Raw genomic sequence first — 115,343 nt, 5'->3', positions numbered from 1 at the left:
TTCCGGATGCTGAAGTACATCGCCGGATCGTCGTTGTCCTTGCGGGAGAAGTCCATATGCCATACGGCGGCTCCCGGCAGGGTGACGGTACGTACGTCGTCGACTTGCGCTGCGCGGATGCCGTATTCGATATCGTCCCACTGAAAGAACATCGGCAACGGCAGGTCGAGTCCGGTGATGACCTCGGACGGCAGCAGGCACGTCCACCACCCGTTGTATCCGGCGTCGGCAGGCCGGTCCTGGCGCTCGGTCAGCATGTCCGCGTCGTGCAGGGCATTCTTCGCCCATCGGCCGGCCCTCAGCGTGCGCAGATCCGCGTACTCGGCGCCGACGTGCAGCCTGGTCGGATTCATCAGGTAGAGCATCTGGGCGCCGACGATCATCGGTTCGGGGGTCACCGCGGCAAAAGCAGTGAGCCGCAACACGGTTTCGGGCTCGCAGCGGATGTCGTCGTCCATCAGGATGAGATCGATATCCTCCTCGCGTGCGATGGCCTCGGAGATCCCGCGGGTGAAGCCGCCTGCGCCACCGAGATTCGGTTGCCGGATGTAGGCAAGGGTTTCGTCGAGTGTGCCGGACACCCGCTCGAAGCCGGGCTGGTCGCATACCGGATCGGTGCCCTGATCGACGACGTACACCGCGCTCAGCCGCTCGCGCGTCGGTTGATCTGACGCCAGCGCCGTCAGGGTTGCGACACAATCGGCGGGCCGGTTGAAGGTACAGATCGCCACCGCGGCTGCACGCATCCGTCGCGGGGCGGTCGTCGACCATACGACATCGCGGATCGTCAGCTCGCCGTCGTCGGCGACGAATCCCACCCACACCGAACCACCGGCGGAGTAGGCGTCGAGCTGGACCGTCGAGGTCGCCGCACCGGCGCCCTCCAACTCCAGACGAGCCACGTCGTGGACCTGCCCGTTGCTGTCGGAGCCCCTGATCACGGCATGCGCGCGGCCGGTGGTCTCGAACGTGAACCCGAGATCGATGCTCGTCAGGGTCGTCCAGCGGCCGAAGTAGGCGGCAGGTACGCGCCCGAAGTAGGTGTCGGTGTCGATGGTGGTCCCGGGGCCCGCATGTAGCGAGGTGCGGGTGCGATCGGCGTGGCCTCCGGCGATGGTGGCATAGAGGTCGGCGTCGGTGTCCGGCGTCGGTCCGGCGAACAGCACCCGCTGCAGGTTCAACGGTGTGTCACCTGAGGTGGGTTGCGCGGCGGTCTCGGCGCGTTCGTTCATACCGCCATCCTGCTACAGGTGGGTCGAGCACGGACGTCAGGTGGGTACGGCGGCGTCAGCGCTCGAGCCAGTGCGTCACGCTCAGTGGTTCGGCGGTGGCGACCGCTTCGTGATCGCACGCGAACCCGACCGTCCATCGACCGCCCTCTAGTTCCACCGCGCCGAGGGTCATCGGGGTCGGTAGGGCCGTGAGGAAATCCCCGAGAGCGGCGGGTGAGAGAGTCCACAGCTCGCCCCTGATCGAGGTCCCGGCGGCGGTGTCGCGGACCAACCCGGGTTTCTCCGGTTGGGTGTCGAGTGCGACGAGCCGATAGGACGCCGCGGTGGCGGCCTCCCCGTTCCACCGGGCGCCGCGGTCGGTCAGCTGGTGCATCAGTGGTTGCCCTCGTAGGTGGGCGCCGACGACGAAGACCTCAGCGGTGGCGGCGCCGGCGAGTTCGGGCCAGGAAGGGCCTTCGCCTGCCGGCAGCGTCCCGATGCGGCCTGCGATGTCGAGTGCGATGGCGTCGTCGTGGTCGCGGCAGATGACCGTCACCCCGAATTGGGCCGCAGTGCCGTCGGTGTCGTCGACGGTCCCGGCCGGGACCGCCACAGCGCACATGTCGAAGAGGTTGCAGAAGTTGGTGTACGTCCCCATCGCTGCGTTGACGCCGATCGGGTCGGCGGCGACCTGATCAAGGGTCGGATGCATGGGTGCAGTGGGGACGAGCAGGGCGTCGGCGTCGCCGAGGGTGGCCAGTGCTCGCACGCGTAACTGTTCCACCCGGCGCCGGTCGGCGAGCAATTCGACCGCGGTGAACCGGTCGGCCGCGCCGATGATCGCCGCGACAGTCGGATCGAGCGCGGCGGATTCGCTTGCGGTCGAGATGAACTCGCCGACCGCCTCGTAACGTTCGGCGACGAGGGCGCCCTCGTACAGCAGCTTCGCCGCGGCCAGGAAGTCCGAGATGTCGATGCGTTTGACGCGGACGCCGGCTGTCTCGGCCCGCTCGATGGCGGCCTCGAACGCGTCCTGCCACCTCTCGTCCAAGCCGGGCAACTGGGCGGGTACGGCGACAACCGGACTGTCCGGCGCGGCGAAGCGCACTGCGGTGCCCCAGTTGTCGGTCCCCGCCATCGATCCCATCGCGCGGTTGGCGAGGTCGAGGTCGCGAGCGAGGACGGTGACGCAGTCGTAGCTGGCGCACGCCGGGACGACGCCTGCCGTACTGACCACGCCCAGCGTGGGTTTGATGCCGACGATGCCCTGCAGCCCCGCGGGTACCCGCCCGGACCCGGCGGTGTCGGTGCCGATGGCGATGTCGGCGAATCCCAATGCGACGGCGACCGCGGAACCCGAACTCGAACCGCCGGAGATGCGTTCGGGACGTCGCGAATCACGGACTGCGCCGTAGGGACTGCGGGTGCCGACGAGCCCGGTCGCGAACTGATCGAGGTTCGTCTTGCCGATGACGACTGCGCCCGCCGACCGCAGTGCGGCCACTGCTGCGGCGTCTCTCTCCGGCACGTATTCGAAGCCGGGGCAGGCGGCCGTCGTCGGCAGCCCTGCGACGTCGACGTTGTCCTTGACCGCGAGCACCACCCCTGCCAGCGCGCCGCCTCCGGCAAGGGAGGACTCGTAGTCCCGCTCGACGTCGGCCCGCTCGCGCAAGCTGATGAACACCTCGGGTCGATCGGCCGCGTCGATGAGGTCGTAGATGTCAGCGATCCTGCTCATGCCACTTTTCCTGTCTTGGTGGCGAACTCGCCACCATCGGACCAACGTTGCCGTTCGATTGCCCTGGCGGCCTCCATCGCGGAGCGATCCGCGGTGATGGCGCCGGCGTTGTCGTCGAGGAACCGCTGGTGTTCGGCGAGCGAGAACGTGCCGTCGCTGATCTCCACTGTGCCACGCCCCGCGGCCATGTCGGCCCGCAGGTCGAGCAGTTCATCGGCGCTGACCGGGTACCAGCTGATCTTGTCGAAGAAGCGCAGCAGCCAGGGATGTTCGGGTTCGAAACCGGCGGCCCGCAGTGGATGCCGATGGTTCCAGACCTGGGTGGTGCGACCGACGAACTGGTATCCGCCCGGACCTTCCATTCCGTAGATGCACATGTAGGCGCCGCCGATACCGACTGCGTTCTCCGGCGTCCACGTGCGGGCGGGGTTGTATTTGGTGGTGATCAGCCGATGGCGAGGGTCGAGCGGGACCGCAACGGGCGCGCCGAGATACACGTCGCCGAGGCCGAGCACCAGATATTCGGCGTCGTAGACGATCCGGTGCACGTCATCGACCGAGTCGAGACCGTTCATCCGCCGGATGAATTCGATGTTCCAGGGACACCAGGGTGCATCCGAGCGGACACCGAGCATGTAGCGCTCGATCGCCTCGCGGGTGGCCGGATCGTCCCAGGACAACGGCAGATGCACCGTTCGGCTCGGTACGACCAGCTCTGATGCCGACGGCAGCTGGGCCTCGCACTCGGTCAGCCAGTCGAGCAGCGTCGACTGCCGCATCACGGTGGGGTCGACCTTGATCTGCAGCGATCGGATGCCGGGGGTGAGGGTGATCAGCCCGGGAGGCCGTTCGGCGTCGATCCGTTCGGCAAGCGCGTGTACCCGGGCACGAAGCGCGAGATCGAGGCTCATGTCGCCGTATTCGACGAGGATGTTGTCGTCGCCGCTGCGGCGGTAGGTCACCGTGGTGGTGCCGTCGGCCGTCATCGATCCACCGAGCACCCCGTTGTCGAGGTCGGTGCCCGCGGAGATGACAGTGCTGAACCCCGCACGCCGGTCTTCGCCGAAACTCGCGACGCTGGCCACCTCGGCCGCGCGGACCGGGACGAACTGCACGGTGTCACCGGGCTTGAGCTGTCCGAGCTTCCACCGCTCGGCGGTGGTCACGGTCACCGGGCAGACGAACCCGCCGAGACTCGGCCCGTCCGGACCGAGCAGGATCGGGGTGTCGCCGGTGAAGTCCAGTGCCCCCACTGAATACGCGGTGTCGTGGATGTTCGACGGATGCAGGCCCGCCTCGCCGCCGTCGGTGCGTGCCCATCGGGGTTGCGGGCCCACCAGGCGAACGCCGGTGCGGTCGGAGTTGAAGTGGACCTCATACGGTGTGTTGTAGAGATCGTCGATGTCCTCGGGCGTGAAGAACTCGGGGGCACTGTGCGGGCCCACGGTGACAGCGAGATGCCAGTTGTTGGTCAGCGCAGGCTTCTCGTCGCCCAGGATGCGTCGGGCCACCCCGGACGGAGCTGTCGCGGCGGTGGCAAGCGTGTCGCCGTCGGCCAGGGCGCGGCCGTCCTTGCCACCGAACTTGCCGAGGGTGAACGTCGATCGGCTCTCGAGGTAGAGCTCGGCGTCGATTCCGCCCGCGACAGCGACATAGACGCGCATCCCCACGAAGCCGACCGCACCGATGTCGAGGATCTCGCCGGCTTTGAGGGTGATCGGAACCCACTGTGGGACAGCTTGGCCGGATACGGTCAGCGTGACGGGGGCGCCGGTGACGGCGACGATGGTGTCGGTGTCGAATTGCAATTGCGGACCCATCAGGGTGCACTCCAGTCCGGGCGCACCCTCGGCGTTGCCGACCGCGATATTCGCCAGCCGGAACGACAGGTCGTCCATCGGCCCCGACGGCGGAACGCCGACGTGCCAGTAGCGGATCCGCCCGGGCCAATCCTGGATGGTGGTCTGCGGTCCTGCCCGCAGGATCGAGATGCTCGCCATGGTGGTCAGGCCTCGCTCACGCCGGGCCGGGTCACGATGACACGGACGGCGGTGGGGTCGAACCCGTTGCAGGGGTTGTTGATCTGCGGGCAGTTGGAGATCAGGACCAGCGTGTCCACCTCGGCGCGCAGCGCAAGACGCTTGCCGGGTGCGGACAGTCCGTCGACGATGCCGAGGGAACCATCGGGATCGACGGGCACGTTCATGAAGAAGTTGACGTTGCCCACCATGTCGGCCTTGCCCAGGCCGTGGGGCGCACCACCGATGAGAAAGTTCTCCACGCAGGCGTGCTGGTGTTTCGTGTGGTGGCCGTACCGCAGTGTGTTCGACTCCTGCGAGCAGGCACCGCCGAGCGTGTCGTGATTGCCGACCTCGTCGGCCACGATCGTCATCAGCGGTGCCGAATCCTGATCTCGGATCACCGATCCGGTGGTCAGGAAGATGTTGCCCTGGGCTGCGATGGTCGCCTGTGCCGAATAGCGGATGGAGTGGTCGTGACCGCCGAAGAACAGGGTGTCGACGGCCTGGTTGCCGTACAGATCGACGATCGTGAGCACGTCGCCGGCCGCGACGATCCCCGACCAGGGCGCGCGGGGCCCGATCTCGTGATCTCCGATCACCGTCCCGGGCACCAGGGCCAACTCTGCTGCCGATGATGTGGTGGCGGTGCTCATCACGCGTTCCTCTCGAAGTGTGCTGCGGCCCAGACGTCCTCGGAGTTCAGGGCGGCACGCTGGTATTCCGGGTCGGTGTCGGGCAACTCGGCGAGCAGGGTTTCCAGATCACCGGGAGCCCGCCACGCGAGCACCTCCACCGGACCCACGTCGAACCCGGGTGAGGGGTCGAGTGGGTGCGCGGTGTTGACGATCGCGACCGTGCACGGCAGATGGAGCAACACGTCGACGTGCTTGTCCAACCCCGCGGAACCCTTCGAAGTCAGGGATCCGTCGGACTCGACGACGATGCCGTGGAAGAACGACAGCGACGGCGCCACGTCAGCGGCGTGCAATCCGTGTTTCGCGGCGGCCAGCAAGAACAGCTCACGCCCGGCCGGAGTCTGCGAGTAGACCTCACCGGCACCGTATTTGGCGGTGTTCCCGGCCAGCGTACTGGTGCCGCACAGTGCGTCGTGATGACCGGAGTCATCGTCGACGATGGTGGCCAGGACCCGGCCCTGGTCACTGAGCAGGGGATGGCCGGTGCCCAGGTAAGCCTGCCAGGGCACCTTGACGGTGTCAGCGACGTTGAGCCGCTCCCAGGGTGCATCGGCGCGCCAGAGCAGCACGTTGGCACAGCCTGTCCCCGCCACGTCGCGCAGACGGAGCCTGGTGCCGCGCGCGAGCACCTTGACGGTGTACCGCCCACCAGGCACTGTCTCGGCCCACGTCATGTCCTGCCCCGCAACATTGTCGGGCAGATCAGGCCAGGACGATGCCGGCACGACGGGCATGGTGTCTGTGATCGCGGCGGCTTGGGCGCGAGCGTGCTCGCGAGCTCCGGCGGTGGTTCCGGTGGACGTCATCGTCATATCCGTTGTGTCCTTTCGGTATCGGGGACTGCTACTTGCCGTCTACTGCGGGGGTGAACACCTTCACGGGCATCGGGTGCTTCTTGCCATGGGGGAAGCAGGCGATGCCGATCAGGATCGACGCCACGATGCAGATCGGGCCCGCCCACTTGAGGATGGGCATCTCGCCGGCAGGGTCGAAGATCTCGGCACGTGGCCAGGCAAGATTGATCACCATCAGCAGTCCGTAGACAACTGCCAGCAGGTTCAACGGGATTCCCAAGCGGCCCAACGTAAATAGTTTCTTGCCCTCGGCGTCGACGGCGCTGGTGGTGTTGCCAGGCCAGCCCTTCAGTCTGCGCCAGAGCATCGGCCCGGTGACCGAGAGGTAGGCGAGGTAGATCAGGATGATGCAGACGCTGGCCAGGGTCGCGAAGATCGCGGAGTTGCCGATGTTGACGACGAGGACGCCGATGCACAGGACGCCGATGAGCACGGACGGAGCGATGGGGGTTCCGGTGCGTGCGTTCACGTGGCTCAGGAGTTTCGATGCGGGCAGCCGGTCGTCGCGAGCCATCGAGAACATCAGCCGTGAGCAGGCGGTCTGAATGGCCAAGGTACAGATGAAGATCGCGACGACGACGTCGCAGAGCAGCACCTTGCCCCAGAAGGAGCCGAGTACCGAATCGAGGACGTAGGGCAGGCCGCCGACCGCCAGTTCCTCACCGAGGCTGGGCGCGGCCATGAGGGCGCCCAGGAGCATGAGCCCGCCACCGATCGCCGACACCGTCAGTGCCAGTCGAATCGTCCGCGGTGCCACCCGACGAGGGTTCTTCGTCTCCTCGGCCAGTTCACCTGCGGAGCCGAAGCCGACCATCACGTAGGCCGCCATGAGTCCGGAGACGATGAAGGCCCAGATGTAACCGGGCTGCTGGCCGGGCAATCCGGTGTCGAACACGACGTCGGGGCCGCGCTCGGCGTGGGTGAACAGCGCCAGGATCACCGCGGTGACGCCGACGATCTCACAGGTGACGCCGATGTTGTTGATCCGGCTCATCCAGTTGACGCCGATGCAGTTGATGAACGTGGTGATCACCAGCAGGACCGACCCGAGCAGGACTGCGTTCGCGGCGCCGCTGGTGGTGGTCAGTGCTGCGTCGTCGCCGATGATCTGGAAGCCGTCCCAGATCGAGGGCATGACCACCTGTAGGGCGATCGCGGCAGCAGAGGCGGTGACGATCTGGGCAAGCATCATGAACCAGCCACCGAACCAGCCGATGACCTCTCCGCCCATGCGGCGCGACCACTGGTAGATCGCACCGGAAATCGGGTAACGAGCGGCGATCTCGGCAAAACAGAGCGCGACGAGGAACTGGCCGACGTAGACGATGGGCCAGGTCCAGAAGAACGCCGGACCGCCGAACGAGAAGCCGAGACCGAACAGCTGGAAGATCGTGGTCAGGATGGATACGAACGAGAATCCCGCCGCAAACGACGCGAAGGTTCCCAGCGAGCGATGGAGCTGCTGGGTGTAGCCGAACTCGGAAAGATCGTCGGCGTCGGGCGTTCGTCCGGCACCGCCGCTCACTGGGGCACTGGGAGGTTGCGCGGTTGCGGTCATGGGAGATCTTCCTGCTAAGGGGCCCATGAGCCCTGGTATCTGTCAGGTGACAGATAACCGCGCAGCTATTTCTGTCGAGTGACAGGTTTGTTTCCGGCTCGCAAACGCGTGAAACAAGTATGTTTCCGAGAACGCACTCGGTGCAGGTCAGGGGCTCGTTGACCGGCGCGGACGCCATCAAGGGTGCGCAGATCACAGTATGGTCAGCACTTGTGACTCATGTTGCGGCAGGCCCAGGGCGCCCTCGGTTGGTGGAACAACGACGTCGTGGTGCCACCGCTCGCGAGGAGATCAGGGACGCCGCGGCCGAACTGTTCACCACGCGTGGCTACGCCGGTACGTCCACCAGGATGATCGCCGAGGCGGTGGGGATCCGGCAGGCCTCGCTCTATCACCACTTCAAGACGAAAGACGACATCCTCGAGTCCCTGCTCAAGGACACCGTCGTGGCGCCGCTCGAGAAGGCGCGGGAGGTCGCGGCGGCCGACGGTCCGACGCTTGCCCGACTTCAGGAATTGGCAGGCTTCGATGCCGGCCAACTCGCCGCATCGCGCTGGAACCTCGGCGCGCTCTATCTACTGCCCGAACTGCGCACGCAGCGATTCGCAGAGTTCCGGCAGGCGCGCACCGATCTGGCACGCATCTACGCGCAGCTGGCCGGTGAGGTCCTCGGTGATCAGTCCGACCCCCGTCGGCACGTTCCGTTCCGGCTGGTGGAATCGGTCATCAGCATGCGCTCCGACGAGATGGTGGGTGCGCTGGGGAGCGATTCCCTCGACGACCTCGTCGGGGTACTCGTCGAGAGCATTGCGCTCGTCCTCACCTGACGACAAAAGCACACCGTTGCGTCAAAAACACACGTTCAAACGTGTGCTCATGACGCAACGATGTGCATCTGCGAACAGTCAGGCCTTCCACTCCGCGGTGCGCTCAGGAGTTGCCTCCGCAAGGGCGTCGGTGAGTTTCGCTGCGTTGTAATCTTTTCCGTACGAGGGGGTTCCGGGCTGCTGGCGCCACGAGTCGGCGATGGTGCCCGCATCCACCGGGTCGAATCCGAGTTCGTCGACGAGGGCCGAGACGATCTTCTTGCCATCCTCGTCGTCACCTGCGATGGGCAGCGCGATACGGCCGTCGGTCCCGGCTTCGGACCCCTTCTCGAGCAAGTGCTTCCAGTAGATGCCGTTGAACACCTTGTACACGGGGACATCGAGAAGCTCGGACACCCAAGCGCTTTCGGGCTGGCCATCTTCGATCGCGGCAATCTTGCCGTCGCGCTGCTGCGGGTAGTAATTGTTGGTCTCGATCACCGGCGCGCCGGGCTTGCGCGCGGACAGGATTCCCTTCGCCAGATCCGGGGTGTTCTTCTGCGGAATGCTGACGATGACCAGGTTGGCGTCTTCTGCGGCGTCTTTGGCCCACACAGCCTGGGCGCCGGTCTCGGTGGCCAGCTCGGCAAGCGTCTGGGGATCGCGGGAGTTGGACACCCGCACTTCATGCCCCAACTGGGTCAGTCGACGCGTCAGCGTTCCACCGATGAATCCTGCTCCGATGATTCCGATCTTCACTCTGGTGACCCCTTACGTCGTGGAAAACACACTTCTCCGCGCAACTCATCCGGCCGGGAGTTCATTCCCCGGTCCCGGATGATCGAGGTCAGAGCACCTCGCCGGGCCGGGCGTCGTGGACCAGGAGGGCGATCTGCACCCGGTTGTTGAACCCGAGCTTGTCGAGGATGTGGGAGATGTGGCTCTTGACCGTCGCCACCGACACGAACAATTCCTCGGCGATGGCCGCGTTGGAGCCGCCTCGGGCAACGGCGACAGCCACGCGCTGCTCGCCTGGGGTGAGCTGCGCGAACTGGTTGTCTGCCTTCGACTCCCGTTCGCCCGGTTCGGTGAAACGGACGATGAGTTTGCGGGTGATGGCCGGGGACAGGATCGGCTCGCCCGCCACCACCTTGCGTAACGCCGCGATCAGATCGGCGGGCGGAGTGTCCTTGAGCAGGAACCCGCTGGCCCCGGCCTGTAGCGAACGCAACACCAGATCGTCCGTGTCGAACGTGGTGAGCATGACCACATGCGGGGGGTCGGGCAGGGCTCGCAGCGCCTCGGTGGCGACAAGGCCGTTGACCTTCGGCATCCTGATGTCCATCAGGACCAGGTTGGCCCCCGTCTCGGCGACCTTCTCGCGCACCGCCGAGCCGTCGGACGCCTCACCCACGATGTCGATGTCGGGCTGGCCGGTCAGCATCGTGCGAAGACCCGCCCGCACGAGCCACTCGTCGTCGACCAGCAGCAGCCGAATATCTGAGGTCACCGCGGACACTCGGCCTCCCAGGGCAGTCGTGCCGTCAACACGAAGTTTCGTTCCTTCACACCGTGCTCCATCTCGCCGCCCGCGAGGGTGACGCGTTCTTCCAATCCGACCAGCCCCGATCCGGTGCCTGGTATGGAATTCTGCATGGCTGCAACAGGGTTGAGCGGCTGCCGGATACAGATGGTCAGTCCTTGTCCCGGGGCGCCGCTGATGATCACGGTGATGGTCACCTCGCCCGCGTGCTTGCGCGCGTTGGTCAGCCCTTCCTGGACGATGCGGTACGCGGCGCGGCTGATGACCCCGGGCACCTCCTCGAGGTCGTCGATCTCGATGGTGGCCCGGATCGGGCTGCCCGCGAGCTCGGTCTCGGCGAACAGTTCGTCGACGAACGCCAATGTTCGCATCGGGGAGGCGAGGTCGTCGGTCTCCTCCCGCAGCATGCCTATGACATCGCGCAGGTCGACGAGCATCTGGTGCACACCTGCCCGGATCACCCCGGCCGCCCGGCGGACCTCGTCGTCGGATGCGTCCTCGCGGAACTCGAGAGCGCCGGCGTGCACCGACAACAGACTCATGCGATGGGCGAGCACGTCGTGCATCTCACGGGCCAGCCGCTCCCGCTCGGTCGCCCTGGCGGCAGCGATCCGCTCACGCTGTTCCGATTCCACATTGCGTGCCAATTCGGCGAGTGAGATCAACAACTGGCGACGATTGCGGACCATCGTTCCCCAGCCGACGGCCACCGCCGTGACGAGGATCGAGTACAGCAACACCGCGTACCAGACATCGGTCTGGGCGTCGGGGTAGAGGTAGAAGTTCGACATCGCGGCGCAGATACCGAGCGCACCGATCGAGATCGAGTAACGCGGCGGCTTGTGCACGGCCAGCGAGAACAACGCCAGGAATGCGGCACCACCGATGAATGACGCGACACCGGAGAGCAGGGTCAGGATCAGGGCGATGGCGAGCGGCCAGCGGCGCCGCCAGATCAGGGCCCCGCAGCCCAGGACTCCCACCACGATGTCGGCTGCGAGCAGTGGGCCCCAGTTGCCGAAGCGCCCCCAGACGGCGACGATGCCGATCGTCAATGACAGGGCGACCATCAGTACATCGATCGTGACGTCGCGCTTGGTGCGCTTGCCGGTCAGCGGATGCGGGTCGGCCTCGAGGGTCTCGCGCACGGCACCGGGCATCCAGGCGCGGCGCGCGGACAGAGACTCCCAGCCCGAGGTCTGACCCGGCACACCTGCAGAACTCATACCGCGATGATCCGTGACGTGGAGGCTTCCGGCATCGGGCGAAAGTGTGAACTTCGATGTCCGATTACTTTCGGTGGCCACCCCGGTCTGAAAGGGTGACAATACGAACAGCACCACGAAATGGAGTTACTGCCATGTCCCGCATGATGTTCCTGAACACCACCGCCTCCGACATCCCCGCTACCCGGACGTTCTTCGCCGAGCTGGGCTTCGAGTTCAACGAGACGTTCAGCGACGAGAACACGCTGTGCCTCATCATCAACGACCAGACCTTCGCGATGTTGATGACGCCGGCACGCTTCCAGGACTTCATCACCGGCGGCATCACCGACACGAGCAAGGAGCGCGAGGTGCTGATCGCTGTCTCGGCGAACTCCCGCGAGGAGGTCGACAAGATCGCTGACAAGGCCCTCGAGATCGGTGGGTCGGCCTGGCAGGACCCTCAGGACCACGGATTCATGTACGGCCGGAGCTTCCGCGACCTCGACGGTCACGTTTGGGAGGTCACCTGGATGGATCAGTCGGCCATCGCCGGCTGAACCGGTTCGCCGGTTGCCGGCAGGGTCGCGGTCGCCGGCAACCCGAACCGGGCGAAATCTTCGACCATGGTGTCGGAGAAGAACGCCACCACATGGGCAACACCGTCTCCGGTGATATCGAGGACCTGCAGCTGGAACGGCCGGTGCACCCCGTCGGGCTCACGCATGTACAGCCCGAACGCCGGCTGGCCGTTCGCAGTGGCAGGCAACAGCAACATGTCGTCCGCCTTCTCCGCCGGGCAGTTGCCGCGGATGAGGCGCCCGATGGCGTCGCCTCCCTGGTACCAACCGGTGAACGGCGGCATCTCCCAGATGGCCTTGTCGGTGAACAGCTGCACGATCGCGTCGATGTCGTAGGACTGGAAGGCCTCAACCCACTTCTGCAGCAACTCTTTCTGCGCTGCGTCTTGTGGTTCGGACACCGAATCGCGTTCGGGAGCAACTTCTTTGAGCTGCGCCCGCGCCCGTTGCAGTAGGCTGTTGACGGTGGCGGTGGTCAGGCCGAGGGTGTCGGCGACCTCATTTGCACGCCACTGCAGCACATCTCGGAGAATGAGCACTGCGCGCTGACGTTCAGGTAGATGCTGCAGGGCGGCGATGAACGCAAGACGGATCGATTCACGGGACCCGACAATCGTAGCCGGGTCGGACGTCTCGGCCAGTGACTCCTCGGAGTCGGCGAACGGCTCGAGCCAGGGGACCTCGTGGTCTTGCAGAAGCGGCGCCTCGGGGTCATAGGAATCGCCGCCGAGGCCGGACGGTAGCGGGCGACGTTGCTTCGACCCCAGTGCGGTCAGACAGGTATTCGTCGCGATCTTGTACAGCCATGTGCGGACCGAGGCGCGGCCGTCGAATCGTGCGTACCCGCGCCACGCCCGGATGTAGGTCTCCTGCAAAAGGTCTTCGGCGTCGTGATGGGAGCCCATCATCCGGTAACAGTGGGCCAGCAGTTCTCGGCGGTACGGTTCGGTCACTTCCAGGAAGTCAGGATCGACCGATGCCTCTACAGTCATGGGGAAAGATTACTCCCGCGGTATGACAACAGCGAGAGAAAAGCGGCTCTGTGTCCGGGGACTGCCGGGCAGCGGCCGCCTCATGCGTTCCAAAATCCGTCGTGAACCGCCGCGGCCTCGGCGAGATGGACCGGGCCCCGCACTGTGGTGGGTCGCTGACCTGCGGCGAAGACGTCTCGGCAGGGCAGGGTCATCGTGGGGTTTTCGTCGTCTGACCCGGTCAGCGCGGCCAGGTCGGCCTCGGCGAAGGCGTAGACGACGGTGCCGATCCCGGACCAGTAGATCGCGCCCGAGCACATCGCGCACGGCTCGGTAGAGGTGTACAGGGTCATATCGGCGAGTTCGCCACGTCCGAACGTCGAGGAGGCCAGGCGCACGAGGTTGGTCTCGGCGTGGCCGGTGGCATCGGATTCGGTGACGACGGTGTTCTGGGCCTCGAGCGCTACGTCCCCGTCCGCTGTGACGAGCAGAGCACCGAACGGGTGGTTGCCGGCGTCTCTCGACGACCGGGCCAGTGCCACGGCTCGGCGCAGTAGCGAGAGGTCGTCGTGTTCGGTCATTGGGCCATTGTGTCGTGGTGTAGAGGTTGAGGTGTGATTCGAGTCGGTACGTCGGGATGGGTCTACCCGCCATGGCGTAAGACCTTCTATCCGGAGGGTCTCGCGCAGCGGCGCGAACTGGAGTACCTCTCGCGGCACCTCAATTCAGTGGAGCTCAACGGGTCGTTCTATGCGTTGCAGAAACCGGCGAGCTACCTCAAGTGGGCAGAGCAGACACCCGACGACTTCGTGTTCTCGGTGAAGGGGCCACGGTTCATCACCCACATGAAACGACTGGTCGGCGTCGCTGAGCCCCTCGCGACGTTCCTCGCCTCCGGCGTTCTGGCCCTCGGTCCGAAACTGGGCCCCATCCTCTGGCAGCTCCCGCCCAACCTGCCGTTCGACGCCGCCGCGTTGGCGGACTTCGCGAAGCTGCTTCCCCGGACGACTGCCGCAGCGGCGAGCATGTCCGAGGGGCACAGCGACCACATTGCGGGTCGGGCCTGGACGACCACCGACGCAGACCGCCCGCTCCGGCATGCCCTCGAGGTCCGCCACCCCAGCTTCATGGACCCGACATTGCCGGAGTTGTTGCGAGAGCTCGATATTGCGCTGGTGCTCGCTGATTCGGCCGGTAAGTTCCCGGTCATCGACGAGGTGACCACGGACTTCTTCTATGCGCGGCTGCACGGCGATCAGGAGCTCTACACCAGCGGCTACACAGATGAGGCGCTCGACGCCTGGGCGGTCCGATTTCGGGAACGCGCGCAGGGGCGCGACGTGTACGTCTACTTCGACAACGACGCGAAGGTACGAGCGCCCTACGATGCCCGAGGACTGCTCGATCGGCTGAATCCCGGCGGGCTCGGGTAGCGTTATCGCCCAGCGCTCAACCAGTGACGGCGCCCACCGGACGACTGGGGTGCCATCGATGATCGAACGTTTGGACAAGCTGCAGCGCAAGCACCCTGTCCTCGGGTTCGGTATCGCCGTGATCTACAAGTACGCCGACGATCAGGGCGGCTATCTCGCGGTCCTGATGACGTACTACGCATTTCTCGCGCTGTTCCCGTTGCTGCTGCTGCTGACCACCGGCGTCGGCATCGTGCTGGACGGTAATCCCGGACTGCAGGACCGCGTGCTGAACTCGACGTTGAGTCAGTTCCCGGTCATCGGCGATCAGCTCGGCCAGCCACAAGAGCTGAGCGGCGGGATCTGGGGCGTGGTCATCGGTGTCCTCGGCGCACTCTACGGTGCATCCGGTGCAGGTCAGGCCGCTCAGAACGCGATGAACACGGTGTGGGCCGTCCCACGCAACAAGCGCCCCAACCCGATCTTCTCCCGGTTGCGCAGTCTGCTCCTGCTGACGGTCCTCGCCCTGACGCTGGTGGGTACGACGGTGCTGTCGACCTACGGTGGATTCTGGGGGCTCCTGGGCAGCTGGGACACCTGGGCAATCGGGATCACGGCGGTAATCGTGAACTCCGCGATCTTCATGGTCGCCTACAAGCTCAGCACCACCAACGCGGTGACCTACCGCGACGTCCTGCCCGGGGCCATCGTGATGGCGATCCTGTGGCAGTTGCTCCAGACCTTCGGAACATTCTACGTGACGCAGGTAGTCAAGAACGCCAGCACCACCAACAGTGTCTTCGCGGTGGTTCTCGGTCTGCTCGCGTACTTCTACCTCGCGGCGGCCGCCGTGGTCCTCACTGCCGAGATCAATGCCGTCCGGGTGCACCGGCTCTATCCACGCGCGCTGCTGACGCCGTTCACCGACGAGGTCGAACTGACGCAGGGCGACCGCACGGCCTACACCCGGCAGGCCAAGGCTCAGCGGGCCAAGGGTTTCGAGCAGGTGACAGTGACCTTCGAGAAGGCGAAGAAACCCGACGAGCCGAGCTAGTGCCGGCCGGGTCGTACGATCAACCGTTCTCAGATGACGCCGTGCGTGGGCGGCGCCGACTTGTGAAGCAGAGCGCGACCGATGTGCTGGTACTTCCATCGCACCGGATCGTGCAGGGTGTGGGTGCGCGCGTTGCGCCAGAAATGATCGAGCCCGAGATCTGCTCCCGCGCTTCGGGTTCCCGACACCTCGAACAGTGCCGAGGCGACGTCGTTCGCTGCGCGGTCGGCGACGATCTTGGCGGTGGCCACGGCGATCGACGCTGCGGCGGCGGCCTGTGCGGCGCCGCGGGCCGAGGTGGTGAACGTGGCATCGACCGCAGTTCCCGCTGCGGTCAGGGTTGCCTCGGCGGTGGTCACCTCGACCGCGAGTTCGCCGAAACGCTGGATCAGCAGCGGGTCGTCTATGGCCTTGTCGACGCCTGCCTCGAACCACGCCCGGCTCTTGGTACGGGCGAACTCCACTGCGGCAGAAAGGGCCCCGCGGGCGATACCCGCATCGATCGCGACGTGGAGCAGCTGGGCGAAGGCGCCGTAACCGCTGGGCGCGCCAACGGCTTTGGCCCGGGCCACCAGTTGATCACCGCGGATCGATACGCCCTCGAACGTGATGGTGCCACTGCCGGTGGTGCGCTGGCCGATGCCATTCCAGTCGTCGACGATGCGGACACCGGCTGCATCCGCTGGGATGAACGCGACGTATTCACCGTCGGGCAGGCCGGTTTTGCCCTCCGGATCGTCCAGCCGGGTCAACACCGCGAGCGTGTGTGCGTACAGCGAACCCGTGCAGTAGAACTTCGAACCGTCCAGGCGCAGGCCGCCGCTGTAGGGACGGATCGTGGTCGCGATGTCGGCAACGGTTTTGCCGCCGCGTTCGGACTGGGCGTTGGCAATTCGGCTGCCGCCGAGCACATCTTCGAAGAGTTCGCGCTGTTGGGGCGGATCGGCGGCCAGCCGGAGCAGATTCAGGTACACGAAATGGCTGTGTGGGATCTGTGCGATGTTGGGGTCGGCGGTCGCCAGGATCCGTACGACCTCGGCGACCACACTCGGAGCCAGATCGGCACCGCCGAACTGGGCGGGCACCGTGATCGCCAGCAGGCCGCTGGCCGAGAGCTGATCGATCTCCTTGTACGGGAGCTTGCGATCCCGGTCACGGGCCGCGGCCCCGGTGGCGAAGTGCTGCGCGAGGTCACGGGCAACCGAAAGCGCCTGCTCCGCGGTGTCGATCCTGGCCGCGATCGCAGTGCTCATGGTGCCCCGACGCCGGCTGCGGTATCGGCCGCCTCCAGTTCGCGAACCAGCGGAAGAACCTTGGCGCCGAAGTACTCGATCTCTTCCTGGAAGTGCAGGAAGCCGCCGAGGATGAGGTCGACGCCGAGGCGTTTGTAGGCGACGATGCGTTCTGCGATCTGCTCAGGGGTGCCGATCAACTGGGTCTTGAAGCCGTCGTTGTACTGGACGAGATCTTCGAACTTCGAGTCCGCCCACATGCCCTTGCGGTCGGATGTGGAGGCGCCGGCCTGCTGGACAGAGTCCCGGAAGCCCTCCACTGCCGGCCGGTTCGCCTTCGCGATGATCTCCCGGAGGGTGTCGCGGGCCTCGGTCTCGGTGTCGCGCGCGATGATGAAACCATTCAGGCCGAACTTGACCTCGCGATTATGTGCTCGAGCGACCGCCCGCAGGTCGTCGACCTGCTCGGTGACCCCGTCGAAGTCCTTGCCGTTGGAGAAGTACCAGTCGGAGAACCGGCCGCCGTTGTTGCGGGCGGCCGTCGAGTTGCCGCCCTGGAAGATCTCCGGATTGGGGCGCTCAGCGGTGTTCAGCGGCTTGGGCTTGAGGGTGAAGTCGCGGATTCGATAGAAGTCGCCGGCGAACTCGACGTTGTCCTCGGTCCAGATCTTCCGGATGACATCGATGAACTCTGCACTCCGACGGTACCTTTCTTCGTGCTCGAGCCACGGCTCACCGAGTGCCTTGAACTCACCGGAGAACCAGCCCGACACCACGTTGATGGCGAATCGACCGTTCGACAGGTGGTCTGCGGTGGCGCCGAACTTGGCGAGTACCGCCGGATGCCACAGACCCGGATGGATCGCAGCGATGACCTTCAACTTCTCGGTCGCACCGAGCAGGGCCAGACTGAACGACGTCGACTCGTGCTGGAATTCGGCGCCGTAGGACGCCATGTAACGGACCTGGGAGAGGGCGTACTCGAAGCCGACCCTCTCTGCGGTCTGGGCGAGCTTCTTGTTGTACTCGAAGTCCCAGCTGGTGCGCTGCTCGATCTCGCTGGTCACCAGCCCGCCGCTGACGTTGGGTACCCAGTAGGCGAACTTGATCTCGTCGGAGATCTTTTCAGTGGTCATGGTTGTGCTCCAGAGTGTTCGGCGCTGATCAGGAAGCGCTGGCGGGTTTGAGTGAGGGCAGGAATGCGCCGCGGACGGGCTCGGTGGCCCGGTCGTCGGCGTCGAGGAGTCCACGCTGGATCAGTCGTGGCCGCACTCCCTCCCCGAAGTGATAGGCCTCCTCGACGTGTGGGTAACCGGACAGGATGAAGTGGTCGAGTCCGAGCGCGGCGTACTCCGCAATCCGATCGGCGACCTCGTCATGCGATCCGACGAGCGCGGTCCCGGCGCCACCGCGGACCAATCCGACACCCGTCCACAGGTTCGGATAGATCTCGAGTGACCGGGCATCGGTGTCGGCGCTGAAAGCGGCTCCGCCGCCGTGGAGTTCGCGCATCCGGCGCTGTCCCTCCGACTCCGACTTGGCCAGGTTCTGCTGAGCATTCGCCACCAACTGCGGGTCCAGGGCCCCGATGAGCCGGTCGGCTTCGGCCCAGGCCTGCTCGGAAGTGTCGCGCGAGATGACGTGCAGTCGGATGCCGTACGTCAGGTCACGGCCCTCGGCGGCTGCCAAACCGCGGATCCAGGTGAACTTCTCGGCAACGGCGTCGGGCCTTTCGCCCCATGTCAGATAGGTGTCGGCGTACTTCGAGGCAACGGTGCCGGCTGCGGGCGATGACCCGCCGAAGAACACCGGAGGCAGCGGATCCGGTTTGCGGGCCAACTGCGCACCCTCGACGCGGAGATGGCGACCGACGAAGTCGACGGCATCGTCCCGGGTCCAGAGCTGCCGGATGATGTCGAGGAACTCGCCACAGCGCTCGTATCGCGCCTCCTTGGACAAGAAGTCGCCGAACGCCCGTTGCTCGGACGATTCGCCGCCGGTGACCACGTTGAGGAGCAGACGACCTTTCGACTGCCACTGATAGGTCGAGGCCATCTGCGCCGCGAGAGTCGGGCTGGTCAGTCCCGGACGCAGCGCCACCAAGAACTTCAGGGTGTCGGTGGTCTCGAGAAGCATCGCGGTCGAGAGCCAGGCGTCTTCGCACCAGAGCCCGGTCGGGGTGAGGACGGCCTCGAAGCCGTTGACCTCGGCGGCACCGGCCAACTGGTTCAGATATCGAAGGTCAGCGGGGCGATCACCGGACATGTTCGATCCGTGACCACCAGCCATCAGGTTCCGTGAGTCGCCGTACGTCGGCAGGAACCAGTGGAAATGCAGTGACACAGGCGAGCCTTTCGGTTGACAGAAGTTCACGACAGTGTGAATCGCTCTTGCTGTCTGACCCCAGGGTTCAGATCTGTGTGATTTCAAGTCGGCAGGCGGTGCAGTTCGATCACTACAGTCACACTCACCGCGGGCGACGCGCTGGTGCGAATCGGCCAAGTGCTACGCAGCTTGTTCAGTGACAGCGCGCTCTTCATGAACCTGCGGTGTTCGATGACGCAGGGCCTGTCGCAAGCGATATCTCACCAATTGCAGGCCGACGTCTACGACGTAGAATCGCATGGTCACACCGAGTTGCCGTGACCGCGAGCGGGACACGACATCCTGAAGGGCCACCGCCAGGTCAGTGCGAGGTCCTTCCAAGGTGATGACCTGGCCAAGGAAGTCGATGTACGCAGCGAGGCCGCCTTCATCACCGGCGGCGTCGAGATAAATCCACCGAACGGCGTCTATCGAAATGGTCTTCGGCAGAGTCGTACATCGATTTGTGGCGCCGACAAGGTGGAGGCCGATCATCGTCCGCAAGCACTTCTCGCAGGTTCCGCAGTTATACATTCCCGCGAGATTCGACCAGCAGACCCGTAGGTGTGCCATGGCGACCGCTGAGTGCTGGATGTATGCAAGTTTCGTCACCCGATCGGCATCAACACCATCATGAACGATCTCGAGGTCACGGCTCGACCACAGCGGATCGAGGTCGGGATGTGTCCCAAGCGGTTCGATCACGTGAGCGTCATCGTCGGACGCTGGAACGTAGACACGGCGCAGGTGTGGTGAAAGCAGCAGCGCCACGTGTGCGAGGAACGCGCCGTGCGCCTGCCGTTGCCAATGGGGACCATGCTTGGCGTGTAGGTACCGGACGTTTGAGCGGACTTCGATAAGGTCTTTTCCCAGCAGTTCGGCGGCTGTTCGAGCCCTGTCTACCAGCTCGTCCCACATCGATCCGTTGCTCAGGCTGACATCGAGGCCGTGGATGATGATGAGGTGGGTGATCTCGTCGATGTGTTTCAGTGCCGTGTAGAAGGAGTCCACTCCGCCAGAGAAGAAGCAGCCGACGCCCCTGCCTGGTGGAGGCGCCGGTGGATCAGTCGACTCTGTCGAATTCTCCGAGAAGTGAAGCTCTTCCGGGTACCACCGTAAGAGTAGGTCGTGTGCAGCCGCGCTGCCGCCCAACGCAACCGCGTCGACAGCCGTATCGAACTCTAGATGGTGTCCTTTGGTCATGGCGGCTACACGGAGTGGCGGGAGCCACGGTGTGGCTGTCGTATCGACGTTGTGACTGCACTCCGTCCACGCAGTGAACGCACGGCCATCGAGACGCAGATCGACTGAGCTGCGGCCGGCAACACGCCTCGTCGACACCGATGCATCGAGCCGTTGTTCGGTCTTCCTGCGAACCCAACTCATGCGCTTCACCAAAAGAATCCGATAAAACTTGCCCTCTGTGGGGCTGTCACTCGGTTCTCTGCTGAACGGAGTATTTGCATGTCGCACGTCCTTGTTTCAAGGGCTGGGGAAATATTCGGTATCCCCAAATCTCACAGTCAGTATGGCGACACAGTCGTGCTGACATGGGGGAATTTGCATCCAAAGTGATTTAAATTCACACGTTTGGACGACTTTGGCTGGCAAGGTGAGATAAAATGCACGTCACGCTCACGGGGTTCACGTCGAGATCGCCCTCGCTGCGTTGCACGGAATCCGCAAGCGCTGCTAGGTTGACGTTCATGACGAGCACAGGCCACTACATCCCGGAGGTCACCTATATGACCACCGCTCTGGGGTGTCGTCTGCCGTTCGCTCGCGTTCTCTGTTGTCGAATGTCCTGATCCGAATCCGCCGCGCTCGCGGCATTCCGTTCTGACATCTCCCGCTCGGCCATTTTCGTGGTTCTGGGCGCGACAACACCACGAGGACCCTCGATGACTGCCACACTTGATCACCGCATAGCCACGACCACCACCCGCCCGTCTGCGACCCGACCAACCGGTTCCCGAGTCGCCGCGCCTGCTCGTCCTCCTCGTCCACTGGGAGTACCCAGCCCGAAAAAGGCAGCCAAGATTCACATCGCCACCCCGCAACTACATCTGTCGACCAAGCCGGCGGCAGTGGTGTTGCGGGCTGCACGCCTGCACGGCCCGGTGTTCCGCGATGCGGCGTCCGGCGCTTCCGGCTTGAGCATCTCCACCGTGAACCGTCAGGTCAGCGCTCTTCTGAAGGTCGGCTTGCTGCGCGAGCGCGCAGACCTAGCGCCTGCCGGAGCCATCGGTCGCCCGCGACTGCCTTTCGAGCTGAACACGGCCGAGTTTCTGACGGTCGGAATCCATATCGGCCTCAAGGTCACCTCCATCACCACCCACGACCTGTTTCACCGCGTTGTCGGTGCCATCCAGATCCCGACCCCGATCGCCGACAGCCCCGAGCAGACACTGACGGCCATCGGCCTGAGCGCGAAGCGTTTCCTGTCGCGGTGGCAGAACAAGAAGGTGCTGTGGGCCGGCGTCGCGCTGGCCGGACGGGTCGACAAGGCAGGACGCGTCACCCACCCTCGTCTCGGATGGCAGTCCGCACCTGTGGGTGAAGTCCTCGCCTCGGTCATCGGACTGCCGATCTCGGTTGCCTCCCATGTCGAGGCGATGGCCGCAGCCGAACTCCTGCTGAACCCACAGGCCGAATTGTTGGTCGATCCGGGTCAGGAGGGCGGCAGCTTCGTGTACTTCTACGCCCGCGAGACAGTCGGCATCGCCTTCACCGTCGGCGGCAGCGTCTACACCCCCACGGCCGGCCCGCCGGAGATCGGGCACTTCCCGGTCGGGCGTACCGAACTTCTCGACCCGCACGGCACCGGCCGGCTCGAACCGACCGTCAGCGATACCGGCATCGTGGACGCCGCGATCGCCGCCGGCCTGACGATCGAGTCGGTGGAAGACGTGCACCAGTTGGCTGCGGAGGGCAACGAGATCTCCCGAGCCATCCTGGACGAGCGCGCACAGCTGCTCGGCAAGGCAGTCGGCCTCATCGCCGATATCTTCAACCCGGACCACGTGGTCCTCGGTGGGCAGGCGTTCACCGATGCACCGTCGACCCTCCCGATCGTCGCCCAGGCCGTTCGCGACACCTCGGTCGCCGAGCGCCGCGACGTGCGGGTGTCACGCTCAGGCGCCACTGTCCAGCAACAAGCCGCCGGTGCGGTGTCCCTCGATGCGATCTACAGCGATCCGGTGGAAGCCCTCTCCCGAACTTGAGCCTTTGGCTCGCTGACGCTCGCGTGGCGGGCGGCCTGAGCGCGTCGTCTTCCCGCGTCTTCGCATCGCTGCGCTCGCTCATCCTTAGTCCAGACAACGCGGGCCGCCCGCCGGGCGGTGCCGGTTCGGATGAGGAAGCTAAGCGCATTTAATCAGTGGTGCGCTTGTGGTACGCGCGCAAGGCAAATGGCGCGAAGATCAAGGTCAGCGCTATCGACCAGAGAACCGTCGAGAGCTCAGGATTCTGCAGCGGCCACGGGGCTTCCGGGGGCGCTGCCGGTCCGTTGCCCCATAGTTCACGCATCGACTGGACGAGCGATGATATCGGGTTCCACTCCGCGATCGTGCGCAGCCAACTGGGCATCGGCTCCGTGGGCACGAAGGCGTTGGACAGGAACGTGATCGGGAACAGCAGGGTGAACATCACCCCGTTCACAGCCTCCGGCGACCGCATCACCGAACCGATGAGAATGCCGAACCAGATCATGGCGAAGCCGAAGAGCAGCACCAGGGCGAAGGCGAGGACCGCTTTCGCAAAACCCTCGTTGATCCGCCACCCGATGAGCAGTCCGGTGAGAGCCATGACGACGATACCGATGGACGAGTGGATCAGCGCTGCCACGGATCGTCCGACGAGTACCGATGAGCGCGCCATCGGCAGTGACCGGAATCGGTCGATGATGCCCTTCTCGAGATCGTTGGTCAGACCGAGCGCGACGATGAAGGCAGAGAACGCGATGGTCTGTCCCATGATCCCGGGGAGCAGCCATTCCTTGTAGTCGAAGCCGTCGCCGGGGCTGATGGACGCGCCGAAGACGTATGCGAACAGCAGCACGAACATGATCGGCTGCACCGTCACGTCCGAGAGCATCTCGGGCTGACGTTTGGTGTGAATCAGGTTGCGGCGCACCATCACCAGTGACTCGCGCACGATGTCTGGTTTGCCGATCGCCGATCGCGGCGTTGCCTTTGTCGCTCCGGCGTTGCTGGTTGTGGTGGTCATGACTTGTTCTCCTCGGCGTCTGCGTCGGCGTCTTCAGCGCGGTGTCCGGTGAGGGAGAGGAAGACGTCGTCAAGGCTTGGGCGGGTGAGTCCGATGTCGTCGACAGCGATCTCGCTGCGTTCGAAGATGCCGGCGATCTTGGTGAGATCGGCGATGCCGTCAGCGCTTGCGGTCAGCTGTCGCTGCGACTCGTCGACGAAGACCTCTCCGCTGTTCTCCCGCAGGAGCCGGGTCGCCTCGGGTAGGTCTTCGGCAGCGGAGACCGTCAGGACCAGACTGGCCTTGCCCGCCTGTTCCTTGAGCTGTAACGGGGTACCGGCTGCGATGATCTTGCCTTTGTCGATGACGACGATGTCGTCGGCCAGTTGGTCGGCCTCTTCGAGATATTGGGTGGTCAGCAGCAGGGTCGTGCCATGGCTGACGAGCGACTTGAGCACGTCCCAGAGTTCCTGACGGCTTCTCGGGTCGAGACCTGTCGTCGGTTCGTCGAGAAACAGCACCGGCGGTGAGGCCAGCAGGCTGACGGCGAGATCGAGTCGGCGCCGCATACCGCCCGAGTAGGTCTTGACCACCCGGTCGGCAGCATCGGTGAGAGAGAATTGCTCGAGCAGTCGATCACCAGCTGCGCGGACCTCCTTGCGGGGCAGGCCGTAGAGGCTGCCGATCATCCAAAGATTCTCGCGGCCGGTGAGTAATTCGTCGACGGTGGCGGCCTGCCCGGTCAGGCCCATGCTGCTGCGGACCAGATCCGGATTTTCCGTCACGTCGTAGCCCGCGATGCGGGCGGTACCCGAGGTGGGCAGGCTCAGCGTGGTCATCATCCGGACGATGGTGGTCTTGCCTGCGCCGTTGGGGCCGAGCAGACCCAGTACCGAGCCCGGCGGGACCTTGAAACTCACTCCGTCGACGGCTCGGACGCCGTCGAACTCTTTGACCAGGTCGATGGCCTCGATGGCGTATTCGGTGGTGACTGCTGTGGAAGTCATGGGGCTTACCGTAGCGACCGAGTCGGACATCGGGCCAGCAGTTTTCTTGCTGATCGTTGACACGTTGTTCTCCTAGTTGCTTGTCGAGTCAGATCGCATCGGATCCGTCGCGGAAATGTTGTCGGCTGTTCATCTCGAGATCGGTTCTGTCATCCTCCGAGTTGAAGCGAACTTGAAGTCAAGAGCTGTAGCGGGTCCACTCGGTGTTCATCGTCCCCGGCATCGGAAACCCGACGGGGCGGAGTCGGGATCAGGGCACCTGTTGCAGTTTGATCTGTGCGCCCCATGGATCACTGATGGTCGCGAGTCGTCCATACGGGGTGTCCATCGGGGCGGCGACGACGGTGCCGCCGAGTTCCCCGACTCGTGCGGCCGTGGCATCGGCGTCGGCGACACCGATGTAGATCGACCAGTGTGACGGCACTTCGGCGGGTAAGAAGCCGCGACCGTCCATGATCCCGGCGTACCCCTCGCCCGGCTTGGTGTCGGGCAGACTCAACTGGGCGTAACGGAACTCGTCGGTGTCGCTGAGGGTGATGGTCTGTCGCCCGGTGACCGCCGGGTAGAACTCGACCGCCTTCGCGAAGTCGGTGCTCAGCAGCTCGAAGTAGCAGGGTGCATTGGCCTCCATGTAGAGCTGAAAGCCTTTGTGCTCAAGAGGTTCCCAGAGTCCGAAGACTGCGCCGTGACCGTTCCGGCCGCCGTTGGATCCCGAATCGCTGCCCGGATCCATCACGATCGCCATCGTCCCCTGCCCGGGGATCTCCATCGGTTCGACGAAGACGCTGCCACCTGAGGTCGAGACCTGCTTGACGGTCGCCTCGATGTCCGGTGTCTGGAAGTACGTGCACCAGAAGTCGGGCATGTCCGGGCTCTGTTTCGGTCCCAGGCCCGCGACGAGTTTGCCCTGGTAGGTGAACTGCGAGTAACCGCCCATCTGCTGATCCGGTTCGGTCCGGTCCCACCCGAACAGGTCGCCGTAGAACGTGGCGGCGCGATCCGGCTCGGTGCTGGACAAATCGATCCAGACGGCGACGCCGTCCGGATGTGAGTCGATGGCTGGCATGGCGGGCTCCTTGTGAGGTTCGAAGGTCGTCACAGGCATAGACCGGGGCCGGTGCCGGAACTCATCGCAAGCAGCCTGTCGCGTCGTCAGCTCCGCATCTGCGGACGTTTCGGCTTGACATGGTCGCAATAGCGGTCGAACCTCAACAGGTGAGTGAAGTACGAATTCGGCAGGCGGCCGAACTCCTGGGGATCAGCGACGACACCGTTCGCCGGTTGATCGCGGGGGGTCAGCTGCGTTCATACACCGATGACAGCGGCAGACAGGTCGTCGACGGGGCAGATCTGGCGCGACTGGCCAGTGAACGCGCGCCTGCGCTCTCGAGCGCCGACGCACCGGTGGTGCGTTCGGCCCGCAACCGTTTCGTCGGACTTGTCACGGAGGTGAAGTCGGATCCGGTGATGAGCCAGGTGACCCTGCAATGCGGACCGTTCGAAGTGACATCGCTGATGAGTACCGATGCCGTCCGCGAACTCGATCTCAAACCCGGCTCGGTGGCGACGGCCGTCATCAAGGCCACGAACGTCATCGTAGAAACGAGAACCGGAGAATGAGAAGCAAGATACTTGCCGTGGTCGCGGCATCGGTGATGAGCGCGGGATTGTTGGCCGGATGCTCCTCTAGCAGTGACAACGACGGCTCTTCGGGCGCCACGACGGGTGCGGGCGCCGAGAAGGTCACGCTCACCGTATTCGCCGCGGCGTCGCTGAAGAAGAGCTTCACCGACCTCGCGACGGCGTTCTCCGAGGACCACCCCGACATCGAGGTGAAGTTCAACTTCGACGGCTCCCAGGCGTTGGTCACCCAGATCGAGCAGGGTGCCCCGGTCGATGTCCTGGCCACCGCCGACGAGAAGAGCATGGACAAGCTCGGCGGCAAGATCACCGATCCCCAGGTCTTCGCGACCAACGTCCTGACGATCGTCACCCAGCCGGGCAACCCCAAGAACATCCGGAGCCTGTCCGATCTGTCCAAGCCCGATGTCACGACGGTGATCTGTGCGGGCGACGTGCCGTGTGGCAACGCCACCGCCGAGATCGAGGAGAACACCGGGGTCGACATCAAGCCGGTCAGCGAGGAGACCGCGGTCACCGGCGTGCTCACCAAGGTGCAGACCAAACAGGCCGACGCCGGTCTCGTGTACGTCACCGATGCCACCGGTGCCGGCGACACCGTCACCTCCGTCTCCGATCCCGCCTTTGCTGCGGTGGTCAACAAGTATCCGATCGGCGTCGTCGCGGCGACCAAGAACAGAGAAGCCGCACAACTTTTCGTCGACATGGTGCTCGGAACGAAGGGCAGTGGGCTGCTCGAGTCGCAGGGATTCGGGCCTGCGAAGTGAAAAACTCCGGATCCGCACTGAAAGCGGTTCCGGCCTGGCTCTACCTGCCGGCCGCGATCGGTGTCGCGCTTGTGATGCTGCCGCCGATCGCGCTGGCGGTGAACACCCCGTGGGATGACTTCTGGGCCAACATCACCTCCGAATCATCCGTTGATGCACTGACGTTGAGCCTGCGGACGGCCGCAGTCAGTACGGTGCTCTGCATTGTGCTCGGTGTCCCGATGGCCATCGTGTTCGCCCGCCGCGGCGGTATGCCGATCCGGGTCTTGCGATCAGTCGTGCTGCTGCCGCTGGTGTTGCCCCCGGTCGTCGGTGGCATCGGATTGTTGTACGCCTTCGGCAAGTTCGGTCTGGTCGGTGAACCGCTGTCGTCCATCGGTATCGACATCGCCTTCTCGACGACTGCCGTCATTCTGGCCCAGACCTTCGTGGCGTTGCCGTTCCTGGTGATCAGCCTCGAAGGTGCGCTACGCAGCATCGGCAGTCGTTATGAACAGGTCGCCGCCACGCTGGGCGCGTCACCGACGCGCACTCTGTGGAAAGTCACCATGCCGCTGGTGTTTCCGGCGCTGCTGTCCGGCATGGTGCTGGCCTTCGCCCGGGCGCTCGGCGAGTTCGGTGCCACGATCACCTTCGCGGGCAACCTCCAAGGCGTGACCCAGACGGCGCCGCTGGCCATCTATGTGGAGTCGATCAGCGATCCGCAGCAGGCACTACCACTCTCGATCGTGCTCGTGGTGGTGGCGCTGCTGGTTGTTGTCGCGGTTCATCTGCGCGACTCCACGAGGACGATGTCGCTGTGACCGGCGATATGGTCGCGGAACTGCGCAGCGACTTACCGCTTCTCGACGTGAAGCTACACATCCCTGCCGGTCACACGGTCGCCGTGCTGGGGCCCAACGGTGCCGGTAAGAGCACTCTGATGAACATGCTGGCCGGCTTGTTGCAGCCTACGTCTGGTTCGATTCGCGTGGGCGACCGCGAATTGGTCAGTCCGAGAACCTACGTACCTCCGCACAAACGCGGGATCGCGATGCTGTCGCAGCAAGGCATGCTCTTCCCGCACCTGACGGTGAAGCAGAACGTGGCCTTCGCGCCGGCCGCAGCGCATCTTCCGCGCGCCGAAGTGCGATCCCGGACCACACGATGGCTGGATGCAGTCGACGCCGCCGAACTGGCCGACCGTAAACCCGGGCAACTGTCCGGCGGGCAATCGCAGCGGGTCGCCTTGGCCCGGGCACTGGCCGCGGACCCCGATCTGCTGCTTCTCGACGAACCCTTCAGTGCACTTGATGTCGATGTGGTGCACAGGGTCCGGTCGATGCTTCGGCGCATCCTGCAGGATCGCACCCGCACCACCCTGCTGGTCACCCACGATGTCGCCGACGCGGTCACCCTCGCCGATTCGGCGATCATTCTCGGCGAGGGAAAAGTCGTTGCCCAGGGGCCTGTGCGCGAGCTCCTGGCCAGTCCTGCCAACCAATTCGCCGCGCAACTGGCCGGACTCAATCTGATCAGTGGTCGCTGGTCGGGTGGGGTCGTGGAGGCCGGCGGGTTCGCCATCGCGGGGATGGTGGATGAGACGCCGGCCGCGGGCGCATCCGCGATGGCCGCATTCTCGCCACGCGCGGTGGCCGTGTACCGGACGCCTCCATCGGGGAGTCCGCGTAACGTCGTCAAAGGTGTTGTGGCGCAGGTAGTGCCGCAGGGAGATCTGGCGCGCGTCGACTGCCTGGTCGGCGACGGTGTGGTCACCGCGGCGATCACCTGGGCTGCAGCGAGCGAACTCGGACTGGTCGCCGACGACGAGGTGGCTCTGGTCATCAAGGCGACAGAGGTCACCGTGTACGCGGCGAGATAGCCGTGCCAACCCGTGATCCGCGATCGTCAAAACCCGACACCATAACCCGACTTCCCGTGTAAGCCGCTTCTATCAGGTGGTTCGGTGACCACACCGCTCCGATTCGAGGGGACAAGTCATGGCAGGTATACCGATGAGACGTGCACTGTCGCTGGGTGCGACGGATGCCCTCGCCTCTGCGGTCGTGGCCGTGGGCGCGGGCGGTGCGAACGCGGCCCCCTCGGGCTCCCATGTCTACACGTTCAAAGGCCACAGCGAGTAGCGGTCTGAGTTCAGACGATCCGCTGTCGGGACTGTTCGGCAGCAGCTAGGGCCGGGGGGTCGCCGGGGGTCGCCGGCGTCTGACGACGTGATTGACATCACGCGTCCGCCTACCTATCGTAACTGAAGTGACATCAGTTCAGTTCGTTGCGAGGGTCGAGGAAAGCCGATGACGTGCATCTGTTGAACAAGGCGGGAATCGCGCTCATCGCGACTGCGGCGCTGATCGTGAGTGGGTGCGGTGGTTCATCCCCGTCCGGACCTGTCGAAGGGAGCTGGGACGACGTCCTCGCCGCGGCGAACGAAGAGGGATCGGTGGTGCTCTATTCGACACAACATCCGGAGAACCTCGAGAAGCTGAAAGTCGCTTTCCAGCAGAAGTATCCGGAGATAGCCCTGGAGTTTGTCCGCGGTACCGATGTGGAGATGAACCCGAGGGTCGAAACCGAGAACCGGACAGGCAAGGGGACTGCGGATGTCCACATGGTGTCGGACCCGGCGTGGATCACGAACGCGGCCGACTCGGGAGCGTACTCAACGGAGATCGTGGGGCCGGCATTCGACAACCCGGCCTTCGAACGAGCCGACAGCGTCATCAACAATCGCTTCTTCCTGACCAGTGCGGCGGTCTTCGCCCTCGGGTGGAACACGAACGCACTTCCGGGCGGCCTCGCCACCCCGGACGATCTCTTCGACCCTGCACTGAAAGGCAAGGTCGGCGTGGTCAACCCGGCAGGCTTCGCCGCTGTCGTCGATGAATACCAGTTCTTCGAGAACAATTGGGGATCAGATGATTTCAACCAGAGGCTCGCGGCGATGGATCCAAGGGTCTACCCGAGCGCACTCGGTATCGCGCAGGCCCTGAGCTCAGGCGAGATCTCGGCGACGCCGATGGTCCAGCCACTGTTGCGTGAGGTGGCTGCCGGCGCGCCCGTCGATTGGGCGCTACCCGACCCCGCGTGGGGCACGCCCTGGTACTCGCATGTGCTCTCATCGGCGCCGCACCCGAACGCGGCCCAGGTGCTGGCGGACTTCATGGTGACCGTCGAGGGGCAGACCGCGTTGTCATTCGGATACGGCAGTGCCCTACCCGGCATCCCCGACTCAGTGGCTCGCGCTCAGGACATCCCATTACCCGACATCAAAACTCTGACGCCGGAGAAGATCTCACAATTTCAAGAACAGTGGGAGAAGTCATTTCTCGGCTAGTGGCCGGTGGTGAACGCTTCCGTGACACAGTTGCCGTGGTGGTCGGCGGGGCCTCGGGTATCGGGGCCGCAGTCGTAGTGCAGCTCGTGGCGGAGGGGTGCACCGCGGTCTACATCGCCGACATCGACGGTGTCTCGGCGTCGGCCGTTGCGGTATCGAACCCCCGTGCCCACTACGCCGAGGTGGACGTCCGTGATGCGGGCGCCGTCGACAGCTTCTTCGCGGATGTGCTTGCCGCGGAGGGCCGTATCGATATCGTTGTCCATGCGGCAGGCGTAGACGATCCGCGCGCCAAGGCTGCGATGCACGAAGCACGCGAAGCGGGTGCGCCCCTCGACATCTTCAGGACCCTGGACCACGATCAGTGGAGTCGGGTCATGCGCATCAATCTCGATGGCACCTTTCATGTCCTGCAGGCCGCGGTGCGGGCGATGCACCCGGCGCGGTCGGGTGCGATCGTGGTGATCGGCTCCTCCGCGGCATTCGACACCTTGGCAGGGTACGGCCACTACGCGGCGTCAAAAGCCGGGGTACATGCACTGGCACAGTCGGTCGCCAAAGAGGTGGCGGGGCTGGGGATCCGGGTCAACGTCATCGCGCCAGGACCGGTGGACACCCCCATGGCGGCGCGGACACCCGATTCGGTGCGCAAGCAGATGGCCGCCTCGGGGGCGATCGGCTACGCCTCCGCAGAGGAGTTGGCCGCCAACATCTTGTTTCTCGCCTCACCCGCCTCCTCGAATGTGGTGGGTGCGGTACTGCTCAGCAACGGTGGTCGGTTCACCGTCTGAGACCTCGTTTCGGTTAAGTGAGCTACTGCGGAAGGACGCTGATCGATGCCCGAACACTCTTACGACCTGCTGGTGATCGGAGCCGGGATGGCCGGTCTGACCGCAGCGGCGAGAGCTGCCACCGAGGGGAGGTCGGTGTGCGTCGTCGAGGTCGCTGCAGAGGTCGGCGGATCAGCAAGGTTTGCCGGTTACGCCTGGACCGCGCCGGATCGAACGGTCATGGCGCGACACAATCCGCTCGGCGATCCGATCCTGCGGGACGCACTCGTCGATGGGTTCGCAGTGGGCATCGACTGGATTCGATCCGTCGGTGTCACGGTCGATCCGGCACAACCGATCCTGAGCTTCGGGCGGGGACACAAGTTCGACACCAACCACTATGTCGACACGTGCAAGCGGATCGTGCTCGACAGCGGCGGACAGCTTCTGCTGAACACCGCAACCGAGTCGCTGCTGACCGAGGCCGGCGATGTGGTCGGGGCTCGGGTGACCGGGGAAGCCGGCGCGGCCGACATCTCGGCGGTGAACACACTTCTTGCGACCGGGGGATTTCAGGGCAACAGTGACCTTCTGGCCCGGTACGTTCATCCCGACGCGGCAGCAATGCAATTGCGGTCGAACCCGAACAGTGTCGGCGCCGGCCTTCGGCTCGCGCAGCGTGCCGGTGCCGCGGCCGGCGTAGACGACGCGGGGTTCTATGGGCACCTCATTCCCGCCGGTGTCGCATTCGCGGACTCCGGCGATTTCGTCGATCTGTCGCTGTATTACAGCGAACATGCATTGCTGTTCAACACCGCCGGCCACCGCTTCGTCGACGAGACGCTGGGCGACCACCTCACCACGATGGCGCTGCTCGACCAGCCGGAGAGTCGTGGACTGCTGATAGCGGATGCGCGCGTCCACCGCGACTGGATGCTCGCCTCGTACGTCGAAGGAGCGGTCGCCGTCGACAAGTTCACGGTGGCGGACAAAAGAGGTGGCCGGGTAGGTGTCGCCCAAGACTTGTCGGAGTTCGAGTACTTACCCGACGACTGGGGCTACGACGGACCGGCCATCGCCGAGCAGATCGCAGACTTCAACAGACGGGCCGGCGCGCATGCCGAAGTGATACCGGGCCGGGAGCTCGACCGGCAGCCACTGGACGAACCGCCCTATTACCTGATCGAGGCGGCTCCGGCGATCACCTTCCCCTTCTACGGCGTGCGAATCAATGCGCAGGCCCGGGTGCTCGACCCGGGTGGCGCGCCGATCACGGGCCTGCTGGCAGCGGGTTCGGACACGGGCGGGCTGTGGAACCGCGCCTACGCCGGTGGTCTCGCGACCGCGTTGGTGTTCGGGCTGGCGGCCGCTGAGACGGCTCTGGAGGCGTCGCGGTCCTGACCCGATAGGGCATCTGAGTTGATCAGCGCGCTAAGAAAAAATGAAGTGGATTCAGTTCAAATTAGTGGTCCCCGGTGATTGACATCACAACCGAACCCGGTTAAGTTTCAAACTGACATCAGTTCAGTTTGGCGAAAGGTGAGCAATGCCCCTGCCGGCGACACGTGCGGAGACGCTGGATCACATCGCCTGATCGCCGGTTTCGCCGGTACCACCGTTCGACCTCTAATCGACGAGAACCCTCACCCCGGGGTTCGGGAGAGAAAGTTCAAGCACAATGAGATCACTCACGAAAGCGATTGCGACAGTCGCCATCGCCGCGTCCGCGTTCGGTATCGCCGCATGCGGGGGCAGCTCTTCCTCCTCGGGTCCGGTAGATGGCAGCTGGGATGACGTCGTCGCTGCCGCGAACAAGGAGGGCAGCGTGATGCTGTACTCCAGCCAGAAACCGGCGAACCTGGACGCGCTGAAGGCGGCGTTCAACGCCAAATATCCCGACATATCAATGGATTTCGTCCGCGGCACCGACGCGGAGATCAATCCGCGGATCGAGACCGAGAACAAGACCGGTAAAGGCATCGCCGACGTTCACATGCTGACCGACGCGGGGTGGATCCAGAACGCGGCCGAATCCGGTGCGTACTCCGCCGACCTGCTCGGCCCCGCGCTGGAAGCGCCGGCATACGAACCGGACAAGAGCGTCATCAACGATCGGTTCTTCCTGTCCAGCGCGGCCGTGTTCGCGCTCGGCTGGAACACCACTGCCGTTCCCGGAGGCCTGACCACGCCGCAGGACATCCTGAATCCCGCATACAAGGGCAAGATCGGCATCGTCAATCCGACGGGGATCGCCTCCTACGTCGATCTGTACCGTTACTACGCCAAGACATACGGTGAGGATTACTGGGAGAAGTTGGCAGCGCTCGAACCCCGCGTCTATCCCAGCGCTCTCGGTGTGGCGCAGGCGTTGACGTCGGGCGAAGTGGTTGTCTCCCCGTCGGTGCAGCCACTCGTCACCGAGGTCGAGGCAGGCGCACCCGTGAACTGGAAGCTCCCGCCGACTCCGTGGGGCACGCCTTGGTACAGCCAGGTCGTCGGAGTTGCTCCGCATCCCAACGCCGCACAGGTTCTCGCCGACTTCATGGTCACCGCAGAGGGCCAGACGGCACTCAACTCGGGATATGCCGCTGCCCTGCCCGACATCCCGGGTGCGGTCGCACGAGCTCAGGACATCGCGTCGCCTGATGTCGCCGACCTGACTCCCGAGAAGGTCGAGCAGTACTCCGAGCAGTGGCAGAAGCTTTTCCAGGGCTGACCGAACACCGCATCAGCCCCCCGATCCCCGAGATGAGAGAAGACGCCATGGACCGCACGCCACAACAGTTCCTCGGAACCAACGTGTTGATCACGGGCGCTTCCAAGGGGATCGGGGGCGCGTGCGCACAGGCCTTCTCGCGGCACGGTGCGAACGTGTGGCTGACCGATGTCGACGACGCGGCCGGGCGCATGCACGCGGCCACGCTGGGCGAAGGCGTCCACTATCGTCATCTCGACGTCACGTCGGAATCCGACTGGGCAACCGTGACAGCGGAGATATCGGGCCATGGACCCCTGCACGTTCTCGTCAACAGTGCCGGGGCAGCGATCAAGGCGCCGCTCACAGGCACTTCGCTCGATCAGTTCCGAACGATGGTCGACCTGAACTTGACCGGCACATTTCTCGGGATCAAGGCAGCCGCCGGTGCGATGTCGGCGGGCGGTTCCATAATCAACCTCGCGTCGTTGCGGGGAGTTCTGGCCACCGCTGAACTCGGCGCCTACGGTGCGTCGAAGTTCGGCGTCCGCGCGCTCACCAAGGTCGCAGCGCTCGAGCTCGCGGATCGCGGGATCCGGGTCAACGCAGTCTGCCCGGGCAGTATCGACACCGCGATCACGGCCTCGGCCGGCTTCGCCGCCGACGACGTCGAGGCGTACGTGAGAAGCATCCCGATGCAGCGACGCGGTACGCCGGCCGAGGTGGCGAAGGTGATCCTCTTCCTGGCCGGCGACGACAGCAGTTACGTCACCGGCACCGACATGCTCGTGGACGGCGGTACCGCCGCCGGCGTGCGCACACCTAAGAAATCAACGCAGAAGGTATGAGATGACCTCAGAATTCAGAGTTTCCGGTCTGACGAAGACCTATGGATCGAACGTGGTCGTCGACCAACTCGACCTGACGATCGAGGAGGGCGAGTTCTTGGTCCTCCTCGGTCCCAGCGGCTGCGGCAAGACCACGACGCTACGGTGCCTTGCGGGTCTGGAGACACCGCAGGACGGCACGATCGCCTTCAAGGACCGGATCATGTTCGACGGTGGGGAGCACGTCAACGTCCCCGCGCACAAACGGAACATCGGCATGGTGTTCCAGTCCTACGCGCTCTGGCCGCACATGACGGTGCGCAAGAACATCCAGTACCCGCTCAAGGTCCGGAAGATGAAGCAGGCCATCGCCGACGGCGCAGTCGAGGCGGCGGCCGGGATGGTCGATTGCGGACAACTGCTCGACCGGTTCCCATCACAGCTCAGTGGAGGGCAACAGCAACGGGTCGCGGTGGCACGTGGGCTGGTCGCACAACCTGATCTGGTGCTGTTCGATGAGCCACTGAGCAACCTCGATGCACGGCTCCGGGACCAGGTGCGGTCGCAGATCCATCAGCTGCATCAGAACCTCGGTTTCACGGCGGTTTTCGTCACACATGATCAGGCCGAGGCCTTCGCGCTCGGCGATCGGTTGGCGATCATGAAGTCCGGCAAGATCGAACAGTACGACGCCCCCGAGCATGTCTTCGAGAATCCGGTCTCCGAGTACGTCGCGGCATTCATCGGAATGGGGAACCGGCTCGAGCTACGGCGCGGTCATGACGGCTGGATCACCTCGGCGGACGACCCGATCGATCTGCGGCACTCCGTGGTCCGCGGTCTGGCGGACGAAGGTACATCGGCCGTTGCGCGCTTCCGGCCGGACGACCTGCTTCTGCATCAATCGATGGCCGAGGTGCCCGCCGGCAATGTCGCCCTGCATGCCGAACTGGTGACCTACGAATACGGCGGCCGGCATTTCGATGTGACGGTCAAGAGCGGCAGTGAGGAGTTGACCCTCCGCGCTGCGGCATCCGAACACAGTGCGGCCCTGCGGAAGAGCAAACCAGGTGCGCCGATGGTGGTCAGCTTCTCCCCGTCAGCGCTTCGGGTGTTCGCCGGCGACGATGCCGATCGCTCGGCGGCAGCAGAGCTTGCGCCGAAGCGTGCCAAGGAGACGGTCTGATGGCAACGCTCACCGCAGAACCCGAATCACCACCCACGGCGCCTGGCGGGCGTTCTCCACGCGCAGTGATACCTGCGCACTGGCGGAGCCGCATCTGGTACGGCGCGCTGATGGCGATACTCGCCTATCTCGTTCTCCTGCCGATGATTCGACTGCAGCTCCTGGCGTTCGAGAACGGCGGGCAGGGTTATCGCACCACCTATGGTCGCTTCGACATCGCCGAGACGATCTGGACCACCATCGCCTTGGCGCTGGGGTCCCTCGTCATCGCACTGGTGCTCGGCACGCTCCTGGCCTTCGCCGCGAGCAGACTGCCGGCGAAACTGGGATTCCTGCGGATCATCCCCATTCTGCCCATCGTCATGCCTGCGGTCGCAAACATCGTGGGCTGGGCGTTCCTGCTCTCGCCCGGCCCGGGGTACCTGAACGTGCTTCTCCGAAAGTTGCCCTGGTGGAGTGGATCCGACAGCGGACCGATCGACGTGTACACCGTCCCGTGGATCATCATCCTCACCGGGTTCGGGCTCACCTCGTTCGTCTATCTCTTCGTCAGCTCAGGGATGCAGAACATCAGTTCTGAGCACTTGGAGGCCGCCCAGGTCAGCGGGTCGTCGACCGTCGGTGTCTTCTTCAAGGTCGTGCTTCCCCTGTTGCGGCCGTCCCTCATCTACGGCGGCGGCATCGCGTTCCTGCTCGGACTGGGACAGTTCACCGGACCGTTGTTGCTGGGTCAGAACAGTGGTGTGAAGGTCCTGACCACCGAGATGTACCGCCGGGTGTCGGAATCGCCATCCGACTTCGCGGCCGCCGCCGCCGCCGGCTCACCGCTGGTGATCTTCGGTATCGCACTGGTGCTGGTCCAGAAGCTGATGCTGGGCAACCAGACCCGTTTCGTCACACACGGCGGGAAGGCTTTCGCGCCGCCGACCGGCAAGGGCACCTGGGCGACGGTCACCATCTCGTTGTTCGCGCTCTTTGCACTGGTGATACCGCTCGTGGGCTTGGTCATCGTCTCGTTGACCCCGTACTGGTCAGGGTCGCTGTCGTGGGGTCTGTTCACCCTCGACAACTTTCGTGAGTTGTTCCGCACGGATGCGATCGTCGAATCCGTCGTCACGAGCGTCGTCACCTCGCTGGGTGCTGTCGTCATCGTCGTGCCCATCGGATATCTGATGGCCAATCTCCTGGTACGGGGTCGGCGGTTCAAGATCTTGGCGTTGATCGGCGATCTGATGACCGCGCTGCCCCTGGGCATTCCGGCAGTGATCTTCGGTGTCGGGTTCCTGCTGACCTACACCGAGCCGCCGTTCATCCTCTACGGCACCCGGACGGTGATCATCCTGGTCTACATCGTGCTGATGCTGCCGTTCGCGACCCGTATGCAGATGACCGCGATGCTGTCGCTCGGCAACACATACACCGAGGCCTCGGCTACGAGCGGCGCCTCACCATTCGTGACCAACATCCGAATCATGTTGCCGCTCATGCGTCCGACCATTCTCAGCGCGGTGGCTCTGATGTTCATCCTGCTCACCCACGAGTTCGCGGCGTCGCTGCTGGTGCGTGCGTCCACCACCCAGGTCATGGGCACACTGCTGTTCGACATGTGGCAGAACGGAACGTATCCGTTGGTGGCGGCGATGGCCCTGCTGATGACCGCGGTGACCACCGGTGGGGTGGCGATCGCCATGCTGGTCGGCGGCCGAAACGTGCTCAGCAAGCTGTGATATCCGGAAAGGGCTACGACGCAATGCATGGTGGTCGATCGCGGCTGCAGGACAAGGTGGTGCTGGTCACCGGTGCGACCGGGGGAATCGGTGTCGAGATAGTCAGGCGGCTGGCCTCGGAGGGCGCAGTCGTGGTGGCAACAGATCTCGACTCCGAACGTTGCGGGACGCTGATCGCGGGACTCGACGAACCGGATCGGCACCTGGCCCTCGGTCTGGACATCGCGTCGGAACCGCAATGGTCCGAGGTCGTCTCCTCGGTGTCGGACCGCTTTTCACGACTCGACGCGGTGATCAACAACGGTGCCATCGGCAGTCTGGGATCGGTGGTCGACGAAGACCTGGATCGCTACAACCGCGTCATCGAGGTCAGCCAGACAGGCACCTGGCTCGGGATGAAACACGCCGGAGCCTTCGTGGAGCGGTCCGGGGGCGGGTCGATCGTCAACATCTGCTCGATTCTCGGCACCGTCGGCGGGTTGGGGAACAGCTTTGCGTACGCGGCCGCGAAAGGCGCCGTGCGGACGATGACCAAGAACGCCGCCCTGTACTGGGCCACGAAGGGCGTGCGGGTCAACTCGATACATCCCGGATTCATCGAGACGCAGCAGCTGCTCGATCGCTACGAAGGCACCGAGCGCCATCAGGCGATGCTGGCGAACACCCCGATGGGTCGACTGGGCAAGGCCGCCGAAGTGGCAGCTGCCGTGGCATTTCTGGCCGGGGACGACGCCACGTTCATCACCGGCATCGAGCTGAACGTCGACGGGGGATGGACCGCCGCCTGAGCGGGTTCGACCGCAGGTTCGGGGTGGATGTCTTCATCGCACTGTGAAGACATCCACCCCGTCCTGGTTTTCGACGAGGAGCTTGCCGCGGTGAGCGAGTACATCGAGGTGTGCGAGCGTCTCGCAGGTGGCGACCATCTGATTGAAGTTGTCGAGAGTGTCGAACGGGCGCTCACGGCGGGTCCAGGTGAGTGCCTGCGCAACCGAGAGTCCGGTACCGGAGCTCAGCCCCTCCACGGCGGCAATGGTGGCCGCGAACCGCCGCTCGTGATGGGCGATCAGTTCGCGAACGCGGGCGTGGACCCCGGAGCCCGGGTCGCCGTGGGACGGCAGCATCATGCGGTCGCTGTCGTCGAGCATCAGGTTCAGTGATCGCAGGTACTTGTCCAGCGGAAGGTCCCAGTCCCCGAGTTCGAACCCGATGGACGGGGTGATCGTCGGCAGTACGTGGTCGCCGGTGAAGGTCACCGTGCGATCCAGGTCGTGGAAGACCATGTGTCCCTTGGTGTGTCCGGGGGTATGGACTGCGAACAGATCGTGACCGGGCAGGTCCAGGGGACCCTCCGACAGCCAACTGTCCGGTGGCTCCCAATCCGCCGCGACAAATGGCTCACCGACGGAGTCCTTGTACGCCTGCTCAGCTATCAGATGTGCACCTGCCCGGTTCAGTTCGCGAAGTGAGCTCTCGGGTACGTTGCTGCCCAGTCTGGCGATGGCGTCGATGCCGGCGGCCTCAGCGCTGCCGAGGTGGATCCGGCATCCGTGCCGGCGACGCAGTTCGACGGCGAACGTGTAGTGGTCACGATGCACGTGGGTGACGTAGATGTCGTGGATCGCGTCGGCCGTCCGTCCGATCTGGGCCAGGGCGGCAGTGATCTCCGCGTAGGTGGTCTCGCGATGCCATCCGCCATCGATGAGCGCTAGGCCGGAGTCGGTCTCGAGGACGTAGACATTGATCGCCCGTAGGCCGTCCCCGGGCATCTGCAGAGGAATCCGATGGACACCCTCGGCGACAGTGAAGCAACCGGGGTCGGACCAGGTGATCGTCACGGGGTGGTGAGCGGAACCATCGTCTGCTCGCTGCCGTACCAGATCATGCGCCTCCCACCCATGTCGCCGACATTGGCGACTGCCTCTTTCCATTCCGGGCTCGCCAGAGCGGCTTTGAGCGCCTCGGGAGACTCGAAGCTCAGTACCGACAGTCCATCCCAGCCGGCCGACTTCTCGTCGAAGGTCTCTTGGAGGTCGGTGTGCTGCCAGCGCAGGAGTCCGGGGAGCTTGTAGGTGGGTTCGGCGTGCTCCCCGCGCCACCAGTCGATGAACTGTTCGTGGGTCCAGGCGCTCGGCTTCGTGCCGAGAACGATCAAGTTGTACATGGGTTCTCCTAACTGAATTTGGGTCGATTCTGGGCCGCTGCGGAAGCCGAGTGAATTCGTCGAATACCGGACTAGGGCCGGACGATCCTCAAGGCCGCGTTGGTCACCGTGACGTTGATGTCGTCGATGGTCAGCTTCCCCTCCGGCCGATACCAGCGCCACACGCTGATGATGAGGGGTAGGACGAGTCGCCCCAGCATGCGTGGATCGTCGTCGATGAAGGCGCCGCTCTTGATCCCGGAGGCGATGAGGGCGGTCCACTTCACCTCGATCTCCTGGACGAGCTCGCGGCAGCGGATCCGCTCGGCTTCTTCTTTCTCGGACTGTCGGGGTGTCGCCAGCAAGTCCATGTGGTTCTGCAGGATCCGGCGCTGAAGGGCGTCGGTGGGGGAGGCCTCCAGCGCTGCCGTGACCGCGGCGCGCAGCGCTTCTTCGGGATCGGACTGCGAGGCCGTCGCCGCGTCGAATCGCTCGACGGAATCGGCCAATTCGAGACGCATGATGGTCAGAAGGCAATGCGCCTTCGATTCGAAGTAGTGATACAGCGCGGTCTGGCCGATGCCGACCTCGTCCGCGATCGATGCCCATTTGGTGTGTTCGTAACCGACCTTGCCGAACTGGTCGATGGCAGCAGAGAGGATGCGTGTTCGCTTGGAGCGCGGGCTCTCGCGCTTCACAGTGGCATCAACCGTCATTGTGGTCCCCCGGGATATCGTCATGTACGTCTTCACCCACGCTACCGCGTTTGAGCTGAACTCGGGTCGGTTAGTGCCACCAGCCGGGATGCCAGCCCCACCGCGTCCGGCCGGGAGAGCTTACCGACCCGATTCTGCGGCAGATCCTCCACCGTGAACAAGTATTCGGGCCACTTGAACTTGGGAAAGTCTGACTGCGCCAACTGCTCTGTGACGTCATGCAGGGTCAACTGTGGACCCCCGGTGACCACGAGCGCCGCTGCCCGTTCCCCGAGCAGATCGTCCGGCACCGGCACCACACAGACCTGGACCACCTGAGGGATCGAAGCTATCGCCGCTTCGAGCTCGTTGATGTCGATGTTGCGGCCACCGCGGATGATGATCTGCTTCTGCCGTCCCATCACCCTGATCGACCCGTCGGCGGCAACCTCGACGAGGTCTCCGGTCGGCAAGAATCCGTCTGCGGTCAGTTCCGGTGGTGTGGGGGTGCCGCCGCGGGCGTATCCCACGAACAGTGATGGACCCTTGACCTGAGCGTCACCGATCTCATCGGGAGGCACCGGGACGCCGACCCCGTCGACCGCGCGAACAATGGTTCCGGGGAAGGGCCGACCGTCTCGGCCGAGTCGGACCGCAGGTGGATCATCGAGTTGCGGGGTCGTGTGGCCCAGGCACTCGGACATTCCGAAGACGCGCAAAAAGGTGGTACCGAGATGGGTTTCGGCTTGGCGGAGTGTCCGTTCGTTCATCGGGCCACCGCCGATCGTCATCGCCCGCATCGATGAGAGCGTGCCCTCGGCGCCTTCGACCACCGACAGCTGCAGCGCCATGGTCGGAACGAGCATCGTCCACGCGACGCGTTCGCGAGCCATCACCTCCAGAGCGACGCTTGGTGACCATTTGCCGACCGAGACCATCGTCCCGCCGAGGTGGGCGGGCAGATACATGCCGAAGCAGAACGCGGCCACCGAGGACAGTGGGACGAACGCGCCGACCGGTTCTCCGGGCTGCAGGCCGACCGTGTCGATGGTGCTCTGACAGGCGTAGCGGATCGCTTGCTCGGACTGCACAACACATTTGGGCCGTCCGGTCGATCCGGACGTCATCGCGATCGCTGTGCCACCGTCCCACCGTTCGACGTCTCGGAAGGACCTGCGGGCGCGGAGACGATGCGTCTCGAAGGCATCGTGGAGTATCGGGAAGGCGGTGTCCGAGACAGCCCAGTGGGTCATCGATCTCGGTTCGGCGACAACGAGGTCCGGATCGATGTCCTCGATCGCCAGCTCGAACTCGGACTCGGCTGCATGTGGACTGAACACCGCGACCACGCCACCGCGGAGGCCCACGGCCAAGGCCGCCGCCACGGTGTGCCAGGTGTTGTCGGCCTGGATCAGAACCGTGGGAGCGCCCGCGTCGATACTCGCGATCCGGTCGGCCAACGTCTGCGCCGCAGCGACGACCTTGCTGGTGCTGTGGCGCCCGAGATCATCGACGACGGCGATCGAATCGGGCGCCGACGCGGCTCGTGCGAGCATCTCCTGGGCGAGAATCTTCACTGCGCTGTCTCTTTCCTGATGCGTTGGTGATGGGGAGTCGACGGAGTGATCACTGCGCGCCCGGCGATCGAGCCGGTACGCAGTAGCCGGTATACGTCGGCGGCCTCACTCAAAGGGTAGGTCGCCGTCTCGGCGTGGAGGCGGCCCCGGGCCGCCAGGTCGACGACGGCTTCGAGGTCGGCCCTGGTTCCCCAGAATGGGGCGTTGACCTGCCAGCCGTTGACCAGCCCGACGTCTTTGCCGATGGTGAGCCGGCCGCCGCCACTGCCGACCATCACCATTCGGCCACCGGGTGCGAGCAGGCGCGCGGCCGGTTCGACGGTGGTCGGTGCGCCGGCGAAGTCGAATACGAGATCGGCACCGCCGAGGGCGCGTATGGCGGATGTCGCGTCGTCGAGGGTGGGATGGGAGCTGAGCGCGCCCAGCGTCAGAGCAAGATCAAGAGACTCGGCCCGGGTGTCCACCGCGATGATCCGGGTGACACCCAGCTCACGAAGGATCTGAAGCGCCAAGTGGCCGAGCCCGCCGATACCGATCACCACCGCGACGGTCCGCGTGTCGACGAGGTCGGCATTGGTCCGGATCGCATGGTAGGCGGTCAATCCGGCGTCCGCGAGTGGTGCTGCCTCGGCGTGACCCAGGGAACCGATCGGTACCAGGACGTCGGCCGAGGGGACGAGCATGAACTCGGCGAGCCCGCCGGGGTGGCCCAGGCCGTTTCCGATGCGCGCGAGCCTGCCATCGGCATGCGGAGCCAGACGCAGGCAGTAGTTCTCGCGGCCCCGAAGACAGTTGCGGCACCGCCTGCACGACCAGATGCCGTGGACAACTGCCGATTCACCGACCCAGGCCTCGTCGGCCGAATCACCCACCGCCACCACCGTTCCCGCGACCTCGTGGCCGAGGGTGAGGGGAAGGGGGTAGTCGAATCGGCCGGCGTCGGCGTCCATGACGTGGAGATCCGAGCGGCACAGGCCGACCGCGCCGACCTCCAGCAGAAGTTCATCGCCCGTGGGTTGCGGCTTCGAAATCTCCCGCAATTGCGGAGATTCGCCCCACGCGATGAGCTGTACCGCCAACATCAGCGGGCGGTCCATCCGCCGTCGACGATGAGGGTCTGGCCGGTCATGTACGACGATGCATCGGACGCGAGAAACAAGACGGCGCCGTTGATCTCGCCGTCGACGCCGCCGCGGCCCAGCATGGTGTTACGACGCACCCAGCCGGCGGACTTCTCGTTCTCGAACAAACCATCGGTCATCTCGGTATCAAACCATCCGGGAACGACCGCATTGACCCGGATCCCACGGCGGCCCCATTGGCCGGCGAGTTCACGCGTCAGGCCCAGCGTCCCGGCCTTCGAGGCCGCGTAGCTGGCGCCCCCGATCGGCGCCGTGGACACCAGCCCGATGACCGAGGAGATGTTGATGAACGAGGCACCGCTCCCTTCGGGCAATTGTGTTGCGGCATAGGTGGCCAGGTGGAACCCCGCCACCAGGTTGAGCTCCATCACGGAGTTGAAGCCGTCGACGGTCTCGTCCTCGGCGAATGGGGGACCGGGGCGGCCGGCGTTGTTGACCAGGATGTCGAGGCGCCCGGATTCGCGTAGCGCGCGGTCGACGAGTTCTCTACGGTCGGCGTCCACAGTGACGTCGCACCGAATCGGGACGATGCGGGGGTCGGTTGCGGCCAGTTCTTCGAGTCGTTCGAGTCGCCGGGCAGCGGCGTACACGGTGGCGCCCGCTGCCGCGAGTGTGCGGGCGAATCCCAGGCCGAGACCCGAGGATGCACCCGTGACAACGGCGACCCGACCGCTCAGATCGAACAGTTCTGCGGGCGTCGATACTGCGACGGAAGTGTTGTCTGTCAATGTCTTCCCCTCGTCCTCAGTAGACCGCGGTCCGGCCGCCGTCGACCGGGATGATGGCGCCGGTGGTGTATCCCGCGGCGTCGCCCGCGAGGTGTGTCACGAGGCCGGCGATCTCGTCGGGATTGCCCAGACGACCGGCGGGCAGGCGGTCGACGATCTTGCCGATGAACTCGTCGTCCCAGTTCTCGGCCATGTCGGTGGCGAATCCGCCCGGCATGATGCAATTCACGCGAACCGTCGGACCGTACTCCTGCGCGTAGGCCATCGTCAGGGCGTTGAGCCCGTTCTTGGCCGCCGCGTACATCGCCTCCGGCGGACTCGGTCGTACCGCTCCGATGCTGGAGATGTTGATGATGGAACCGCCGCCGGCGGCCACCATACGTGCACCGGCGACTGCCATCAGCCGGAACGGCCCCTTGAGATTGACCTCGATGGTCTTGTCCCACAAAGACTCTGTCACCGACACCAGATTCTCGGCCAGCGGTGCGATACCAGCGTTGTTGACGACGACGTCGAGGCTGCCGTACGTGGCGATGATCTCGTCGACGGCCGGTTCGATCGACTCCCATTTGCCGACGTGCAGTGCGAACGGGTGAGCGCTGCCCGGCCCGGTATCGCCGAGGCTCCGGACAGCGGCCTCGCAGGCCTCGAGTTTGCGGCTCGAGACGATCACGGTGGCGCCGGCATCGCGCAGCCCGCGGGCGATCGCCAGTCCGAGACCGCGGCTGGCGCCGGTGACCAGTGCGACCTTGCCATCCAAATACGCTGTGCTCATTTGTATTTCTTCAATTCCAGTCGGGCGATCGTACGCAGGTGCACTTCATTGGGGCCATCCGCGATCTGGAGCGCGCGGGTGATGGCGTGCAGGCGGGCGAGGATCGTGTCGTCGCTGACGCCGGCGGCGCCGAAGGTCTGCACGGCGCGGTTGACCACGTTGTGCGCGACCTCCATAGCCGAGACCTTGATGGCCGCGACCTCGGAGCGTGCCGACGCATTGCCCTTGGTGTCCATCAACCAGGACGACTTGAGGACGAGGAGGCGGATCTGATCGATTTCGATGCGGCTCCGGGCGATCCACTCCCGAACCACTCCCTGGCTTGCCAGCGGTCCGCCGAACGCAACACGGTCGATCGAGCGTCGGCACATCATCTCGAGCGCGCGCTCGGCCATGCCGATGGCGCGCATGGCGTAGTGCATGCGGCCGGGGCCGAGTCGTCCCTGCGCGATGGCGAACCCGTCGCCCTCGGCGCCGAGCATGTTCGTCGCGGGCACCCGCACGTCTGTGAACTGGACTTCGCCGTGTCCGAGGCGGTCTTTGAAGCCGAACATCGGCAGATCGCGAAGGACCTCGACGCCGGGAGCGTCGGCGGGTACCAGGATCATGCTCTGCTGCCGGTACGTTGGACCTTCGGGGTCTGATTTGCCCATGAAGATTATGAGCTTGCAGTCCGGGTCCAGGACGCCGGAGGTGTACCACTTGCGGCCGTTGAGAACGTAGTCGTCCCCGTCGCGCAGGATGGTCGAGGTGATGTTGGTGGCATCCGAACTCGCCACCTCTGGTTCGGTCATCGCGAATGCGGACCGAATGCTGCAGTTCAGCAGGGGTTTGAGCCACTGCTCTTTCTGCGCTTCGGTGCCGAACATGGCGAGGATCTCCATGTTGCCCGTATCGGGTGCGGAGCAGTTGATGGTCTCGTTGCCGATGATGGAGCGGCCCACGACCTCTGCGAGCGGGGCGTATTCGAGGTTCGTCAGGCCGGCGCCGAGACCGTCATGGGTCATGAACAGATTCCACAGTCCGAGTTCTCGGGCCTTTGCCTGCAGGTCCCGCATGATCTGCGGTTGCTCGTGCGGGTTGTCATTGGCGGCTATCTGGGCGTCGTAGACCTTTTCGGCGGGATAGACATGCTGGTCCATGAAGCTCTCGAGGCTGATGAGCAGTTCCTCGGTACGGGCGGAGTAGGAGAAATCCACGGTGAAACTCCTGTGGGTTGAAGGTCAGCGGTCGAGCAGGGCGGTGCCGGTGTCGATCAGGCGATTGATGGTGGCGGGCAGCTTTTCCTGATCGGGGTCGTGGTGTCGGCCCTCACGATGCCGACGAAGGTTGTGCCCCATGATGGCCGCCATCTTGAGCCGGCCGAGGGCGTCGAACCAGGTGAGGTCGGGAAGGGGCTCGCCACCGTCGGTGTAGAGGTCGATCAGCTCGTCGGTCGAGGGCAGTCCGGCGACTTCTCGGCCGACGTCGGGGAAATTGCTCCCGTCTGCAAAGACGAAGAACCAGCCGAGTTCTACGCGAGGGTCGCCCGCGCTCCAGATCTCCCAGTCGATCAAGGCGACGGGCTCGGTACCTTGCGACAGGATGTTGCCGAGCCGGTAGTCGCCGTGCACCAGTGCGGGCGTGATGGGCGCCGGAACTGAGTTCTTCAGAAGCTGCAGCAGCTTGTCGCCACCGACCACCAACTCCGGGGGGACGGCAGCCAGCGTGCGGGCCCACCGCTCGAGTTCGGCGGCGGGGGTGAGCGGATCGTTGATGCCCTCGATCACGGTGAAGTCGATGTCGTGCAGTCGCGGCAGGATCTCGGCGGCCCGGCGCATCCGGCTCGCCGCGAGTGCCGGTTCGACCGCGGGGTCGTCGAGCACCGGCTCGAGCGATTCGCCCGGTACGAACTCCATTGCAAACCAGGCAGGTTCGGTGCGATCGACCGCCACCACCCGCGGCACCGGCATATCGCTGTGCTCGAGCGCCTGCAGAATGGTCGCCTGTCGGAGCATGTCGTGACGGCCGATCGAGCGCTGGCCCTCGGGCACGGCCTTGACCACGACGTCGCCGCCCGACGTCGACACCTTGTATGTCAGGCCGGAATGGCCGCCGGGCAAGGTCTCGAAATCCGTCAGCACCAGACCGCAGTCGGTCAGGAGCTTGTCGGCGACGCGATCGCGAAGGGACGGTGAGGTCGGCGCGGTCATGGGCGTGGCTCCCGGGGTAGGCCGAGGACACGCTCGGCGATGATGTTGTGCTGGATCTCGTCGGTGCCGCCGGCGATCTTGTAGCCGGGCGCACCGAGGACGTGCTCGGACCAGGCGAAGGTGCCCCACTCGCCGGAGTCCGACGTCAGGTCACGGCCGAGGAGTAGCCGCGCGACCTCGGAGGTGCGGGCCATGGTGTCGGTCGCCAGTAGTTTGCCCAGAGACGCCTCCGGTCCCGGGTCTTTTCCGGCGACCACCGCTCCCGCGACCCGCATGTTGCTGATCCGCTGGACGTAACTGCGGGTCACCATATCCGCGACGCGGTCTTTCTCCAGGTCGCTGAGGGGTCGGCCCAGGTTGCGAGCCAACTCGACTGCCTGATCGGCGTTGGCGAGTCCGAGGTTTCCGCCATCGAGCCGTTCGGCGGCCAAGACGGTGAGCGCCACGGGCCACCCTTTGCCGACCGGGCCCAGCCGGTAGGTGTCGTCGAGCTGCACACCTTCCAGGTAGACCTCGTTGAAGGACGCACCGCCGGTCATCTGCCGAATCGGGCGCACGGTGACGCCAGGGGCATCCATCGGGATGAGGAAGACGGTCAATCCGGCATGTTTGGCAACGGTCGAGTCCGTGCGGCACACCGCCACCCCGATGTCGGCCACGCTCGCGCCGGAGGTCCATACCTTGTGTCCGTCGATGGTCCACGTCCCGTCGGATTCGACGGCGCGGGTGCGGACGGCGGCGAGATCAGAACCGGCCTCGGTTTCGGAGAACAGTTGGCAGGCGATCAGATCGGTACGCAGCATCGCCCGGACATACTGATCCCGCTGTGCCGGAGTGCCCCACTGAGCAATGGTCGGTGCGACGAGTTGTTGTGTCACCGAGAACATCTCGGTGCGTTTGGGAATGTCGAATCCCTCTTCGACGCGGCGGAACGCCAGCGTGTACGAGAGGGGGAGATCGCGGCCCCCGTACTCGGTCGGGGACGACAGTGCACCCCAGCCGGCGTCGAACTTCGCGCGCTCGTACTCGGAGATCGCGTCGGTATGGGCTTTCTCCTCGGCGGGTGTCCAGCTCTCGAACACCGACACCGAGTCGTCACCGCGACCCCACGGGGCCTCGGTGCGTGGCGCAGCAATGCTCTGCAGCCAGGCGGTCGCGTCCGCGGTGAACTGGCCGAGTCCGGGGATGCTCTGCTCGGCGGTCATACCGACAGCACCGTGCAGGCGCTGATGCCGGGTGCGCCGTAGACGTGGGTGAATCCCGTTGTGGGGGAGCCGGGTACCTGACGGTCACCGGCTTCGCCTCGCAGCTGGGTGACGATCTCATGCACCTGTCGCAGACCGGACGCGCCGATGGGCTCACCGTTGGCGATGCATCCGCCGTCGGTGTTGACAGGAATGCTGCCATTGATCTCGGTGGCGCCGGCGGCGATGAGTTCTTCTTGCTCGCCGGGTTCGCAGAATCCGCACTCGGCCATGTGCATGATCTCGGCGCCGCTCTCGGTGTCCTGGAGCTGCGCGACGTCGATGTCCGACGGTGTGACACCGGCTTGTTCGAAGGCAGCGCTGGCGGCATCGGCGCTGACGCTGGTGGGTTCGCCCTCACCTTGTACTGCCGGACTGAACACCTCGAAGGAACCGAATCGTCTGGTGCGATGGGTGATCGCCCGTAGCTGTACCGGACGTCCACCCAGTCGGCGGACTGCGGCCTCGTTCGCGACGATGACGGCGGCACCGCCTTCCCCCGGGGAGCAGAACATGTAGCGGGTCAGTGGGTCATTGACCATGTCGGCCGTCGCGATGGCCTCGACGGACATCGCCTCGCGCCGCCACGCGTTCGGGTTGAGGACACCGTTGCGGTACGCCTTGGCGGCGACCCTGGCCAAGGTCTCCCGGGAGATGTTGTGTTGGTGCATGTATCGCAGGATCTTCGAGCCGAAGAACTGGGTCGTCACCATGAGTCCGGCCTCGCCGTACCCCTCGGGCAGACCCCATTCGGCCGGTTTGGGGTCGAAGGCGCCGCGTGGATGTTTGTCGAATCCCACCGCGAGTGCGATGTCCGCAGCACCGGCGCGCACCGCGTTGACCGCGGAGAACAACGCGCTACCACCGGTGGCGCAACCGTTCTTGACGTTGGTGAACGGGATACCGGTGAAGCCCAACTCGGCGACGAGGGTGTCGGCCAGGCCTGATCCGTCGCTGCCGCCGAAGGCCACCTGGACGTCTGGCCAGGTGAGTCCCGCGTCGTCCAGTGCATTACCGATTGCGGTGACCGCCATCTGACGCCCGGTGACGCCCGGCTGCCGACCGAACTGGGACAGTCCGGCGCCGATGATCGAAACATTCTGCGTCACTGGCGCGCTCCTGCTACCGCGGCGGTGCCGACGGCGAACCGAGGCACCGGTGAGATGGAGACCAGGCTCACCGGCGCTCGATCCAGTTCGGAGAAGTCGTCACAATCGAGGATTGCTTGGATCTTGATCCCTTCGGGGAGTTCCACATATCCCACCGCGAAGGGCGAGAAACCTTCGACGGGTGGGATATACGGCGGAGATTTGGGCGGAAACCGCTGGATCGTGTACGCCCAGACGACTCCGTGCGTGCTCAGCTCCACCGCGGTCGTGGTTCTGCTCGCACATCGACTGCACATCTCGTTCACCGGGAATGCGACTGTGCCGCAGACGGTGCACTTGCTGCCGTGGAGCACCGCGGTTCGCGTCTCGCCCATCTCTTTTGTCCTCTCCGAAGTGGTGGTGATCGTCAGCCGATCAGCGGCCGACCCACTTGGGCTCACGCTTCTCGAGGAATGCGGTGACACCTTCCCGGCCGTCCTCGGACTGCAGCGCGTTACCGACCGCGAGGTGCTCCATGACCATGAGCGACTGGATGTCGGCGTCGAGGCCGCGGTCGATCGTCATCTTGGTGAGCTTCATCATGAACGGGCTCTTGTCGGTGAGCTGGGCGATGAAGTCTTCGACCGTCTGGTCGAGCTTGTCGGCCGGGGCCGAGGCGTTGATGAGGTCGAAGTCGGCGGCCTCGATGCCGGAGAGCAGCTTGCCGGTCAGCATCAGTTCCTTGGTCTTGCGGATGCCGATCATGCGGGGCAGGCGGTAGATGGGGCCGGCGCCGCCGAAGAGGGCACGGCGGATGTGGAAGTCGCCGATCTTGGCGTCGTCGACGGCGATCGCGAAATCGCAGGAGATCATGAGTTCGAAGCCGCCGGCGGTGACATAGCCCTCGAGGACCGCGACCGACGGGGTGTTCATGGAGTAGAGGCGATCGCAGACCTTGGCCGACAGGACGGCGACATCCATCGCGTTGGTGCTACCGACGTAGTCCTTGAGCAGGATGTCCAGGTCGAATCCCGAGCAGAAGGTGTTGTTCACGCCGCGCAGGACGAGGACCTTGAGGTTCGGGTCGGCGTCGACCTCGGCGATGATCTCGTCGAGCCGGTACAGCAGCTCGGGGGTCACGGCGTTCTTCTTGTGCGGGCGGTTCAGCCACACACGTGCGACGTCTCCGTCTTTTTCCAACAGGATGTGGTCGGTGTCAACCATCGGATGCCTCTCGTTTGACTTCAAATTGAACTGGATTCACTTCAGTTTTACTCGGTTGGCGGCGTTGCGTCAATACCGTTGCTCTTCGACGTGGCTCGACTCGCGTTCTCGGCCGGTCAGATGCCGATGAGGTCCGCGATCCGGGCCCGGTGTCGTCGTGAATCGCCCTGCAGCGCTTCATTTCCCAACGCGCGTCGAAAGTAGGAATGGGCGGGGTGCTCCCAGGTGAAGCCCACGCCGCCGTGGAGCTGGATTGCCTCTGCGGCGGCCTCGAGGGCCGCGTCGGTGCACACGGCGCCGGCCACCGCGACGGCGAGCTGCGCTTCATCTGGGTCTTCTGCGAACACTGCAGCGGCGTAGCGCGACGCTGACCTCGCCCGCTCCAGGGTGATCAGCAGATCGGCGAGCCGATGTTTGATGGCCTGGAACGAGCCGATCGGTCGGCCGAACTGTTCCCGGGTCGATACGTACTCGAGGGTGAGCTCGAGCAGCCGGTCGACGATGCCGGTGTTCTCGCAGGCGACCGCGAGAATTCTCAGATCGTCGATCCGCGCCCGAAACGCGGCATCGGCGCCAGGTTCGGTCATCGCGAGAGCTGCCGATCCCTCGAAGGAGACGTCGGCGAGTCGCCGGGTGGGGTCGATCGCGCTTCTCGTGACGCGTGACCTCAGCGACGGGTGGACGGCGAAAGTTCTCCGGCCGCCGGTGGTCTCCGCCGACACGACCAGCACGTCGGCGGCATCGCCCCCGACCACGTGGGTGACGGTGCCGCTCACCGTCCACCCGGAATCGGTTTCCACGGCGTCGAGCTGGTCCTGCTCTGGTTCGAGACTGCTGACCGCGACGAGGAGGCTGCCGTCCATCGCATGCGCGAGCAGTGCTGCGATGCCTTCGTCGGCAGTGCCGAGCAAGAGCGCCTGGGTTCCGACGATTGCCGACGAGAGCACCGGCTCGCAGACAAGCGCGCGGCCGCACTCCTCTCCGATGATGCTCAATTCGTCGGTGCCGTACCCGAGTCCGCCATGGGACTCCGGCACGGCAAGGGCGGCGACGGACATGTCGTCGGCCAGCTGTTGCCACAGTTCCCGGGAAAAGCCCTGTTCAGAAGCGGACGCTTTCCGTACCGCGTCGATATCGCTGTGTTTCGCCAGTAGCCCGCGGATGGCGTCGCGGAGTTCCTGTTGTTCGACACCGGGAGAAAGGGAGGCGGGCTCGGACCGCGGCCAGGTTTCTTCGATGGCTGTGGCGCCAGGAGAGGTCATCAGGTTCCAGTCGAGTTGAGTTCAGTTTGGTTCTTCGAGACTAGCGCGAACAGGTCTCGACAACGAGGGTTTTACTGAACTAAGTTCATTTCATGGGAACTTTGATCGAGGAGTACTACGCGACACTGGACAGTGGACATCTCGAGGACGCGGTGGGCCTGCTCGCCGACGACGTCCAGTTCACGATGGTGTTGCCGACCGGCATCAACCGGGACGGCGGGCGAATGAGCATGCTGGACTATCTGCGCGCCCGGCCGGATGTCGATAGGAAGCACGTGTTGTTGCGGGTGGCGGCCGACGGCGACGTGCTGTTCGCGCACGGTGCCGTGACCGAAAGGGGCTCCGTCACCACCGGATACTTCGTGGGCGTGATGCACGTGAACGCCGACGGTCTGGTCGATCGCTACCAGGTGTCATTCGACCCCGAATTCTCCCTTCTGCCAGAAGGTTTCACCCCTGAAGGAGCGTCAGCATGACAGCGACCGTCTCGACTCCGGTGCTTGCCCAGTGGTTCTCGTACATGGATTCCGACGATCCCGACCGCGTGCTGACCATGATCTCCGACGATTTCGTGATGTCGGTGCTGTTTTCGAAGGGCGGCGGGGAGTCGGCCGAGTTCGTCGGTGATCGAGAGGGTTTGGTGGGCTACCTGGCGCAGCGGGAGAAGAGCACCTTGGTCCACCACATCGACAACGGGGCGGTGGTGGACGGTGTGGAGGTGGTTCTCGGTCGTACCACCCGGGCCGGTGCCTTCGAGGCCACGTTCAACGCCAGTGCGCAGGTGACTGCGGACGGCAAGGTGCGCAGGGTGCTCATGGCTCGGACCACCGAGGTCGCATTCGACTGAGCTGCGTACCTCACAGCCGGAGGTCTACGGCTCCAAGCGGACGAGTGTCTTTCCGGTGTTGTCTCCGGCCAGCATCGCGGTGAGGGCGTCCGGCGCCTGCTCGAGGCCGTCAAAGACCAACTCGCTGTACTTCATCCGGCCTTCACGTAGATATCCGCCGATCTCGGTGCGCATCTCGGTGGCCAGGTGGTTGAACGACCCGGCGCGGAATCCTTCGACTCGGATGCCCTTGGAGACGAGCTGGAAGAGATTGGACGGTCCCGGCGCGGGAGTGGCGTTGTCGTAGTCGGACAGTGCGCCACACACAGCGACTCGGCCGCCGGGGCGCATGTTGTCCAGTGCGGCGGCGAGGTGTTCGGACCCTACGTTGTCGAAGTAGACATCGATACCGGTAGGCGCTGCCTTCGCGACAAGATCTGTGATCGGCCCCTCGTGGTAGTCGAAGGCGGCGTCGAGGCCGAGTTCGTCCAGGAGGTAGGAGACCTTCTCGGGACTTCCTGCCGAGCCGATCACGGTGGCGCCGCGCTGTTGTGCGAGTTGGGCCGCGATGCTGCCGACTGCGCCTGCCGCTGCTGACACCCAGAGTGTGTCGTTCGGACGGAGCCCTGCGACCCCGAACAATCCGGCGTAGGCCGTCAACCCCGAGCTGCCCAGCGGGCCGAGAAACCATTGCGAGGGGAGTTTCCCTGCGTCGAACCGGCTCAGGCTCCCGTATCCGCCGATCGTCGCGCCGTCGGTGCCGATCACCGCGTAGTCGCGGTAGCCGTACATGTGGGAGACGGTGTCTCCCGGCGCGAACTCGCTGTTCCTGGATTCTTCGACCACGCCGAGGGCGAGGCCGACCAGGGGCTCACCTGGCTCGAACGGTGGCAGGTAGCCGTTCGGCGTGCTGGATCGGAGTCGGATTCGGATCGACGGGTCGATCGAGAGCCACGTGTTGCGGACCAGGACCTCGCCGGGCCGCAAGTCTGGAACAGGTGCCGACGTGATGATCAGGTCCGATGCCTTCAGCCGACCGTCTGGTCTGGACTGCAGGGTCAGCAAGCGATTGTGCAACATCACGGGGGTTGTCTCCACTCTCGATGAGGTTCATTCTTAATGAACAGACTTCAGTTCAGGCTATCGTGAGATTCGACTCAGGCAACAGGGTTGTCGAAGTGGATTCGAAGCGAGGAGGCAGACGTGACCGACGCAGCGCAGATGGGATTCTTCGCGCCGCTGCGCGTCCGCCGCCTGCGTCTGATGCTCCTGGTCGAACTCGGTGCCAGTGTCGGAGTGTGGATCCTGGTACTCGCGGCGCAGTGGATTCTCACCGAAGCGGGCGAATCCGCGACCACGGTCTCAGCTGTTCAGTTCGCGATCAGCGTGCCGTTCTTCCTGTTCGCACTGCCGATCGGCGCCATTGCCGAATACACCAGCCATCGACGTCTTCTGGTGGGCATCTCGGTGATCTTGCTGATCGCGTCGGTGGTACTCGTTGTTCTCGACATCCTCGGCCAGGTCGGCGTCGTGGTCTTGATGGGTAGCGTTTTCGTGGCCGGCGCAGGCCTCGCCGTCGTCGCCATCGTGTGGCAAGCGCTGTTGCCCCACCTCGTCAGCCGCGACATGATGGCGGTCGTTCCGGCGGTCGATGGTGCGGTGTTCAATGGGGCACGCGCGATCGGACCGCTGATCGGCGGTGCGATACTGGCGGGACTCGGATCGACGTGGGCCTTCGCCTGCGTCGGAGTCCTGTTCGCAGGCTGCGCCGTGATCGCAGCCTGGCAGGTGCCGGCCGCAGCGGGCACCGGTGCCCGAAGCCCGGTCGGCAGAGCGGTATCCGGGGGAATCCGGTTCATCCGCCACTCGAGGTGGACGCGCCGGTTACTGGTCCGGTTGACCGTATTCGGCATACCGGCCAGCTGTCTGTGGGCTCTCCTGCCACTTGTTGCCCATGATCGCCTTCACGCGAGCACGTTCGAGTTCGGTGTGATGTCGGGCGCGATCGGTGTCGGAGCGGTGGTCGGCACCATCGTCCTGATGCCATTGCGGGCGAAGATGAGCTGGAACCGATTCGTCGCGTTGGGATCCGGCGCATACGCGATCGTTCTGGCGGGGATGGCATTCTCCACCAGGTTTGACGTGATCCTGGTGCTGATGGTGATCGTCGGCGCTGCGTGGGTCGGGGTGCAGAGCACCTGGATGATCGCGGCCCACAGCGTCGTACCTCCGTGGATCAAGGCACGCATCATCGCCTTCATCATGCTGATGTTCCAGGGCAGTCAAGCCGTCGGAGCACTCATGTGGGGAGTACTCGCCGATTTCATCGGCCTGGTTCCGGCTGTCGCCACCGCGGCAGGCCTGATGATCGTTTCCGCTGTCGGGGTCCTGCGGCGGGGAATATTTCCGAGCGAGGGCATTGCTCCGGACCCTGCGGATTTCGAGGCGGTGGCGCTGCCCGAGGTCGAGTACGGGGACCGCCAGGTGCTCGTCGAGACGACGTACGTTGTGGCGCCGGAGAATCGCGCGCATTTCATGCATGACATAGCGGAACTGAGGCGTTCCCGACTTCGTCTGGGAGCGCTGCGGTGCACCGTCATGCAGGCCGCGGAGCACCCGGACACCTACGTGGAACATTGCACCTTCAATGCCTGGGCGGACTACATCTCGCAGGAAACCGAGAGGCTCACCGTGCCGGAGATGCGTTTGCGGGAAGGGGTTGCAGCACACCTCGAGTCCATGCCGGTGACCAGGGTGCTGGTTGTCGAGGAGGGAACGAACAGAAGATGAAAGAGGATGTCGATGGGAAATGATTTCCCGCACCTGTTTTCGCCATGTGACCTCGGCGGGGTCACGCTCAAGAACCGGCTGGTCGCCTTGCCTGCCGGGACGAGCATGGCAGAGCACGGGGTACCCACGCACGGAGACACCGAGCACTTCGAGCGTCTGGCGGCCGGCGGAGTAGGACTGATCATCGGTGGCGCCACGGTGGTACACCCGACGACGACCCTGCGATCCAGAAAACTCATCGAGGGATACCGCGACGAGTTCGTTCCCGCTGCCGCTGCAAAAGCTGACGTCATCCACCGACACGGAGCGCGGTTCATCGGGCAACTCTGCCATCTCGGGCGAGAGTTCATCGGTGGTGAATCGGATTCGCCGCCCTCGGCTCCGTCGGCGATCAAGACGGCGCGCGACGCCTACCCGCCACACGAGTTGACCGTCCCCGAGATCGAGGACATCGTCGAAGGCTGGCGGATTTCGACCGAGAACCTGGTCAAGGCAGGTGCAGACGGAGTCGAGGTGCACGCTGCCCACGGCTATCTACCGGCCCAGTTCATGTCACCGCTGACCAACCGAAGGACTGACAGCTTCGGCGGGTCTTTCGAGAATCGGATGCGGTTCACCCGCTTGGTGATCGAGGCGATGCGGTCGGTCATTCCCGCCGGGTTCGTTCTCGGGGTGCGACTCAGTGGCGAAGAAGAGATCCCCGGCGGGATGGGCATCGAGGACTGCGTGCGTAGTGCAGAGAATCTGGCGGATCTCGGGATCGACTACTTCAGCATCACCCACGGCACCCGCGGCAGATACGTGAAGGACTCGACCAACGAAGATGGGGTCGCCATCCCGTCGGCGTCGAGAGTCCGTGCGGCGACCGGGGTTCCGACTCTCGTCGGTCAACGGATCCGGGATGCGGCGACAGCAGACCACGCCATCAAGAACGGGCACGTGGACATGGTGGGTATGGCGCGGGCACTGATCGCCGATCCAGACCTCCCGATCAAATCGGAGACCGGCCGGCTCGACGAGATCCGAGGCTTTCTCGGGATCAATCAGGACTGCCGGGCATTCGACCCACATCTGCACTGTGCGGTGAACGCCGAAATCGGTCGTGGCAGGCATCCGGGCGTGGGAGTCCCGGCACCGAAGTCCAAGGAGGTGTACGTGATCGGCGGTGGCCCGGCAGGACTGGAAGCTGCTCGCGTCGCAGCAGGTCGGGGGCATCACGTCACCTTGTTCGAGCAGAGCACAGTTCTCGGTGGTGCTGTCAGGGTTGCTGCTGCTGCACCCCACCGCGCGACCCTGGGGGACGTCATCGACTATCTTCAGCGCGAACTCCGACGCCTGAAGGTCGATGTGAACCTTTCTGCCGGTATCGAAGTCGATGATGTGGCAGATATTCTGGAAGCGGCAGATCACGTCGTTGTCGCCACCGGGTCACGACCTGCGGATCTACCAGTCGGGCTGGGCGACCGGCCTGCGGTGACGGTCGACGATGTACTGCTGGGTCGACTTCCCGATTCGGCGAGCCGCCGCGCTGTTGTGTACGACGAGGGCGACGGGTTCTGGCCCGCCTACTCCGCGGCAGAGGCTCTGGCACAGGCGGGTTGGCGGGTCACCTTCGCCACCGCGCTCACCGGACTCGCCACACGGGTACCGGCGGAGAGTGCCGGGCCGCTGCTCGGCAGACTCGGCGCTGCCGGGGTCGATTTCAAGGTGGGGCACTCGCTGGTGGTCCCCGGCGACGCATCGCAGCCGCAACTGCTTCGTCCCGTATTCGGAGGTCCCGACACAGAGGTCGAGGACGCGCTCACCGTCTGGCATCAGCCACGCGTTCCGGCGCCGCTGCTGGGGCTCGAACCGGGCAAGAACGTCAGCATCATCGGCGACTCGGTCACACCGCGCCGACTGAGCCACGCCATCGACGAGGGATACCGCCTCGGCGCCGAGCTGTGAAATCTGCAGTCTCACAAACAAAAACACACCGTTCGGTCACAAACACACGTTCAAACAGGTGCGTGTGACCGAACGGTGTGCTTTTGTGGGGCTCAGGCCTTCTTGTTCGCCTCGAGCACACTGGCCCGAAGCCGTTTGTAGCCCCGCACGTGCAGGCTGCCGATCGATTTGAGGAAGAAGCGATCGTCGCTTTCGATCGCGTTCCCGAGTTCGGTGTCGGCGAGGACGGTGCCTGGTCGGGCCGAACTGGTCAGCCGGGCCGCGATATTGACCGGTTCACCGAAGACATCGCCGAGCCGGGTCAGCACGGTGCCGAAGGCGATGCCGACGCGTAGCGGTGGGAGTCCGTGTTCGTCTGTGAGTTGTTGCAACGCAAGGGCTATGTCCGCCGCTGCTGCGGGGTCCTCGACCTCGAACATCACGGCATCGCCGAGGGTCTTCACCACCCGGCCACCGCGAGAGGTGATCACCAGGTAGGCGTTGGTCTCGAACGTTTCGAGCAGGCCGTCGAGTTCATCCATGCCGATCTTGCGGGACAGGCTGGTGTACCCGACGATGTCGACGAACCCGACCGCGAGCGTGCGGTTCACACCGTCGGTGGTCGCCAATGCATTCTGCAGCGCGGACGCGAGGTGACGGCGCCAGACGAGGGTTTGCACCCGCTGGACCGCATTCAACATGGTCTCGAGATCCGGACTGTCGCCGCTGCGGATGCGATCGGCCATGTTGCCCGCCTCCCAGTCCGCCAGGCGCGACATCGTCTGGCCGAGAGCCCGCGCCATCGCGATCTCGAACTCAGGCGGCTGTCCCTCGTCCAACCCCCGGACGAGCTGCAGAGCCTGGACGTCGTCGGCGGTGAAGAGTTTGTCGTCGCCCTCCATCGTGAAACCGAATGCCGACCAGACCCGCCGGGCGTGATCTTCGGAGATGTTCAGAGCCGCGGTCATGTCTTCGAGCGTGAAGAGGCGCTCTCCGCCGAGCAACTGCGTCTCGATGGTCTTCGCGCTGATATCGGCCTGTTCGGTCACGGCAGGACGTTCCCGGCCCGCCCGTTCGGCGCGGCCTCGGGCAGTCCGAGAACGCCTTTCATCAGGTATGCCAGCAGGGCCGGCATGTCGGGCCTGCTCCAGTTGCGGCGCAAGCGCATGGCGTCGTTGGCAATCGTCAGTGCTGCGTGCACGGTCACCGCGGCCTCCGGGGTCGGTAGGTCGGTCTCGATCTGCTCGACCAGGTTCACCCAGCGTCCCACGTACCGGCGCTGATAGGTGATCAGATCGCCGTTGTCGAAGCGTTCGAGCACACTTCGGCTGTTGAACGACACCGACAGGTCGGGCGTCGACGTCAGCACCTGGACGTACGACTCCACGAGTACCGCCAGCAGCGATTGCGGATCGGAGGCGATCGAGTACGCCGCTATGGCACTGGCCTCCAGCCGGTTCGCGCTCCGCTGACTGATGCCGATGAGAATCGCCTGTTTGCTCGGAAAGTGTTTGTAGACACTGGGTCCGGTGATCCCCACGGCCTCGCCGATCTCGTCGACACCGACGGTCGCGAACCCGCGCTGCTGGAACAGGGCTGCGGCGGCGTCGAGGATCTCGTCCCGGCGGCCGGACGGTTCGGCCATCGCACGGGGCATCGGTGGGATGGGGGCGGCGTGTTCGGGGGTCAGCTCGACAACCCTGTCGACGAGTTTGACCAGTTGCGCGACGGCCCGTGAGGTCGAGATACGGGTGCGGTGCACCGACACGCTGCCGTTGACGCTCAGGATCGACCAGGCCAGCTGATCGATGTCGCGGGCGGACAGGTCGGTGCGATGGGCGAACACCGCACCCGACCATCGCTGCAGCACCTTGCGGGTACGCCGGGCGACCTCGTCGTTCTGGTCCGGCGTGAGGTGCGCGGTGGACCAGCGCCACAGGGCAGCCGACCGCGGATTGGTCACACCGAGGGCGCACAGCTTCTCGATGGCCTTGTCGATCGGTATCTCTCCGTCGTCCCCGGGGGCCAGTGCGGTGTCGGTGCACTTCTCTATGTCCTCGACGCCCGACATCACCGCCGCATAGAGAATCGCCTGTTTGTCGACGAAGTGCCGATAGATCGACGGTCCCGTCACCCCTGCGGCCTTCGCGATGTCCGCCACCGAGACATGGTCGTAGCCGCGCGCCAGGAAGAGTTCGGCAGCACGGTCGGTGAGCTGGTCTTTGCGGTCGGCCGGCCGACGATGACGCTGTGTTCGCTGGCCGTCCGCGACATCGGGGTTCGAGGACATTGTGAATCAACCCTAGCGCATGATCGGACGATTGAATGCTGCTCTGTACTCGGGGTATGGTCAAATAAGTTACAGCGCGTTAGCCTAGTGTTAGATCGAAGGCGAGCGCTGGCGAACAGCGCAGTTCATCTGAAAGGAAACCCCAGCGTGACTGATGCATACATCTTCGAGGCAATTCGTACGCCTCGCGGCAAGCAACGTAAGGGCTCGTTGCACAGCGTCAAGCCCGTCGACCTCGTGGTCGGGCTCATCAACGAACTCAAGGTTCGCTTCCCCGATCTCGACCCCGCCGACATCAACGACGTCGTGCTGGGCATCGTGTCGCCGGTCGGCGAGCAGGGTGCGGTACTCCCGCGGACGGCCGCCCTCGTGGCAGGTCTGCCCGACACCGTTCCCGGAACCCAGATCAACCGCTTCTGCGCCTCCGGACTCGAGGCCACCAACCTCGCCGCCCAGAAGGTCGCCTCCGGCTGGGACCAGCTGGTCATCGCCGGTGGTGTGGAGTCGATGTCTCGCGTGCCGATGGGCAGCGACGGCGGCGCCATGTTCACCGACCCGACCACCGCATTCGATCTCTACATCGCTCCGCAGGGCATCGGTGCCGACCTGATCGCCACCATCGAGGGCTTCTCTCGCGAAGACGTCGACGCTTACGCCGCCGAGTCGCAGGCCCGCGCCGAGGCCGCCTGGTCGGCCGGATACTTCGCCAAGTCGGTCGTCCCGGTCAAGGACATCAACGGCGTCACCCTGCTCGATTACGACGAGCATCGTCGCCCGGGCAGCACCGTCGAGAGCCTCGGCAAGCTGAAGCCGGCCTTCGAGGGTCTGGCCGCCATGGGTGGATTCGACGATGTCGCGCGCCAGAAGTACGTCAACGTCGAGAAGATCAACCACGTGCACACCGGCGGCAACTCGTCCGGCATCGTCGACGGTTCCGCGCTGGTCCTGGTCGGTAGCGAGGCCGCAGGCAAGAAGGCCGGGCTGACCGCACGTGCACGCGTCGTCGCGACCGCGCAGACCGGTAGCGATCCCACGATCATGCTCACCGGACCCACCCCGGCGACCGAAGCCGTTCTCGCCAAGGCCGGACTGACCATCGACGACATCGATGTGTTCGAGCTCAACGAGGCATTCGCCTCGGTGGTCATGAAGTGGATGAAGGATCTCAACATCCCGCACGAGAAGACCAACGTCAACGGTGGCGCGATCGCCATGGGCCACCCGCTCGGCGCCACCGGCGCGATGCTGGTCGGCACCGTCCTCGACGAACTCGAGCGCACCGGCGGCCGCTACGGCCTGATCACCCTGTGCATCGGCGGCGGCATGGGTGTCGCCACGATCATCGAGCGTGTCTGACCCTCTCCGGCCCTTCCCCACTTCACGAAAGAGTTGCGAATACCTATGACCGACAACATGATCAACTGGGAACAGGACAGCGACGGCGTCGTCCTGCTCACCATGGACGACCCGAATCAGGGCGCCAACACGATGAACGGGCTGTACACCACCTCGATGGCCGCAACGGTCGATCGTCTCGAGGCCGAGAAGGACAACATCTCAGGCGTCATCCTGACGTCGGCCAAGAAGACCTTCTTCGCCGGTGGTGACCTCAAGGACATGACCGCTGATCGCAAGGGCGTCGACAAGGTCGAGTTGGCCACCCAGATCACCAACACCACCAACGGCATGAAGGCCGTGCTCCGCCGGCTCGAGACTCTCGGCAAGCCCGTCGTGGCAGCCATCAACGGCGCCGCACTCGGTGGCGGCCTCGAGATCGCGCTGCACACGCATCACCGCATCGCGGCCGACGTCAAGGGCAGCCAGATCGGCCTGCCCGAGGTCACGCTGGGCCTGCTGCCCGGCGGCGGCGGCGTGGTGCGTACCGTGCGTCTGCTCGGTATCCAGAACGCGTTGATGAGTGTTCTGTTGCAGGGCAACCGGTTCAAGCCGGCCCAGGCCAAGGAGACCGGCATCGTCGACGAGGTCGTCGGTTCGATCGAGGAACTGATCCCCGCCGCCAAGGCCTGGATCGCGGCCAATCCCGAGGCTGCACAGCCGTGGGACAAAAAGGGCTACAAGATGCCCGGCGGCTCGCCGACCAGCCCGTCGCTCGCACAGATGCTCCCGGCGATCCCGTCGCTGCTGCGTCAGCAGCTCAAGGGTGCCCCGATGCCGGCGCCGCGCGCGATCATGGCTGCGGCCATCGAAGGCGCGTACGTCGACGTCGACACCGCCGACCAGGTCGAGACCCGCTACTTCGTGTCGCTGGTGACCGGTCAGGTCGCGCAGAACATGATCAAGGCGTTCTTCTTCGACCTGCAGGCCATCAACGGCGGCGCGTCGCGTCCCGACGGTTTCGAGAAGTTCACCGCCAAGAAGGTCGGCGTCATCGGTGCCGGGATGATGGGCGCTGCCATTGCTTACGTCTCTGCCAAGTCGGGCATCGAGGTCGTCCTCAAGGACATCAACATCGAAGCCGCCGAAAAGGGCAAGGGCTATGCGATCAAGCTCGAAGAGAAGGCGCTCTCGCGTGGCAAGACCACGAAGGAGAAGTCGGACGAGCTGCTGGCCCGCATCACCCCGACCGTCGACGCCGCGGACTTCAAGGGTGTCGATCTCGTGATCGAGGCCGCGTTCGAGTCGGTCGAGGTCAAGCACAAGGTGTTCCAGGAGATCGAAGACATCGTCGAACCCGACGCCATCCTGGGCTCCAACACCTCGACCCTGCCGATCACCAGCCTGGCCGAGGGTGTCAAGCGGTCCGAGGACTTCATCGGGATCCACTTCTTCTCGCCGGTCGACAAGATGCCGCTGGTGGAGATCATCAAGGGCGCCAAGACCTCTGACGCGGTCCTGGCCAAGGTCATCGACTACACCCTGCAGATCCGCAAGACCCCGATCGTCGTCAACGACAGCCGCGGCTTCTTCACCTCGCGGGTCATCGGCACCTTCGTCAACGAGGCCATCGCGGCCGTCGGCGAAGGTGTGGAGCCGGCGTTCATCGAGCAGGCAGGCGCGCAGGCCGGTTACCCGGCACCGCCACTGCAGCTCATGGACGAGCTGACGCTGACCCTGCCGCAGAAGATCCGCAAGGAGACCGAGAAGGCACTCGCCAACGAGGGCAAAGAGGTCCCCGACCACGGTTCTTCGGCTGTCGTGGACAAGATGGTCGACGAGCTCGGCCGCCCGGGACGCTCGGGTGGCAAGGGCTTCTACGACTACGACGAGAACGGCAAGCGCGTCGGCATCTGGCCGGGTCTGCGTGAGACGTTCAACTCGGGCTCGAAGACGATCCCGTTCGAGGACATGAAAGAGCGCATGCTCTTCGCCGAGGCCCTCGAAACCGTCAAGTGTTTCGACGAGGGTGTGCTCGAGACCGTCGCCGACGCCAACATCGGGTCGATCTTCGGCATCGGTTTCCCGGCGTGGACCGGTGGCGTCATCCAGTACATCAACCAGTACGAGGGTGGTCTGCAGGGCTTCGTCGACCGCGCCCGCGATCTCGCGAGCAAGTACGGCAGCAACTTCGAGCCGCCGCAGTCGCTCGTCGACAAGGCGGCCAAGGGCGAGAAGTACTGAAGTCTTTCTGACGGGGAGGTGTTCCCGCGCGGCTATGTGAGAGACGCGCAGGAAGAAGTCACCTCTTAGCCTCTGCGCTCATCACGGCCCGGTTCCTGTAAAGGAATCGGGCCGTGATGCGTATCCGGCACCACCGGCGTCAGGTCCGGACGTTTGGGCTCTCTGCCGTCGCCAAGGGACACCCCGCGAATGCGACGAATCATCCACGGAATGAAAAACGTCCTGGCCCACTGTGTTTCACGAGTGATGGTCTGCGCGATCGTCAGCGGGGGACGCGGCGGCAGTGCCGCGCCCCATTCCGGGTCGCTGCCGGGGAGGCCGAGGGCGTGCGCGGCACCCGCGGCAAACCGTTCGTGCCCAAAAGGCGAGGCGTGCAAGCGATCCGGTGACCAGGATCGGGGATCTGTGAGGACCGGGGCGGCATGCAGATCGACGAGGACGAACTCATATCGTTTCGCGAACTCCTCCATCATCGCGTTCACCATCAGCAATCGCGCCTCGATGCGTTTGGCGATCGGCACGGTACGGGCGAGGTTGGGGAACGTCGAGATCAGCACCGTGGCGCCGGTCTTGTGCAGTTCGCCGTAGATGAAGTCGAGGTCGTCGTGAACCTGCGACACCGGAGTACTGGCAAGAACGTCGTTCATGCCCAGTGGCGCGGCGACCAGATCCGGTTGCAGGGCGATGGCCGGCGCCAGTTGCGCGTCCCGGATCTGTCGGGTGGTCCGGCCTCGGACAGCGAGATTGGCGTAGCGCAACTCCGGGTTGTGTCCGGCCAACTCGTCGGCCAATCGGTCGGCCCAGCCGCGATAGCCGGTGTCATCATCGCCGTCGCACATGCCTTCGGTCTGGCTGTCTCCGACGGCAACAAAACGTGAGTAGCTCACCGCGCAAGTCTAGAGCGGCGCAGTGGTCTCGGAGGGTCGGCCCGACACGTGACGCCTTCTGCCCACCGAATAGTGCGCTTTGCGAACGAATTCTGCGACCTCTATTTATACGCTTCAATTCGGACAATACGGGCTGTTTGGAAAAGTCTGTCGGCACCATTTCTGGCTAGAATTTTACTTACGGATTCACCTTGACACGGCTGTAAGGCAAGGGCTATTTTTCGAGTGGCCCAGATCACACCCGGATCGGGCACACCGAATGGCAAACACGCGATTCGGTTGCAAACCCCGTGTAACTCGGAGGGCCTGGCCGGGCTTGTTCATGCTGCTCACACCCATTTCGTCGTGTCGACGATCAGGTCCGAGCGCCTGAATTCGTGCCCTGTCACAAGCCGCCGGGAAAGGCATTGAAATGCGTAGGAGAACCGGCCGGCTCGCGGCAGTATTTGTCGCGGCGGCGTGTGTCTTTTCCGTCGTCTCGTGTAGCGACGACAGCGGGTCCGATGACAGCGGCAGCACCGCGGCCGCACCGTCGGAAAGTGGCACCAAGGCCACCGGAACGCCGATCAAGGTCGGCTTCCTCAACCCTTCGAACGGACCGATCACCCAGCCCGGTGTCGAGGTCGGGCAACAGGCTGCGGTCAAGTACATCAACGACTCGCTCGGCGGTATCGACGGGCACCCCATCGAGGTGACCAGTTGCGCCGTCGACGTGTCGGCGCCGGAATCGACAATCGGTTGCGCCAATCAGCTGGTGCAGGCGGGTGTCACAGCGGTCATCGACGGTTATGACGCCGCGTCCAGCGCGGCCCTGCCGATCCTCAAGTCGGCCAACATCCCCCTCGTCGGGCAGATCCCATTCGATTCCGTGACCGGTTCGTCGGCCGACAACCGGGTCTACTTCGGACCGCCGCAGGCCTCCTTCCTGGTCGGCGTGATGCAGTCCCTCAAGACACAGGGGAAGAACTCCCTGACGCTGGCGAACGTCGACGTTGCGGCCGCACGTCAGACGTTTGAGCGCATTCTGTTGCCACTGGGTCAGCAGTTGGGTCTCGATGTCAAGAGCGTCTACTACTCACCGACGAACCCGAACTACACCGCGCTGGCATCGACGATCGCGTCGGGCAACCCCGATGCGGGCGGCCTGATGACGTCCCAGACGGATGCGAACTGCACCAAGCTGGCCCAGTCGCTGAAGTCCGTCGGCTTCAAGGGCACCATGTTCCTCGCGGCCTGTACCGAGTTCATCGAGACCATGGGTGCGCAAGCTGTTGGCGCCCAGACGTATTCGCCGATCTGGCTCGATCCGGCCACGGATTCTGCGCCTGCCGAGATGCAGGAGAACCTGGCGACCACCAAGAAGTACGTGGATGAGGCGGGTGAATCCGGAGGCTTCTACGCCTACGGAACCTTCGCGACGTTCGTCGACTTCGCCAGGACTCTCGGCGCCGCCAAGCCCGCCGAGTACACCGGTCCCACCGTGCTCGCCGCACTCAAGGGCGTGACGGACTACCAGAGTTGGTTGGGACCGAAGCTCAGCTGTGGCAAGCCGACCTCACCCAACTGCACCACCGAGATGTTCGTGTTCGAGGTGGTCGGTGACAAGAAGACCGAGCCCATCGGAGGCGGCCTGACTCAGCCCAACCCGGCTGCGCTCTCGGCCATCCCCGGTGCCAGCTGACCGATAGCTCAACCCTGAGGTCTGCACCGGCGGTGGATCGCTCGAGGTCCTCGAGCGATCCACCCCGGTTCTCCACTGCCTCGGTTTCTCGCGCATAACTCGCTCCGGTCTTACGTAGATACACACAGTGAGGTGGGCAACGACCCATGAGTCAATTCATCCAATTCGTGTTCCTCGGCCTGGCGGTCGGCGCCGTCTACTCGGTGTTCGCCACCTCATTGGTAGGCATCTACGCAGCCACCGGGGTCATCAACTTCGCTCAGGGTTCGATCGCACTCTGGGCGGTGTATGTCGTTGCCGCACTGCGCACCGACGGCACCCTCGTGCTTCCCGTCGGAAGCGTGAGCCTCGGCAGTGAGGACAACCCGACGCCGATGGTGCTCGCCATCGTGATCGGTGTCGTCTCTGCTGCGCTGTGGGCGCTCCTCGCGCACTACCTGATCTTCCGGCCACTGCGCCGCGCTCCGGTGCTGGCGCAGGTGGTCGCCTCGGTCGGGCTGATGCTCTTCATCACGGCTCTTGTCCATCTACGCTTCAGCACCGATTCCCTGATGGCGCTACCGATCCTGCCGCAGAACACCTTCGAGATCGCCGGCGCAATCGTCAACGTCAGCGACATTCTCATGGCCGTCGTCGCCATCTTGATCGCCCTGTTGCTGTGGGCCTACTTCTCCCTGACGACTCTCGGTGTCGCGACACGGGCGGGCTCCGAGGACGAACTGGCTGCGCGCCTCGCGGGATTCTCCCCTGACCGGCTCGCTGCGATCGTCTGGGTCATCACCGGTGCTGCGTCCGGCCTCATCGTCGTTCTCGGTGCCTACACCATCGGCCTGGACGCCACGAGTTACACGTTCTACATCATTCCGGCACTGGCGGTCGCTCTGGTCGGTCGGCTCACCTCGTTCGGGGTCGCGTGTGCGGCAGGGCTTGTCCTGGGTGCGTTCCAGGCCGTGATCCTGTGGGCGAGCACCCTGGATTGGTGGCCGAGCTGGGCGCAGACCGGGGTCGGTGACGCTGTTCCGTTTGTTGTCGTGGTGATCGCATTGTTCCTCCTCGGCGGCAAGATCCCATCGCGTGGCTCTCTCGGCGAAGCGAAGATGCCGGCTGTGTTCATTCCCAAGATCCGTCCGATACCGGTGGTACTGATGGTCGCTGCCGTGGTGGTCGCGGTGCTGTTGACCTCCGGTAGCTGGCGTTTCGGCATCGTGACATCGATGATCTTGTCGCTGATCGCGCTGTCGCTGGTGCTGCTGACCGGCTATCTCGGTCAGATCTCGCTGGCGAGTATGGCTTTCGCCGGTGCTGCGGGATTTGCGCTGTCGAAGGTCACGACGAACTGGGGGGTCCCGTTTCCGCTGAGCATCCTGCTGTCGTCGTTGATCGCCACCGTGCTCGGCGTGATCGTGGGCGTTCCCGCCCTCCGTATCCGTGGTGCGCAGCTGGCTGTCGTCACATTGGCTGCGGCGCTTGCCATTCAGAGCTTCGTGTTCAACAACCCGTCGCTGACGCCGTTCGAGGGCAACTTGATCTCGGACCCCACGTTGTTCGGCTGGGACCTGTCGGTGCGGCAGGGCAGTGAACTGACGACCATCGAGTTCTCGATGATGGTGCTGGTGGTGGTGACGGTGCTGACGCTCATCGTGATGCGATTCATGGCGGGTGCGACGGGTCGTGCGTTCCTCGCGGTGCGTTCGAATGAACGCGCTGCGGCGTCCGTGGGAATCAACGTTGCGGCAACCAAGATCTTGGGCTTCGCCTTGTCGGCTTTCCTGGCCGGGGTCGGCGGCTGTCTCATCGGGTACAGCCGGGGGCAGCTGTCCGCAGGATCGTTCACCGTGATCATCGGCTTGACCTTGCTCGCGATGACCTACGTGGGCGGCATCACCTCGGTGTCGGGTGCCTTTGTGGCCGGCATCATCGGACCGTTGGGCGTGGGGTATGTATTCCTCACCCAGACACTGGATTTCGGCAAGTACTACGAGCTCATCGCGGCCGGCAGCCTGCTGCTGATGGCCGTGCTCAACCCGGTCGGCGTCGTCGGCGCCGTACGGGAGTTCGTCGACCACATCAAAGTGAGATCGGGCAGGGCCGGGCACCACGCCGCGGACTCCGCGTCCACCTCGACCACCCCGACGGTCGGCCCGTCCGAAGCGAAAGCGAGCTCTCATGTCGGCTGAAGCACGAGATGGACTCCTGCAGGCGCGCGGCCTGTCGGTCCGGTACGGAGGCGTGGTCGCCAACGACGACATCACCCTCGATGTCGGAGCAGGCGAGATCGTCGGATTGATCGGGCCGAACGGCGCCGGTAAGACCACGTTTGTCGACGCCGTCACCGGGTTCACCAAGTCGACCGGTGATGTGACGATGGGTGGGGTCCGGATCGACGGGTACAGCCCCCACCGCAGGCGAGGTACGGGTATGGCCCGCACCTGGCAGGCAGGTGAGTTGTTCGCGGATCTGACGGTGGCCGAGAATCTCGCGGTCGCCGTGCAGAAGCCCGGCCTCAAGGCGCTGTTCACCGACATATTCACCGGCTCCAAGCCGCCCGCGAAGACGATCGGTGAGGCGCTCGAGATGGTGGGCCTGACCGACGCCGCAGACCGGCATCCGAGCGAGCTGGCTCTGGGTCAGCAGAAGCTGGTCGGTGTGGCCCGTGCACTCGTCGGTGGCACCAAGATGGTGCTGCTCGACGAACCGGCAGCAGGCTTGGACACCCACGAGAGCCGCGACTTCGGAGAAGAGTTGCGTCGCATCGCTGCGCGCGGCATCGGGGTGCTGTTGATCGACCACGACATGTCGCTCGTCCTCGACGTGTGTCATCGGCTCTACGTCCTGGACTTCGGAAAGGTCATCGCCGCGGGTGATCCGCAGCAGATCCGTGACGATCCGCGGGTCGTGTCCGCCTACCTGGGCAGCGCCGAGGTGGAGGCAGACGTCGACATAGATGCCGCCGGCGGGCCCGAGGCATCGCCGCTACTGCAGAAAGGTTCGGCGCAATGACAACCACGACGGCAGTGGCCACCGAGTCGGTGTTGACGATCGAGGGACTCAATGTCGGCTACGGCGGAGTCCCGGCAGTCCGCGACTTCAACGCGAGCGTGCGTGCCGGCGAGATCCTGGCGTTGCTCGGACCCAATGGAGCCGGCAAGACGACCACCCTGCTCGCCACAGTCGGTGCACTGCCGCTCATGTCGGGGGCGGTGACCGTCCTCGGGGCACCGCTCGACAAGCGGGTCGAACGCAACGCGCGGCGAGGTCTCACCTTGGTCCCCGACAACCGCGGTGTGTTCCACAAACTCACCGTGTCCGACAACCTGAGGTTGGCCAAACGCAAGGGCGGCGCCGAACTGAGCGACGTCTTCGAGTACTTCCCCAAGTTGAAGACTCTCAAAGGTCGGCGGTGCGGCAACCTTTCGGGCGGTGAGCAACAGATGCTGGCGCTCGCGAAGGCGCTGCTGGCGAAGCCGAAGGTCCTGTTGATCGACGAGCTCAGCCTCGGTCTGTCGCCCATCGCGGTCAAAGACCTGCTGCCGAGGCTGCGCACCATCGCCGACGAGCAGCAGATGGCAGTGGTGCTCGTGGAGCAACACATCGACCTCGCCCTTGCGATTGCCGACTCCGCGATCGTCCTGCACCATGGCCGAGTGGCTTTGGCGGGGTCGGCGCAGGATCTCCGGGGCCAACGCGAGAAGGTTGAGGCCGCGTACTTCGGACTGGCCGGAGACGAAGCGCAGCGGAGCTCGACAGGTTTGGGAGACGAAGCGCAGCGGAGCTCGACGGGTGAGGCCGGTGCGGCGGCAACGGTTGTCGAGTAGCGCCTGAACTCGCTCGCTGGAGGAGGATAGTGCCGAAGACGACCAGCTCGGGCGAGGTCTCAGCGAGGAGTACTCGTAGCACCCGTAACCGGCCGACCGACGATGAGTTGCTCGATGCGGCTCTGTCGGTGATCGCCAATGTCGGCGCGCAGCGGGCCACCATGGACATGATCGCCGAACGTGGTGGTACGTCTCGGGTCACGTTGTACGCACACTTCGGTTCGCGCGATTCCCTTGTCGAGGCCGTCATCGATCGTGAGCTCACTGCGCTCACCGAGTGGATGTTCGCCGCGTACGACAAGGGCGACGACATGACCTACGGCGATCGGGCCAGGTACTCCGTCGAGGCGTTGTTCGAGTTCGCTCGCCGGCAGCCCAGAGGTTTTCGGGTGCTGCTGACGAACCGCGACGAGGATCACGATCCCGGCCGCAGGCTGTTCGCGGCGCTCGAACCCCGCATCGCCGAGCGGTTGCGGGGAAACTATGCCGAGCAGGGCGACACGGTCGGAGCCAGCGCTGACACATTGGCGTCGATGCTGCTCGGTATGAGCCTCGATGTGGCCTACCGAGCGGTGATCGTCTCGGGTGCGGGTATCGACGCCGCATGCGATCTCGCGGTGACCGCGTCGCTGGCGGTGCTGCGATCGGTGGAGGTCCGTCAGCTTCACGCGATCGACGAATCGCTCGAGTCGTAGCGGCGGGCGCGCATCCGCCACCCCGCGGATCGCCGCGGTGACCCATTCGGCCCACAGAAATGGAACACGTTCTAATCTGATGGGGTGAACGTGACGTATGAGGATTCCAGACGAGAACTGCAGACCGACAGCGGAGTGCTGCGCTATCACGAGGCGGGTTCCGGTCCGCCGCTGATCTTGTTGCACGGTTCCGGTCCCGGCGTCACCGGCTGGCGCAACTACCGGGGAAACATCGGGGTGTTCGCCGAGAACTTCCACTGCTACGTCCTGGAGTTCCCAGGTTTCGGCGTGAGCGATCCGGTCAAAGGCCATCCCGTACTGACCGCCGGGTCGTCGGTGATCAGGTTCATGGATGCGCTCGGCATCGAGTCCGCGCCGGTCATCGGCAATTCGATGGGTGGCGTGGTCGGCGTCAACCTGGCCATCAAGAAGCCGGACCGGGTGAGCAAGCTCGTGACCATCGGTGGCGTCGGTCCGAACGTCTTCAGTCCCAGCCCGAGCGAGGGGCTGCGGTTGCTGCAGGAATTCACCGATGCACCTGATCGGGACAAGCTGATCCGGTGGCTGACGGCGATGGTCTTCGACCGCGCCCTGGTGACCGAGGAATTGATCGAGGAGCGTTGGGAGGCCGCCATCAATCCGGATGCCCAGGCGACGGCTCAGATGATGTACGGCTCGGCGGCGTTCGCCATGCAGCAGGAGTTCATGGCTGCATCGGACACCCCGCCGTACTGGTCGATGATGCACAAGGTCAGCTGCCCGACGCTACTGACCTGGGGGCGTGACGACAGGGTCAGCCCGCCTGACATGGCGATGATCCCGATGCGGCTGATACCCCAGGCCGAGCTACATGTGTTCCCGAACTGCGGGCACTGGGTGATGATCGAGGCCAAGCGTGCGTTCGAGGGTGCGGTCGGGGAGTTCCTGCACCGCTGAAGTCTGGCCGGGGGGCCGGGCGCCTAGCGTTCGTCCGGGCCCGCGGTGACCACCTGTAGCGCGATCTCGGCCAGTTTGACGTTCGAGTCCTGGGACAGTCGTGCGAGGAGCCGGAAGGCCTCGTCCGGGTCGAGTTTGTAGCGTTCCATGATCATGCCCTTGGCCTGACCGATGATGTCGCGGTTGGTGAGCGCCGCCCGAATCTGGTCTTTCTCCCTGACCGCGGCGAAGGCAATCGCGGCATGGGCGGCGAACAGCGAGCCGATGGAGACCGATTCGTCGTCGAAGGCGCCGGCCGTCGAGCTGTGCAGATTCAGCGCGCCGAAGGTGTCGTCCTCGATGTAGAGGCAGAAGCAGATCATCGACTTGATGCCCAGGCCCTCGGCGCCCGCGGCGAAACGCGGCCACCGGGTCTCCGCGCCCATGTCGTCGATCTGGATGGTCTCCGAGGTGAGCGCGGACCGGATGCACGGGCCTTCGCCGAACTCCTGCTGCAGTTCGTCGCACTTGCCTGCGAGGTCACCCACCATGACAGGCGTCTCGACCTTCGCGTTACCCGTCACCAGGGTGACGCTGGCGTACTCGCCGCCGGGAACGTTTTCGACGGCCGACTTCGAGATCGCGCGCAGGACGGTATCGCTGTCCTTGCTCTCAGACCGCAGCAGTCGCGCGACTGCGGCCATCCGTTCCGGCAAATTGGTGTTCGGTGGTGTCATGTTCCTGATTCCTGCCAAGGCCTGTACTGCCAGACAATTCTGGAAGTCTACTTATCGATGTCAATTCGCCGCGGCCGGACGGCGACTTCCATAGTGCTCTTCACGCCGCTCTATACGTGGTCATGCGCGGTTTGTGACTCCTGAGGCACCTGTGATGCGGGGGCTGACAACGCGGTGGTGGAGAATGTGCGCACACTCACGTATCTTGGGCTCTCTGGCGCTCGGGGGAACCAAAAAGGGGACAGTACATGCAGCTCGGCAGGATCAGGCATGGTCGCCTTCCCCGGCTCGTGACGGTCGTCGCGGGAGTGGCACTCCTTCTCGGAACGTCCGCCGTCACAGCGACAGCCGAACCCGCCTGGCCGGGTGGCCCGGAGATCCCCGGCATCACCGCTCCTGATCTGCCCAAGCCCGGCCCCACGAGCGCGACGCCGACGACGCCTTCCGAGCAACCGCTGGGCCGAGCCAACTTCTCGACCCCGACACTCAATCCCTCCGACGGTGAGACGGTCGGGATCGCGCAACCGGTGGTCATCTCCTTCCAAGCGGCCATCGACGACAAAGAAACCGCAGAAAAGGCCATCAGGGTCAGCACGACGCCGACGGTCGACGGCAGTCTGTACTGGGTGGGCAACAAGGAACTCCGATGGAAACCCGAGGGATTCTGGCCGGCGAACACGCAGGTGTCGGTGCGGGCCGGTAGCGCGACCGCTGACTTCACGATCGGCAAGTCCTGGATCGCAACGGCTGATGACAACACCCACACCATCACCGTCACCGTAGACGGAGAAGTCGTCCGGACGATGCCCACGTCGATGGGCGCCAACGATCACCCCACACCCAACGGCACGTACACCGTCGGGGAGCGGTTCGCGGACATGTACATGGACTCGTCCACCTACGGGGTGCCCGTGGACTCACCCGACGGCTACCGCACGTATGTCGAATACGCGACCCGCATCTCGGGCAGCGGCATCTTCGTCCACGCCGCGCCGTGGTCGGTCGGACAGCAAGGCAACACCAACGTCTCGCACGGCTGCCTCAACGTCAGCACCGAAGACGGACGATGGTTCTTCGAGAATGCACCCGAGGGCGCGCCGGTGGTCGTGGTGAACACCATCGGCGGTACGGCCGATCCGGCTGATGGACTGACCGACTTCACCACCCCGTAGCTCCCGATCATGGTGGGTTGTGGCGAGCAAACCCGCAGGTCGCCTTCACCACAACCCACCAAGATCGGGGTTGGGGGTCACCAGATGTGGACGCGGTCCGCATCGTCGAGGTATAGCCCGTCGCCCTCTTTCACACCGAAGGCGTCGTAGAACGCGTTGATGTTGCTGATGACGCCGTTGCAGCGGAACTCAGGCGGTGAATGCGGATCGATCGACAGCCGGCGGATCGCCTCGGCGTCGCGGGTCTTGGTGCGCCACACCTGCGCCCAGCCATAGAACACCCGCTGTAGACCGGTGAGTCCGTCGATCTCCGGCGGACTCTGTCCGTCCAGCGCGATCTGGTAGGCGACGAGTGAGATCGACAGACCGCCGAGGTCGCCGATGTTCTCACCGATCGTGAAGTCACCATTGACCTTGTACTTCTCGTCGAGGCCCTTTGGGGTGAAGGTGCCGTACTGGTCGATGAGTTTGCGTGTACGGGTGCTGAATTCGGTGCGGTCGGTGTCGGTCCACCAGTCCACGAGATTGCCGTCACCGTCGTACTTGGCGCCCTGGTCGTCGAAGCCGTGGCCGATCTCATGGCCGATCACCGCGCCGATCCCGCCGTAGTTGGCAGCGTCGTCGGCCTCGGGGTCGAAGAACGGAGGCTGCAGGATCGCTGCGGGGAACACGATCTCGTTCATTCCCGGGTTGTAATAGGCATTGACCGTTTGGGGGGTCATGAACCACTCGTCGTGGTCCACCGGCGAACCGATCTTCCCGAACTCGCGATCCTCTTCGTAAGCGCTTGCGCGAGCGATGTTCCCGAAGAGATCGTCGCGCTCGATACGCAGCGATGAATAATCGCGCCAGGTCGCCGGATATCCGATCTTCGGAGTGAACTTCTCGAGCTTGACCAAGGCCTTCTCGCGGGTATCCGGGCTCATCCAATCCAGATCGGATATGTTGCGCCGGTACGCCTTCACGAGATTCTCGATCAGTACGTCCATGCGGGCCTTGGCCTCTGGCGGAAAGTGTTTTGCCACATACAGTTTGCCGACGGCGAATCCGAGGCCCTGCTCGACGAGGCCGACGCCGCGCTTCCAACGGTCGCGAATCACCTCCGAACCGGTGAGGGTCTTGCCGTAGAAGTCGAAGTTCTCGTCGACGAACTCATCGGAGAGGTACGGGGCGGCCGAATGCAGCAGCCGCCATTGTGCCCACACCTTCCACTCGTCGAGTTCGCGCGCGCCCCACAATGCCGCGACCCCTTCGACGAAAGACGGCTGGCCTACGACCACCTCGCCGAAGGTCTCCGCCCCCGTTGTCCGAAGACCGGAGATCCAGGAGTCCACATCGAATCCGGATGCTTCCGTTGTGAACTCGGACAGGGTGCGAAGGTTGTACGTGAGGTCGGCGTCACGGCGGCGCACCACATCCCAGTGCTGGGAGGCAACGGCCGTCTCGAGGTCGACGACAGTGTCGGCGCGGGCGGCGGAGTCGTCGAATCCGGCCAGCGCGAACATCTTCTCGATGTGGGCCCGGTATGCGGCGCGCGTCTCGGCGTGATTGTCCTCGCGGTAGTACGACTCATCGGGCAGCCCGATACCCGACTGCGTGATGTGCATCAAATAGCGGTCCGACGCCTTGGCATCGGTGTCCACGTAGTAGCCGAAGAGGCCGCCGATTCCACGGCGCTGCGCCGCCCCGACGAGTCCGGCGAGCTCAGCGCGCGTGGTCGCGTCGCCAAGCGCCGCGAGGTCTGCGCTGATCGGGGAGATGCCGAGCGCATTGATGCGCTCGGTGTCCATGAAGCTGGCGAAGAGATCGCCGATCTTCTGGGCGTCGCTGCCGGGGGCAGGCGACGACTCGGCGCACTCGGTGATCAGGTCGCGGACGTTCTCTTCTGCGCGGTCCCGCAACACATGGAAGGCGCCGTCGACCGCGCGGTCCTCGGGGATGACGTGATCGCGCAACCAGGTGCCGTTCACGTGCTCGAACAGGTCGTCTTGTGGCCGCACCGACTCATCGACCCAGCTCAGATCGATACCGGACCGTGCGGCGGTGGAATTGGCGGTGTCTGCGGTAGAAGTCACCAGACCATCCTGGCACCGAACCGCGATTTCGTCAGCCGCCGCTGGAGCTACCCGACTTCTGCGCAGCCGCGTCGTCCGGGCTCTGATGCGCGGTGAGGAGCAGATGGTCGAAGATCCGCCTGCTCTCGTCGTCGAACGGTACGTTGCCGTCGACGGAGGCGACGATATTCTGCGCCAGCGTTCTGAGCTTTGTGTTGGTCTGCTGCGAACGCCAGGTCAGGACGTCGAACGCACGGTCGGCGTTGATGCCGTACACAAGCATCAACATGCCCTTTGCCTGCTCGATGACAGCCCGGGACACCGCGAAATCCTTGACCGCGGCGTCCATCGTCTCTTTGAGTTCACCCTCGTGCACGTCTGTCAGGTCCACATAGAATCCTTCGGTGCCGATGAGGGATCCGGATGGGTCGGTCAGGCGATCCCCGACGACGAGCACGTGACGCACCTGTCCGCGGCGGTCGACGATGCGGTGCCTGCTGCTGAATGACTTCCCCTCCCGCAGGAGGTTGCCGATCGCCCGCTCGACCCGCTCCCGGTCATCGGGATGCTTGTGGGCGAGCAGCAGCTCGGTGGTGGGTGAGACCTCGCCGGCCCCGTAACCGTGGATCGCGGCGACCTCATCGGACCAGTGCCACTGGTCCTGCGCGATGAGGTAGCGAAAGCTTCCGACCTTCTGGACTGTGCTGCCGCCGAGCACTTCCTGCACCGACTGGGTATCGGTCCTGCTGTTCTCCAAAAAACTGCTCCCTGTTCACGCCTGTATGGAAGTCAGCCGAGCGTCCATCGGGCAGGGTAGCCACCGGGCTGTCGGCAAAGACGCAGCCCTCGATTCGAGCCAGTGATTTTCTAGCATGCCGAAGTGGTTTGCCGACACAAAGGGTGCGCATAGCAGAACGGGCAGTCGAAGAGAACACTTTGGGTTGAGCTGACTTCAAATCCGCGTGAGCCGAACCCGGCGGGCTACTGTGACGCGGTGCTCAAGACAATGCTGGTGCGGCGACTCGCGGTGGACCTCTGCCGCCTCGGTGCCCAGAGCTGTTGCCTGTGAGCACCTTCACGTTGTAGTCCGCTCACCGAAGGGCGACTACAACACCTCCGCTGCCGCTCTTCGATGAGGCCCCCCGCCTCGACGCGCGCGGCACCTCCCTCTCCTATCGATGGTGATCATCGGTGCCAGAGCTAGCTCATCAGGGGTTGTCCTCATGTCAGTTGTACCGGCCATAGCTGCGCCGACCGAGACGGTCGACCCGAACGCGACCAGGCGGCGCCGGGAGTCCGGGCGCGCGTCGAAGCTGTTGTCGCGGGCCGGTTTACCGCTTCTGTCGTTGGTCGTATTCATCGCGCTGTGGCAGTTGGTCGTGAGTCTCAAGATCTGGAACGAGACCTTGATCCCGGCGCCGCTCGCGGTGTGGGACGCCTTCGTCGAGACGAACACGACGACCGACGGGGTCCGCGGCTACGCGGGCAAGTACCTGTGGGAGCACCTGCTCATCAGTCTGCAGCGCATCGGATACGGCATCGCCATCGGCATCGTCGTGGGTATTGCGTTCGGGCTGTTCATGGGGACCTTCGGGAAGGTCCGGGCGCTGTTCGAACCGTGGATCACCTTCCTGCGCACATTGCCGCCGCTGGCGTACTTCTCGCTGCTGATCATCTGGCTCGGTATCAACGAGGAGCCGAAGATCACCCTGCTGGCCATCGCGGCGTTCCCGCCGGTCGCCGTGGCGACCACCTCAGCCGTGCTGGCGGCCCCGCAGAGTTTGACCGAAGCGGCGAAGGCGCTGGGAGCCAGCAAGTTCGAGGTCATCAAGGACGTCGTGATCCCATCCGCGTTGCCGGAGACCTTCACCGGTATCCGACTGGCAGTCGGTGTCGCCTACTCGTCGCTGGTTGCCGCCGAACTGGTCAACGGCCTGCCCGGCATCGGCGGCATGGTCAGGGACGCATCCAACTACAACAACACCCCGGTCGTGCTCGTCGGCATCATCGCGATCGGAACCTCGGGCTTGATCATCGACGGTCTGCTGCAGCTCATCGAGCGCAAGACCGTGCCCTGGCGGGGACGCGTCTAGAACGTCCATTTCCGCTCCTCTGTGTCCCACAAGAAGAAAGAACGAACAAACATGAGTAACACACGTCGCTTTGCCCACTTGCGCCGACGATGGGTGGTGCTCGTCGCCGCACTGTCCGCGCTGACGCTGACCCTCGACCTCGCCTCCTGCTCGGATGACGAGAGCGACGGAAAGACCATCACCGTCGGCTACCAGGCCTTCCCCAGTGGCGACCTGGTCGTCAAGAACCAGAAGTGGCTCGAAGAGGCGTTGCCCGACTACACCATCAAATGGACCAAGTTCGAGTCGGGCGCCACGATCAATCAGGCCTTCATCGGCAACTCGATCGACATCGGCGCCATCGGCTCGAGTCCCGTCGCCCGTGGCCTGTCCGGCAACTCGCCTATCGGCTACAAGGTCGCTTTCGTTCTCGACGTCGCCGGCGACAACGAGGCTCTGGTCGCCCGCAACGGCACCAACATCAACAGTGTCGCCGAACTCAAGGGCAAGACCATCGGTACCGCACTCGCGTCGACCGCGCACTACAGCTTGCTGGTCGCACTCGAGCAGGCCGGACTGTCGGCGGACGACGTCAAGATCGTCGACCTCCAGCCACAGGCCATCATCGCCGCGTGGGAGCGCGGCGACATCGACGCCGCATACACCTGGCTGCCGACTCTCGACGAGCTCCGCAAAACCGGCAAAGACCTGGTCACCAGCCGGGCGATCGGTCAGTCCAACCCCACCCTGGACCTCGGCGTCGTGTCGAACAAGCTGATTTCGGACGACCCCGCTGCCGTCGACGCCTGGCGCAAGGTGCAGGCTCGTGCGCTCGACCTGATCAACACCGATCCCGCCGCCGCAGCCGGATTCATCGGCCAGGAGCTGGGCATCAGCGCTGAAGAGGCGCAGGGGCAGCTGAAGCAGGGTATCTACCTCACGCCCGCCCAGGTCGCATCACCGCAGTGGCTCGGTACCCCGGGAGCGGTCGGCAACATCGCGAACAACCTGCTCGATGCTGCCGAGTTCTTGGTCGCACAGAAGCAGATCGACTCCGCACCCACCCTGGAGCAGCTGCAGGAGGCCATCTACGTCGAAGGTCTGCCCGGTGCCTTCGATCAGTGACAGTCGAGCCATCCACCTCGACAACGTGTCTCATCGCTACGGCACGGGTGGCGACACCGTCACCGCGGTGGGCCCTGTCTCCCTCGATGTCCCGGCCGGCGAGTTCCTCGTCCTGGTCGGGGCGTCCGGGTGCGGTAAGAGCACGCTACTGCGCCTGATCGCGGGATTCGAACAGCCCACCGACGGTCAGGTCGACGTGCTCGGCAAGCCCCCGACGCCAGGTGAGTCCGCCGGCGTCGTGTTCCAGCAACCGCGGCTGTTTCCGTGGCGGACCGTCGGCGGCAACGTGGAGGTGGCGCTGAAGTACGCGGGGATCGCGAAATCGGACCGCAGGGCCCGCCGCGATGAGCTGCTCGAGAGGGTCGGTCTCGAAGGCACCGCCGACCGGCGGATCTGGGAGATCTCCGGTGGGCAGCAGCAACGTGTCGCCATCGCACGGGCCCTGGCCGCCGAGAATCCGCTCTTCCTGCTCGACGAACCTTTCGCGGCGCTGGACGCACTCACCCGCGAGCGGCTACAGGAAGACGTCCGGGGAGTGAGCAGTGAGACCGGCCGGACATCGGTGTTCGTGACCCACAGCGCGGACGAAGCCGTGTTCCTCGGGTCGCGGATCGTGGTGCTGTCCAAACGCCCTGGGCAGGTCGCCCTGGACCTCGAGGTGGATCTGCCCCGAGGCAAGATCGACGTCGACGAGCTACGGAACTCGCGGGAGTACAACTCGATCAGGTCCGAGGTGAGTCACGCGGTGAAGGCGGCGGCTGCTTGAGTTAGCCACCGAGTTTCTTGTGCATTTCCCAGATCAGGATTTCTGCATCGGTGGTGGCGGTGAGGTTCTCCCCGCCACCACCGGTGATCCTGACGGCGTCGCCTGTTCGGAGCTCACCGCCGGTTCCTTCGAGCCGTGCCGATCCGGAGGCGACGAAGACGTGACCCCACGGCAAGTCGGGTAGCTCCACCGACTGACCGGCCGACAGTCGCGCGACATGGAACGCGACGTTCTTGTTGGCGATGCGGATCGCCGAGTCGTACGCCGGCATCCCGGAGGCGACCGTGACGAGTCCGCCTGCAGCCAGTTGGTCGGAGATGTCGAGCTGGTCGTAGCTCGGCTCGATGCCCGACTCGTCCGGTAAGACCCACATCTGGACGAAGTGGACGGGCTCGATGCCGGTCGTTGCATCGGTCCGCCAGGTGTCGTTGCGCTCGGAATGCCGGATGCCGGTCCCTGCGCTCATGCGCTGCGCGAGACCCGGAAAGATCACCCCGCTGTGGTCCATCGAATCCTGGTGGACCAACGAACCCGACAGCACCCAGGTGACGATTTCCATGTCTCGGTGGGGATGGCTGTCGAATCCCTGCTGAGGCGACACGGTCTCGTCGTTGTGGACCATCAACATCCCGTGGTGGGTGTTGGCGGGGTCGTAGTGGTCGCCGAAGGAGAAGCTGTGCCGCGTCTCGAGCCACTCGGTTCGGGTGCCCGGCCGGTCGTCGGCCCGATGGACTTCGTGGCGATCGTTCACCCCGACCATCATCCTCCGCTGCCCGAAATGGGTCCAAATCAGGGCAGATTAAGGGTAGTTACTCGATTGTGACGACCTCGTAAGCAAGTTGGGAACCACATTGGTGGCATTCACCCTGTTACAGGAGTGAAAATTGTGACTATGCGTCGTTCCCCCGGCCGCCTCGCGGCCACTGCTGTTCTCGCGCTCGTCTGCGCGCTCGGTGTTGCTTCGTGCGGCGCGTTCAGCAAACCTCTGGATACGGGTGCGGCGGCCCTGCTCGACTCGTTCGCCACCGCGATGGAAGACCAGGACGCACTCGCCGCTGCCGCACTCACCTCCGCGCCGGGGCAGGCGGAAGGATCGCTTGCCGCCTCGTTTACAGGCATGGGTGCGCAGAAGGTGAATGTCGACGTCGAGCGGGCCGAGGAATACACCGACGGCACCGCCACGTTCGAGCTGACCACGACCTGGGTCCTCGGTGATGATCGCGAACTCAAGACGGAGACCTCGGGCTCGGCCCGACGCCTCTCCCTCGGCTGGCGGATCCAATGGCAGCCGGAAGTGCTCGCCGACAACATGCCCACCGGCGGCAGCTTGCGCAACCTCCGAACGGATGCGCGTCCCGCACCCGTGGTGCAGGACCGGTTCGGGAAGAACATGCTCACCCTGCAGACGATCAACGAGATCGTCCTCGACCCCGCCGGCACCCCGGACGTGAACTCGTCGATCGCCTCGCTCGCGACCATCATCGAGCCTCTTGCGCAACTGGTCACCCCGAGCGTCATCCGCGACCAACTCGCCGCCGCCGAGAACAAGCCGGTGACGGTGGTGTCCGTGCGAGATTCGGACATGGTCGCACTCGCCGGAGACCCCAAGTCGGTGCCGGGCGTGTCGGTGAAGCCCGTACCGCAACTCGTCCTGCTCGACCGTCGGATCGCCTCACCCGTCCTGGACGGGGTCCACGATTATTGGCAGGCAATCCGGGATGCCACCTCCGGATGGTCGGCTCAGATGGTCGCCCCGGGCGTACGGCCAGTGCAACTCGCCGGCGAGCAGGGCCCCGCGGGACCGAACGTCGGCACCACCATCGACCAGGTCACGCAACTCGACGCGCTCGATGCCGTGGTGGAGGTGGCCCAACCGGCGAGCATCTTGGTCCTCGACGCCAAGACCGGCGTGATCCGGGCCTCCATGCGCAACGACGCAGCGGCCGAGCAAGACATCACGATCGACAAGGACTACACGCCGGGTAGCACGCTGGAACCGGTTGCCACGGTGATCAATCAGCTGGCCGGACCCGACGACGCCCGCGCCGCGCAGCTGCTGGCGCAACTGGGCCTCGACGTCGACTTCACGATCCCGGGTATCCGTCCGTCCGGCCCCCAGGGCGGTCCGGTCGCGGAGCCGGTGACGTTCCGGCCCGAGGATCTCAAGGTGTCCGCGCTGAACATGGGCGCGCTCGGCGTTGCGATCGCGCGTACGAATTCGATTGCCCCGTCCATCATCTCGGGTCAGGCGGGGCGGGTCGAAGGCGGTGAGCTGGGTCCGGTCGACAAAAAGGTGCTGGCGACGGTCAACGGCGCGATGAAGGAGACGGCGACCAAGGGTGACGCCAGCGACCTCACCAACGCGCCGGGACTGCGTGCGCTGGTCGGGACCAACGGACCGCAGGGCCCCGGGTGGTTCGTCGGTATCGTGGGCGGTCGCGTCGTGGTCGTCTACGCCGAGGGGGAGCGATCCGGGTCCGCGGCTCTGGCTGTGGCACAACGCTTCTTCACCCCTCGCGCTCATCCGCAGTAGGCTGGCCGGACGTTCACGGTCCACGAGCGCGGGAGGTACGCAATGAAGTCAGGTCCGCCTTCGGAGCCCGCTTTCACCACCGCGGCCATCCGTGACGGCGACGACCCGACTGCCCGGGTGATTCTCAGTGCGGCCGTGCAGATGATCGCCGCGCGCGGGTACCACGGGACCTCCGTCCGCGACATCGCCGGGTTCGCAGGCATCAGCGCCGGTTCGATCTACAACCACTTCGGGTCCAAACACGAGCTTCTGGTGACGATTCTGGCTCGTGGAGGGGAAGCGTTGGTGGAAGCGACCGAGCGGGCGCTGCTCGATGCGCCCGCCGACCCGGTGCATCAGCTCGACGCCATCGTCCGTACACACGTCGGCGTGCACGCCGAGAACCCGCTGGAGAGCTACATCGGCAACTCCGAGCTCCGCAGCCTCGACCCAGTCGCGCTGGAGCAGGTGATAGCCAATCGTGATGCGCAGCAGCGTATTTTCGATCGTGTGGTCGCAGATGGTGTCCGGCGTGGTGAGTTTCGCACGGATAATCCGGTCGAGGCCTCCAGGTTCGTGGTCACCGCCTGTACCGCTGTCGCCATGTGGTTCCGGCCGGGCGGGCAGGCCACCGAGGAACAGGTGATCGCGCGCTATCAGGCGGTGGCCCGTGATGCGGTGGGCCACCGAGCCCGCTGATCTCAGCTTCATCTGACAGCCGGATATTTGCCCGCCAGGAACTGTTCGAAGGTCTGCTTCCCGAAACCCTTCCCCTCGGTGAGGTTCTCGCCGGCTGCGAAGGCCTTGAACAGCTTTCCCGGAAGACGTAGCGGAACGGTCGGGCGATGTCGTCCCGTGGCCCGCTTCCAGGCGTCGAGCAGATCGCCCGCGGTGCGTTGCTCGGGACCGCCGATGTCATCGACCCGGCCCGCGGGGTCACCAGCCGCCAGATCCACCAGTCGCGCGGCGACCTCAGCGGTGGCAATGGGTTGGAAACGGATCGACGGACTCACGAACACCGGTGAGAACCGCTGCGCGGTGAACATCTGTTCCACGAATGGGTGGAACTGCGTGGCCCGCTGCAGGGTCAGCGGCACGTGGGAGTTCGTCGCGATCTCCTCGATCTGGACGCGTTGCTTGTAGAACCCCATCGGGATGGTGTCGATGCCGACGATCGACAGCAGCACCACGTGCGCGACGCCTGCTGCGGCAGCCGCCCGAAAGAGGTTCTCCGCGACCTGTATGTCCTTCGCGCCGTTGGTCGTCGCGAGGTGGATGATCGTGTCGACGTCGTCGAGGACAGCGCTGTCGAGGCCCGTGAGCAGATCTCCGGTGACGAGACCCGGACCGCTGCGCCTGCTCAGAGCGCGTACGTCGTGCCCGGCGGACCGCAACTGCGCGGTGGTCGGGACGCCGATCCGCCCGGTGGCTCCGGTGACCAGGAATGTCGTCATGATTGCTGCCTCTCATCGTCTCGGCCGGCGTGTGTTTGCCGGACAAAACCCCAGACCGTCGAGGGGTCGCGGATGTGACAAGCTCATCGAAACGGCTGACACGCGGTGGGATCTGCGGCCGAGACCTGGCGAAAGGGTATGTGATGTCGCAGGCGAGCGCACTCGACGAGTTCGAGCGGCTTCGGCCACGTCTGTTCGGCATCGCCTACCGCATGACCGGCGCCGCAGGCGAGGCCGAAGACCTGGTGCAGGATGCCTGGCTCCGTTGGCAGGGGACCGATCATGACGTGGTCCGCAATGCGGAGGCGTTCCTCGTCACCACCGTCACCCGGCTGTCGATCAATGCGGTGACATCGGCGCGAGCGACACGGGAGACGTACATCGGGCCCTGGTTGCCGGAGCCGGTGTCGACCGTCGACGATCCCGCGCTCGGGGCCGTTCGTGCCGAAGCCCTGGAGATGGCAGTGGTCCTGCTACTCGAACGACTCGATCCGCGCGAGCGCGCGGCATACATCCTGCGCGAAGCCTTCGACTACCCCTACCGCGAGATCGCTCGGCTGCTCGAGACCAGTGAGGCCAACGCCCGACAGCTGGCCCGCCGGGCGCGGGAACACGTCGGACGTGAACGCCGGTCGTCGGTGGACCCCGACGAGCGGGCGCGGGTCATGACCGCGTTCGTCGCGGCCGCCCAGGCGGGCGATCTCGAGGCGCTCGAGGCTGCGCTCACCGCGGACGTGGTGTCCATCAGCGACGGCGGCGGCATCGTCAGCGCCGCCCGCGTCCCGATGACCGGTCGCGACAAGGTCGCCCGATTCGTCCTCGGCGCCGTCACGAAGTTCGCAGTCGGGTCGTACCCCCTGCTCGTCGAATGCAACGGTGGGCCTGCGGTGCTGATGGTGCGGGAGGGGAAGCCCGATACGCTGCTCTCCTTCGACTTCTCCCAGGAGACGCAGCGGCGCGGAGCTCCCGAGGGGGCCGCGGGCATCAGCCGACTGATGTTCGTGCGAAATCCTGGCAAGCTCACGCATCTGGAGGCGTTGATCCCGCCTGACGATCCGACGTCAGACGGTGAGGACTGAACGCCGCACGAGCAGCACCCGAATCGCGCGCCAGCCCAGCAGGAAGGCGCCGAGCACGATGGTCGCGACGATGACGAAGCTGAGCGCGACGCCCTGATGGAAGAGGTGGCGAAGGGTCATCCCGATCGCGACCGCGCCGATCCACACCAGCGCACCGTCGGGGATGAGTCGTTCGGGCCGGAAGTCGTAGTCGAACCCGTGGTCGGCGCGCATGTGTGCGAAGAGATATGCCAGGGCCCAGCCGATGGCCGCGCCGATCGCGAAGGGCCAGGTCGTGCTGAACACGCCCTCGATCGACAGACCCTCGGCATGGTTCATGCGGCCGATGAAGGCGAAGACGAGCACCGCGAGTAGATCACTGAGGGCGGTGAGCGTTCGGCGCATACGAGCCACCGTAGCGGGCACCGCGCGCGCTCAGCGAACCGAATCGGGCGAATCCGGCCGTTCGTCCGACGGTCGGATGATCGGGGGATCGGGGTCCGACGAGACGTTCTTCGAGCCCTCTTCCGCGACGTCGTCGAGCTCTTCGACGACTTCTTCCTCGATCGTGTCCCCGCTCTCGGCCTCGGCCCGATAAGTACCTCTGAACATGACGAGGATCACAATCCAGCCCACCAGGGCCACCAGCAGGTAGCTGATCATGCGGTACACGAGAACTGCGGTGACCGACTCCGCGGCGCCCATGCCGGCAGATGTCAGCGCGGGCACCAGCACGCCGTCGACGACCCCGAGTCCTCCTGGGAGCAGTGGTATCGCGGTGCCCACGGCCTTCGACGCCGCGTACGCCACCATCAATCCGGCGATGCTGGGTTGCCCGCCGACCGCGTAGCAGGCGAAGGCCAGGCAGGCGACGTCCGCGACCCAGTTGAACAGTGACCACCCGAACGCTTGCGAGGCCTCTTTCGGTTTGAGCTGAACTGCCTGCAGTTGCCGCAAGATCTCGTGCCACCGCTGGACGCCGTGATCTGCGGCTTTGTCGCGGAGGTGATTGATCCACCGCAGCAACGTGACGCCGATGCCCTCGATCGATTCCGGGTGCCGGGCGATGTACTGGGCGACCAGGGCGAACGCGATGAAGCCGCTGATCGAGAAGATGACCGAGAACGGGCTGGTCTTGGCTCCCGCCAGCAGGGCGCCTCCCAGGCCGAGCACGGCGAGACCGACACCCATCAAGAGTCCGGACATGACGACCTGCCACGACGCGATGACGGGTGTCGCTCCCCACTTGCGGGTTTCGCGGTAGGTGAATGCGGGCGCGAGCACCTGCCCACCGGGCATCGTCTGGCTCAGCGAGTTCGCTGCGAGTACCACTGACAGGGACTGCCACTGCTTCACCCTGACACCGGCCGATCGGAGAAGCGTCCGCTGCACCTGCGCAAAGCTGTCCATCGAGAGCACGGCTGCCAAGATGCAGAGGGCAACCCACTCCCACTCGATCTCGTCGAGGTGGAACCAGGTCTCCCTGAGCTTCGGCCAGACCAGATAGGCCTCGACCGAGAGAATCACCACGACCAACGCGAGTGCCACCCAGCGCACCCACCAGAAGCGGCGGCGGGTCGATTGCGTCGCCGTCATGCTAGGCACCCTATCGGGCGGCAGTGTCCGAGTTACAGCCGAGACTCGGCGAAACCGTACGCGAGTATTCGCCCCTGCGCCGGGTTCAGCGCGCGACGCAGGGGTGGGGTCTAATGTTGCCCAGGTGAGCCAGGGGAAACTCGAGGACGTCAGCACCACAGACCGAACCGCAGATCGTTTGAAGGTGCATCCGGTCGTCCGGGCCGCCGCAGAGTGGTCGTGGCGGCTGGTGGTGATCGCGGTCGCGCTGTATGTCGCGTCCCAGGTGATCGCGAGATACGAGGAAGTCTTCGTCCCGATCGGGCTGGCGGTGCTGGGCACGGCGTTCCTGGTGCCGGTGGTCGACTGGCTCAATCGTCGTGGGGTGCCGCGCGCGCTGGCCGTCGTCGCGTCGCTGGTGGTTGCGATCGGCGCGATCGCCGGGATCATGACCTTCGTCGTGCAGCAGTTCATCGACGGTGTCCCGGATCTGACGGATCAGGTCACCAAGACCATCGACGACAGCCGGGGCTGGCTCGTCGATGGTCCGCTGAACATCCGTCAGGAGCAGATCGATCATCTCGGCGATGACTCCATCAAGTTCCTGCAGGACAACCAGGACAAGGTGACATCCGGCGCGTTGGCGACCTTCACCACGGTCAGCGAAATCGTCACCGGTGGCTTTCTGATGTTGTTCCTGATGATCTTCTTTCTCTATGGCGGCGGCCAGATCTGGCGGTTCCTGACACTGGCCATCCCGGAGGGGTCCCGCGAAAAGGTCTGGGAAGCAGGACAGAACGGGTTCGGATCCCTGGTCGGTTACGTGCGCGCGACCGTGGTGGTCGCCGCTGTCGACGCGATCGGTATCGGCGCGGGTCTGGCGATCCTGCAGGTGCCGCTGGCGCTTCCACTGGCGTCCCTGGTGTTCATCGGTGCGTTCATCCCGATCGTCGGTGCGCTGATCACCGGCAGCCTCGCCGTCCTCGTGGCCCTGGTGACCCAGGGCTGGATCGCCGCAGTCATCGCACTCGCGGTGGTGGTGGGCGTGATGCAGCTCGAAAGTCATGTGCTGCAACCGTTCCTGTTGGGACGTTCGGTACGTCTGCACCCGGTCGCAGTGGTGCTCGCGATCGCGGCGGGCCTGGTCACCGCGGGCATCGTCGGAGGCCTGCTGGCGGTGCCGATCATCGCGTTCCTCAACACCGCGATCCGGACGCTGGTGAACAAGTCGAAGTCGATCGATGACGACAGTGAGCTGGCCGAGGTGGCCGCGGCAACCGGCAAGGAACACGAACGAATGTACGAGGCCGAACCCGACCGGCCGAAGTGGGATGATCTCGACGCCCACGGTGCCCGAGGGCCAAAGGCCGAGAAACCCGACGACGACGCGGCACCGGACGACAAGCGGGGCAGCTCAGCCGATTCCAGCTGACGCATGAGTTCCCGCGCAGCGCTCTCCTCGTTACTCGACGATGACCCGGTGGGTCCGCTCTGGCGGGCCGCCCAGGTGTTCCGGTTGCTGAGTTTCGTCTACGCGCTGGGGTTTCAGCTGGCGGTGCACAACGACTACGAACGGGTGGCGTGGAGCTGGTTCCTCTTCGCGATCCTGACCGTCTGGACCGGGATCAGCACGATCGGTTACCTCAAGGGCACGGGACGTCGCTGGTCGTGGGTCATCGCCGAGCTGGTGATCGTCTGCGTGCTGGTGATCTCCACCAGGTTCGTCGCCTCGGCCGACTGGGCGGCGTCGAACCAGTCGTTCCCCACGACCCTGTGGGCGACGAATGTCGTTGTGTCGGCCGCAATCCTGGGCGGCCCGTTGGTGGGCGCCGGCTTCGGACTCGTGGTGCGGGCCGCCAGTGCGGTTGCCAAGGGTGGTTACGACCTCAACGTGGGACGCGACGCCACGGTGGTGGTGCTACTGGCGGTGGGGGTCGGGGTCGGCCTGGCCTCGGTGACGGCTCGCCGGAACCACGACCGGGTTGCCAGGGCGATGCGGGTTGCCGCCGCGGCCGAGGAGCGTGATCGGCTGAGCAGGCAGGTGCACGACGGGGTGTTGCAGGTGCTGGCGTTGATCACCCGGCGTGGTGCGGAAATCGGCGGCGAGACAGCGCAGTTGGCACAGTTGGCGGGTGAACAGGAACGGTCGTTGCGGCGGCTGATCGCCGATATAGAACCGGCCACCCTTTCCGGTGAGCCGGCCGACATCGATCTTCGGCTGCTGCTTCGCCCCCATGCCGGCGACCGGGTATCCATCAGTGAACCGGGTGAGCCCGTCACCCTCGATCACCGGAGGGCGCTGGAACTCGAGGCCGCGGTGGTCAATGCCCTCGACAACGTCGAGTTCCATGCGGGATCCGCAGCGAAGGCCTACGTGCTGGTCGAGGATCTCGGTGACGAGGTGGTCGTCAGCGTGCGTGATGACGGTGTCGGCATCGACGAGGGCCGGCTTGCGGAAGCAGTCGCCGAGGGTCGGATGGGGGTGTCCCGGTCGATCGTCGAGCGGATGGAGGCACTCGGTGGATCGGCCCGGTTGGACACGGCACCGGGCGAGGGAACCGAATGGGAACTCACGGTTCCAAGAGAACAGCGGTCGAAGGGGGATACGAAAGGTGCAGCAGATGCCTGAGGATTTGCGCGTGATGGTGGTCGACGATCATCCGATGTGGAGAGACGGGGTCGCCCGGGATCTCACCGACGCCGGTTTCGACGTCGTGGCCACCGCCGACAGCGTCGAGGCGACGGCGCGACGAGGTGGCGCGGTGCAGCCGGACGTGGTGCTGATGGACATGCACCTGCCCGATGGCAACGGGGCCGAGGCGACCGTGCGGATCTTGGAGGTGTCGCCGCACAGCAGGGTTCTGGTGCTGTCGGCATCGGACGAGCGTGAGGACGTGCTCGAGGCCGTGAAGGCCGGCGCGAGCGGATACCTGGTGAAGAGTGCCTCGAAGGAAGAATTGCTGGCCGCGGTGCGGGCGACAGCGAACGGTCAGGCGGTCTTCACGCCCGGCCTCGCCGGTCTGGTGCTGGGGGAGTATCGCCGGATCGCGCGGGACCCCGACCGCCCGGTAGATGCTCCGGCGCTCACCGACCGGGAGACGGAGGTGCTGCGGTACGTGGCGAAAGGGCTGAGCGCCAAGCAGATCGCGACGAAACTGTCTCTGAGTCATCGGACCGTCGAGAATCACGTGCAGGCCACGCTGCGAAAGTTGCAGCTGGGCAACCGGGTGGAGCTGACCAGGTACGCGATCGAGCACGGTCTGGACGAGGAACCGAACCCCTAGCTTCCTGGTCCGGTGTCTTTCCGGCGGCGTGCTGGGGCTGCTGTCGAAGTCGGAGGAAGTGCGACTTCCTCCGACTTTTGCCGCTTCCTCCGACTGCAACCGGAGGACCTCGCGACACTCGGAGGATTTGGGATGTCCTCCGACTTCGGGTCATGGTTGGTTATCGAGCGGCGGGTTACCCGCGCTACGTTGCGGGAACTCCCCATGCCGGCTGAGTAGTGCTACTCATCCGGTGACGACCCGCAGCGGCGACGATCGATTCATGACCGAACAGAACCAAGCCGTCATCAGCCGGCTTTCCGCCGAGTTCAACTCTTTGTCGAGTCAGTTTGCTCGTGTGTCGGGCGACCTGACCGAATTGCACACCGTGCTGGCCGCGCTCGAAGCGCCGGCGACGGAGCCCGATGTCCCCGAGAACGACGCAGCCGCAGAGCAACCCGCGGCTGCCGAGAAGCCGAATCAGCCCCAACCCCAACCCCAACCCGAACCCGGTCCCCGGGCGGCGACGCAGTACGGACCCCGTACCGCTCCGCAGGGTCCGGCGTCACCGTGGAGCCACAGCGCTCCCGATCCCCGGGCATACCTGGGCCGGCCGGCGATGGGCGGGCCACAACGCGCGCCGTACCCGTCCTGGTTGCAGCCGGCCGCCGCAGGCCGACCGGTCGGGCCGGGACAGCCGGTCGGTCCGTACGCGCCGGGTGCCCGCCCGTTGCTGCCAACGCCGCCCGGTGCGGGCGGACGGGGACCGGCCGGACCTCCTCCACCCGCGAAACCGTCGCTCTGGCAGCGGATGACCGCCGATCCGGGTGGTGGCCTGATCGGCAAGATCCTCGCCGTCGCCGGTGTCGCCGTCACGCTGATCGGTGTGGTCATGATGCTGGTGCTCGCCGCTCAGGCAGGCATCCTTCGCCCCGAGATCAGGGTCGCGGCGGGCGCAGTCCTCGCCGCCGTCCTGGTGGTCGTCGCGATCCGGATGGCTGATCGTCCCGGCGGCCGGGTAGGCGCGATAGCGTTGTCCGCCACAGGTATCGCAGCCGCATACTTCGACGTCGTCGCCGTGACGCGGTTCTACGACTGGCTCCCGGATTACGGCGGCCTGATCCTGGCCGGACTGGTCACCTTCGGTGGTCTGCTGCTGGCCCGCCGCTGGAACTCGCAACATCTCGGACTGCTGGTCTTGGTCCCCGTGTTCATTCTCGCTCCGGTTCTCACCGAGGGCCCGTCGCTGCTGCTGGTCGGGTTCATGCTGGCCATGGCCATCGGCTCGTTCCCGGTGCAACTCGGCAAAGACTGGGTGTTCCTGCACGCCGCACGGGTCACCGCCAGTACCGCGACCCTGCTCGCCTGGATCTCCGCCAGCGCCTGGAACTCGGAATCGCACGTTGCCCTGGCGACCATTGCCATCGTGGGCAACGCTGTCTTCGGCGTCGCCGGCTCGGTCGTCCTGGTGCGCAAGACGGCCCTGCCCCACCTGACCGCCCTGCTCGGCTGTGCCACAGTCGTTCCCGTCGTGTTCTCCCCGGTCACCTTGGACCGCTGGGTGGCGGCGGCGACCATCGCAGGCGTAGCCGCACTGCTGCTCGCCGTTGTGCTGCTCGACCGCACGCTGCCGGCGGTGCCCCGCCGGATCTACTCGGCGACTGCGGCTGTGACCGCGGTGATCGCCGCCGGCGTCGCGTTCGAGGGACCGGTCTTGGCGCCGGTGCTTCTCGCGATGTCCATCGTGATCGCGGTTGCCGGACGATCGGATCTCGTGGCCCGGATCATCGCAGCCCTGATCGGGATCTTCGGCGGCATCGGCTTTCTCGCGATCTCACCCCCGAACCAGTTGACCGTTCCGACTGACATCGAGACATCCGTCGCGGCATCGATCGTGGTCGGCAGTGTGCTCGCGGTTGCGGCGATCTGGCTGAACCTGTGGGCCTGGTACCGCGCTGCAACAACTCCGCCGTCGGCCCAGAACGTCCAGGGCTTCGGGATCATCGCCGCTCTCGGGTCGCTCTACGCGGTGACGGCGCTGACCGTGACCGCCGGGGTCGCGATCGGCGGCAGCGAGGGCGGCTTCCTCGGTGGCCACATGGCCGCGACCATTTGCTGGATGGGTGGCGCCGCGACCCTGCTGATCATCTCGATCTCCATCGCCAAGGGCCACAAGCGATTCGGTGGCATCAGTCGCAACGTCGCGGTGGGCGCCGGACTCGGATTGACCGCGGCAGCCGTCGCGAAGCTCTTCCTGTTCGACCTCGCGACACTCGACGGGATCTTCCGGGTTGCGGTGTTCATCGTCGTCGGGCTGATCTTGCTGGCCGTCGGCGCGAGCTATGCCCGGGCACTGGGCAACAGCGCAGCAGCCGAAGGAAGCCCGGACAACACCCCGGTCGGGGCCCAGCCCTGACGCCCAGTTTCGATCGCAGTCGTGTGCCCGCCACCTCCGGTGGCGGGCACGCCGCGTTGTCAGCCCAGACCCGCAACGATCGCCGCTGCCAATGCAGCCCGGTCGTCGGCCGTGGACGCTCCCGCGATCAGTTGGTGAACCTGCCCATCGACCGAGGCCACGAGCAAACGGGCTCGCATCGGGGCGGCGGACTCCGGGGTGCCGGTACGAACGAAGTGCGGGATCATCCGGTCTGCGAGCACCTCGGTGAGAGCGGCGAATCCGGCGACCAATTCGGGTGTACGGGGCGCGAGTTCACGCATCACAGCGTGTGCGCGGGGATGGTGGCCGTTGAGAGCGACGACAGTCCCCACCATGGCAGTGACCATCTCGTCGCGGTCTGGTTCCTCGGCATCGAATCGATCGCACAGCGCGAGCAGGGTGGCGGTCGACTCGGCCAGATGTCGCAGCGCGAGTTCGGCCAGGATTGCTTGCTTGTTCGGAAAGTACTGGTAGAGCGATCCGATGGAGACACCGGCCAGGTCGGCGATCCGATTGGTGGTGCCCGCTGTGCCCTCGTCATCGAAAACGCGAGTAGCCGCTTCGAGGATGGTGTCGACCATGAAGCGGGACCGGTCCTGAACTGGCTTCTTGCGTGCCCGACTCATGGCGACCCAAAGCGAGTTGTCACGGCAGCACCCTTCACCAATGCTCAAGAGTATGAACGCGATCGAATATACCGAGGTCGACGAATACGCGGCGTTCCTTCCGGAGCGCTTCCGTGCGCTCGTTCGTCCACCGACCGACACCTGGTGGACGTGGCGTGGCACTCGGGTCCACATCGCGCGGGCGGCGGACCCATCTGCTGCAGTGCGGGTGATGGTCATCCACGGCGCCGGTGGCCACGCCGGCGCACTGTGGCCCGGCGCTGCGGTGGTCGCGGCACAGGGTGCCGAGGTGCTCGCGCCGGATCTCCCGCTCTACGGCAGAACGGAGGTCCGCGACCCCGGCAACGTCCGCTATCGCGATTGGGTGGATCTGCTGTGCGAGCTCATCGTTGCAGAAAAGGCGAGTGACCCGCGCCCTCTGATCCTGTTCGGGGCAAGCATGGGCGGCCTCCTGGCATACGAAGCAGCCGCGCGAACGGGCATCGTCGATGCGGTGGTGGCCACGTGCCTGCTCGACACCGCCGACGTCGCAGCCCGCGAAGCCGCCGCCCGCTGGGCGACCCTGGGACGCAACGCGCCTCGGACGCTGCCGGTGATCGCGAAGGTCGCCGGAAAGCTACGCGTCCCGATCCGGTGGCTGACCCCGATGTCCGCGATGAGCAACAACCCGGCACTCGCCCGCCTCTGCGCGAGCGATCCGCTCGGCGGTGGCGGACGGATCCCGCTGGGCTTCCTGGCCGACTGGTTCACGTTCGCGCACACGGCGCCCGAGGACTATCGCGGACCGGCGGTGACCCTTGCCCACCCCGGGGCCGACCGCTGGACGTCCCCGGAACTCAGCGAGCGGTTCCTGAGCAGAATCGCCGGACCGACCAACGCCGTGCGCCTGGAGAACTGCGGGCATTTTCCTGTCGAAGATCCCGGCCTGACCCAACTCGAGGCGACCGCCCGTTCCGTCCTCGCCGCAGTCGCGCGCTCGTGACCCAGAAAATTCGCGCCATCTGCCTGCATACGCGCCAGTTGCACCTGGCGCGTATGCACGTAGCCGGCGCGAATTTTCAGGGATGGCGTGTAGCTTCAACCGATGAGTGATGGGGATGTCCGCACCGAGCGCGGCCTCGAGCGGCTGATCTTCTTCACCGATGCCGTGGTGGCCATCGCGATCACGCTGGTGGTGTTGCCACTCGTCGACGAGGCCAAGGATCTCGACAAGCGCTCGGTTGCAGAGTTCCTCTCGGACGATTCGGCGGCGTTGATCGCTGCGGCCATCAGCTTCGCGGTGATCGGCGCGTTCTGGCGCGATCACCACCGCCTCTTCGAACGCGCCACCGGATACACGCCGACGCTCATGCGGGTGAACCTCCTCTGGCTGGCCGGTGTGGTGTTCTTACCGGTCGCGACCGTTCTGTACGTCTCCGCGGGCAGAGGCGATCGTGTCGCGATCGCGGTGTACCTCGGAACGGTCTCCGCCGTGATGTTCCTGAGCCGGATCGAAGAGGGAATCCTGGTCCGCGCCGGACTGCGTTCAGGCCCACCGCTGACGCATACGGACCTGTGGATCGAGACGACGCCGCTACTGCTGATCGTCGTCGCGTTGGTGCTCGCGCTCGCGGTCCCCTCGCTCGGACTCTGGCCGGTGCTGATCCTGTTGCTGTCGAGGCCCGTCATCCGCCTCGCTGCGACGATCATGGACCGCCGCAGCTGACCGATCACTCCTGCGAGTTGTTGCCGTTGTTGCCGCGGCGCAGCAGATCCCGCACGCTGATCTGCTCCTCCGAGGTCCCGCGGGCGCGACGGCGGCCACTGGCCGACGTGTCCTGCGGTGCGGGTGTCCCGGGACGCGGCTGCTCCGGCTCGGCCGGCGGCGGAGTGGGCCGCGGCGGCTGTTGTTCCGGGTTCAGCGATGCGATCAACGGCTGTCCGCCGGTGCCTGCCGGGCCCAGGTTCGGGCGCCGTCGCAGCGGGCTGCTCAGCTCACCGCCCGTGGCACCCGAGGCGAGTGGACCACGGCCCGACGGATCCTGTCGTCCTGCCGGAACGCTGCGCGGACCGGTCGGGCGGGACTCCTGCGGACGTCCATCCGGGCCGGAAGCGGGTCGGTTCGACCCGGTGGGCTGGGGCCGAGGAGGGCGCCCGGGCTGCCGAAGCGGTTCGGCGGTCTCTTGACGATGTCCCGGCGTCGTGCCGTTGCCATTCGTATTGGTGCCGTTCGTGCCGCTGCCGCCGGCCCGGATGACACCGCTTCCGTTGGTCGCCGGAGTGTCCGTGCCGCCCAGGCGGATCCCGCCTGCGCCCAGGCTCCAACCGCCGGTGTCGGGGCGGCCTCGGCGGGCGTTCTCGCGGCTCGGCGTACGCGTCGCCACCGGATCGGAGTCCGGCGCGGGGCGGCTCGGGGCCCGGCGCACGGAACCGCCGACGGGCGGTTCGCTCGGACGATCGGCCGGGGGACGTGGCCGGATCGGGTCCGGTCGGCGAGTCGCGGGTGGCCGACCGTTGGTCTGGCCGCCGGCCGGATCCGGACGTGGTGCGCCCATGCGTCCCGAGGGAGCGGACACCGGCTGCCGTGGTGTCGGTCCCGATTCGGAGTGTCCGACCGGGGCACCGACAGGACGATCAGGGGCAGGTCGAGATTGCGGCGCGCTCGGCCGGGGGGTGACCGGACGTGCGAGGGGACCGGACGGGCGAGGTGCACCGACGCCGGCGGGAACCGACCCGACACCAGCGGGCACGGCCCGGGGGCCGGCCGCGGGCTGGCTGCGCATCGCCGAGGTCGGCGCCTCGGCGACCACGGTGCCCGCGCTGCGCGCAGTCTTGGCCGCGGTCATGACACGCTTGCCGTCCAGCTCGTCGTCGAGGATGGTCTCTCCGAGGCCGATCTTCTCTTGGATCACCTTCATCCAGTGCGGAGCCCACCAACAGTCGTCGCCCAGCAGCTTCATGATCGCCGGCACCAGCAACATACGGATGATGGTGGCGTCCAGAATCAATGCGGCGATCATGCCGTAGGCGATGTACTTCATCATCACGATCTCCGACAGCCCGAAGGCGCCGGTGACCACGACCAGGATCGCCGCGGCGGCCGTGATGATCCGGCCCGTGTGCGCCGTACCCTTGCGGATCGCCTCGGTCGTTGTCGCGCCCTTCTGCCTCTCCTCGACCATGCGGGAGAGCAGGAACACCTCATAGTCCGTCGAGAGTCCGTAGATGATAGCGATGATCAGCACGAGGACCGCGGACATCAGCGGGCCGGGGGTGAAGTTCGCGATCGATGAGCCGTGGCCGTCGATGAAGATCCACGTCAAGATCCCGAGCGTCGAACCGAGGCCGAGCGCCGAGACGAGTGCGGCCTTGATCGGCAACACCACCGATCCGAACGCCAGGAACATCAGCAGGCTGGTGACCATGATCAGCAAAAAGATCATGAGCGGCAGATCGTCGAGCAACGCGTTGATGGAGTCCTGGGTCAACGCCGGGGTACCGGCGACGTACATGTCGAGGCCGTCGGTGTTGATGGCGCGCAGTTCCTTGACCGCTTCGCCTGCGGTGTTCTGGTCGATCAGACCGGCCGACATCTGCACGATGTTGTCCGAGGCCTCCGCGCCGTCGAGGGTGAACTCTTTGGTGAAGCCCGGGATCTTGTTCGCCTCGTCGGCGATGGTCTGCAGCTTCGCCGCGTCGTCGCTGCTCTCGGGGTCGTAGGAGATGACGAGCTTGATCTCTTCGGTGCGCTCGGTGGGGAAGTAGGTGTCGAAGTCCTGCTGTGCGACCCGGTTCGGGTTCTGCGGCGGCAGGTACTTCTCGGTGATGCCACCGAACTGGATGCCGGCGAACGGGATGATCAAGGCCAGCAGCAGCAGGACGACCGGGATCGCGGTCTTGAGCGGATGCCGCATGACCCAGCTCGCGAGCTTGCCCCAGAAACCGTCCTCGACCTCTTTCTTCGTCTTGGTCCGGCGCAGGAACGAAAAGCCCCACATGTCGATCTTGGGTCCGAGGATCGACAGGATCGCGGGCAGCACGGTGATCGAGCAGATGGCGGCCAGCGTCACCGAGGCGATGGCGCCGTAGGCGACCGATTTGAGGAAGCCCTGCGGGAAGAGCAGGAGGCAGGCCAGCGCGCCGACGATGATCGTCGCCGAGAACACCACGGTCTGGCCCGCGGTCATGACGGTCCTGCGTACAGCGCTGCGGGTGTCGTAACCTTCCGCGAGCTCCTCACGGAAGCGGCTGACGATGAACAATCCGTAGTCGATGGCGATGCCGAGCCCGATCAGCGTCACCACCGACTGGGCGAAGATGTTGAGTTCGGTGACCTGGGCCAGGATCTTCATGATGCCCAGTGAGCCGGCGATCGTCAGACCACCGATGACCACGGGGAGACAGGCGGCGATCACCCCGCCGAAGATGAAGAACAGCATGATCGCCACCAGCGGCAGGGCGATGATCTCGGCGCGTTTGATGTCTTCGTCCATGCCTGCGGACATGGCGCCCGCGACGGGTTGCAGGCCGGCCATCTGGAACTGGGTGCCGGGGAGGTCGTACGTCTCGCTCAGATCGTCGAAGAACGGTTCGACGATCTTGTAGTTGTTGAGGATCGTGGTGTCGTCGGCGCCTTTGATGCCGATACTGACAAACGCATGCTCTCGGGATTGGTCGAACAGCCTGGCCCTGATCTGATCCTGCGTGGCCTTGTCGAAGTCGTTCTCTGCGGCCTTGAACGGATCGATGATGCCGGGGTCGGTGCGGTTGACGATGTCGCCGTGCTGATTGATGAGATCCTCGACGACCGTCTCGACCTTGGCGCCGAACGCGGGGTCGTCGACCTTGGTCCCGGCGGGCGGGGTGACGAGCATGATGACGTCCGACTTGTGGTCGCGTCCGAGGACCTCGTCGGCGAGCTGGGAGCCCGCCACCGATTCCGAACCCGGGTCGAACCATCCCGACTGACTCAGATGCTTGTTGAGGTCGAGTCCGTACAGGCCCAGCGCGGCCATCAGCGCGACCATCACGCCGATGACCACAAAACGTAGCCGGTACACGAAGTTGCCTATGGCACCAAACACCGCAGCTTCCTTTCCGTACTCGGTACGTCGTTGTTGTCGAGGGCGTCTCGGCCGGTTCGATCCGGTCCGGGACGTCCGTGGTCGGTCACCGCCGAGGGTGATGTCAGTTCTGGCGACCCGACAGCAGAGCGGTGAGCGGCCGGAACGGTGCCAGCCATGCGCCTTCTTCGGGTAGCGAGTCCAGGCTGATCCGTGGCAGCGGCTCACGGAAGACACCTGGGATGTCCTCTAGGTCTACAAACTCCAAACTCTCCGACGTCAGTGCCCACGCGGCATGCTCGCGGAAACCGAGCACCTGCACCGGAACACCGTCGGCGGCGACATCTTCGAGCAGTTCCCGGAAGGCCTGCCCGTCTGCCGACGCCACGATGAGGCCCGCCAGCCCCACAGTGTGCCTGCGTAACTCGATGTGGTCGAGCATGTCCGAATCCACGTCGCTGTCCTCGTCCACTTTGGGCTTGGCGAAAACAGCGAAACCAACATTACGCAATGCCTCGACCCAGGGACGCACGACTTCGGCCGTACCAGGGGCGATGTTGGTGAAGACGGTCGCTTCCGGCACCGGGGACAGCCCCGACTTCGGTCGATTGTCGCCGTCGGCGGTGACCCGCGGGGTGGTGGCGGAGATGTCTGCGGTCCGGGCGAGCAGCCAGCGGCCCAGGGCATCGAAACGGGGGCGATGAGCTGCGGTGGGACGGCCACCCAGAATCGATCCGAGGCCCATGTCGAGGTTGGGCGCGTCCCAGATCAGCAGGACCCGGGCCTCCTGGCTGGCACCGGAGATGGCGTGGGCCACAGAGGTGTCGGGAGCTCGCTGGCCGTCGTCGGTGTAGGACCCGGGACTCATCGGGGCACCCGTGTGAGAACGAACTCAGTGACCGGCCGGCCCTCGCGGGCCGCCCGTCCCTCGAACTTGGTGACCGGGCGCTCGATCGAGAACGGCACCGCCTGGTCGGTGGGGGTCAGGACGGACTGGCCGTCGATCACACCAGCGATCGACTCGGCGTAGTCGGCGTGGTCGGTGGCGATGTGCAGCACGCCGCCGTCGCGCAGCACGTGGGCGATCTGGACGAGCGTTTCCGGCTGTAGCAGCCGCCGCTTGTGATGGCGGGCCTTCGGCCAGGGGTCTGGGAAGAACACCCGGACCCCGGTCAGGGATGCCGGCGCCAGCATGTTCTTGAGCACGATGACGGCGTCGCCGCGGATGACGCGGATGTTGTCCAGACCGGCGCGCTTGATGGCGCCGAGCAGCTGCGCGATCCCGGGGCGATAGACGTCCACCGCGATCACGTCGGTATCGGGCTCGTCGGCCGCCATCGCTGCGGTCGAGGTGCCGGTTCCGCAGCCGATCTCGAGGATGAGCGGCGCGGAGCGACCGAACCACGCAGTCGGGTCCACCTGTTCGGTCTCGCTGACATCCCGGCCGATTCGCGGCCAGAGCTCCTCCCAGTTCTGCTGCTGAGCCTGCGTGAGGCTGCCGCGACGAGACCGGAAACTGGTCACCCGCGGGTAGAGGCGGGCACGCTCACGGCGCTCCGCGTCCCGGTCTGCCGGCGCATCGGCTGCACCGGAGACGTCGGTCATCCCGGAAACGTCGGTCGCATCGGAGACATGTGCGGACGATTCCTCGACGCGGTCCAGTTCCGAGTTCGGGTTCGAGCGTGGGCTTGTCACCCGGCCATAGTCCCGCATTACTCACCGATGTGACAGCAGGGGTTTGCCAAAGCGCTGCCAATTGTTATCTGGAGGTGATCGGAACCAGATCCCGGTCCCGCGCGTCTGAGCTGGTGGAGGCGTATTTCTCGGCACCGCCGACCAAGCCTGCGCACGGGGAGGGATCGAATGGAACGGACTGCTGTCGGGCTGGGAGATCCGGGCTATCTCGACATCGCGGCCCAGCTCGACCGGTTGTGCTCCCGCCTGCCCGAGGCGATCGCGCTCCGGGGCACTGTCGATGACCTGCATGGACCGTTGCGGGTGTCGGTGACCGGGCGCCACGGCACCGGCCGAGACACCCTCGCGCGGGCGGTGCGACGGGTGTTCGACGTGAGCCCGATCGGGCCAGGGGATGACGACGCGGACGCCGATGTCTGGCTGCACGTCCTGGCCGGCTGGCCGCGGCCCGACGACACGCAGGCACTCTCCCGCCTGGATCCGGGACGGAGTCTGGTGATCCTGGGCAAGGCCGACACCCTGGGGTCGTGGCCTGCCGCCCGGGCCCGCGCCGCCGAGTGCAGCGAGGAACTGGGCAGGCCGGTGGTCGCGTTGATGCCGTTGCTCGCCGTGGCAGACCTCGGCGACCCCGACATGGAGTTGCTGGCCACTCTCGCAGCCGCAGGCGAGGTGGTGCCGCCGATGCAGGCCTCGTTTGTCGACGCCGGCGGACCGCACCAGCGGCTGGCGCGGATAGGGCTGCTGCGCACCCTCGATGCGTACGGCATCGCCTGCGTGTTGGCCCTGTTCGCCGAGGGACCCATCGATGCGGCTGAGCTGGGAGCACAGCTCGTCGGCCGCAGCGGGCTGCCCGCGCTCGGAGAGTTCCTGACCACCGCTGCGGGTTCGGCCGGTCGACTTCGGCTGGCCAGGGTCGCGGACCAACTCGAACTCGTCGCCGCATCGGGTCTGTGTCGTGACGACATCGAGCTCCTGCTGGCCGGGTCTCTGCCGGCCGGATCATCGCTGGAGGTGGCAACCCGATGACCGCCGACGTCCAGCACATGCGTGAGGTGATCGCACAGGTGACCGCACTCACCGGGCAGCCTCCCGCAGGTTCCGACCCCGTCGACGTGGTGGTCGCAGGGATCGGGCGGGTCGGCGTCACCGCGGTGGCGTCGGTGCTCGGCGCGGCAGGCCTGCCGGTATCGGAATGGGAGCCGGGAGCAGCCGGCCGGGCGGCGGTGGCTCTGTTGATCGTCGAACCCTCCTCGGGCATCGGATCGGGTGAACTCGAACTTGTCCAGAGGTTGCAGGCCGACGCCGCGGTCGTCGCGCTGGTGTGCAACAAGATCGACGCATTCTGGGATTGGCCGACGCTGCTGAAGGTCAATCGCGGTCTGCTCGATCCCGACTGCCGACTGCCGATCTTCGCGGTCTCGGCCGCTGCTGCTCTCGCCGGGCACCGAGAGGAATCGGGGTTCGGCGCGCTGGCGGAATGGCTGGGCGAGCAACTCGATCCGATCGCGCGCCCGGAGCGATTGGCGACGGTGGCGGCGGAACGAGACCTGGGCGCGCTCATCGACAACCTGGCCGCCCGGGACCGCGCAGATCCGGCGACGCCATTGCTGGCCGAGCGTGCAGCCGTCAACGCGGCGCGCGACCGTGGTCGTCCCGACCGGCTGGCAGCTCTTCGGGGCGGTGCCGGGCAGATCCGGAGCGGCGTGCTCGCCGGGGTCGCCGGGGCGGCCCGTGACATCGCCGCCGACGCAGCAGGGAAGGCAGCAGAGCTGCCGCGGTCGGGGATCGAGGAGTTTGCCGACGGTCTTGCCGGAGGTCTGGACAGGCTGCGAGATCGGATCCGGCGCAGAACAGCCGACGAGATCGGCGCACTAGAGGCCCGGACGTTGCTGGGATTGGAGGACCCGGAACCTGCAGGTCCACCCGCGCCGCCTCCGGACGTGGCGTTACCGCCGCTACCCACCCAGCGTCGCGGCGCCGAGGATGCCCTGCTGGTGGTGTTCGGGGCGTCTGCGGGCCTGGGTCTCGGGCGGCTCATCGTGACCCCGATGTCTGCTGTCGACACGCTTCAATGGATCTCGATGCCCCTGACGCTCGTCCTCGGTGTCGTGATCGCGACTTGCCTGGTCCGGGTGCGCAGGCTGTCCGCTCTACGCACGTCGGTGGGCAGCTGGGCGCAGGCTGCGGTCGCCGATGCTCGTATCGGTCTCGAACAGGAGGTGTCCCGCCAGCTGCTCACCGCTGAATCGGTGATCGGTGGCCGGGTCACCCGGCACTACGAACGGCGCGCGCATCTCACCGCCGACCGGATCGCCGAACTCGATCGCCAGATCCGGGAGCGCCGCCGGTCGGCGACGCTCGCGCGGGACCACGACAACACCCGGCTCGCTGCAGCGATCGAGCTCCGCGAACGGATCGACCAGATCCTCACCCGGCTCGGCTGACCCCAGGGCTCTCCGGGGATCCTCTGCGTACTCGGGAGTCGTTCGGTCGGGATGGAACCGGATGGGCCGCGGCTGCGTCCAACCCAGCGGACGGCACCAACCACGACGCGGGGGAGACGACATGGACAGCGAGTTCCTGGCCGGGCTCGGTGGGGATCCGGCGGATGAGCAGGCTGCCTTTGTGCAGCACGCGGCGCCTGCGCCGGCGGGCGAGGTCTACGACAACCTGTGGATCGTCGAGAACGATCGCATCTGGGATCTGGGCCCGGCGGATGTGGACACGGATGCCGACGGCATCGCAGATTCGCTCACCCGCCCCGGTCCGGACGGACTCACCGTCTATACCGACAGCGATCGCGATGGTCAGGTCGACCTCATCACCGAGGTCCGTAAGGACGGCGGATTCAGTTCGCAACGACTCGATCCGTCGAGCGGTGAGTGGATAGCGACCGATTCGGGCCGACTCGGGTGAGTTCGCGAGCTTTTTCTCCTGTTTGTGTAGTCAGTCTATAGAAACATGTAGATTTGACGACGGCTACGTTTCTTGTCACTCCACATGGTGAGATGTGCCCTATTGCACGCCCCGATTGACGGGATCGGGGAATAGCGAAGTAACCTGAGAAAAAGACCCCCCACGGAGGGGCTGACCGGCGCAGACGCTCACCGCACAGCGATTTCTGCCCGGGCGGTCACCGGCAGGAGAGATAAACAATGACCTCAGCAACAATTCCCGGTTTGGACCCCGACAACGCGCCGACGTCGCACACCGAGTTGCTGGCGTGGGTTCGCGAGATCGCAGAGCTCACCCAACCCGACCGTGTCGAGTGGTCCGATGGTTCGGACGCCGAGTGGGATCGCCTGACGACGGAGCTGGTCGCCGCCGGGACCCTGACGAAACTCAACGAGGACAAGGCGCCGAACTCGTTCCTGGCGAACTCCGATCCCGCCGACGTCGCGCGGGTCGAATCGCGGACCTACATCTGTTCCAAGCGTGAGGTCGACGCAGGTCCCACCAACAACTGGGTCGATCCGACCGAGATGCGCGCGACCATGACCGATCTCTACCGCGGCAGCATGCGTGGTCGCACGATGTACGTCATCCCGTTCTGCATGGGTCCCCTGGGCTCGGACGATCCGAAGCTCGGCGTCGAGATCACCGACTCTGCCTACGTGGTGCTGTCGATGCGGGTCATGACGCGAGTCGGCCCCGAGGTCGTCGCGGCACTGGGTGAGGACCGGTTCTTCGTCAAGGCGCTGCACTCGCTGGGTGCCCCGCTCGAATCGGGTCAGGACGACGTGCCGTGGCCCTGCAACCCGGACAAATACATCACCCACTTCCCCGAGGATCGCGAGATCTGGTCGTTCGGTTCGGGTTACGGCGGCAACGCCCTGCTCGGCAAGAAGTGCTACTCGCTGCGCATCGCATCGGCGATGGCCCACGACGAGGGCTGGCTGGCCGAGCACATGCTCATCCTCAAGCTCATCAGCCCGGAGGAGAAGGCCTACTACATCGCCGCCGCCTTCCCGAGTGCGTGCGGCAAGACCAATCTGGCGATGATCCAGCCGACGATTCCCGGCTGGCGCGCCGAGACCCTCGGCGACGACATCGCGTGGATGCGGTTCGGCGATGATGGCCGCCTGTACGCCGTGAACCCGGAGTTCGGTTTCTTCGGTGTCGCACCGGGCACCAACTACAGCTCCAACCCCAACGCCATGAAGACCATGGAGGCGGGCAACACGATCTACACCAACGTCGCTCGCACCGACGACAACAACGTGTGGTGGGAAGGCCTCGAAGGCGACCCCCAGCACCTGATCGACTGGCGCGGCAACGACTGGACGCCGGATTCCGACACCCCGGCCGCGCACCCGAACTCGCGCTACTGCACCCCGATGAGCCAGTGCCCGATCATGGCTCCCGAGTGGGACGACCCGAAGGGCGTTCCGATCTCCGCAATCCTGTTCGGCGGCCGCCGCAAGACCACCGTGCCGCTGGTCACCGAGGCTCGCAGCTGGCAGCACGGCGTCTTCATGGGTGCCACCGTCGGCTCGGAGCAGACCGCGGCCGCAGAGGGCACCGTCGGCACGATCCGTCGTGACCCCATGGCCATGCTGCCGTTCCTCGGCTACAACGTCGGCGACTACCTGAACCACTGGATCGACCTCGGTAAGAACGCCGACGAGTCGAAGCTCCCGAAGGTGTTCTACGTCAACTGGTTCCGTCGCGGTGCCGACAAGCGCTTCCTGTGGCCAGGATTCGGCGAGAACAGCCGCGTCCTCAAGTGGATCGTGGAGCGCATCGAGGGCAAGACCGGTGGCATCGACACCCCTGTCGGTATCGTCGCCACCCCGGAGGCCCTCGACCTCGAAGGTCTCGACGTCTCCGAGGCAGACGTCGCCGAAGCCCTCGCCGTGAACACGGACGAGTGGCTCAACGAGATCCCCTCCATCGAGGAGTGGTTCGACTTCGTCGGCGAGAAGCTGCCGACCGGTATCAAGGACGAGTTCGACGCACTCAAACAACGTCTGTCCGCAGACAAGTAGCGGGTAACAAACCACAACGCCGCCGCCGGGTCTCCCGGCGGCGGCGTTGTTGTGTCACCGGCCGGCAAATCATCCTGTAGGAGGATTCCCAGGCACGATGTAGGGGGAAAGATCAGGGTGGTCCCCGATGATTCGGTGGTGGGCTGCCAGTCAGTATTTGAGACAGCCCTAACCAGGCATCGTGCACCACTGACCGAAGAGTGAGAAAGGCCAGACATGACCGCCCCACCGACCGCAGTTGCAGCCCGTGCGACCGATTTGAAGAAGATCTACGGCACCGGAGACACCCAAGTGCACGCTCTGGCAGGAGTCACCGCAGACTTCGTCCGTGGTGAGTTCACCGCCATCATGGGCCCGTCGGGGTCCGGCAAATCCACCCTCATGCATTGCCTGGCCGGCCTGGACACGGCCAGCAGTGGCTCGGTCAGCATCGGCGACACGGACCTGACGAACCTCTCCGACAAGCAGATGACCCTGCTGCGTCGCGACCGCATCGGTTTTGTCTTCCAGTCGTTCAACCTGGTTCCCACTCTCACCGCCCGAGAGAACATCACCCTGCCGCTCGACATCGCGGGCCGTAAGGCGGACCAGCAGTGGTTCGACACCGTGATCGGGCGTCTCGGTATCGCGGATCGTCTCGGCCATCGGCCCAGCGAGCTCTCCGGTGGCCAGCAGCAGCGTGTGGCGTGCGCACGGGCACTCGTCGGCCAGCCGGAGATCATCTTCGGCGATGAGCCGACCGGCAACCTGGACTCTCGTTCCTCAGGTGAGGTCCTGAGCATCCTGCGGGCTGCGGTCAGCGAGTTCGGGCAGACGGTCGTGATCGTCACCCACGACCCGCGTGCGGCCAGCTATGCGGACCGGGTCGTCTTCCTCGCCGATGGTCAGATCGTGCAGGAGCTACGCAATCCCGACGCCGACGAGATCTTCGAGTACATGAAGAACCTCGACGAGACACCGTCGAGCGGAGGCTTCTCGCAGGCCCCCAAGGAGCTGTGATGGCTTCGAACACCATGCGTAAGGTCTCTCTGAGAAACCTTGCGGCACACAAGCTCCGGCTTGTGTTGACGGTGTTGTCCGTGGTCTTGGGTACCGCGTTCGTGGCGGGCTCGATGATCTTCACCGCGACGGTGTCGACTGCGTTCGACGGCATCTTCAACAATGTGGCGCTGGGCGTCGACACCCAGGTCACGCCGAAGGAATCGAACTCTTCCGGCGTTCCGGACTCGGTGCTCGATCAGCTGGAAGACAACAAGTCCGAACTCGGGATCGCCAAGATCATGCCGTCGTACAGCGGTCCGGCGACGATCGCGAAGGCCGACGGCAAGGCGCTGCAGACCGGCGGCGCGCCGAGTGTCGGCAGTGCCTTCCAGCCGCCGGATCAGCGACTGTCCGATACGGAGAGCAGGCTCATCGCCGGCCGGGCACCCGCAGCGCCGAATGAGGTTGCGCTGAACGATTCGGCCGCAGACGAAGCCGATCTGAAGCTCGGGTCGACCACGAAGGTGGCGACCACCCGCGGCATGGGTGCCCCGATGGAGGTGACCATCGTCGGGCTCCTGAACGTTCCGGGCGACACGAGCGGTTTCACCAACGTCCAGTTCGTGGAATCGACGGCCAAGGATCTGTTCACCGACGGATCTCATTCGCAGGCCATCGATCTGCAGGCCGTGCCGGGTGTGAGCCCCGAGGAGCTCAAGTCCCGGGTCGGCGCCCTGATCGGTGACGGTTACGAACTGCGCACCGGTGATCAGGTCCGACAGGACGAAAAAGACAACATCAACCAGTTCCTCGATGTCTTCAACTACATCCTGCTGGCGTTCGCTGCGATCGGACTGATCGTCGGCACGTTCATCATCTACAACACGTTCTCGATGATCGTGGCGCAGCGGGTGCGAGAGTTGGCCCTGCTCAGGGCAATCGGCGCTAGCCGCAAGCAAGTCACGAGGTCTGTACTACTCGAGGCCTTTGTCGTCGGGTTGATCGGCGCGCTGATCGGACTCGCTGCCGGTATCGGTATCGCAGCGTTGCTGCGGGCCCTGACGTCATCGACAGGTCTGCCGACGGCGTCGCTGCAGATCGGTGCCGCCGCGGTCATCGCCTGCCTCGTGGTCGGCATCGGTGTGACGATGATCAGCGCCTACGCCCCGGCCCGGCGCGCGTCGAAGGTGTCGCCGGTCGAGGCGATGCGCGAGAGCGCCACCGACGGTCAGGCGTCACTCAAGGTGCGGACGATCATCGGAATCGTGTTGGCGGTCATCGCAGTTGCGTTGCTGGCCATCGGTGCGGCAGGCGAGGGTCCGGGCGCGGCAGCCACTGTCGGCGGCGGCGCGCTGGTGATGATCTTCGCGGTGGTGTTCGCGGCGCCCGCTTTGTCGCGGCCGTTCGTCGGCGCGATCGGGTCGGTGCTCGCGCGGCCGTTCGGAAAGATCGGCCAGCTGGCCCGCACCAACGCGGTCCGCAACCCCAGGCGTACCGCCGCAACGGCGTTCGCGCTGACCCTGGGGCTGATGTTGGTCGCGGTGATCGGCACGCTCGGTTCGTCCTTCAAGGGAACCATCGACGATGCGATCGACACGGGACTGACTGCGAACCTGATCATCTCGGGTTCGCAGGGCAGCGGCTTCTCGCCCTCTGTGAGCGAGTCGGTCGACGGCATCGAGGGCGTCGAATCGGTGGTGTCGTTCGGAGCTGTCCAGGCGCAGGTCGACGGCGACAGCGTGTGGGGTTATTCGCCGATCGGTGACATGGAGACCGTGACCCCTTACGACATGGTCGAGGGACCGCCGACGGTGGAGCCGGACGGCATGGTCGTGGGAGAGCGTACGTCCAAGGAGAAGGGTTGGAACATCGGCGACACCGTCGAGATGACCAACTTCGACGGCACTGTCGTCCCGGTGACGGTCACCGGCATCTTCAAGGACAACCCGCTCGTCGATCCGTGGGCGATCGGGAGTGACGCTTACCAGAAGCTGATCCCTGAGCCGTTGCGGACAGATGTCTTCGCAGCCATCAAGACCGTGCCGGGTGCGAACATCGACCAGATCAGCGAGCGCGTCGAGGATGCCACCGCCGACTACCTGACGGTGAAGGTGCAGACGCCGGCAGAGTTCAAGGGCGAGCAGTCATCTCAGATCGATCAGATGCTCAGTGTGCTGTACGCGATGCTCGGACTCGCCCTGGTGATCGCGGTCCTCGGTATCGTGAACACCCTTGCGTTGTCGGTGATCGAGCGCAAGCGGGAGATCGGGATGCTGCGGGCGATCGGTATGGCCCGGGCACAGGTGAGACGGACGATCTACATCGAGTCGCTGCTCATCGCGATCTTCGGTGCCGTCCTGGGCGTGGTGCTCGGTGTGGCATTCGGCTGGGCGCTGGTCCGGACCCTGCGGTACTGGGGACTCGGAGATCCGGTGTTCCCCTGGGGTCTGATCGTCATCACCCTGGTGGGTGCGGCGATCGTCGGTGTGCTGGCGGCGTTGTGGCCGGCATCCCGCGCGGCCAAGACCAAACCCCTGGAGGCGATCGCCGAATAGCAGTCTCTGCAGAAGCACACGCTCCGGTCAGGTGCACACGTTTGAACGTGTGCACCTGACCGGAGCGTGTGTTTGTGTGGTCTCAACTCTTGCGCAGGAGCAGAACGAGGTTGCTACCCAGCACTTCTCGCACCAGCGGAACACGCATGATCCACCACAGCCGGCCCGGCAGGTACCGCGGAAAGGCGCGCAGCAGGACGGCTTCGTCAGCTGGAACGGACTCGGCCCACCGCAGACCATCAGCGGCTGTGACCTTGAAAAGCGATGTGCCGTAGAGATTCTTGGGTGGGTGGCCGTGCTTGGCGGTGTACCACCGCGCTGCACGGGCGCCGCCGAAGTAATGGGTCAGTCCCATCTCGTGTCCGCCGAATGGTCCGTACCAGAGGGTGTAACTCAGCAGGACGAGCCCGCCTGGTTTGGTCACCCGGAGCATCTCGCGGGCCATGGTCCAGGGATCACGGACGTGCTCGGCGACATTCGACGAATAGCAGATGTCGACGGCGTCGTCGGCGATCGGCAAGGCCATACCCGAACCACGGACGCTGGCACGCTGCGGGAGACCCGCGGCGTGCATCTCGGTGGGGTCGGGTTCGACGGAGACGTAGTCGGCGCCGCGGCCTTGGAAGACCTCGGCAAAGTAGCCGGGCCCACCGCCGACGTCCAGCACGGTGAGACCCCGCAGATCCGTGCCGCTGACATCGAGGTGCAACGCCTCGATCAGCTCCACCGAGTCGTCCGCTAGTGCCCCGTAGAACCGATCGGGATCGGGTTGCTCGTACCGGAAGTGGTTCAGCAGACGGACCGACCGAGAAACGGTGGCCCGTTTCTGCGCTCGGCGGGTGCTTCGGTTCACCGGGGACACGATACTGCGCCCCGAGCCGAGCTGATCTGCTCCACTTTCAGTGGTCTGCTCCGGTTCCAGCACCCTGGAAGGGGAGCATCTACCCGGAAGCGGAGCAGATTTTCGAGGCAGGCAGGTCAGCGGATCAGAGACGCCGCGACCGCCCACGCCTGACCTGGTCCGCTGTGCCCGCTACCCTGGCTGGCAGTGAAAAACGCGACCGACACCACCGGGCCGGCGCCTCTGCGTGAGGTGCTGTTGCTCTGTTGGCGCGACAGCGACCATCCGCAAGGTGGCGGCAGCGAGCGGTACCTGGAGCGGGTCGGGGCCGAGTTGGCCCGAAGCGGGGTCGAGGTCACGCTGCGCACGGCGCGCTATCCGGGGTCGGCGGCCTCAGAGGTCCGCGACGGCATCACGATCTCTCGGGGTGGGGGTCGCCTGGGCGTGTATCCATCGGCGCTCGCGGCGATCGTCGCTGGTCGGTTCGGTCGCGGTCCACTTGCGGGCATTCGTCCCGATGTCGTGATCGACACCCAGAACGGCATCCCCTTCTTCGCGCGCTGGGTCGCGGGTGGGCCGGTGGTGGTGCTGGTTCACCACTGTCACCGGCGGCAGTGGCCGGTGGCCGGAGCGATGCTCGGCAAGGTCGGGTGGTTCATCGAGTCGAGGATGTCGCCCTGGGTGCATCGCCACTCGCAGTATCTGACGGTGTCGTTGCCTTCGGCCGAGGATCTCGATGAGATGGGGATCGGCGCCGAGCGGGTCGCGGTGGTGCGGGCCGGCACAGATCCCGTACCGGAGACCGAACCTCGTGGCACAGAAAGTCCCCGCCTCTGCGTGTTGTCGCGACTCGTGCCCCACAAGCAGATCGAGCATGCGCTCGAGGTGATGGCCCGCCTGTCGACGACCCATCCAGACGTCGTGCTGGATGTGATCGGCGACGGCTGGTGGTCGGAGCAACTGCGCGCGCGGGCAACCGAACTGCGTGTCGACGACCGCGTGCTCTTTCACGGGCATCTCAGTGAGTCCGACAAGCATCGAGTCCTGGCGGGTGCCGCTCTGCACGTGATGCCCTCACGCACCGAAGGGTGGGGTCTCGCGGTGGTGGAGGCTGCGGGACACGGTGTCCCGACCATCGGCTACCGGTCGTCGCGAGGACTGACCGACTCTGTGGTCGACGGTGTCACCGGGGTTCTCGTCGACGACATCGACGAACTCGCCGCGGCCACAGCGCAATTGCTCGACGATCCGGCGTGGTGCCGAGAACTCGGCGAGAAGGCCAACCAGCGTGCCGAAGGGTACTCGTGGCCCGTCGCCGCATCGGGTGTGACGCACGTGCTGACCGAGGCCGCAGCGGGGCGTCGGGTGTCCGGCCTCGTCCAGGGCTGACTCAACGGTTCAGCGCTGAATCAAACGTGGAGGGCTGCGCCAGGTTTCACCTTGAAGCTCGGCATGTCCTCCAGGGACACCGTGGCCTCGTACGTCCGGTCATAGCCCGTCGCACTGATCTTCCAGCCGTCGGCGGTGCGGCGGTAGCGGTCGTTGTAGAACGCGGCGCCGAAGAGCATGAAGTTGAAGTCGGCCACGATCACGCGATCTTGGAGATACCAGCGCCCGGTCGCCTCGTCGCCATCGACGACGATCTCGGGATGATCGACCCGATGCTCGGTGATGATGGCCGCACCCAGGGACGACTTCATGAACTCCACCAGCTGCTCGCGGGTGGTGAACGACAGGCTGTCGCCGTAGTCGCCGGTGACATCGTCGGTGAGGGTGCCTTCGAACTCGTCCCACAGCTTCGTGTCCAGGGTGCGGAGATAGCGGTACTTGACCTGCTTGATGGCTTCGATGTCGTCCACTAGCTGAGCCTCTTTCGGTGCGCTGATCGGTGCGCCCATTTCAGCACAACGGCCACAAAACCATTGGCGATCAAAAGAACCCACCAGAGGTGAGCGATCCAGACGAGCGTCCGATCGGTCGCCGACGCGGCGTACGTCCGTGGATCGCGCACCTGGTAGACGCGCAGGTCGTCGCCTGCGAACGCCGTGTCGAGTTGCGCAAGCGTGCGGTCTGCGGCACCGACGGCATCGGAATCGCCCTCGATGAGAACCCAGCCGACGCCGAGGTCGGCCAAGGTGCTGGGATCGGCGCCCGTCATCAGCGCAGCTTCGGCGCGGGCCGCACGTGAGTCCCCGGCATCGACGCTGCGGCCACCGACGATGAGTTCGCCGGTCTGCAGGACGTCGGCGCGTAGGAGTCGAGGTGTGGGGTCGAGGGAGACGTGTCCGGTGAATCCGTACTCCCGGTTCATTCCGGCGGGCAGGATCAGGACGTCGCCGGCTCCCGCGGGGATGACGTCGGCCACCCGCTGCCAGTCACCGGGATAGGTGCTCGGGGTCAGGTTGTTGCCGACTCCCCAGGCGAGATCGGGAAGTGGCGCGATGATCAATGCCGAGGTGATCAATGCCGCGAATGCCCGTGGCACGTAGCGACCGAGGGCTTGGACCGCCGCAGCCGCGGCGAGGCAGTACAGCGGGGCGACCAGCGCGACCCACTTCTGGGTGTCCCGCAGCAGGCCAGCGCCAGGGACCACGTCGACCAGCCATTCGAGCGCGGCGATTCCCGGTGGGGTCGCGGCCAGGACGACGAGGACAACCGCGGCGATACCGAGCCACGCCGCGCCGGCGATCACCCCGTTGCGTCGACGCCGATACAGCGTCGGCAGACCTGTGGCCACGACGAGGAGCAACAGTGCGGTGGCGACCAGCGCCCATCCCGAGGTCCTGCTGGCGGGCACGGCGTCGGCGTTCCAGATGCCACCCAATCCGAGCACTGATCCGGCAGTTCCGAGCAGCGGTTCGGCGCGCGCGGCGAACACTGCCACCGATCCCGGGTCCGCGGTCGAGGCGGCGCTGCCGAGGAGCACGGCTACCAGCCAGGGGAGTGCGCTGAGGACCCACACGCCCGGTGCGATCGCTGCCATACGGAGGTGTCCGGACGCCAAGGCCGGGATGACAAGAGCTGCCAGCAGTGTGCAGGCCGCGAGCAGCGATCCGGTCGGTGTGAACCCGGCGACCGCGAGCCAGCCGCCCAGCATCGACCAGTGGGCAAGACAATCGCGGCGTCGAACGTGCACCGCGCAGACGACGATCCACCCCACCGCTGCATATCCGAGCAGCAGGCTCCACTGACCTTGCAGGAGACGTTCGGCGACATATGGATTCCAGATGGCGACGACGACCGCGGCGACCATCCCCGCAGTCCCAGACCCGGGTACCGCGAGCCGGGCCAACCTGCCGTACCCGACTCCGGCGAGCAGCAGCGCCGCAACGGTCAGCGCTTTCACCACGATGCCGCCGTCGATCACCTGAGAGGTCACGGCGATGAACCAGTCCTGCGGAACCGCGCGAGGGGCGCTGTCTCCGAGACCCATCGCGGAGTCTGTGGGGAACGAGCGTGGTGTGCTGACCATGTCGCGGATCAGCAGATATCCGGGTCGAAAGATAGGCGCCAGGATGAGAAGGGAGAGGCCGGCGCTCGAGAGCCACAGCGTGATCCACTGCGTGCGGGTCATAGCGCCAAAGCCGATCGTGCCCTTACGGTCGCCCACCGTGCCTTTTTCGCGATCGAGTGGGCCTCTATCGCGGAAGCGACTGCTCCGGCGGCACGCTCGACGTCCGGAAGGGCACGCTCGACGTGCGGAAGGGCCCGCTCGACGTCCGGAAGGGCACGCTCGGCGGGGTTGCCGCAACGGTCGGGCGACCCCGCGAGCGGAGCGAGCAAATTCAACACAGCACGCGCGCGAGGCGGGTGACTGCTTCGTGGATCATCGGGACCGGGGTTTCGCCGAAAGTCAGTCGTAGGTGCGAGTGGTCGGACTCGGATGGAAACCATGGGGCGCCTTCGCCGATCAGCACACCTTCGGCACTACCTGCGGCCGCGACGTCGCGGTCGTCCAATCCTGCGGGCAACCTCACCCACAGATGCATGCCGCCGTGCGGGATCGCCGGGATCTCCACCTGCGGGATCAAGCGGCGCAGCGCGCCCACCAGGGCATCTCGCCGTTCTCCGAGCGCGCGACTGACGTGCCGGTTGTGCCGCGGCCAGGCCGGTGAGTTCAGGAACTCCACGGCAGCTTCTTGCACCGGACCCGCGACGTAGAAGTCGTCGAGGGTCTTGGCCGCGCGCAAACGCGCGAGCGCCGGGCCCCGCGCGCACAGGGCGGCCACGCGCATGCCCGGCCCGACCGGCTTGCTCAGCGAACGGATGTGGACGATGTGGCCGTTCGGATCACGGGATGTCAACGGGGGCGGCGGTGTCCGGTCGATACCGAGATAGCGGGCGTAGTCGTCCTCGATCACGAACATCGAATGTTTGTGCGCCAGTTCGAGAATGTCGTCGCGTCGCGAGTGGGACAGCGTGACACCGCTGGGATTCGAGAACGCCGGTTGCACCACCAGCAATCGGCTGCCGGTCCGCGCGATGGCGTCGGCGAGCAGGTCCGTGCGGATGCCCCGTTCGTCCATCGGGACGGGAATGACCTCTGCGCCGTGGCTGCGGGCGATGGCGACGGTGCCTGTATACGTGGGGCTTTCGACGATCACCGGTTCGCCCGGCCGGACCAGTGCGCGGATGGCGATCGACAACGCGCTCTGCCCGCCCGCGGTCACGATCACCTCCGAGGCATGGATGCCGTCGATCTCGGACGCGAACCAGCGCCGGAGTTCGGGGCTGCCCTCCAAGGGGTATCTGCCCCAGCTCTTCGACCGCTTGAGGGCCCGCGACATCGCGGCGTTCAGTGCAGCCGTCGGCAGCAACTCGTCGTCGAGGTATCCGCCCTTGAGACGGATGACGTCCGAACCCGGGGTCCGCCAGAGGTCCAGAGTCCGCGACAATTCGGGTGGGATGCGGGAGCCGAGCACCGACTCCTGCCAGGACGTGTCCGCCGGGACCGGCGGGGCAGGTGGCGCAGCGACGAAGGACCCGGCGCCCGGACGTACGTCGACCAACCCCTCGGCCGCGAACTCGGACAGCACGCGCTGAATCGAGTTCGGGGAGACCCGGTGCTGTTCCTGCAAGAGGCGCACCGACGGAAGTCGGGTTCCCGAGATGCTCTCCGATATCAGCGAGCGCAGGCTTTCGCGAAGCACTGTTACTCCGCTATCGTTATCCATGAGCGCCAACGATAACAGTTCCACCGTTTCTCGGATAGCAGATAACGGTCGCCGCAGGATGGCCGCCCGTGCAGGCATCCTGCTCGGCGGACTCGGTGTACTGGCCTTCAGCTTCTCGCTTCCGGCCAACAAACTGGCGGTCGCCGGAATCGATTCGTACTCGATCACCGCGTGGCGGGCGGCACTCGCCGGACTGCTCGCGCTGGGTTACCTGCTGATGGTGCGTCCGACCATCCCCTCCCGGCGAAACCTCGGCGCACTGCTCTGCTCCGGCTTCGGCGTCGTGATCGGATTCCCGCTGTTCTCGTCGTTGGCTCTGGAGACCATCGACGCGTCGGCCGGCGCCGTAGTACTCGGTCTGCTCCCGGCGCTCACCGCGACCTTCGCCTCCCTCCTCGCAGGTGAGCGCCTGCCGTGGATGTTCTGGCTGGCCACCGGGGCGGGAGCGCTGGTGCTGGTCGCCTACCTGCTCAGCACGAGCCCGTCCGGATTCTCCGGATTCACGCTGGAGTGGGGACATCTCTGGATGGTCCTGGCTACCGTCAGCGCCGGCTTCGGATACGCGGTCGGAGGGGCGCAGGCCAAGCAGATCGGTGGGGCCCAGAGCGTGTCGTGGGCACTGGTCCTGCTGCTGCCGGTGTCGATACCGGTGTCGATCCTGCTCGGGATGAGCGGCAGCTACGAGTTCACCGGATCGGTCATCGCCGGGATGGTCTATGTCACCGTCATCTCGCAATTCCTGGGGTTCTTCGCCTGGTACGGCGGGCTGGCGCGCGGCGGGATCGCGCGGGTCGGTCAGATCCAACAGATCCAGCCGCTGATGACGATCGTGTGGTCGGCGCTGCTGCTCGGGGAACGCCCCGATCCGTGGATCTATGTGGTCGGGGTGACGCTCGGACTGCTGGTCTGGGCTGCCCAGCGCGCCCGGTTCCGTACAACGGCCGCGCCTGCCCCGACGGAGGAGGACAACCGCCTCCCGGGCGACGCCGACACCCTCCCTCAGCTACAGCCGGCACTGCCCCTGAGACACTGAGCGCCATGGCGAGGGTGATGGCGGGCGTGGGCGGTGTCGCCGCCGGCACCATGGTCGCCAACATCTGCGGCTACCTCATCCATCTGCCCGCGGCCCGGTGGCTCAGCGAGAGCTCCTACGGCGAGTTCGCCGTCCTACTGCAGACGATGCTGGTCCTCGGGGTCCCGGCGTTGGCTCTGCAGGTGGTGATCGCGCGGGAGGTCGTGCGTGGTCGTCCGGTCGCCGATCTGGTGTCGATCACGATCCGGACAGCGGCCGCCGTGCTGGTGGCCGCGGTGATCGCGGTTCCGATCGTGATGTGGATCGCCGACACCGGCCTGGCGGCGACCGTTGCCGCGTTCGCGACGGCACCGCTGCTCGTCCTGATCGCCGCCGGGCAAGGGATTCTGCAAGGTCGGCAACAGTTCTCGTTGCTGTCCTGGGTGCTGGCCGGGGTCGGCGTCGCGCGTACGGTGCCCGGGATCGTGGTCGTCGCAGCCGGTGGCGGTGCGGCGGGCGCCCTTGCTGCAACCGCCGTGGGCGCCGCGGCGTCAGCAGCCGGCGTGTGGATCGCCGTGTCGCGGACCGGGTCGGAGCCGGCCCACCACCCAGGTGCTCGGGCCCTCGCGCTGACGTTGGTGCTGCGGGCCTCGCAGGTGCAGCTCGTCCTGATCGCGCTGTCGTCGGTGGATCTGCTGCTCTCGCGACCGGTCCTGGGAGAACAGGACGCCGGCGTCTACGCGCTGGGGACCATCGCGACAAAGGCCGCGTTCTGGCTGCCGCAGGCCATCGGCGTGGTGTTGTTCCCGCAGTTCGCAGACAGTGCCCGGTCGTCGGCGGCGCTGCGAACCGCCGTCGGCTGGTTGCTCGCGATCGCGGTGGTCGTGGTCGGCGGTGCCGCGATCGTCGCGCCGCTCGCCCCGGTACTGGTCGGCGACGAATACCGGGCGGTGGTCCCGATCCTATGGATCTTCGCGCTCACCGGCAGCGCGCTGTCGATCCTGCAGGTCGGTCTGCTCGCGGCGATCGCACGGGACCAGACCCTGGTCGCGGCCCTGAGTTGGCTGGTTCTCGTCGTCGAGGTCGTGATCATCGTGGCCTGGGCGCACAGCATCACCACGCTGGCACTGACCGCGGCAGGGTGTGCGGTCGTGGGCACCGCACTGACGCTCGTCGCCCTGAGGTTCAGCACATCGACGACGGGTCGCCGGGTCTCGGGCAGTCGTACTGTGGACGCATGAGCATTCGTCTCGGTTATCAGATCCCCAATTTCTCCTATCCCGGCGGCAAGGTCGCCGACCTCTTCCCGACCGTGATCGCCCAGGCCC

At 65.4% G+C, this 115,343-nt stretch carries 104 protein-coding genes (2 of these 104 cut by a window edge); 53 read left to right on the top strand and 51 right to left on the bottom strand.

Annotated elements, in window-relative coordinates; all coding sequences use genetic code 11:
* The 6 genes in view from BH683_RS27350 to BH683_RS27325 are tightly spaced (at most 55 nt apart) and all read right to left on the bottom strand, a layout consistent with a single transcriptional unit that may run on beyond the window.
* On the bottom strand, positions 1–1,232 hold the 5' portion of the coding sequence (locus tag BH683_RS27350; protein ID WP_084839433.1) for a glycosyltransferase. The gene continues 628 nt to the left of window position 1, outside the view; only the first 1,232 of its 1,860 coding nucleotides appear in the window; the start codon lies at positions 1,230–1,232; the stop codon falls past the left edge of the window.
* Between the two features lie 55 nt (positions 1,233–1,287).
* Complete coding sequence (gene atzF, locus BH683_RS27345; protein ID WP_084839432.1) at positions 1,288–2,949, bottom strand: allophanate hydrolase; 1,662 nt, start codon at positions 2,947–2,949, stop codon at positions 1,288–1,290.
* Positions 2,946–4,949, bottom strand: coding sequence for a 5-oxoprolinase/urea amidolyase family protein (locus BH683_RS27340; RefSeq protein WP_084839431.1), 2,004 nt, complete (start codon positions 4,947–4,949; stop codon positions 2,946–2,948). Before BH683_RS27340 ends, atzF begins: the two co-directional genes overlap by 4 nt.
* A gap of 5 nt (positions 4,950–4,954) precedes the next feature.
* Positions 4,955–5,623 (bottom strand): urea amidolyase associated protein UAAP2, encoded by a 669-nt coding sequence (locus BH683_RS27335; RefSeq protein WP_084839430.1) that lies wholly within the window; start codon positions 5,621–5,623, stop codon positions 4,955–4,957.
* Positions 5,623–6,477 carry an urea amidolyase associated protein UAAP1 gene (locus BH683_RS27330; RefSeq protein ID WP_084839429.1) on the bottom strand — a complete coding sequence of 285 codons (855 nt, stop codon included), beginning with the start codon at positions 6,475–6,477 and terminating at the stop codon, positions 5,623–5,625. The genes BH683_RS27335 and BH683_RS27330 overlap by 1 nt, the downstream gene beginning before the upstream one ends.
* A 31-nt stretch (positions 6,478–6,508) precedes the next feature.
* The gene (locus BH683_RS27325) at positions 6,509–8,077 is read right to left on the bottom strand and encodes an amino acid permease (protein WP_084839428.1); all 1,569 of its coding nucleotides are present in this window, start codon (positions 8,075–8,077) and stop codon (positions 6,509–6,511) included.
* A 251-nt stretch (positions 8,078–8,328) separates the two neighbouring features.
* Here BH683_RS27325 and BH683_RS27320 point away from each other — a divergent pair, with 251 nt between their 5' ends.
* Positions 8,329–8,904 carry a TetR/AcrR family transcriptional regulator gene (locus BH683_RS27320; protein WP_281492337.1) on the top strand — a complete coding sequence of 192 codons (576 nt, stop codon included), beginning with the start codon at positions 8,329–8,331 and terminating at the stop codon, positions 8,902–8,904.
* 78 nt (positions 8,905–8,982) lie between these two features.
* Here BH683_RS27320 and BH683_RS27315 read toward each other — a convergent pair whose 3' ends face one another.
* The 3 genes from BH683_RS27315 to BH683_RS27305 form a co-directional block, all read right to left on the bottom strand.
* Positions 8,983–9,642, bottom strand: coding sequence for an NAD(P)-binding domain-containing protein (locus BH683_RS27315; protein WP_084839426.1), 660 nt, complete (start codon positions 9,640–9,642; stop codon positions 8,983–8,985).
* 88 nt (positions 9,643–9,730) lie between these two features.
* Entirely contained in the window at positions 9,731–10,402 is a 672-nt protein-coding gene (locus BH683_RS27310) for a response regulator transcription factor (RefSeq protein ID WP_084839425.1), read from the bottom strand.
* A complete protein-coding gene (locus BH683_RS27305) occupies positions 10,390–11,652 on the bottom strand; it encodes a histidine kinase (protein ID WP_084839424.1) in 1,263 nt (420 codons plus the stop codon). Before BH683_RS27305 ends, BH683_RS27310 begins: the two co-directional genes overlap by 13 nt.
* 134 nt (positions 11,653–11,786) lie before the next feature.
* Here BH683_RS27305 and BH683_RS27300 point away from each other — a divergent pair, with 134 nt between their 5' ends.
* Positions 11,787–12,191: a VOC family protein gene (locus tag BH683_RS27300; protein WP_084839423.1), complete on the top strand. Its 405-nt coding sequence runs from the start codon at positions 11,787–11,789 to the stop codon at positions 12,189–12,191.
* On the opposite strand, the gene BH683_RS27295 is transcribed toward BH683_RS27300, so the two are convergent.
* Positions 12,170–13,204: a sigma-70 family RNA polymerase sigma factor gene (locus tag BH683_RS27295; protein WP_084839422.1), complete on the bottom strand. Its 1,035-nt coding sequence runs from the start codon at positions 13,202–13,204 to the stop codon at positions 12,170–12,172. The genes BH683_RS27300 and BH683_RS27295 overlap by 22 nt on opposite strands.
* Before the next feature lie 80 nt (positions 13,205–13,284).
* Positions 13,285–13,764: a nucleoside deaminase gene (locus tag BH683_RS27290; protein ID WP_084839421.1), complete on the bottom strand. Its 480-nt coding sequence runs from the start codon at positions 13,762–13,764 to the stop codon at positions 13,285–13,287.
* Between the two features lie 33 nt (positions 13,765–13,797).
* Here BH683_RS27290 and BH683_RS27285 point away from each other — a divergent pair, with 33 nt between their 5' ends.
* The gene (locus BH683_RS27285; RefSeq protein WP_084839420.1) at positions 13,798–14,616 is read left to right on the top strand and encodes a DUF72 domain-containing protein; all 819 of its coding nucleotides are present in this window, start codon (positions 13,798–13,800) and stop codon (positions 14,614–14,616) included.
* A gap of 58 nt (positions 14,617–14,674) precedes the next feature.
* A complete protein-coding gene (locus tag BH683_RS27280) occupies positions 14,675–15,649 on the top strand; it encodes a YhjD/YihY/BrkB family envelope integrity protein (RefSeq protein ID WP_084839419.1) in 975 nt (324 codons plus the stop codon).
* A gap of 29 nt (positions 15,650–15,678) precedes the next feature.
* On the opposite strand, the gene BH683_RS27275 is transcribed toward BH683_RS27280, so the two are convergent.
* From BH683_RS27275 to BH683_RS27260, 4 genes are all read right to left on the bottom strand, one after another.
* A complete protein-coding gene (locus tag BH683_RS27275) occupies positions 15,679–16,902 on the bottom strand; it encodes an SfnB family sulfur acquisition oxidoreductase (RefSeq protein WP_084839418.1) in 1,224 nt (407 codons plus the stop codon).
* Positions 16,899–18,017, bottom strand: coding sequence for a dimethylsulfone monooxygenase SfnG (gene sfnG / locus BH683_RS27270; RefSeq protein ID WP_084839417.1), 1,119 nt, complete (start codon positions 18,015–18,017; stop codon positions 16,899–16,901). The genes BH683_RS27275 and sfnG overlap by 4 nt, the downstream gene beginning before the upstream one ends.
* 28 nt (positions 18,018–18,045) lie before the next feature.
* Positions 18,046–19,224 (bottom strand): LLM class flavin-dependent oxidoreductase, encoded by a 1,179-nt coding sequence (locus BH683_RS27265; RefSeq protein WP_084839416.1) that lies wholly within the window; start codon positions 19,222–19,224, stop codon positions 18,046–18,048.
* 162 nt (positions 19,225–19,386) lie between these two features.
* The gene (locus tag BH683_RS27260) at positions 19,387–20,256 is read right to left on the bottom strand and encodes a hypothetical protein (protein ID WP_210405284.1); all 870 of its coding nucleotides are present in this window, start codon (positions 20,254–20,256) and stop codon (positions 19,387–19,389) included.
* Positions 20,257–21,146: 890 nt separating this feature from the next.
* Here BH683_RS27260 and BH683_RS27255 point away from each other — a divergent pair.
* Positions 21,147–22,469 (top strand): ROK family protein, encoded by a 1,323-nt coding sequence (locus BH683_RS27255; RefSeq protein ID WP_084839415.1) that lies wholly within the window; start codon positions 21,147–21,149, stop codon positions 22,467–22,469.
* Between the two features lie 148 nt (positions 22,470–22,617).
* Here BH683_RS27255 and BH683_RS27250 read toward each other — a convergent pair whose 3' ends face one another.
* The 3 genes from BH683_RS27250 to BH683_RS27240 form a co-directional block, all read right to left on the bottom strand.
* Positions 22,618–23,472: an ABC transporter permease gene (locus BH683_RS27250; protein WP_084839414.1), complete on the bottom strand. Its 855-nt coding sequence runs from the start codon at positions 23,470–23,472 to the stop codon at positions 22,618–22,620.
* Positions 23,469–24,458 carry an ATP-binding cassette domain-containing protein gene (locus tag BH683_RS27245; protein ID WP_084839413.1) on the bottom strand — a complete coding sequence of 330 codons (990 nt, stop codon included), beginning with the start codon at positions 24,456–24,458 and terminating at the stop codon, positions 23,469–23,471. Before BH683_RS27245 ends, BH683_RS27250 begins: the two co-directional genes overlap by 4 nt.
* Before the next feature lie 250 nt (positions 24,459–24,708).
* Complete coding sequence (locus tag BH683_RS27240; RefSeq protein WP_084839628.1) at positions 24,709–25,524, bottom strand: VOC family protein; 816 nt, start codon at positions 25,522–25,524, stop codon at positions 24,709–24,711.
* A 149-nt stretch (positions 25,525–25,673) separates the two neighbouring features.
* Here BH683_RS27240 and BH683_RS27235 point away from each other — a divergent pair, with 149 nt between their 5' ends.
* From BH683_RS27235 to BH683_RS27180, 13 genes are all read left to right on the top strand, one after another.
* Positions 25,674–26,078 carry a TOBE domain-containing protein gene (locus BH683_RS27235; protein ID WP_084839627.1) on the top strand — a complete coding sequence of 135 codons (405 nt, stop codon included), beginning with the start codon at positions 25,674–25,676 and terminating at the stop codon, positions 26,076–26,078.
* Positions 26,075–26,866, top strand: a complete 792-nt coding sequence (gene modA, locus BH683_RS27230; protein WP_084839412.1) for a molybdate ABC transporter substrate-binding protein — start codon at positions 26,075–26,077, stop codon at positions 26,864–26,866. The genes BH683_RS27235 and modA overlap by 4 nt, the downstream gene beginning before the upstream one ends.
* Entirely contained in the window at positions 26,863–27,669 is an 807-nt protein-coding gene (locus tag BH683_RS27225; protein ID WP_084839411.1) for an ABC transporter permease, read from the top strand. Before modA ends, BH683_RS27225 begins: the two co-directional genes overlap by 4 nt.
* Positions 27,666–28,727 carry an ABC transporter ATP-binding protein gene (locus BH683_RS27220; RefSeq protein WP_084839410.1) on the top strand — a complete coding sequence of 354 codons (1,062 nt, stop codon included), beginning with the start codon at positions 27,666–27,668 and terminating at the stop codon, positions 28,725–28,727. The genes BH683_RS27225 and BH683_RS27220 overlap by 4 nt, the downstream gene beginning before the upstream one ends.
* Before the next feature lie 133 nt (positions 28,728–28,860).
* Positions 28,861–28,989, top strand: a complete 129-nt coding sequence (locus tag BH683_RS29195) for a hypothetical protein (protein WP_281492336.1) — start codon at positions 28,861–28,863, stop codon at positions 28,987–28,989.
* Positions 28,990–29,162: 173 nt separating this feature from the next.
* A complete protein-coding gene (locus BH683_RS27215; RefSeq protein ID WP_246833626.1) occupies positions 29,163–30,197 on the top strand; it encodes an extracellular solute-binding protein in 1,035 nt (344 codons plus the stop codon).
* Between the two features lie 38 nt (positions 30,198–30,235).
* Entirely contained in the window at positions 30,236–30,988 is a 753-nt protein-coding gene (locus tag BH683_RS27210) for an SDR family NAD(P)-dependent oxidoreductase (protein ID WP_210405283.1), read from the top strand.
* 45 nt (positions 30,989–31,033) lie between these two features.
* Positions 31,034–32,368, top strand: coding sequence for an FAD-binding protein (locus BH683_RS27205; RefSeq protein ID WP_084839408.1), 1,335 nt, complete (start codon positions 31,034–31,036; stop codon positions 32,366–32,368).
* 277 nt (positions 32,369–32,645) lie between these two features.
* Positions 32,646–33,683, top strand: a complete 1,038-nt coding sequence (locus BH683_RS27200) for a substrate-binding domain-containing protein (RefSeq protein ID WP_084839407.1) — start codon at positions 32,646–32,648, stop codon at positions 33,681–33,683.
* Between the two features lie 47 nt (positions 33,684–33,730).
* Entirely contained in the window at positions 33,731–34,510 is a 780-nt protein-coding gene (locus BH683_RS27195; RefSeq protein WP_084839406.1) for an SDR family oxidoreductase, read from the top strand.
* A gap of 1 nt (position 34,511) precedes the next feature.
* The gene (locus BH683_RS27190) at positions 34,512–35,675 is read left to right on the top strand and encodes an ABC transporter ATP-binding protein (RefSeq protein ID WP_084839405.1); all 1,164 of its coding nucleotides are present in this window, start codon (positions 34,512–34,514) and stop codon (positions 35,673–35,675) included.
* Positions 35,676–35,785: 110 nt separating this feature from the next.
* Positions 35,786–37,402, top strand: coding sequence for an iron ABC transporter permease (locus BH683_RS27185; RefSeq protein ID WP_246833645.1), 1,617 nt, complete (start codon positions 35,786–35,788; stop codon positions 37,400–37,402).
* Positions 37,403–37,425: 23 nt separating this feature from the next.
* Entirely contained in the window at positions 37,426–38,190 is a 765-nt protein-coding gene (locus BH683_RS27180; RefSeq protein ID WP_084839624.1) for an SDR family oxidoreductase, read from the top strand.
* 33 nt (positions 38,191–38,223) lie between these two features.
* Here BH683_RS27180 and BH683_RS27175 read toward each other — a convergent pair whose 3' ends face one another.
* The 14 genes from BH683_RS27175 to BH683_RS27110 form a co-directional block, all read right to left on the bottom strand.
* The gene (locus tag BH683_RS27175; protein WP_246833625.1) at positions 38,224–39,240 is read right to left on the bottom strand and encodes an MBL fold metallo-hydrolase; all 1,017 of its coding nucleotides are present in this window, start codon (positions 39,238–39,240) and stop codon (positions 38,224–38,226) included.
* Positions 39,237–39,566, bottom strand: a complete 330-nt coding sequence (locus tag BH683_RS27170; protein WP_084839403.1) for an EthD domain-containing protein — start codon at positions 39,564–39,566, stop codon at positions 39,237–39,239. Before BH683_RS27170 ends, BH683_RS27175 begins: the two co-directional genes overlap by 4 nt.
* Before the next feature lie 71 nt (positions 39,567–39,637).
* Positions 39,638–40,261 carry a TetR/AcrR family transcriptional regulator gene (locus BH683_RS27165; RefSeq protein WP_084839402.1) on the bottom strand — a complete coding sequence of 208 codons (624 nt, stop codon included), beginning with the start codon at positions 40,259–40,261 and terminating at the stop codon, positions 39,638–39,640.
* A gap of 41 nt (positions 40,262–40,302) precedes the next feature.
* Positions 40,303–41,817 carry a class I adenylate-forming enzyme family protein gene (locus BH683_RS27160; protein WP_094647801.1) on the bottom strand — a complete coding sequence of 505 codons (1,515 nt, stop codon included), beginning with the start codon at positions 41,815–41,817 and terminating at the stop codon, positions 40,303–40,305.
* A complete protein-coding gene (locus tag BH683_RS27155; protein WP_246833624.1) occupies positions 41,814–42,914 on the bottom strand; it encodes an NAD(P)-dependent alcohol dehydrogenase in 1,101 nt (366 codons plus the stop codon). The genes BH683_RS27160 and BH683_RS27155 overlap by 4 nt, the downstream gene beginning before the upstream one ends.
* Complete coding sequence (locus BH683_RS27150) at positions 42,899–43,687, bottom strand: SDR family oxidoreductase (RefSeq protein ID WP_084839401.1); 789 nt, start codon at positions 43,685–43,687, stop codon at positions 42,899–42,901. Before BH683_RS27150 ends, BH683_RS27155 begins: the two co-directional genes overlap by 16 nt.
* A gap of 16 nt (positions 43,688–43,703) precedes the next feature.
* Positions 43,704–44,462, bottom strand: coding sequence for a glucose 1-dehydrogenase (locus tag BH683_RS27145; protein ID WP_084839400.1), 759 nt, complete (start codon positions 44,460–44,462; stop codon positions 43,704–43,706).
* On the bottom strand, positions 44,459–45,661 hold the full coding sequence (locus tag BH683_RS27140) for an acyl-CoA dehydrogenase family protein (protein ID WP_084839399.1): 1,203 nt from the start codon (positions 45,659–45,661) through the stop codon (positions 44,459–44,461). Before BH683_RS27140 ends, BH683_RS27145 begins: the two co-directional genes overlap by 4 nt.
* Positions 45,662–45,685: 24 nt before the next feature.
* Positions 45,686–46,654 carry a phosphotransferase family protein gene (locus tag BH683_RS27135; protein WP_084839398.1) on the bottom strand — a complete coding sequence of 323 codons (969 nt, stop codon included), beginning with the start codon at positions 46,652–46,654 and terminating at the stop codon, positions 45,686–45,688.
* Entirely contained in the window at positions 46,651–47,859 is a 1,209-nt protein-coding gene (locus BH683_RS27130) for an acyl-CoA dehydrogenase family protein (RefSeq protein WP_084839397.1), read from the bottom strand. Before BH683_RS27130 ends, BH683_RS27135 begins: the two co-directional genes overlap by 4 nt.
* Positions 47,856–49,007, bottom strand: a complete 1,152-nt coding sequence (locus tag BH683_RS27125) for a thiolase family protein (RefSeq protein ID WP_084839396.1) — start codon at positions 49,005–49,007, stop codon at positions 47,856–47,858. The genes BH683_RS27130 and BH683_RS27125 overlap by 4 nt, the downstream gene beginning before the upstream one ends.
* Entirely contained in the window at positions 49,004–49,381 is a 378-nt protein-coding gene (locus tag BH683_RS27120) for an OB-fold domain-containing protein (protein ID WP_084839395.1), read from the bottom strand. Before BH683_RS27120 ends, BH683_RS27125 begins: the two co-directional genes overlap by 4 nt.
* Positions 49,382–49,421: 40 nt before the next feature.
* Positions 49,422–50,210, bottom strand: a complete 789-nt coding sequence (locus BH683_RS27115; RefSeq protein WP_084839394.1) for an enoyl-CoA hydratase/isomerase family protein — start codon at positions 50,208–50,210, stop codon at positions 49,422–49,424.
* Positions 50,211–50,326: 116 nt separating this feature from the next.
* A complete protein-coding gene (locus BH683_RS27110; RefSeq protein ID WP_084839393.1) occupies positions 50,327–51,472 on the bottom strand; it encodes an acyl-CoA dehydrogenase family protein in 1,146 nt (381 codons plus the stop codon).
* 92 nt (positions 51,473–51,564) lie between these two features.
* Here BH683_RS27110 and BH683_RS27105 point away from each other — a divergent pair, with 92 nt between their 5' ends.
* Both BH683_RS27105 and BH683_RS27100 read left to right on the top strand, forming a co-directional pair.
* On the top strand, positions 51,565–51,948 hold the full coding sequence (locus BH683_RS27105; RefSeq protein ID WP_084839392.1) for a nuclear transport factor 2 family protein: 384 nt from the start codon (positions 51,565–51,567) through the stop codon (positions 51,946–51,948).
* Positions 51,945–52,319, top strand: a complete 375-nt coding sequence (locus tag BH683_RS27100) for a hypothetical protein (protein WP_084839391.1) — start codon at positions 51,945–51,947, stop codon at positions 52,317–52,319. Before BH683_RS27105 ends, BH683_RS27100 begins: the two co-directional genes overlap by 4 nt.
* Positions 52,320–52,343: 24 nt before the next feature.
* Here BH683_RS27100 and BH683_RS27095 read toward each other — a convergent pair whose 3' ends face one another.
* A complete protein-coding gene (locus tag BH683_RS27095) occupies positions 52,344–53,378 on the bottom strand; it encodes an NADP-dependent oxidoreductase (protein ID WP_084839621.1) in 1,035 nt (344 codons plus the stop codon).
* Between the two features lie 123 nt (positions 53,379–53,501).
* Here BH683_RS27095 and BH683_RS27090 point away from each other — a divergent pair, with 123 nt between their 5' ends.
* Positions 53,502–55,088 carry an MFS transporter gene (locus BH683_RS27090; RefSeq protein ID WP_084839390.1) on the top strand — a complete coding sequence of 529 codons (1,587 nt, stop codon included), beginning with the start codon at positions 53,502–53,504 and terminating at the stop codon, positions 55,086–55,088.
* Positions 55,089–55,100: 12 nt separating this feature from the next.
* Positions 55,101–57,035 (top strand): FAD-dependent oxidoreductase, encoded by a 1,935-nt coding sequence (locus BH683_RS27085; RefSeq protein WP_084839620.1) that lies wholly within the window; start codon positions 55,101–55,103, stop codon positions 57,033–57,035.
* Positions 57,036–57,127: 92 nt separating this feature from the next.
* Here the strand turns inward: BH683_RS27085 and BH683_RS27080 are convergent, their stop codons facing one another.
* Complete coding sequence (locus BH683_RS27080) at positions 57,128–58,063, bottom strand: adenylate/guanylate cyclase domain-containing protein (RefSeq protein ID WP_246833623.1); 936 nt, start codon at positions 58,061–58,063, stop codon at positions 57,128–57,130.
* Entirely contained in the window at positions 58,060–59,304 is a 1,245-nt protein-coding gene (locus BH683_RS27075; protein WP_084839389.1) for a TetR/AcrR family transcriptional regulator, read from the bottom strand. Before BH683_RS27075 ends, BH683_RS27080 begins: the two co-directional genes overlap by 4 nt.
* Before the next feature lie 147 nt (positions 59,305–59,451).
* Here BH683_RS27075 and BH683_RS27070 point away from each other — a divergent pair, with 147 nt between their 5' ends.
* Both BH683_RS27070 and BH683_RS27065 read left to right on the top strand, forming a co-directional pair.
* Complete coding sequence (locus tag BH683_RS27070; RefSeq protein ID WP_084839388.1) at positions 59,452–60,660, top strand: acetyl-CoA C-acetyltransferase; 1,209 nt, start codon at positions 59,452–59,454, stop codon at positions 60,658–60,660.
* Between the two features lie 45 nt (positions 60,661–60,705).
* Complete coding sequence (locus BH683_RS27065) at positions 60,706–62,883, top strand: 3-hydroxyacyl-CoA dehydrogenase NAD-binding domain-containing protein (protein ID WP_084839387.1); 2,178 nt, start codon at positions 60,706–60,708, stop codon at positions 62,881–62,883.
* 65 nt (positions 62,884–62,948) lie between these two features.
* On the opposite strand, the gene BH683_RS27060 is transcribed toward BH683_RS27065, so the two are convergent.
* Positions 62,949–63,770 (bottom strand): SGNH/GDSL hydrolase family protein, encoded by an 822-nt coding sequence (locus BH683_RS27060; protein ID WP_084839386.1) that lies wholly within the window; start codon positions 63,768–63,770, stop codon positions 62,949–62,951.
* Positions 63,771–64,182: 412 nt separating this feature from the next.
* Between BH683_RS27060 and BH683_RS27055 the strand changes: the two genes are divergently transcribed.
* The 6 genes from BH683_RS27055 (at position 64,183) to BH683_RS27030 (ending at position 70,897) form a co-directional block, all read left to right on the top strand.
* Entirely contained in the window at positions 64,183–65,451 is a 1,269-nt protein-coding gene (locus BH683_RS27055) for an ABC transporter substrate-binding protein (RefSeq protein WP_084839385.1), read from the top strand.
* A 146-nt stretch (positions 65,452–65,597) separates the two neighbouring features.
* Entirely contained in the window at positions 65,598–67,628 is a 2,031-nt protein-coding gene (locus BH683_RS27050) for an ABC transporter permease (protein ID WP_084839384.1), read from the top strand.
* A complete protein-coding gene (locus BH683_RS27045) occupies positions 67,618–68,451 on the top strand; it encodes an ABC transporter ATP-binding protein (RefSeq protein ID WP_084839383.1) in 834 nt (277 codons plus the stop codon). Before BH683_RS27050 ends, BH683_RS27045 begins: the two co-directional genes overlap by 11 nt.
* Positions 68,448–69,266, top strand: coding sequence for an ATP-binding cassette domain-containing protein (locus BH683_RS27040; protein WP_084839382.1), 819 nt, complete (start codon positions 68,448–68,450; stop codon positions 69,264–69,266). Before BH683_RS27045 ends, BH683_RS27040 begins: the two co-directional genes overlap by 4 nt.
* 29 nt (positions 69,267–69,295) lie before the next feature.
* A complete protein-coding gene (locus BH683_RS27035; protein WP_210405282.1) occupies positions 69,296–69,961 on the top strand; it encodes a TetR/AcrR family transcriptional regulator in 666 nt (221 codons plus the stop codon).
* A gap of 84 nt (positions 69,962–70,045) precedes the next feature.
* Positions 70,046–70,897, top strand: a complete 852-nt coding sequence (locus BH683_RS27030; protein WP_084839380.1) for an alpha/beta fold hydrolase — start codon at positions 70,046–70,048, stop codon at positions 70,895–70,897.
* 23 nt (positions 70,898–70,920) lie between these two features.
* Here BH683_RS27030 and BH683_RS27025 read toward each other — a convergent pair whose 3' ends face one another.
* Positions 70,921–71,613: a GAF and ANTAR domain-containing protein gene (locus tag BH683_RS27025; RefSeq protein WP_084839618.1), complete on the bottom strand. Its 693-nt coding sequence runs from the start codon at positions 71,611–71,613 to the stop codon at positions 70,921–70,923.
* Between the two features lie 248 nt (positions 71,614–71,861).
* On the opposite strand from BH683_RS27025, the gene BH683_RS27020 reads away from it, so the two are divergent.
* Positions 71,862–72,785, top strand: coding sequence for a L,D-transpeptidase (locus tag BH683_RS27020; protein ID WP_084839379.1), 924 nt, complete (start codon positions 71,862–71,864; stop codon positions 72,783–72,785).
* Positions 72,786–72,862: 77 nt separating this feature from the next.
* Here the strand turns inward: BH683_RS27020 and BH683_RS27015 are convergent, their stop codons facing one another.
* Entirely contained in the window at positions 72,863–74,860 is a 1,998-nt protein-coding gene (locus tag BH683_RS27015) for a M13 family metallopeptidase (RefSeq protein ID WP_084839378.1), read from the bottom strand.
* 31 nt (positions 74,861–74,891) lie between these two features.
* On the bottom strand, positions 74,892–75,596 hold the full coding sequence (locus BH683_RS27010; protein ID WP_084839377.1) for a PAS and ANTAR domain-containing protein: 705 nt from the start codon (positions 75,594–75,596) through the stop codon (positions 74,892–74,894).
* A 466-nt stretch (positions 75,597–76,062) separates the two neighbouring features.
* Here BH683_RS27010 and BH683_RS27005 point away from each other — a divergent pair, with 466 nt between their 5' ends.
* From BH683_RS27005 to BH683_RS26995, 3 genes are read left to right on the top strand one after another with little or no spacing between them, the layout of a single operon-like run.
* Entirely contained in the window at positions 76,063–76,932 is an 870-nt protein-coding gene (locus tag BH683_RS27005; RefSeq protein ID WP_084839376.1) for an ABC transporter permease, read from the top strand.
* Between the two features lie 51 nt (positions 76,933–76,983).
* Complete coding sequence (locus tag BH683_RS27000) at positions 76,984–78,036, top strand: ABC transporter substrate-binding protein (RefSeq protein WP_094647797.1); 1,053 nt, start codon at positions 76,984–76,986, stop codon at positions 78,034–78,036.
* The gene (locus BH683_RS26995) at positions 78,020–78,802 is read left to right on the top strand and encodes an ABC transporter ATP-binding protein (RefSeq protein ID WP_084839374.1); all 783 of its coding nucleotides are present in this window, start codon (positions 78,020–78,022) and stop codon (positions 78,800–78,802) included. Before BH683_RS27000 ends, BH683_RS26995 begins: the two co-directional genes overlap by 17 nt.
* A 1-nt stretch (position 78,803) precedes the next feature.
* On the opposite strand, the gene BH683_RS26990 is transcribed toward BH683_RS26995, so the two are convergent.
* A complete protein-coding gene (locus tag BH683_RS26990) occupies positions 78,804–79,562 on the bottom strand; it encodes a pirin-like bicupin family protein (protein ID WP_084839617.1) in 759 nt (252 codons plus the stop codon).
* Positions 79,563–79,694: 132 nt separating this feature from the next.
* Here BH683_RS26990 and BH683_RS26985 point away from each other — a divergent pair, with 132 nt between their 5' ends.
* Both BH683_RS26985 and BH683_RS26980 read left to right on the top strand, forming a co-directional pair.
* The gene (locus tag BH683_RS26985) at positions 79,695–81,335 is read left to right on the top strand and encodes an NTF2-like N-terminal transpeptidase domain-containing protein (protein WP_084839373.1); all 1,641 of its coding nucleotides are present in this window, start codon (positions 79,695–79,697) and stop codon (positions 81,333–81,335) included.
* 42 nt (positions 81,336–81,377) lie between these two features.
* Positions 81,378–82,013 (top strand): TetR/AcrR family transcriptional regulator, encoded by a 636-nt coding sequence (locus tag BH683_RS26980; protein ID WP_084839372.1) that lies wholly within the window; start codon positions 81,378–81,380, stop codon positions 82,011–82,013.
* 8 nt (positions 82,014–82,021) lie between these two features.
* On the opposite strand, the gene BH683_RS26975 is transcribed toward BH683_RS26980, so the two are convergent.
* Entirely contained in the window at positions 82,022–82,768 is a 747-nt protein-coding gene (locus BH683_RS26975; protein WP_084839371.1) for an NmrA family NAD(P)-binding protein, read from the bottom strand.
* Positions 82,769–82,911: 143 nt separating this feature from the next.
* On the opposite strand from BH683_RS26975, the gene sigJ reads away from it, so the two are divergent.
* A complete protein-coding gene (gene sigJ / locus BH683_RS26970) occupies positions 82,912–83,847 on the top strand; it encodes an RNA polymerase sigma factor SigJ (RefSeq protein WP_084839370.1) in 936 nt (311 codons plus the stop codon).
* On the opposite strand, the gene BH683_RS26965 is transcribed toward sigJ, so the two are convergent.
* Together BH683_RS26965 and BH683_RS26960 are read right to left on the bottom strand one after the other, a co-directional pair.
* Positions 83,830–84,231 (bottom strand): DUF3054 domain-containing protein, encoded by a 402-nt coding sequence (locus BH683_RS26965; RefSeq protein WP_084839369.1) that lies wholly within the window; start codon positions 84,229–84,231, stop codon positions 83,830–83,832. The two genes, sigJ and BH683_RS26965, sit on opposite strands and share 18 nt — an antisense overlap.
* 30 nt (positions 84,232–84,261) lie before the next feature.
* Complete coding sequence (locus BH683_RS26960) at positions 84,262–85,422, bottom strand: YbhN family protein (RefSeq protein WP_084839368.1); 1,161 nt, start codon at positions 85,420–85,422, stop codon at positions 84,262–84,264.
* Between the two features lie 124 nt (positions 85,423–85,546).
* Between BH683_RS26960 and BH683_RS26955 the strand changes: the two genes are divergently transcribed.
* The 4 genes from BH683_RS26955 (at position 85,547) to BH683_RS26940 (ending at position 91,080) form a co-directional block, all read left to right on the top strand.
* A complete protein-coding gene (locus BH683_RS26955) occupies positions 85,547–86,833 on the top strand; it encodes an AI-2E family transporter (protein WP_246833622.1) in 1,287 nt (428 codons plus the stop codon).
* Positions 86,834–86,836: 3 nt separating this feature from the next.
* Positions 86,837–88,030, top strand: coding sequence for a DUF5931 domain-containing protein (locus tag BH683_RS26950; RefSeq protein ID WP_084839366.1), 1,194 nt, complete (start codon positions 86,837–86,839; stop codon positions 88,028–88,030).
* A complete protein-coding gene (locus BH683_RS26945; RefSeq protein ID WP_084839616.1) occupies positions 88,023–88,685 on the top strand; it encodes a response regulator transcription factor in 663 nt (220 codons plus the stop codon). Before BH683_RS26950 ends, BH683_RS26945 begins: the two co-directional genes overlap by 8 nt.
* Positions 88,686–88,947: 262 nt before the next feature.
* The gene (locus BH683_RS26940; protein ID WP_143696143.1) at positions 88,948–91,080 is read left to right on the top strand and encodes a DUF2339 domain-containing protein; all 2,133 of its coding nucleotides are present in this window, start codon (positions 88,948–88,950) and stop codon (positions 91,078–91,080) included.
* A gap of 59 nt (positions 91,081–91,139) precedes the next feature.
* On the opposite strand, the gene BH683_RS26935 is transcribed toward BH683_RS26940, so the two are convergent.
* Positions 91,140–91,682, bottom strand: coding sequence for a TetR/AcrR family transcriptional regulator (locus tag BH683_RS26935; protein WP_168187141.1), 543 nt, complete (start codon positions 91,680–91,682; stop codon positions 91,140–91,142).
* A 97-nt stretch (positions 91,683–91,779) separates the two neighbouring features.
* On the opposite strand from BH683_RS26935, the gene BH683_RS26930 reads away from it, so the two are divergent.
* Positions 91,780–92,709 (top strand): alpha/beta hydrolase, encoded by a 930-nt coding sequence (locus BH683_RS26930; protein WP_084839614.1) that lies wholly within the window; start codon positions 91,780–91,782, stop codon positions 92,707–92,709.
* A gap of 102 nt (positions 92,710–92,811) precedes the next feature.
* Positions 92,812–93,432 carry a TMEM175 family protein gene (locus BH683_RS26925; protein WP_084839364.1) on the top strand — a complete coding sequence of 207 codons (621 nt, stop codon included), beginning with the start codon at positions 92,812–92,814 and terminating at the stop codon, positions 93,430–93,432.
* 4 nt (positions 93,433–93,436) lie between these two features.
* Here BH683_RS26925 and BH683_RS26920 read toward each other — a convergent pair whose 3' ends face one another.
* From BH683_RS26920 to trmB, 3 genes are all read right to left on the bottom strand, one after another.
* Positions 93,437–96,790, bottom strand: coding sequence for an MMPL family transporter (locus tag BH683_RS26920; RefSeq protein WP_084839363.1), 3,354 nt, complete (start codon positions 96,788–96,790; stop codon positions 93,437–93,439).
* Between the two features lie 103 nt (positions 96,791–96,893).
* Entirely contained in the window at positions 96,894–97,637 is a 744-nt protein-coding gene (locus BH683_RS26915; RefSeq protein ID WP_084839362.1) for an NYN domain-containing protein, read from the bottom strand.
* Positions 97,634–98,374 carry a tRNA (guanosine(46)-N7)-methyltransferase TrmB gene (gene trmB / locus BH683_RS26910; RefSeq protein ID WP_246833644.1) on the bottom strand — a complete coding sequence of 247 codons (741 nt, stop codon included), beginning with the start codon at positions 98,372–98,374 and terminating at the stop codon, positions 97,634–97,636. Before trmB ends, BH683_RS26915 begins: the two co-directional genes overlap by 4 nt.
* A 258-nt stretch (positions 98,375–98,632) precedes the next feature.
* Between trmB and BH683_RS26905 the strand changes: the two genes are divergently transcribed.
* From BH683_RS26905 to BH683_RS26880, 6 genes are all read left to right on the top strand, one after another.
* Positions 98,633–99,490: a hypothetical protein gene (locus BH683_RS26905; protein WP_084839360.1), complete on the top strand. Its 858-nt coding sequence runs from the start codon at positions 98,633–98,635 to the stop codon at positions 99,488–99,490.
* Positions 99,487–100,908 carry a hypothetical protein gene (locus BH683_RS26900; RefSeq protein WP_084839359.1) on the top strand — a complete coding sequence of 474 codons (1,422 nt, stop codon included), beginning with the start codon at positions 99,487–99,489 and terminating at the stop codon, positions 100,906–100,908. Before BH683_RS26905 ends, BH683_RS26900 begins: the two co-directional genes overlap by 4 nt.
* 121 nt (positions 100,909–101,029) lie before the next feature.
* The gene (locus BH683_RS26895; protein ID WP_084839358.1) at positions 101,030–101,380 is read left to right on the top strand and encodes a DUF6802 family protein; all 351 of its coding nucleotides are present in this window, start codon (positions 101,030–101,032) and stop codon (positions 101,378–101,380) included.
* A gap of 239 nt (positions 101,381–101,619) precedes the next feature.
* Entirely contained in the window at positions 101,620–103,452 is a 1,833-nt protein-coding gene (locus tag BH683_RS26890; RefSeq protein ID WP_084839357.1) for a phosphoenolpyruvate carboxykinase (GTP), read from the top strand.
* A 216-nt stretch (positions 103,453–103,668) separates the two neighbouring features.
* Positions 103,669–104,451 carry an ABC transporter ATP-binding protein gene (locus tag BH683_RS26885; RefSeq protein ID WP_084839356.1) on the top strand — a complete coding sequence of 261 codons (783 nt, stop codon included), beginning with the start codon at positions 103,669–103,671 and terminating at the stop codon, positions 104,449–104,451.
* A complete protein-coding gene (locus BH683_RS26880; protein ID WP_246833621.1) occupies positions 104,451–106,988 on the top strand; it encodes an FtsX-like permease family protein in 2,538 nt (845 codons plus the stop codon). The genes BH683_RS26885 and BH683_RS26880 overlap by 1 nt, the downstream gene beginning before the upstream one ends.
* 82 nt (positions 106,989–107,070) lie before the next feature.
* On the opposite strand, the gene BH683_RS26875 is transcribed toward BH683_RS26880, so the two are convergent.
* Positions 107,071–107,841 carry a class I SAM-dependent methyltransferase gene (locus tag BH683_RS26875; protein WP_094647811.1) on the bottom strand — a complete coding sequence of 257 codons (771 nt, stop codon included), beginning with the start codon at positions 107,839–107,841 and terminating at the stop codon, positions 107,071–107,073.
* Positions 107,842–108,072: 231 nt separating this feature from the next.
* Here BH683_RS26875 and BH683_RS26870 point away from each other — a divergent pair, with 231 nt between their 5' ends.
* Positions 108,073–109,218: a glycosyltransferase family 4 protein gene (locus BH683_RS26870; RefSeq protein ID WP_084839611.1), complete on the top strand. Its 1,146-nt coding sequence runs from the start codon at positions 108,073–108,075 to the stop codon at positions 109,216–109,218.
* A gap of 20 nt (positions 109,219–109,238) precedes the next feature.
* Here BH683_RS26870 and BH683_RS26865 read toward each other — a convergent pair whose 3' ends face one another.
* The 3 genes from BH683_RS26865 to BH683_RS26855 all read right to left on the bottom strand — a co-directional run bounded on the left by BH683_RS26865 (position 109,239) and on the right by BH683_RS26855 (position 113,003).
* On the bottom strand, positions 109,239–109,688 hold the full coding sequence (locus BH683_RS26865) for a nuclear transport factor 2 family protein (RefSeq protein ID WP_246833620.1): 450 nt from the start codon (positions 109,686–109,688) through the stop codon (positions 109,239–109,241).
* On the bottom strand, positions 109,688–111,403 hold the full coding sequence (locus BH683_RS26860) for a hypothetical protein (RefSeq protein WP_084839354.1): 1,716 nt from the start codon (positions 111,401–111,403) through the stop codon (positions 109,688–109,690). The genes BH683_RS26865 and BH683_RS26860 overlap by 1 nt, the downstream gene beginning before the upstream one ends.
* A gap of 211 nt (positions 111,404–111,614) precedes the next feature.
* Positions 111,615–113,003 (bottom strand): PLP-dependent aminotransferase family protein, encoded by a 1,389-nt coding sequence (locus BH683_RS26855; protein ID WP_210405281.1) that lies wholly within the window; start codon positions 113,001–113,003, stop codon positions 111,615–111,617.
* 58 nt (positions 113,004–113,061) lie between these two features.
* Here BH683_RS26855 and BH683_RS26850 point away from each other — a divergent pair, with 58 nt between their 5' ends.
* The 3 genes in view from BH683_RS26850 to BH683_RS26840 are tightly spaced (at most 5 nt apart) and all read left to right on the top strand, a layout consistent with a single transcriptional unit that may run on beyond the window.
* Positions 113,062–114,036, top strand: a complete 975-nt coding sequence (locus BH683_RS26850) for a DMT family transporter (RefSeq protein ID WP_168187140.1) — start codon at positions 113,062–113,064, stop codon at positions 114,034–114,036.
* Positions 114,037–114,041: 5 nt separating this feature from the next.
* Positions 114,042–115,256, top strand: coding sequence for a polysaccharide biosynthesis protein (locus tag BH683_RS26845; protein ID WP_246833619.1), 1,215 nt, complete (start codon positions 114,042–114,044; stop codon positions 115,254–115,256).
* A protein-coding gene (locus tag BH683_RS26840; protein WP_084839352.1) for an LLM class F420-dependent oxidoreductase crosses the window boundary here: on the top strand, positions 115,253–115,343 show its start. 893 nt of this gene lie beyond the right edge of the window; 91 of the gene's 984 nt are visible here — the first part of the coding sequence; the start codon lies at positions 115,253–115,255; the stop codon falls past the right edge of the window. Before BH683_RS26845 ends, BH683_RS26840 begins: the two co-directional genes overlap by 4 nt.

Origin of the sequence: Williamsia sp. 1138 (assembly GCF_002095435.2) — a bacterium.
Lineage (GTDB): Bacteria > Actinomycetota > Actinomycetes > Mycobacteriales > Mycobacteriaceae > Williamsia.
The sequence above is the reverse complement of the archived record's forward strand: the minus strand, read 5'-3'. Positions and strand labels throughout refer to the sequence as shown.

What these genes read in the sequence shown, in the direction of transcription:
- atzF (WP_084839432.1), bottom strand. Translation starts at nt 2,949, where the DNA reads ATGAGCAGGATCGCTGACATCTACGACCTCATCGACGCGGCCGATCGA.
- BH683_RS27340 (WP_084839431.1), bottom strand. Translation starts at nt 4,949, where the DNA reads ATGGCGAGCATCTCGATCCTGCGGGCAGGACCGCAGACCACCATCCAG.
- BH683_RS27335 (WP_084839430.1), bottom strand. Translation starts at nt 5,623, where the DNA reads ATGAGCACCGCCACCACATCATCGGCAGCAGAGTTGGCCCTGGTGCCC.
- BH683_RS27330 (WP_084839429.1), bottom strand. Translation starts at nt 6,477, where the DNA reads ATGACGATGACGTCCACCGGAACCACCGCCGGAGCTCGCGAGCACGCT.
- BH683_RS27325 (WP_084839428.1), bottom strand. Translation starts at nt 8,077, where the DNA reads ATGACCGCAACCGCGCAACCTCCCAGTGCCCCAGTGAGCGGCGGTGCC.
- BH683_RS27305 (WP_084839424.1), bottom strand. Translation starts at nt 11,652, where the DNA reads ATGAGTTCTGCAGGTGTGCCGGGTCAGACCTCGGGCTGGGAGTCTCTG.
- BH683_RS27300 (WP_084839423.1), top strand. Translation starts at nt 11,787, where the DNA reads ATGTCCCGCATGATGTTCCTGAACACCACCGCCTCCGACATCCCCGCT.
- BH683_RS27295 (WP_084839422.1), bottom strand. Translation starts at nt 13,204, where the DNA reads ATGACTGTAGAGGCATCGGTCGATCCTGACTTCCTGGAAGTGACCGAA.
- BH683_RS27290 (WP_084839421.1), bottom strand. Translation starts at nt 13,764, where the DNA reads ATGACCGAACACGACGACCTCTCGCTACTGCGCCGAGCCGTGGCACTG.
- BH683_RS27280 (WP_084839419.1), top strand. Translation starts at nt 14,675, where the DNA reads ATGATCGAACGTTTGGACAAGCTGCAGCGCAAGCACCCTGTCCTCGGG.
- BH683_RS27275 (WP_084839418.1), bottom strand. Translation starts at nt 16,902, where the DNA reads ATGAGCACTGCGATCGCGGCCAGGATCGACACCGCGGAGCAGGCGCTT.
- sfnG (WP_084839417.1), bottom strand. Translation starts at nt 18,017, where the DNA reads ATGACCACTGAAAAGATCTCCGACGAGATCAAGTTCGCCTACTGGGTA.
- BH683_RS27255 (WP_084839415.1), top strand. Translation starts at nt 21,147, where the DNA reads ATGACTGCCACACTTGATCACCGCATAGCCACGACCACCACCCGCCCG.
- BH683_RS27250 (WP_084839414.1), bottom strand. Translation starts at nt 23,472, where the DNA reads ATGACCACCACAACCAGCAACGCCGGAGCGACAAAGGCAACGCCGCGA.
- BH683_RS27245 (WP_084839413.1), bottom strand. Translation starts at nt 24,458, where the DNA reads ATGACTTCCACAGCAGTCACCACCGAATACGCCATCGAGGCCATCGAC.
- BH683_RS27240 (WP_084839628.1), bottom strand. Translation starts at nt 25,524, where the DNA reads ATGCCAGCCATCGACTCACATCCGGACGGCGTCGCCGTCTGGATCGAT.
- modA (WP_084839412.1), top strand. Translation starts at nt 26,075, where the DNA reads ATGAGAAGCAAGATACTTGCCGTGGTCGCGGCATCGGTGATGAGCGCG.
- BH683_RS29195 (WP_281492336.1), top strand. Translation starts at nt 28,861, where the DNA reads ATGAGACGTGCACTGTCGCTGGGTGCGACGGATGCCCTCGCCTCTGCG.
- BH683_RS27205 (WP_084839408.1), top strand. Translation starts at nt 31,034, where the DNA reads ATGCCCGAACACTCTTACGACCTGCTGGTGATCGGAGCCGGGATGGCC.
- BH683_RS27200 (WP_084839407.1), top strand. Translation starts at nt 32,646, where the DNA reads ATGAGATCACTCACGAAAGCGATTGCGACAGTCGCCATCGCCGCGTCC.
- BH683_RS27195 (WP_084839406.1), top strand. Translation starts at nt 33,731, where the DNA reads ATGGACCGCACGCCACAACAGTTCCTCGGAACCAACGTGTTGATCACG.
- BH683_RS27190 (WP_084839405.1), top strand. Translation starts at nt 34,512, where the DNA reads ATGACCTCAGAATTCAGAGTTTCCGGTCTGACGAAGACCTATGGATCG.
- BH683_RS27185 (WP_246833645.1), top strand. Translation starts at nt 35,786, where the DNA reads ATGGCGATACTCGCCTATCTCGTTCTCCTGCCGATGATTCGACTGCAG.
- BH683_RS27180 (WP_084839624.1), top strand. Translation starts at nt 37,426, where the DNA reads ATGCATGGTGGTCGATCGCGGCTGCAGGACAAGGTGGTGCTGGTCACC.
- BH683_RS27170 (WP_084839403.1), bottom strand. Translation starts at nt 39,566, where the DNA reads ATGTACAACTTGATCGTTCTCGGCACGAAGCCGAGCGCCTGGACCCAC.
- BH683_RS27165 (WP_084839402.1), bottom strand. Translation starts at nt 40,261, where the DNA reads ATGACGGTTGATGCCACTGTGAAGCGCGAGAGCCCGCGCTCCAAGCGA.
- BH683_RS27155 (WP_246833624.1), bottom strand. Translation starts at nt 42,914, where the DNA reads ATGGACCGCCCGCTGATGTTGGCGGTACAGCTCATCGCGTGGGGCGAA.
- BH683_RS27145 (WP_084839400.1), bottom strand. Translation starts at nt 44,462, where the DNA reads ATGAGCACAGCGTATTTGGATGGCAAGGTCGCACTGGTCACCGGCGCC.
- BH683_RS27135 (WP_084839398.1), bottom strand. Translation starts at nt 46,654, where the DNA reads ATGACCGCGCCGACCTCACCGTCCCTTCGCGATCGCGTCGCCGACAAG.
- BH683_RS27130 (WP_084839397.1), bottom strand. Translation starts at nt 47,859, where the DNA reads ATGACCGCCGAGCAGAGCATCCCCGGACTCGGCCAGTTCACCGCGGAC.
- BH683_RS27120 (WP_084839395.1), bottom strand. Translation starts at nt 49,381, where the DNA reads ATGGGCGAGACGCGAACCGCGGTGCTCCACGGCAGCAAGTGCACCGTC.
- BH683_RS27115 (WP_084839394.1), bottom strand. Translation starts at nt 50,210, where the DNA reads ATGGTTGACACCGACCACATCCTGTTGGAAAAAGACGGAGACGTCGCA.
- BH683_RS27110 (WP_084839393.1), bottom strand. Translation starts at nt 51,472, where the DNA reads ATGACCTCTCCTGGCGCCACAGCCATCGAAGAAACCTGGCCGCGGTCC.
- BH683_RS27105 (WP_084839392.1), top strand. Translation starts at nt 51,565, where the DNA reads ATGGGAACTTTGATCGAGGAGTACTACGCGACACTGGACAGTGGACAT.
- BH683_RS27100 (WP_084839391.1), top strand. Translation starts at nt 51,945, where the DNA reads ATGACAGCGACCGTCTCGACTCCGGTGCTTGCCCAGTGGTTCTCGTAC.
- BH683_RS27095 (WP_084839621.1), bottom strand. Translation starts at nt 53,378, where the DNA reads ATGTTGCACAATCGCTTGCTGACCCTGCAGTCCAGACCAGACGGTCGG.
- BH683_RS27085 (WP_084839620.1), top strand. Translation starts at nt 55,101, where the DNA reads ATGGGAAATGATTTCCCGCACCTGTTTTCGCCATGTGACCTCGGCGGG.
- BH683_RS27075 (WP_084839389.1), bottom strand. Translation starts at nt 59,304, where the DNA reads ATGTCCTCGAACCCCGATGTCGCGGACGGCCAGCGAACACAGCGTCAT.
- BH683_RS27065 (WP_084839387.1), top strand. Translation starts at nt 60,706, where the DNA reads ATGACCGACAACATGATCAACTGGGAACAGGACAGCGACGGCGTCGTC.
- BH683_RS27055 (WP_084839385.1), top strand. Translation starts at nt 64,183, where the DNA reads ATGCGTAGGAGAACCGGCCGGCTCGCGGCAGTATTTGTCGCGGCGGCG.
- BH683_RS27050 (WP_084839384.1), top strand. Translation starts at nt 65,598, where the DNA reads ATGAGTCAATTCATCCAATTCGTGTTCCTCGGCCTGGCGGTCGGCGCC.
- BH683_RS27045 (WP_084839383.1), top strand. Translation starts at nt 67,618, where the DNA reads ATGTCGGCTGAAGCACGAGATGGACTCCTGCAGGCGCGCGGCCTGTCG.
- BH683_RS27040 (WP_084839382.1), top strand. Translation starts at nt 68,448, where the DNA reads ATGACAACCACGACGGCAGTGGCCACCGAGTCGGTGTTGACGATCGAG.
- BH683_RS27025 (WP_084839618.1), bottom strand. Translation starts at nt 71,613, where the DNA reads ATGACACCACCGAACACCAATTTGCCGGAACGGATGGCCGCAGTCGCG.
- BH683_RS27020 (WP_084839379.1), top strand. Translation starts at nt 71,862, where the DNA reads ATGCAGCTCGGCAGGATCAGGCATGGTCGCCTTCCCCGGCTCGTGACG.
- BH683_RS27005 (WP_084839376.1), top strand. Translation starts at nt 76,063, where the DNA reads ATGTCAGTTGTACCGGCCATAGCTGCGCCGACCGAGACGGTCGACCCG.
- BH683_RS27000 (WP_094647797.1), top strand. Translation starts at nt 76,984, where the DNA reads ATGAGTAACACACGTCGCTTTGCCCACTTGCGCCGACGATGGGTGGTG.
- BH683_RS26990 (WP_084839617.1), bottom strand. Translation starts at nt 79,562, where the DNA reads ATGGTCGGGGTGAACGATCGCCACGAAGTCCATCGGGCCGACGACCGG.
- BH683_RS26985 (WP_084839373.1), top strand. Translation starts at nt 79,695, where the DNA reads ATGCGTCGTTCCCCCGGCCGCCTCGCGGCCACTGCTGTTCTCGCGCTC.
- BH683_RS26980 (WP_084839372.1), top strand. Translation starts at nt 81,378, where the DNA reads ATGAAGTCAGGTCCGCCTTCGGAGCCCGCTTTCACCACCGCGGCCATC.
- BH683_RS26975 (WP_084839371.1), bottom strand. Translation starts at nt 82,768, where the DNA reads ATGACGACATTCCTGGTCACCGGAGCCACCGGGCGGATCGGCGTCCCG.
- sigJ (WP_084839370.1), top strand. Translation starts at nt 82,912, where the DNA reads ATGTCGCAGGCGAGCGCACTCGACGAGTTCGAGCGGCTTCGGCCACGT.
- BH683_RS26965 (WP_084839369.1), bottom strand. Translation starts at nt 84,231, where the DNA reads ATGCGCCGAACGCTCACCGCCCTCAGTGATCTACTCGCGGTGCTCGTC.
- BH683_RS26960 (WP_084839368.1), bottom strand. Translation starts at nt 85,422, where the DNA reads ATGACGGCGACGCAATCGACCCGCCGCCGCTTCTGGTGGGTGCGCTGG.
- BH683_RS26950 (WP_084839366.1), top strand. Translation starts at nt 86,837, where the DNA reads ATGAGTTCCCGCGCAGCGCTCTCCTCGTTACTCGACGATGACCCGGTG.
- BH683_RS26945 (WP_084839616.1), top strand. Translation starts at nt 88,023, where the DNA reads ATGCCTGAGGATTTGCGCGTGATGGTGGTCGACGATCATCCGATGTGG.
- BH683_RS26940 (WP_143696143.1), top strand. Translation starts at nt 88,948, where the DNA reads ATGACCGAACAGAACCAAGCCGTCATCAGCCGGCTTTCCGCCGAGTTC.
- BH683_RS26935 (WP_168187141.1), bottom strand. Translation starts at nt 91,682, where the DNA reads ATGGTCGACACCATCCTCGAAGCGGCTACTCGCGTTTTCGATGACGAG.
- BH683_RS26930 (WP_084839614.1), top strand. Translation starts at nt 91,780, where the DNA reads ATGAACGCGATCGAATATACCGAGGTCGACGAATACGCGGCGTTCCTT.
- BH683_RS26925 (WP_084839364.1), top strand. Translation starts at nt 92,812, where the DNA reads ATGAGTGATGGGGATGTCCGCACCGAGCGCGGCCTCGAGCGGCTGATC.
- BH683_RS26915 (WP_084839362.1), bottom strand. Translation starts at nt 97,637, where the DNA reads ATGAGTCCCGGGTCCTACACCGACGACGGCCAGCGAGCTCCCGACACC.
- trmB (WP_246833644.1), bottom strand. Translation starts at nt 98,374, where the DNA reads ATGACCGACGTCTCCGGTGCAGCCGATGCGCCGGCAGACCGGGACGCG.
- BH683_RS26905 (WP_084839360.1), top strand. Translation starts at nt 98,633, where the DNA reads ATGGAACGGACTGCTGTCGGGCTGGGAGATCCGGGCTATCTCGACATC.
- BH683_RS26900 (WP_084839359.1), top strand. Translation starts at nt 99,487, where the DNA reads ATGACCGCCGACGTCCAGCACATGCGTGAGGTGATCGCACAGGTGACC.
- BH683_RS26895 (WP_084839358.1), top strand. Translation starts at nt 101,030, where the DNA reads ATGGACAGCGAGTTCCTGGCCGGGCTCGGTGGGGATCCGGCGGATGAG.
- BH683_RS26890 (WP_084839357.1), top strand. Translation starts at nt 101,620, where the DNA reads ATGACCTCAGCAACAATTCCCGGTTTGGACCCCGACAACGCGCCGACG.
- BH683_RS26885 (WP_084839356.1), top strand. Translation starts at nt 103,669, where the DNA reads ATGACCGCCCCACCGACCGCAGTTGCAGCCCGTGCGACCGATTTGAAG.
- BH683_RS26880 (WP_246833621.1), top strand. Translation starts at nt 104,451, where the DNA reads ATGGCTTCGAACACCATGCGTAAGGTCTCTCTGAGAAACCTTGCGGCA.
- BH683_RS26860 (WP_084839354.1), bottom strand. Translation starts at nt 111,403, where the DNA reads ATGACCCGCACGCAGTGGATCACGCTGTGGCTCTCGAGCGCCGGCCTC.
- BH683_RS26855 (WP_210405281.1), bottom strand. Translation starts at nt 113,003, where the DNA reads ATGGATAACGATAGCGGAGTAACAGTGCTTCGCGAAAGCCTGCGCTCG.
- BH683_RS26850 (WP_168187140.1), top strand. Translation starts at nt 113,062, where the DNA reads ATGGCCGCCCGTGCAGGCATCCTGCTCGGCGGACTCGGTGTACTGGCC.
- BH683_RS26845 (WP_246833619.1), top strand. Translation starts at nt 114,042, where the DNA reads ATGGCGAGGGTGATGGCGGGCGTGGGCGGTGTCGCCGCCGGCACCATG.